The organism is Enterobacter sp. BNK-18 (genome assembly GCF_047456135.1).
Classification (GTDB): Bacteria; Pseudomonadota; Gammaproteobacteria; order Enterobacterales; family Enterobacteriaceae; genus Enterobacter; species Enterobacter ludwigii.
This window is the reverse complement of record NZ_CP179899.1, coordinates 572,722-688,064: the sequence shown is the minus strand read 5'-3', so window position 1 is coordinate 688,064 and position 115,343 is coordinate 572,722. Positions and strand designations below refer to the sequence as shown.

106 protein-coding genes and 2 pseudogenes (2 of these 108 only partly in view) are annotated in these 115,343 nt (G+C 55.9%); 48 read left to right on the top strand and 60 right to left on the bottom strand.

Annotation, left to right across the window (positions count from 1 at the left end; all coding sequences use genetic code 11):
* Positions 1-107 carry the 5' end (the start) of an ATP-dependent Clp protease ATP-binding subunit ClpA gene (clpA, locus tag ACMGG3_RS03320; protein ID WP_020884836.1) on the bottom strand. It extends 2,173 nt beyond the left edge of the window, so the window shows 107 of its 2,280 coding nt (coding positions 1-107); its start codon is at positions 105-107; the stop codon falls past the left edge of the window.
* A gap of 28 nt (positions 108-135) precedes the next feature.
* Positions 136-456: an ATP-dependent Clp protease adapter ClpS gene (gene clpS, locus ACMGG3_RS03315; RefSeq protein WP_006174393.1), complete on the bottom strand. Its 321-nt coding sequence runs from the start codon at positions 454-456 to the stop codon at positions 136-138.
* Positions 457-723: 267 nt separating this feature from the next.
* On the opposite strand from clpS, the gene cspD reads away from it, so the two are divergent.
* Complete coding sequence (cspD, locus tag ACMGG3_RS03310; RefSeq protein WP_008499993.1) at positions 724-945, top strand: cold shock-like protein CspD; 222 nt, start codon at positions 724-726, stop codon at positions 943-945.
* 70 nt (positions 946-1,015) lie between these two features.
* On the opposite strand, the gene macB is transcribed toward cspD, so the two are convergent.
* Both macB and macA read right to left on the bottom strand, forming a co-directional pair.
* The gene (gene macB / locus ACMGG3_RS03305) at positions 1,016-2,956 is read right to left on the bottom strand and encodes a macrolide ABC transporter ATP-binding protein/permease MacB (protein WP_020884837.1); all 1,941 of its coding nucleotides are present in this window, start codon (positions 2,954-2,956) and stop codon (positions 1,016-1,018) included.
* Positions 2,953-4,068 carry a macrolide transporter subunit MacA gene (gene macA, locus ACMGG3_RS03300; RefSeq protein WP_020884838.1) on the bottom strand — a complete coding sequence of 372 codons (1,116 nt, stop codon included), beginning with the start codon at positions 4,066-4,068 and terminating at the stop codon, positions 2,953-2,955. The genes macB and macA overlap by 4 nt, the downstream gene beginning before the upstream one ends.
* Before the next feature lie 159 nt (positions 4,069-4,227).
* Here macA and ACMGG3_RS03295 point away from each other — a divergent pair, with 159 nt between their 5' ends.
* Positions 4,228-5,184 carry a VirK/YbjX family protein gene (locus ACMGG3_RS03295; protein WP_138013679.1) on the top strand — a complete coding sequence of 319 codons (957 nt, stop codon included), beginning with the start codon at positions 4,228-4,230 and terminating at the stop codon, positions 5,182-5,184.
* On the opposite strand, the gene ACMGG3_RS03290 is transcribed toward ACMGG3_RS03295, so the two are convergent.
* Positions 5,181-6,839, bottom strand: coding sequence for an ATP-dependent endonuclease (locus ACMGG3_RS03290; protein ID WP_014169354.1), 1,659 nt, complete (start codon positions 6,837-6,839; stop codon positions 5,181-5,183). The genes ACMGG3_RS03295 and ACMGG3_RS03290 overlap by 4 nt on opposite strands.
* Before the next feature lie 289 nt (positions 6,840-7,128).
* On the opposite strand from ACMGG3_RS03290, the gene aqpZ reads away from it, so the two are divergent.
* The 4 genes from aqpZ (at position 7,129) to hcr (ending at position 11,666) form a co-directional block, all read left to right on the top strand.
* On the top strand, positions 7,129-7,824 hold the full coding sequence (aqpZ, locus tag ACMGG3_RS03285; RefSeq protein ID WP_025204573.1) for an aquaporin Z: 696 nt from the start codon (positions 7,129-7,131) through the stop codon (positions 7,822-7,824).
* 166 nt (positions 7,825-7,990) lie between these two features.
* Positions 7,991-8,890 carry a lysine exporter LysO family protein gene (locus tag ACMGG3_RS03280; RefSeq protein WP_020884841.1) on the top strand — a complete coding sequence of 300 codons (900 nt, stop codon included), beginning with the start codon at positions 7,991-7,993 and terminating at the stop codon, positions 8,888-8,890.
* 144 nt (positions 8,891-9,034) lie between these two features.
* Positions 9,035-10,687 carry a hydroxylamine reductase gene (hcp, locus tag ACMGG3_RS03275; RefSeq protein ID WP_032677785.1) on the top strand — a complete coding sequence of 551 codons (1,653 nt, stop codon included), beginning with the start codon at positions 9,035-9,037 and terminating at the stop codon, positions 10,685-10,687.
* 10 nt (positions 10,688-10,697) lie between these two features.
* Positions 10,698-11,666, top strand: a complete 969-nt coding sequence (gene hcr, locus ACMGG3_RS03270; protein ID WP_014169350.1) for an NADH oxidoreductase — start codon at positions 10,698-10,700, stop codon at positions 11,664-11,666.
* A 57-nt stretch (positions 11,667-11,723) separates the two neighbouring features.
* Here hcr and ACMGG3_RS03265 read toward each other — a convergent pair whose 3' ends face one another.
* Positions 11,724-12,158 carry a DoxX family protein gene (locus ACMGG3_RS03265; RefSeq protein ID WP_032677784.1) on the bottom strand — a complete coding sequence of 145 codons (435 nt, stop codon included), beginning with the start codon at positions 12,156-12,158 and terminating at the stop codon, positions 11,724-11,726.
* A gap of 151 nt (positions 12,159-12,309) precedes the next feature.
* Here ACMGG3_RS03265 and poxB point away from each other — a divergent pair, with 151 nt between their 5' ends.
* From poxB to ACMGG3_RS03245, 4 genes are all read left to right on the top strand, one after another.
* Positions 12,310-14,028, top strand: coding sequence for a ubiquinone-dependent pyruvate dehydrogenase (poxB, locus tag ACMGG3_RS03260; protein WP_014169348.1), 1,719 nt, complete (start codon positions 12,310-12,312; stop codon positions 14,026-14,028).
* A 38-nt stretch (positions 14,029-14,066) separates the two neighbouring features.
* On the top strand, positions 14,067-15,068 hold the full coding sequence (gene ltaE / locus ACMGG3_RS03255) for a low-specificity L-threonine aldolase (RefSeq protein WP_414149574.1): 1,002 nt from the start codon (positions 14,067-14,069) through the stop codon (positions 15,066-15,068).
* Between the two features lie 10 nt (positions 15,069-15,078).
* Positions 15,079-16,518: a DUF2867 domain-containing protein gene (locus ACMGG3_RS03250; RefSeq protein WP_414149573.1), complete on the top strand. Its 1,440-nt coding sequence runs from the start codon at positions 15,079-15,081 to the stop codon at positions 16,516-16,518.
* Between the two features lie 89 nt (positions 16,519-16,607).
* Positions 16,608-17,621: an NAD-dependent epimerase/dehydratase family protein gene (locus ACMGG3_RS03245; protein ID WP_020884845.1), complete on the top strand. Its 1,014-nt coding sequence runs from the start codon at positions 16,608-16,610 to the stop codon at positions 17,619-17,621.
* 62 nt (positions 17,622-17,683) lie between these two features.
* On the opposite strand, the gene ACMGG3_RS03240 is transcribed toward ACMGG3_RS03245, so the two are convergent.
* The 15 genes from ACMGG3_RS03240 to gspC all read right to left on the bottom strand — a co-directional run bounded on the left by ACMGG3_RS03240 (position 17,684) and on the right by gspC (position 33,993).
* Positions 17,684-19,507, bottom strand: a complete 1,824-nt coding sequence (locus ACMGG3_RS03240) for a glycoside hydrolase family 19 protein (RefSeq protein WP_414149572.1) — start codon at positions 19,505-19,507, stop codon at positions 17,684-17,686.
* 144 nt (positions 19,508-19,651) lie between these two features.
* On the bottom strand, positions 19,652-20,092 hold the full coding sequence (gene iagB, locus ACMGG3_RS03235) for a type III secretion system invasion protein IagB (protein WP_044857961.1): 441 nt from the start codon (positions 20,090-20,092) through the stop codon (positions 19,652-19,654).
* A gap of 137 nt (positions 20,093-20,229) precedes the next feature.
* Entirely contained in the window at positions 20,230-23,007 is a 2,778-nt protein-coding gene (locus ACMGG3_RS03230) for a glycosyl hydrolase family 18 protein (RefSeq protein WP_414149571.1), read from the bottom strand.
* Positions 23,008-23,267: 260 nt separating this feature from the next.
* Positions 23,268-24,065, bottom strand: a complete 798-nt coding sequence (locus ACMGG3_RS03225; protein WP_410396328.1) for a prepilin peptidase — start codon at positions 24,063-24,065, stop codon at positions 23,268-23,270.
* Positions 24,062-24,547 (bottom strand): type II secretion system protein GspM, encoded by a 486-nt coding sequence (gspM, locus tag ACMGG3_RS03220; RefSeq protein ID WP_020884851.1) that lies wholly within the window; start codon positions 24,545-24,547, stop codon positions 24,062-24,064. The genes ACMGG3_RS03225 and gspM overlap by 4 nt, the downstream gene beginning before the upstream one ends.
* A complete protein-coding gene (gene gspL / locus ACMGG3_RS03215) occupies positions 24,544-25,677 on the bottom strand; it encodes a type II secretion system protein GspL (protein ID WP_410396330.1) in 1,134 nt (377 codons plus the stop codon). Before gspL ends, gspM begins: the two co-directional genes overlap by 4 nt.
* Positions 25,678-25,692: 15 nt before the next feature.
* Positions 25,693-26,703 (bottom strand): type II secretion system minor pseudopilin GspK, encoded by a 1,011-nt coding sequence (gene gspK, locus ACMGG3_RS03210; protein WP_279259077.1) that lies wholly within the window; start codon positions 26,701-26,703, stop codon positions 25,693-25,695.
* Positions 26,700-27,323: a type II secretion system minor pseudopilin GspJ gene (gspJ, locus tag ACMGG3_RS03205; RefSeq protein WP_414149570.1), complete on the bottom strand. Its 624-nt coding sequence runs from the start codon at positions 27,321-27,323 to the stop codon at positions 26,700-26,702. The genes gspK and gspJ overlap by 4 nt, the downstream gene beginning before the upstream one ends.
* Entirely contained in the window at positions 27,320-27,700 is a 381-nt protein-coding gene (gene gspI / locus ACMGG3_RS03200) for a type II secretion system minor pseudopilin GspI (RefSeq protein ID WP_014169336.1), read from the bottom strand. The genes gspJ and gspI overlap by 4 nt, the downstream gene beginning before the upstream one ends.
* Positions 27,693-28,178: a type II secretion system minor pseudopilin GspH gene (gene gspH, locus ACMGG3_RS03195; protein WP_014169335.1), complete on the bottom strand. Its 486-nt coding sequence runs from the start codon at positions 28,176-28,178 to the stop codon at positions 27,693-27,695. The genes gspI and gspH overlap by 8 nt, the downstream gene beginning before the upstream one ends.
* A complete protein-coding gene (gene gspG, locus ACMGG3_RS03190; RefSeq protein WP_014169334.1) occupies positions 28,178-28,627 on the bottom strand; it encodes a type II secretion system major pseudopilin GspG in 450 nt (149 codons plus the stop codon). Before gspG ends, gspH begins: the two co-directional genes overlap by 1 nt.
* Before the next feature lie 3 nt (positions 28,628-28,630).
* Positions 28,631-29,839, bottom strand: coding sequence for a type II secretion system inner membrane protein GspF (gspF, locus tag ACMGG3_RS03185; protein WP_410396332.1), 1,209 nt, complete (start codon positions 29,837-29,839; stop codon positions 28,631-28,633).
* Positions 29,839-31,317, bottom strand: a complete 1,479-nt coding sequence (gspE, locus tag ACMGG3_RS03180) for a type II secretion system ATPase GspE (protein WP_410396333.1) — start codon at positions 31,315-31,317, stop codon at positions 29,839-29,841. The genes gspF and gspE overlap by 1 nt, the downstream gene beginning before the upstream one ends.
* Before the next feature lie 14 nt (positions 31,318-31,331).
* The gene (gspD, locus tag ACMGG3_RS03175; RefSeq protein WP_414149569.1) at positions 31,332-33,248 is read right to left on the bottom strand and encodes a type II secretion system secretin GspD; all 1,917 of its coding nucleotides are present in this window, start codon (positions 33,246-33,248) and stop codon (positions 31,332-31,334) included.
* Between the two features lie 13 nt (positions 33,249-33,261).
* The gene (gene gspC / locus ACMGG3_RS03170) at positions 33,262-33,993 is read right to left on the bottom strand and encodes a type II secretion system protein GspC (protein WP_410396511.1); all 732 of its coding nucleotides are present in this window, start codon (positions 33,991-33,993) and stop codon (positions 33,262-33,264) included.
* A 300-nt stretch (positions 33,994-34,293) separates the two neighbouring features.
* On the opposite strand from gspC, the gene ACMGG3_RS03165 reads away from it, so the two are divergent.
* The gene (locus tag ACMGG3_RS03165) at positions 34,294-35,856 is read left to right on the top strand and encodes a peptidoglycan-binding protein (protein ID WP_414149568.1); all 1,563 of its coding nucleotides are present in this window, start codon (positions 34,294-34,296) and stop codon (positions 35,854-35,856) included.
* On the top strand, positions 35,856-36,452 hold the full coding sequence (locus ACMGG3_RS03160) for a hypothetical protein (RefSeq protein WP_047742431.1): 597 nt from the start codon (positions 35,856-35,858) through the stop codon (positions 36,450-36,452). Before ACMGG3_RS03165 ends, ACMGG3_RS03160 begins: the two co-directional genes overlap by 1 nt.
* On the opposite strand, the gene ACMGG3_RS03155 is transcribed toward ACMGG3_RS03160, so the two are convergent.
* The 3 genes from ACMGG3_RS03155 to ACMGG3_RS03145 all read right to left on the bottom strand — a co-directional run bounded on the left by ACMGG3_RS03155 (position 36,453) and on the right by ACMGG3_RS03145 (position 38,495).
* Positions 36,453-37,076, bottom strand: a complete 624-nt coding sequence (locus ACMGG3_RS03155) for a helix-turn-helix domain-containing protein (protein WP_414149567.1) — start codon at positions 37,074-37,076, stop codon at positions 36,453-36,455.
* A gap of 268 nt (positions 37,077-37,344) precedes the next feature.
* Complete coding sequence (locus tag ACMGG3_RS03150) at positions 37,345-38,175, bottom strand: N-acetylmuramoyl-L-alanine amidase (RefSeq protein WP_032677767.1); 831 nt, start codon at positions 38,173-38,175, stop codon at positions 37,345-37,347.
* Positions 38,172-38,495, bottom strand: a complete 324-nt coding sequence (locus ACMGG3_RS03145) for a heavy metal-binding domain-containing protein (protein WP_006174327.1) — start codon at positions 38,493-38,495, stop codon at positions 38,172-38,174. The genes ACMGG3_RS03150 and ACMGG3_RS03145 overlap by 4 nt, the downstream gene beginning before the upstream one ends.
* A gap of 97 nt (positions 38,496-38,592) precedes the next feature.
* On the opposite strand from ACMGG3_RS03145, the gene ACMGG3_RS03140 reads away from it, so the two are divergent.
* From ACMGG3_RS03140 to artJ, 6 genes are all read left to right on the top strand, one after another.
* Complete coding sequence (locus tag ACMGG3_RS03140) at positions 38,593-39,111, top strand: lipoprotein (RefSeq protein WP_014169325.1); 519 nt, start codon at positions 38,593-38,595, stop codon at positions 39,109-39,111.
* Between the two features lie 226 nt (positions 39,112-39,337).
* Entirely contained in the window at positions 39,338-40,066 is a 729-nt protein-coding gene (gene artP, locus ACMGG3_RS03135) for an arginine ABC transporter ATP-binding protein ArtP (RefSeq protein WP_014169324.1), read from the top strand.
* 20 nt (positions 40,067-40,086) lie between these two features.
* On the top strand, positions 40,087-40,818 hold the full coding sequence (artI, locus tag ACMGG3_RS03130; RefSeq protein WP_020884864.1) for an arginine ABC transporter substrate-binding protein ArtI: 732 nt from the start codon (positions 40,087-40,089) through the stop codon (positions 40,816-40,818).
* 6 nt (positions 40,819-40,824) lie between these two features.
* On the top strand, positions 40,825-41,541 hold the full coding sequence (gene artQ / locus ACMGG3_RS03125) for an arginine ABC transporter permease ArtQ (RefSeq protein WP_032681357.1): 717 nt from the start codon (positions 40,825-40,827) through the stop codon (positions 41,539-41,541).
* Complete coding sequence (artM, locus tag ACMGG3_RS03120; protein ID WP_014169321.1) at positions 41,541-42,209, top strand: arginine ABC transporter permease ArtM; 669 nt, start codon at positions 41,541-41,543, stop codon at positions 42,207-42,209. Before artQ ends, artM begins: the two co-directional genes overlap by 1 nt.
* A gap of 177 nt (positions 42,210-42,386) precedes the next feature.
* Positions 42,387-43,118, top strand: coding sequence for an arginine ABC transporter substrate-binding protein ArtJ (gene artJ, locus ACMGG3_RS03115; RefSeq protein WP_040017023.1), 732 nt, complete (start codon positions 42,387-42,389; stop codon positions 43,116-43,118).
* A gap of 63 nt (positions 43,119-43,181) precedes the next feature.
* Here the strand turns inward: artJ and ACMGG3_RS03110 are convergent, their stop codons facing one another.
* The 11 genes from ACMGG3_RS03110 to nfsA all read right to left on the bottom strand — a co-directional run bounded on the left by ACMGG3_RS03110 (position 43,182) and on the right by nfsA (position 53,899).
* On the bottom strand, positions 43,182-44,648 hold the full coding sequence (locus tag ACMGG3_RS03110) for an ATP-binding protein (RefSeq protein ID WP_020884866.1): 1,467 nt from the start codon (positions 44,646-44,648) through the stop codon (positions 43,182-43,184).
* A complete protein-coding gene (locus ACMGG3_RS03105) occupies positions 44,635-45,339 on the bottom strand; it encodes a response regulator transcription factor (protein ID WP_414149566.1) in 705 nt (234 codons plus the stop codon). Before ACMGG3_RS03105 ends, ACMGG3_RS03110 begins: the two co-directional genes overlap by 14 nt.
* A gap of 71 nt (positions 45,340-45,410) precedes the next feature.
* Entirely contained in the window at positions 45,411-46,538 is a 1,128-nt protein-coding gene (rlmC, locus tag ACMGG3_RS03100) for a 23S rRNA (uracil(747)-C(5))-methyltransferase RlmC (protein WP_047955281.1), read from the bottom strand.
* A gap of 40 nt (positions 46,539-46,578) precedes the next feature.
* Complete coding sequence (locus ACMGG3_RS03095; RefSeq protein ID WP_014169315.1) at positions 46,579-47,052, bottom strand: YbjO family protein; 474 nt, start codon at positions 47,050-47,052, stop codon at positions 46,579-46,581.
* 65 nt (positions 47,053-47,117) lie between these two features.
* Positions 47,118-47,963, bottom strand: a complete 846-nt coding sequence (gene potI / locus ACMGG3_RS03090) for a putrescine ABC transporter permease PotI (RefSeq protein ID WP_134178978.1) — start codon at positions 47,961-47,963, stop codon at positions 47,118-47,120.
* Positions 47,960-48,913, bottom strand: coding sequence for a putrescine ABC transporter permease PotH (gene potH, locus ACMGG3_RS03085; protein ID WP_014169313.1), 954 nt, complete (start codon positions 48,911-48,913; stop codon positions 47,960-47,962). The genes potI and potH overlap by 4 nt, the downstream gene beginning before the upstream one ends.
* Before the next feature lie 10 nt (positions 48,914-48,923).
* Positions 48,924-50,057: a putrescine ABC transporter ATP-binding subunit PotG gene (gene potG / locus ACMGG3_RS03080; RefSeq protein WP_049023300.1), complete on the bottom strand. Its 1,134-nt coding sequence runs from the start codon at positions 50,055-50,057 to the stop codon at positions 48,924-48,926.
* Between the two features lie 143 nt (positions 50,058-50,200).
* Positions 50,201-51,313, bottom strand: coding sequence for a spermidine/putrescine ABC transporter substrate-binding protein PotF (gene potF, locus ACMGG3_RS03075; RefSeq protein ID WP_014169310.1), 1,113 nt, complete (start codon positions 51,311-51,313; stop codon positions 50,201-50,203).
* 351 nt (positions 51,314-51,664) lie between these two features.
* Complete coding sequence (locus tag ACMGG3_RS03070; RefSeq protein WP_020884871.1) at positions 51,665-52,141, bottom strand: YbjN domain-containing protein; 477 nt, start codon at positions 52,139-52,141, stop codon at positions 51,665-51,667.
* A 63-nt stretch (positions 52,142-52,204) separates the two neighbouring features.
* Complete coding sequence (gene rimK / locus ACMGG3_RS03065; protein ID WP_020884872.1) at positions 52,205-53,107, bottom strand: 30S ribosomal protein S6--L-glutamate ligase; 903 nt, start codon at positions 53,105-53,107, stop codon at positions 52,205-52,207.
* Positions 53,108-53,176: 69 nt separating this feature from the next.
* Entirely contained in the window at positions 53,177-53,899 is a 723-nt protein-coding gene (gene nfsA / locus ACMGG3_RS03060; protein WP_025204598.1) for a nitroreductase NfsA, read from the bottom strand.
* A gap of 182 nt (positions 53,900-54,081) precedes the next feature.
* On the opposite strand from nfsA, the gene ACMGG3_RS03055 reads away from it, so the two are divergent.
* Complete coding sequence (locus tag ACMGG3_RS03055; protein WP_014169305.1) at positions 54,082-54,351, top strand: GrxA family glutaredoxin; 270 nt, start codon at positions 54,082-54,084, stop codon at positions 54,349-54,351.
* Between the two features lie 30 nt (positions 54,352-54,381).
* On the opposite strand, the gene ACMGG3_RS03050 is transcribed toward ACMGG3_RS03055, so the two are convergent.
* The gene (locus ACMGG3_RS03050) at positions 54,382-54,756 is read right to left on the bottom strand and encodes an inner membrane protein YbjM (protein ID WP_020884874.1); all 375 of its coding nucleotides are present in this window, start codon (positions 54,754-54,756) and stop codon (positions 54,382-54,384) included.
* 273 nt (positions 54,757-55,029) lie between these two features.
* Between ACMGG3_RS03050 and ACMGG3_RS03045 the strand changes: the two genes are divergently transcribed.
* The 5 genes and pseudogenes from ACMGG3_RS03045 (at position 55,030) to ACMGG3_RS03025 (ending at position 59,950) form a co-directional block, all read left to right on the top strand.
* Positions 55,030-56,715: an aspartate:alanine antiporter gene (locus tag ACMGG3_RS03045; RefSeq protein ID WP_014169303.1), complete on the top strand. Its 1,686-nt coding sequence runs from the start codon at positions 55,030-55,032 to the stop codon at positions 56,713-56,715.
* Positions 56,716-56,965: 250 nt separating this feature from the next.
* A complete protein-coding gene (locus ACMGG3_RS03040; protein WP_032677759.1) occupies positions 56,966-57,286 on the top strand; it encodes a metalloregulator ArsR/SmtB family transcription factor in 321 nt (106 codons plus the stop codon).
* A gap of 36 nt (positions 57,287-57,322) precedes the next feature.
* Positions 57,323-58,612, top strand: a pseudogene (locus ACMGG3_RS03035) (arsenic transporter).
* A 12-nt stretch (positions 58,613-58,624) separates the two neighbouring features.
* Positions 58,625-59,056, top strand: coding sequence for a glutaredoxin-dependent arsenate reductase (arsC, locus tag ACMGG3_RS03030; RefSeq protein ID WP_025204600.1), 432 nt, complete (start codon positions 58,625-58,627; stop codon positions 59,054-59,056).
* A gap of 117 nt (positions 59,057-59,173) precedes the next feature.
* Entirely contained in the window at positions 59,174-59,950 is a 777-nt protein-coding gene (locus ACMGG3_RS03025) for an SDR family NAD(P)-dependent oxidoreductase (RefSeq protein ID WP_410393419.1), read from the top strand.
* Here the strand turns inward: ACMGG3_RS03025 and ACMGG3_RS03020 are convergent.
* Positions 59,947-60,498 carry a TetR/AcrR family transcriptional regulator gene (locus ACMGG3_RS03020; protein ID WP_078774820.1) on the bottom strand — a complete coding sequence of 184 codons (552 nt, stop codon included), beginning with the start codon at positions 60,496-60,498 and terminating at the stop codon, positions 59,947-59,949. The two genes, ACMGG3_RS03025 and ACMGG3_RS03020, sit on opposite strands and share 4 nt — an antisense overlap.
* Before the next feature lie 82 nt (positions 60,499-60,580).
* On the opposite strand from ACMGG3_RS03020, the gene ACMGG3_RS03015 reads away from it, so the two are divergent.
* Both ACMGG3_RS03015 and ACMGG3_RS03010 read left to right on the top strand, forming a co-directional pair.
* Complete coding sequence (locus ACMGG3_RS03015) at positions 60,581-61,795, top strand: MFS transporter (protein WP_025204602.1); 1,215 nt, start codon at positions 60,581-60,583, stop codon at positions 61,793-61,795.
* The gene (locus ACMGG3_RS03010) at positions 61,785-62,597 is read left to right on the top strand and encodes a Cof-type HAD-IIB family hydrolase (protein WP_032681366.1); all 813 of its coding nucleotides are present in this window, start codon (positions 61,785-61,787) and stop codon (positions 62,595-62,597) included. The genes ACMGG3_RS03015 and ACMGG3_RS03010 overlap by 11 nt, the downstream gene beginning before the upstream one ends.
* 40 nt (positions 62,598-62,637) lie before the next feature.
* Here the strand turns inward: ACMGG3_RS03010 and ACMGG3_RS03005 are convergent, their stop codons facing one another.
* Positions 62,638-63,870, bottom strand: a complete 1,233-nt coding sequence (locus tag ACMGG3_RS03005) for an MFS transporter (protein ID WP_014169295.1) — start codon at positions 63,868-63,870, stop codon at positions 62,638-62,640.
* 168 nt (positions 63,871-64,038) lie between these two features.
* On the opposite strand from ACMGG3_RS03005, the gene ACMGG3_RS03000 reads away from it, so the two are divergent.
* The 3 genes from ACMGG3_RS03000 to deoR all read left to right on the top strand — a co-directional run bounded on the left by ACMGG3_RS03000 (position 64,039) and on the right by deoR (position 66,209).
* Positions 64,039-64,767 (top strand): phosphatase PAP2 family protein, encoded by a 729-nt coding sequence (locus ACMGG3_RS03000; RefSeq protein ID WP_068794438.1) that lies wholly within the window; start codon positions 64,039-64,041, stop codon positions 64,765-64,767.
* A 7-nt stretch (positions 64,768-64,774) separates the two neighbouring features.
* Positions 64,775-65,383, top strand: coding sequence for an undecaprenyl-diphosphate phosphatase (gene ybjG, locus ACMGG3_RS02995; protein WP_041162514.1), 609 nt, complete (start codon positions 64,775-64,777; stop codon positions 65,381-65,383).
* 67 nt (positions 65,384-65,450) lie between these two features.
* Positions 65,451-66,209 (top strand): DNA-binding transcriptional repressor DeoR, encoded by a 759-nt coding sequence (gene deoR, locus ACMGG3_RS02990; protein ID WP_414149565.1) that lies wholly within the window; start codon positions 65,451-65,453, stop codon positions 66,207-66,209.
* 52 nt (positions 66,210-66,261) lie between these two features.
* Here the strand turns inward: deoR and dacC are convergent.
* Positions 66,262-67,468: pseudogene (gene dacC / locus ACMGG3_RS02985) on the bottom strand (serine-type D-Ala-D-Ala carboxypeptidase).
* 256 nt (positions 67,469-67,724) lie between these two features.
* On the opposite strand from dacC, the gene ACMGG3_RS02980 reads away from it, so the two are divergent.
* Positions 67,725-68,351 carry a glutathione S-transferase family protein gene (locus ACMGG3_RS02980; protein ID WP_032681369.1) on the top strand — a complete coding sequence of 209 codons (627 nt, stop codon included), beginning with the start codon at positions 67,725-67,727 and terminating at the stop codon, positions 68,349-68,351.
* Here the strand turns inward: ACMGG3_RS02980 and ACMGG3_RS02975 are convergent, their stop codons facing one another.
* Both ACMGG3_RS02975 and bssR read right to left on the bottom strand, forming a co-directional pair.
* Positions 68,352-69,470, bottom strand: a complete 1,119-nt coding sequence (locus tag ACMGG3_RS02975) for a PQQ-dependent sugar dehydrogenase (protein WP_414149564.1) — start codon at positions 69,468-69,470, stop codon at positions 68,352-68,354.
* Positions 69,471-69,576: 106 nt separating this feature from the next.
* The gene (bssR, locus tag ACMGG3_RS02970) at positions 69,577-69,960 is read right to left on the bottom strand and encodes a biofilm formation regulator BssR (protein ID WP_020884887.1); all 384 of its coding nucleotides are present in this window, start codon (positions 69,958-69,960) and stop codon (positions 69,577-69,579) included.
* A gap of 216 nt (positions 69,961-70,176) precedes the next feature.
* Here bssR and rimO point away from each other — a divergent pair, with 216 nt between their 5' ends.
* Positions 70,177-71,502 (top strand): 30S ribosomal protein S12 methylthiotransferase RimO, encoded by a 1,326-nt coding sequence (rimO, locus tag ACMGG3_RS02965; RefSeq protein WP_014169287.1) that lies wholly within the window; start codon positions 70,177-70,179, stop codon positions 71,500-71,502.
* 51 nt (positions 71,503-71,553) lie between these two features.
* Here rimO and gsiD read toward each other — a convergent pair whose 3' ends face one another.
* From gsiD to iaaA, 5 genes are read right to left on the bottom strand one after another with little or no spacing between them, the layout of a single operon-like run.
* Positions 71,554-72,465 (bottom strand): glutathione ABC transporter permease GsiD, encoded by a 912-nt coding sequence (gene gsiD / locus ACMGG3_RS02960; RefSeq protein ID WP_394246324.1) that lies wholly within the window; start codon positions 72,463-72,465, stop codon positions 71,554-71,556.
* Position 72,466: 1 nt separating this feature from the next.
* Positions 72,467-73,387 (bottom strand): glutathione ABC transporter permease GsiC, encoded by a 921-nt coding sequence (gsiC, locus tag ACMGG3_RS02955; protein ID WP_073395810.1) that lies wholly within the window; start codon positions 73,385-73,387, stop codon positions 72,467-72,469.
* A 45-nt stretch (positions 73,388-73,432) separates the two neighbouring features.
* Positions 73,433-74,971 carry a glutathione ABC transporter substrate-binding protein GsiB gene (gene gsiB, locus ACMGG3_RS02950; RefSeq protein ID WP_014169284.1) on the bottom strand — a complete coding sequence of 513 codons (1,539 nt, stop codon included), beginning with the start codon at positions 74,969-74,971 and terminating at the stop codon, positions 73,433-73,435.
* A gap of 23 nt (positions 74,972-74,994) precedes the next feature.
* Complete coding sequence (gsiA, locus tag ACMGG3_RS02945; RefSeq protein WP_394246326.1) at positions 74,995-76,866, bottom strand: glutathione ABC transporter ATP-binding protein GsiA; 1,872 nt, start codon at positions 76,864-76,866, stop codon at positions 74,995-74,997.
* 11 nt (positions 76,867-76,877) lie between these two features.
* Positions 76,878-77,816 (bottom strand): beta-aspartyl-peptidase, encoded by a 939-nt coding sequence (gene iaaA / locus ACMGG3_RS02940; RefSeq protein ID WP_394246328.1) that lies wholly within the window; start codon positions 77,814-77,816, stop codon positions 76,878-76,880.
* Positions 77,817-78,004: 188 nt separating this feature from the next.
* On the opposite strand from iaaA, the gene moeA reads away from it, so the two are divergent.
* On the top strand, positions 78,005-79,237 hold the full coding sequence (moeA, locus tag ACMGG3_RS02935; RefSeq protein ID WP_394246330.1) for a molybdopterin molybdotransferase MoeA: 1,233 nt from the start codon (positions 78,005-78,007) through the stop codon (positions 79,235-79,237).
* A gap of 1 nt (position 79,238) precedes the next feature.
* Positions 79,239-79,991 (top strand): molybdopterin-synthase adenylyltransferase MoeB, encoded by a 753-nt coding sequence (gene moeB / locus ACMGG3_RS02930; protein ID WP_219372828.1) that lies wholly within the window; start codon positions 79,239-79,241, stop codon positions 79,989-79,991.
* Between the two features lie 40 nt (positions 79,992-80,031).
* On the opposite strand, the gene fsa is transcribed toward moeB, so the two are convergent.
* A complete protein-coding gene (fsa, locus tag ACMGG3_RS02925; protein WP_414149563.1) occupies positions 80,032-80,694 on the bottom strand; it encodes a fructose-6-phosphate aldolase in 663 nt (220 codons plus the stop codon).
* Positions 80,695-80,822: 128 nt separating this feature from the next.
* Between fsa and ACMGG3_RS02920 the strand changes: the two genes are divergently transcribed.
* The 4 genes from ACMGG3_RS02920 (at position 80,823) to ACMGG3_RS02905 (ending at position 86,542) form a co-directional block, all read left to right on the top strand.
* Complete coding sequence (locus ACMGG3_RS02920; RefSeq protein ID WP_025204612.1) at positions 80,823-81,722, top strand: glycyl-radical enzyme activating protein; 900 nt, start codon at positions 80,823-80,825, stop codon at positions 81,720-81,722.
* Positions 81,723-81,726: 4 nt separating this feature from the next.
* Positions 81,727-84,159, top strand: coding sequence for a formate C-acetyltransferase/glycerol dehydratase family glycyl radical enzyme (locus tag ACMGG3_RS02915; protein ID WP_414149562.1), 2,433 nt, complete (start codon positions 81,727-81,729; stop codon positions 84,157-84,159).
* Between the two features lie 161 nt (positions 84,160-84,320).
* A complete protein-coding gene (locus tag ACMGG3_RS02910) occupies positions 84,321-85,136 on the top strand; it encodes a Cof-type HAD-IIB family hydrolase (protein WP_032677742.1) in 816 nt (271 codons plus the stop codon).
* Between the two features lie 149 nt (positions 85,137-85,285).
* Positions 85,286-86,542: a DUF1479 domain-containing protein gene (locus ACMGG3_RS02905; RefSeq protein WP_324285285.1), complete on the top strand. Its 1,257-nt coding sequence runs from the start codon at positions 85,286-85,288 to the stop codon at positions 86,540-86,542.
* Here ACMGG3_RS02905 and ACMGG3_RS02900 read toward each other — a convergent pair.
* Entirely contained in the window at positions 86,539-87,612 is a 1,074-nt protein-coding gene (locus ACMGG3_RS02900) for a LacI family DNA-binding transcriptional regulator (RefSeq protein WP_025204616.1), read from the bottom strand. The two genes, ACMGG3_RS02905 and ACMGG3_RS02900, sit on opposite strands and share 4 nt — an antisense overlap.
* Before the next feature lie 287 nt (positions 87,613-87,899).
* Here ACMGG3_RS02900 and ACMGG3_RS02895 point away from each other — a divergent pair, with 287 nt between their 5' ends.
* Both ACMGG3_RS02895 and ACMGG3_RS02890 read left to right on the top strand, forming a co-directional pair.
* A complete protein-coding gene (locus tag ACMGG3_RS02895) occupies positions 87,900-89,201 on the top strand; it encodes an MFS transporter (protein ID WP_020884899.1) in 1,302 nt (433 codons plus the stop codon).
* A 17-nt stretch (positions 89,202-89,218) separates the two neighbouring features.
* Entirely contained in the window at positions 89,219-91,582 is a 2,364-nt protein-coding gene (locus tag ACMGG3_RS02890; RefSeq protein ID WP_414149561.1) for a TIM-barrel domain-containing protein, read from the top strand.
* 76 nt (positions 91,583-91,658) lie between these two features.
* Here the strand turns inward: ACMGG3_RS02890 and ACMGG3_RS02885 are convergent, their stop codons facing one another.
* The gene (locus ACMGG3_RS02885; protein WP_014169271.1) at positions 91,659-93,254 is read right to left on the bottom strand and encodes an ABC-F family ATPase; all 1,596 of its coding nucleotides are present in this window, start codon (positions 93,252-93,254) and stop codon (positions 91,659-91,661) included.
* Positions 93,255-93,475: 221 nt separating this feature from the next.
* Here ACMGG3_RS02885 and ldtB point away from each other — a divergent pair, with 221 nt between their 5' ends.
* On the top strand, positions 93,476-94,396 hold the full coding sequence (gene ldtB, locus ACMGG3_RS02880; RefSeq protein ID WP_025204618.1) for a L,D-transpeptidase: 921 nt from the start codon (positions 93,476-93,478) through the stop codon (positions 94,394-94,396).
* Between the two features lie 70 nt (positions 94,397-94,466).
* Here ldtB and ACMGG3_RS02875 read toward each other — a convergent pair whose 3' ends face one another.
* The 9 genes from ACMGG3_RS02875 to mntR all read right to left on the bottom strand — a co-directional run bounded on the left by ACMGG3_RS02875 (position 94,467) and on the right by mntR (position 105,107).
* Positions 94,467-95,183 (bottom strand): GntR family transcriptional regulator, encoded by a 717-nt coding sequence (locus tag ACMGG3_RS02875; RefSeq protein WP_032677739.1) that lies wholly within the window; start codon positions 95,181-95,183, stop codon positions 94,467-94,469.
* Positions 95,184-95,198: 15 nt separating this feature from the next.
* Positions 95,199-96,521, bottom strand: coding sequence for a PTS sugar transporter subunit IIC (locus tag ACMGG3_RS02870; protein WP_414149560.1), 1,323 nt, complete (start codon positions 96,519-96,521; stop codon positions 95,199-95,201).
* Between the two features lie 51 nt (positions 96,522-96,572).
* Positions 96,573-97,949 carry a glycoside hydrolase family 1 protein gene (locus ACMGG3_RS02865; protein WP_063156232.1) on the bottom strand — a complete coding sequence of 459 codons (1,377 nt, stop codon included), beginning with the start codon at positions 97,947-97,949 and terminating at the stop codon, positions 96,573-96,575.
* 147 nt (positions 97,950-98,096) lie between these two features.
* On the bottom strand, positions 98,097-99,137 hold the full coding sequence (locus ACMGG3_RS02860; RefSeq protein WP_014169266.1) for an aldo/keto reductase: 1,041 nt from the start codon (positions 99,135-99,137) through the stop codon (positions 98,097-98,099).
* Positions 99,138-99,243: 106 nt separating this feature from the next.
* Positions 99,244-100,764 (bottom strand): efflux transporter outer membrane subunit, encoded by a 1,521-nt coding sequence (locus ACMGG3_RS02855; RefSeq protein WP_414149559.1) that lies wholly within the window; start codon positions 100,762-100,764, stop codon positions 99,244-99,246.
* Positions 100,764-102,335 (bottom strand): DHA2 family efflux MFS transporter permease subunit, encoded by a 1,572-nt coding sequence (locus ACMGG3_RS02850; RefSeq protein ID WP_014169264.1) that lies wholly within the window; start codon positions 102,333-102,335, stop codon positions 100,764-100,766. The genes ACMGG3_RS02855 and ACMGG3_RS02850 overlap by 1 nt, the downstream gene beginning before the upstream one ends.
* On the bottom strand, positions 102,332-103,426 hold the full coding sequence (locus ACMGG3_RS02845) for an HlyD family secretion protein (RefSeq protein ID WP_020884906.1): 1,095 nt from the start codon (positions 103,424-103,426) through the stop codon (positions 102,332-102,334). The genes ACMGG3_RS02850 and ACMGG3_RS02845 overlap by 4 nt, the downstream gene beginning before the upstream one ends.
* A 101-nt stretch (positions 103,427-103,527) precedes the next feature.
* Entirely contained in the window at positions 103,528-104,637 is a 1,110-nt protein-coding gene (locus tag ACMGG3_RS02840) for an anion transporter (protein WP_020884907.1), read from the bottom strand.
* Positions 104,634-105,107 (bottom strand): manganese-binding transcriptional regulator MntR, encoded by a 474-nt coding sequence (mntR, locus tag ACMGG3_RS02835; protein WP_014169260.1) that lies wholly within the window; start codon positions 105,105-105,107, stop codon positions 104,634-104,636. Before mntR ends, ACMGG3_RS02840 begins: the two co-directional genes overlap by 4 nt.
* Positions 105,108-105,290: 183 nt before the next feature.
* On the opposite strand from mntR, the gene mntS reads away from it, so the two are divergent.
* Together mntS and ACMGG3_RS02825 are read left to right on the top strand one after the other, a co-directional pair.
* The gene (gene mntS, locus ACMGG3_RS02830) at positions 105,291-105,422 is read left to right on the top strand and encodes a manganase accumulation protein MntS (RefSeq protein ID WP_020884908.1); all 132 of its coding nucleotides are present in this window, start codon (positions 105,291-105,293) and stop codon (positions 105,420-105,422) included.
* A 283-nt stretch (positions 105,423-105,705) separates the two neighbouring features.
* Positions 105,706-107,289, top strand: coding sequence for a phosphoethanolamine transferase (locus tag ACMGG3_RS02825; RefSeq protein ID WP_138613588.1), 1,584 nt, complete (start codon positions 105,706-105,708; stop codon positions 107,287-107,289).
* Between the two features lie 95 nt (positions 107,290-107,384).
* On the opposite strand, the gene ompX is transcribed toward ACMGG3_RS02825, so the two are convergent.
* Positions 107,385-107,903, bottom strand: a complete 519-nt coding sequence (gene ompX / locus ACMGG3_RS02820) for an outer membrane protein OmpX (RefSeq protein ID WP_020884910.1) — start codon at positions 107,901-107,903, stop codon at positions 107,385-107,387.
* Positions 107,904-108,257: 354 nt separating this feature from the next.
* Between ompX and rhtA the strand changes: the two genes are divergently transcribed.
* From rhtA to ybiO, 6 genes are all read left to right on the top strand, one after another.
* On the top strand, positions 108,258-109,145 hold the full coding sequence (rhtA, locus tag ACMGG3_RS02815; protein WP_020884911.1) for a threonine/homoserine exporter RhtA: 888 nt from the start codon (positions 108,258-108,260) through the stop codon (positions 109,143-109,145).
* A gap of 300 nt (positions 109,146-109,445) precedes the next feature.
* Positions 109,446-109,949: a DNA starvation/stationary phase protection protein Dps gene (gene dps / locus ACMGG3_RS02810; RefSeq protein WP_010428924.1), complete on the top strand. Its 504-nt coding sequence runs from the start codon at positions 109,446-109,448 to the stop codon at positions 109,947-109,949.
* 362 nt (positions 109,950-110,311) lie between these two features.
* Positions 110,312-111,055, top strand: coding sequence for a glutamine ABC transporter substrate-binding protein GlnH (gene glnH, locus ACMGG3_RS02805; RefSeq protein ID WP_014883108.1), 744 nt, complete (start codon positions 110,312-110,314; stop codon positions 111,053-111,055).
* A gap of 84 nt (positions 111,056-111,139) precedes the next feature.
* Positions 111,140-111,799 (top strand): glutamine ABC transporter permease GlnP, encoded by a 660-nt coding sequence (glnP, locus tag ACMGG3_RS02800; RefSeq protein ID WP_014169254.1) that lies wholly within the window; start codon positions 111,140-111,142, stop codon positions 111,797-111,799.
* Positions 111,796-112,518, top strand: coding sequence for a glutamine ABC transporter ATP-binding protein GlnQ (gene glnQ / locus ACMGG3_RS02795; RefSeq protein ID WP_014169252.1), 723 nt, complete (start codon positions 111,796-111,798; stop codon positions 112,516-112,518). The genes glnP and glnQ overlap by 4 nt, the downstream gene beginning before the upstream one ends.
* 131 nt (positions 112,519-112,649) lie before the next feature.
* Positions 112,650-114,860: a mechanosensitive channel protein gene (gene ybiO / locus ACMGG3_RS02790; protein WP_414149558.1), complete on the top strand. Its 2,211-nt coding sequence runs from the start codon at positions 112,650-112,652 to the stop codon at positions 114,858-114,860.
* Positions 114,861-114,906: 46 nt separating this feature from the next.
* On the opposite strand, the gene rlmF is transcribed toward ybiO, so the two are convergent.
* Positions 114,907-115,343: the 3' portion of a 23S rRNA (adenine(1618)-N(6))-methyltransferase RlmF gene (rlmF, locus tag ACMGG3_RS02785; RefSeq protein ID WP_414149557.1), read on the bottom strand. 475 nt of this gene lie beyond the right edge of the window; only the last 437 of its 912 coding nucleotides appear in the window; the start codon falls outside the window, past its right edge; its stop codon occupies positions 114,907-114,909.

Here is a 115,343-nt window from a genome sequence, read left to right as displayed (position 1 = left end):
CTAAGCAGTGCGAGCAGTAAATGCTCGACGGTCATAAACTCATGTCGGTGCTCACGCGCTCTGGCGAAAGCCATATTTAAACTGAGTTCCAGTTCTTGATTGAGCATAGGCACCTCCCCCAAATTTTATGCCTTATCAGGCCTTTTCCAGCGTACACAGCAACGGATGCTCATTCTCCCTCGCATAATCGTTCACCATCGCGACTTTGGTCTCCGCCACTTCGGCGGTAAAGATGCCGCAGATAGCTTTGCCACGATAATGAACGGTAAGCATCAGTTGCGTTGCACGTTCTACATCATAAGAAAAGAACTTTTGTAGCACGTCAATAACAAATTCCATCGGCGTGTAATCATCGTTCATTAACATAACTTTATACATAGATGGCGGTTTTAGCGCGTCACGCACTTTATCTTCCGCCAGCTGGTCAAAATCCAGCCAGTCGTTGGTCTTACCCATTTTGCATAACCACTTTGAATCTACCTCAGATGTTAGATAACAATCATCTATTACTGTCATCCGCGATGTCTGTCACAAACTGTTGCAATAGCGTTAACTGCTTCAAACTTTGGTTGATTATTGTCCCATCTCAAGCGCCAAACGCTTGACGACTTCTTTCGTTTCTCTAAATTGTACAAGCGTGAGATGGCGAGGTTTTGAACAGCCCCCACTCCACCACCGGTTCATTCCATCTTAACTTATAAGATTTACGAAGGATGTCGAAGCATGGAAATGGGTACTGTTAAGTGGTTCAACAACGCCAAAGGGTTTGGCTTCATCTGCCCCGAAGGCGGCGGCGAGGATATCTTCGCTCACTATTCCACCATTCAGATGGATGGTTACAGAACGCTAAAAGCCGGGCAGTCCGTCCGGTTCGATGTACACCAGGGACCAAAAGGCAATCATGCAAGCCTGATCGTACCCATTGAAGCAGAAACGGTCGCATAGCTCTCTGTTTTATTGTGTACATCCCGCCGTCAAAATGCCAGCCCGATCGGCTGGCATTTTTATTTTCAGCCTATTCGCGAGCCAACGCATCCACAGGATCCAGACGCGCCGCATTGCGGGCAGGCAGCCAGCCAAACAAAATGCCGGTAAAAGTCGAACACAAAAATGCGGTAAGAATGGCCACCGGCGAGAAACCAATCTCCCAGCCGGGTAAAAAAAGCTGCAGAGCAAACGCGATCATCATCGACAGCGCAATGCCCATCGCGCCGCCCACCAGACACACCAGCACCGCTTCAATCAAAAATTGCTGCAGCACATCGCTGGCTCTGGCACCGACTGCCATGCGGATGCCAATCTCCCGGGTACGTTCCGTGACCGATACCAGCATGATATTCATCACCCCGATACCGCCAACCACCAGCGAGATCACCGCCACCAGCGTCAGGAACAGCTGAAGAGTACGTGTGGTCTTTTCCGCCGTTTTCAAGAGACCGTCCATATTCCAGGTGAAGAAATCTTTCTTCCCGTGACGCAACGTCAGCAGCCGTTCCAGCTGTTGCTCGGCCTGCGCGCTGTCGTAGCCCTCCTTCACGCGAACGGTGATGGAGTTCAGCCAGGACTGCCCCATAATCCGCCCGGAGATGGTGGTATAGGGCAGCCAGACGCGCAGGATCTTGCTGCTGCCAAACATCGACTGTTTCTCTTCCGCCACGCCAATCACCGTCGCAGGCATGTTTCCGACCAGGATAACCTCGCCCACCACGTTGGTTTTATTGGGGAAGAGCTGCCGGCGCGAGTTGGCATCAAGCACCACCACCTGCGCCCGGCCCGCTAACTGCTCGGCGTTGAAGGTGGCACCTTCGCTGAAGGTCATGCCATAGACGTTAAAGTAATCGCCGCTGACGCCGTTGGCGCTGGCAGCAACGTCAACATTGCCTACCCGCAGACGGAGGTTTTGTGAGACCGCCGGCGTGGCCGAATTCACCCACGGCTGCTTCTGGATAGCCGCCAGATCGTCATACTTCAGCGCCTGCTGATACTGCGGCTCGTCATCGCCAAAATCTTTGCCGGGATAGACATCAATGGTGTTGGTCCCGATGGCCCGAATATCCGCCAGCACCAGCTGTTTGGCCGCGTCGCCCACGACCACAATCGACACCACCGAGGCGATACCAATGATGATGCCCAGCATGGTCAACAGGGTGCGCATTTTATTGGCGGCCATCGCCAGCCAGGCCATGGTCAGCGCCTCACGAAACCCGCTGGAAAATTGTCCCCAGCCGGTTGACGCCGGCAGGACTTCTTTCGGCGCCGCCGCCCGGGCGTGTCGCGCCGGCGGGTTGCTGACCAGCTCTCCGTCGCGGATCTCAATGATGCGCTCGGCCTGTGCAGCCACCTGCGGATCGTGGGTAACGATGATGACCGTATGCCCCTGATCGCGAAGCTGGTGAAGGATCGCCATCACCTCTTCACCCGAATGGCTGTCGAGCGCCCCGGTCGGTTCATCTGCGAGGATCACCTGACCGCCGTTCATCAGCGCGCGTGCGATACTGACACGCTGCTGCTGGCCGCCGGAGAGCTGCGAGGGCTGGTACTCCACCCGCTCCGCCAGCCCCAGACGCGTCAGCAGCATCTGGGCGCGCTCAAGGCGTTTTTTCCGCTCGACGCCGGCATAGACCGCCGGCACTTCGACGTTCTGCGCCGCCGTCAGGTGAGAGAGCAGATGGTAACGCTGGAAGATAAAACCGAAATGTTCCCGCCGCAGTTTTGCCAGCGCGTCACCGTCCAGCGTGGAAACATCCATACCGGCCACCCGATAGGTGCCGCTGGTGGGTCTGTCCAGACAGCCGAGAATATTCATCAGCGTCGATTTACCGGAGCCGGACGCACCGACAATCGCCACCATCTCGCCCGCTTCGACGCGCAGGGTGATCCCCTTCAGCACCTCAACCGGGCCATCACCCGACGGATAGCTGCGACGAATGTCATTCAGCTCAAGCAACGCCGTCATTTAGCGGCTCCGGGCAGGCTTTCGCTGGTGACAACCTCCTCACCCTCTTCCAGCCCTTTGACCACCACCACGTCGGTGTCATTACGTGCACCAATGACCACTTCTCGCTCACGCGTTTCGCCGTTGCGCAGCACTTTCACTTTATAGCGGCTCTCGCCGGTGGATTCACCCAGCGCAGAGAGAGGAATGGTGAGCACATTTTTCACGCCGGTAAGCTGAATGTGCACCTGTGCGGTCATATCCAGACGCAACACGCCCTGCGGGTTAGGTACCTCGAAGCGCGCATAGTAGAAGATGGCATCGTTCACTTTTTCCGGCGTCGGCAGAATGTCTTTTAGCGCGCCTTCATAGCGCGTCTGAGGATCGCCGAGGACGGTAAACCAGGCTTTCTGCCCCGGTTTCAGATGAATAACATCCGCCTCTGAGACCTGGGCTTTCACCAGCATGGTGCTCATGTCCGCCAGGGTCAGAATGTTGGGCGCCTGCTGCGCCGCAATCACCGTTTGCCCCTGCAGCGTGGTAATTTGAGTCACTTCCCCGGCCATGGGCGCCACAATCTGCGTATAGTCGAGGTTGGTTTTGGCCGTGTCCAGCGAGGCCTGGTTGCGCTTGATCTGCGCATCGATAGTCCCGATCTGCGCCTGCTTAACCGCCAGCTCGGTGGCAGCAGTGTCTAAATCTTGTTTCGAGATGGCCTGCGTTTTGGCCAGCGCCTGCTGACGCGTTAACGTCACCTGGGCCAGGTTACGCTCAGCCTGCGCCTGTGCACGCTGGGCACGCAGTTCCATGAGCGTGGCTTCCACCTCACGGATCTGGTTTTGCGCCTGCTCAGGATCGATAACGCCCAGCAGCTGGCCTTTTTTCACCTTGTCGCCAATCTCAACCGAGAGCGTTTTCAACTGACCGCTTACCTGTGCACCCACGTCAACCTTGCGCAGGGCATCCAGTTTTCCCGTCGCCAGCACGTTTTGCTGCAGCTCGCCCGGACGGACAATCAGTGTTTGATACTGTGGTACAGGGGCATTCAGGATCTGCCATAGCCAGAACCCTCCCCCGATAACAATTACCGCCAGCAGCAGAAACCACGTTCTGCGTTTTCCCTTGAGGTTCATAAATATTCCAAATAAATGTTCTGGCAATTATAAACGTTGATTCTATCTAAACGACTCCTCAACGAAACCCCCGCGCACCGAAATCGCCTCAATTTGTTGATGAGTTATTGAAATTTCGCCTGCTGAAATAGAGCCCTTCCTTCAGAAGCAGGATCTAACATGTCTTCCATCGTCGATACACTTATTTCTCATCAGCCCCAGCCTAAATCCGGCTGGCAGCTCTTCAATAATCTGGCCTTCGGTAAGATCACTCCGGGGCTGGCATGGCAAAACCCCGCTTATCGACGTAAGTTCATGCTCCGTTCGCTGATGACACCGTTCAGCACCACGCGTCTGCTGTCAGAGCTGGCAAAGCAGCCGCGCCTGATGCAAATGTTGCAGGTGCAGCCGGGGCTGCCGTGCCGCCTGCACCGCCCGTGGTTAACGGTGGACATGGATCGCCGACAGGCGCTGGAATCGCTGACCTGGCACTACCAGACCATGACGCGCCAGCTTCCGGCAACGCTGGTCAAGGGTTACCTTTCACCGCAGGGGGCAACCCTGCTGACCCTGACCGGAAAAGACGAACAGCAGTTTACTGTGCGCCTGTGCGCCGACGCCTTCATGGATAAAGAGGGTGAAGCCACCCTCGTCTTTTGTAACCATCAGAATACCGTGCTGGCGGAAATGACCTTCACGCTGTGCCCGTTTGAAGGAAAAACAACGCTGTTCATCGGCGGCCTGCAGGGGGCAAAAGCACACGTTCCACATGAACTGATCCAGGGGGCGACAAAAGCATGTCACGGCCTGTTCCCGAAACGCCTGCTGGTTGAAACGGCAATGACGCTTGGCGCAGCTTTCCCGGTTGAGCATATTGTCGCGGTGAGTAACGCCACGCATATCTACCGCAGCTGGCGTTATCGCAAGAAAAAAGAGGGAAAACTGCTGGCCGATTATGACAGCTTCTGGCTCTCCCTCGGCGGACAAAAACAGGATAACGGCCACTTCATGCTACCGCTCGCCATGCCCCGTAAGCCGATGGAAGAGATTGCGAGCAAAAAGCGCGCTGAGTACCGCCGCCGCTATGCGCTACTGGACAGCCTGACGCAACACGTCACGCAGGCGACCCGCGCTTAATCCGCTTTCCCGCGTGCCAGCCACAGCACGCGGGAGAACATCTTGCGCAGCAGCGTCGGCACGGACTCCACGCCACGTCTCCCCGCTTCCGTCGCCACCTCAATCGCTAAATCAGGTTTTGAAGAGCGGTGGATGGCTTTGGCAATCACGCGCCGCATGTTCATTGGCACATCCACCGGCACCATCGCAATCCGGTGGAACACGTCGTCGAACCCCTGACGGTACATAAAGTGCTCCATGTCCATGGCCGGCAGCATGGTTAGGTGGTCGCGCTCTTCTTCGCGCTCATTATTCAGCAGGCCACGCACGGTCGCGGCATATTTTTTTCCCGCTTCGTCACCATCCACCAGCACATGCCATTCAATGCCCATCCGTCGGGCGAATTTGATCAGCGGCTTGATCCCCGACTGGGCAAATTCGATGACCTTGATACCTTCGGCATCAAAATGGTGTCCGCACTGACGCGCCAGTTCGTTGATAACCCAGGTTTCCGTTTCTCCCTCAACCAGCAGCCAGCAGCGGGCGAACAGCGACGACGCACGATTAAAGCGGATGTGGAACGAGATACGGCGCCCCTCTTCCGCGTTCATCCCGCCCGGCCCGAGGCGATAGGCGGTGACGCGGGAAGACTCACGTACCAGACGGCAGACGTGTTCAACCGGGGTCAGCGACAATAGCTCGCCGGAATTGGTGGTGGTTACGCGCTGCAGCGGCAGCAGATTCAACAGGTGCCACGCCACCGAGAGCATGATCGGGTGCAGGCGCGTTTCCGGGTCTTCCACCAGCAGCAGCGGGCGGGCGTCACGGTCGAGACGAACGGTGCCCTTGGCCTGTAAGAGCGTCGAAAACAGCCCCAGCAAAATCACCCGATGGGTACGGCCACCGGGCCTGTCGATCATCCGGTTAATGATATCGAGGTAACGCCAGCTGCGTTGTTCATCGTGAGAGCGGCGGCGCATCAGACGATGGCGCGACTCCGACGTCCCCTGCTCGGAAAAATAGTGTTCCAGCAGTTGTACCATTGCCGACAACCCCTGGCGGATTTGACCATCGGTCAGATTTTGCGGACGCGCCACCAGCTCTCGCGCCAGGAAATCCAGCTCGCGGGCGGTCACTTCCACTTCCGGCATATTCGGCACGGTGCCGTTGCGGATCCGCCGCATAAAACGCGCATCACGCAGGCGCAACACCGGCATCAGGCGAATCAGGTGGCGAGCCAGGTCGTCGATGTCATCCAGCGGAATAGGGTTGGCTTTCTCATCGAGGAAATCACGCAGGGTTAATACGCCCTCGTTTTCTGCCATCTCACCTTCCAGCCGGTAGAAAATCCGGTGGAAACCGTCGTCGCACGGGACCCAGCAGGGTGATAACGGCCGGAAGCGACGCACGCGGTGACGCCCCGGCTCGGATTCGCGGAACGTCAGAATAATGTGCAGGTGTTTTTCGCGGCCATTCACATCGCCGGGAGGAAACCAGAAATCATCATGGGCAAAGTGATACAGATCGTCTTCGGGCGAAAGCAGCAGCGTCAGCGCATCCAGCAGGCTGGACTTACCCCACGCGTTCTCACCGATCAGGACGTTGTTCTGCTCAAGCTGCAGCGACAGGCGGTTAATACCGCGGAACCCAACAATTTCCACACGTTCGAGAAGCATAAATCCCCCGCGAGATGATCACTTTTTCCTTTAAGTTATCAGCAGTATAGCGGCAGGAACTTTGTCACGACAGCACAACCTTCGTGCTGTAGAGAATTGGTCTATGCTCTATTTACCGTCGATTTGAACAAGGAATGACATCACGTTGCCATAAATCAAATTAACCGAATTAATTTTAGTGGCGAAGGGATGTTTTTGTTTTTAAAATAATGGCTCTTTGAGTCGTCATCCCTTTTTTGACGATATCCCGCACGCAGGAACGCGTGTGAAGTTTATTATTGAGGTGGTTATGTTTAGAAAATTAGCAGCAGAATGCTTTGGTACATTCTGGCTGGTGTTTGGTGGCTGCGGTAGCGCCGTTCTGGCAGCAGCATTTCCGGAATTAGGTATTGGTTTTGTCGGCGTTGCGCTGGCATTCGGTTTAACCGTATTAACCATGGCGTTCGCCGTGGGTCATATTTCCGGTGGTCATTTTAACCCGGCGGTGACATTAGGTTTATGGGCGGGCGGTCGTTTCCCTGCTAAAGAAGTCATTGGTTATATTGTGGCCCAGGTTGTTGGCGGGATTATTGCTGCAGCGGTTCTGTACGTTATTGCCAGCGGTAAAGCCGGCTTTGACGCCGCCGCAAGCGGCTTCGCCTCAAACGGTTTCGGCGAACACTCCCCTGGCGGTTACTCCATGCTCTCTGCCATCGTGATTGAAATTGTGCTGACCGCAGGCTTCCTGCTGGTGATCCACGGCGCAACCGACAAACACGCCCCGGCGGGCTTCGCTCCTATTGCCATTGGTCTGGCGCTGACGCTTATCCACCTGATCTCTATTCCGGTCACCAACACCTCCGTAAACCCGGCGCGCAGTACTGCCGTCGCTATTTTCCAGGGCGGCTGGGCGCTTGAGCAGCTGTGGCTGTTCTGGGTAATGCCAATCATCGGCGGTATTCTGGGCGGCGTGCTGTATCGCACCCTGCTGGAAAAACGCGATTAATTGCGTGTGCAGTCGGGTAGCACTTACGCTTACCCGACCTGCATGACAACACTCAGGCCGGGTCAGGCGTTGCTGCCACCCGGCTTTTTTGTTGCTCCTTTACCTGACAACGTTTATTGGGTAGTGTCTCTGGCGCTTAACAGATACTCACAAGGACCCGTTGTTCATGTTTTCAGGACTCCTCATCATTCTGCTGCCTCTGATTGTGGGCTACCTTATCCCGCTGCATCGCGAATCCGCGTTACGGCTTATCAACCGTTTTCTGAGCTGGATTGTCTACGTCATTCTTTTCTTTATGGGGATAAGCCTGGCGTTTCTGGATAATCTGGCCACCAATCTGCTGGCGATCCTGCATTATTCTGTCGTCACCTGCGCCGTTATTTTGCTGTGCAATATTGCCGCACTTTTCTGGCTTGAGCGCACTATTCCGTGGAAAAATCACCACCATCAGGAAAAACTGCCGTCACGAATTGCAATGGCGCTGGAATCTTTAAAATTATGCGGCGTCGTGGTGCTGGGTTTTGTTCTTGGGCTGAGCGGATGGAATTTTTTACAGCACGCGACGGAAGCCAGTGAATATACCCTCATTTTCCTGCTGTTCCTTATCGGTATTCAGCTACGAAATAATGGCATGACGTTGAAACAGATTGTCCTTAATCGCCGTGGAATGATCGTCGCGGTTATCGTTGTCATTAGCTCACTGGTGGCGGGCGTGATTAACGCTTTTATTCTCGGCCTGCCGTTAAAAACCGGTCTGGCAATGGCCTCCGGATTTGGCTGGTATTCCCTTTCCGGTATTCTGCTGACCGAATCGTTCGGTCCGGTCATCGGGAGCGCCGCCTTCTTTAACGACCTGGCGCGGGAATTAATTGCCATTATGCTGATCCCGGGCCTGGTGCGCCGCAGTCGCTCGACCGCACTGGGGCTGTGTGGCGCCACGTCGATGGACTTTACCCTGCCGGTTCTGCAGCGTTCAGGTGGGCTGGAGATGGTGCCTGCCGCCATCGTACACGGCTTTATTTTGAGCCTGCTGGTTCCCGTTCTGATGGCGTTTTTCTCCGCCTGATACTCCTCTGGCGGTAGGCTTTCTGCCGCCAAAATTGCGCTAAATCAATCTCCCTCTATTTTGTAGAAGAAAGCCCTTTTCACCGTTCAGTCACAGGCATAACCTCAAACATGTATATCAAATATAACTTTAACAGGTGTGATTATGTTTTGTGTGCAATGTGAACAAACCATCCGTACCCCGGCAGGCAATGGCTGCTCTTATGCGCAAGGTATGTGCGGCAAAACCGCAGAAACATCAGACCTGCAGGATCTGCTGATTGCCGCCCTGCAAGGCCTTTCCGCATGGGCATTCAAGGCCCGCGAATATGGCATTATTGACCACTATGTAGACAGTTTCGCCCCCCGCGCCTTTTTCTCCACGCTGACTAACGTTAACTTTGATTCCCCGCGCATCGTCGGCTATGCCCGCGAAGCGATTGCGTTGCGTGAAGCGCTCAAAGCGCAGTGCCTGAGCGCCGATGCCAACGCACGGGTAGAAAACCCAATGGCAGACCTGCAGCTGGTGAGCGATGACCTGGGCGAGCTGCAGCGTCAGGCAGCAGAATTCACCCCCAACAAAGATAAAGCGGCGATTGGCGAGAACATTCTCGGCCTGCGTCTGCTCTGCCTGTACGGCCTGAAAGGGGCCGCGGCCTATATGGAACACGCACACGTTCTGGGCCAGTACGATAACGCTATCTATGCTCAGTACCACAAAATCATGGCGTGGCTGGGTACCTGGCCTGCCGAGATGAATCCGCTGCTCGAATGTTCAATGGAAATCGGCCAGATGAACTTCAACGTGATGCGTATTCTGGATGCCGGTGAAACCCGCACCTACGGCCACCCGACGCCGACGCAGGTTAACGTTAAAGCGACCGAAGGCAAGTGCATCCTGATCTCCGGCCATGACCTGAAAGACCTCTATAACCTGCTGAAGCAGACCGAAGGCACGGGCGTTAACGTCTATACCCACGGCGAAATGCTGCCCGCACACGGCTACCCGGAACTGCGTAAATTTAAACACCTGGTCGGGAACTACGGCAGCGGCTGGCAGAACCAGCAGGTTGAGTTCGCCCGTTTCCCGGGCCCCATCGTCATGACCTCTAACTGCATCATCGACCCCACCGTTGGCGCGTATGACGACCGCATCTGGACCCGCAGCATCGTTGGCTGGCCGGGTGTGAGCCACCTGGAAGGGGATGATTTCGGCCCGGTCATTGCCCAGGCGCAGCAGATGGGTGGCTTCCCGTACAGCGAAATCGAACATCTGATCACCGTCGGCTTTGGTCGCGAAACCCTGCTCGGGGCCGCGGATTCACTGATTGACCTCGTGAGCCGTGAAAAACTGCGCCATATCTTCCTGATTGGCGGCTGTGACGGCGCGCGCGGTGAGCGTAACTACTTCACCGATTTCGCCACCAGCGTACCGGAAGATTGCCTGATCCTGACGCTGGCGTGTGGTAAATACCGTTTCAACAAGCTGGACTTCGGCAACATTGAAGGTTTGCCACGTCTGGTCGATGCGGGTCAGTGTAACGACGCCTACTCTGCCATCATTCTGGCCGTCACGCTGGCGGAAAAACTGGGCTGCGGCGTCAACGATCTGCCGCTGTCGCTGGTGCTCTCCTGGTTTGAACAGAAAGCGATTGTCATCCTGCTGACCCTGCTCTCTCTCGGCGTGACCAACATTGTGACCGGCCCAACCGCACCCGGCTTCCTGACACCGGATCTGCTGGCCGTGCTGAACGAGAAGTTTGGTCTGCGTTCCGTGACCACCGTAGAAGAAGATATGCAGCAGCTGCTGAGCGCGTAAGGAGTTATTCATGACCATGCCAACCTCACAATGTCCGTGGCGGATGCAGGTTCATCACATCCATCAGGAGACGCCGGATGTGTGGACGCTGTCCCTGCTGTGCCATGACTACTATCCGTACCGTGCAGGTCAATATGCGCTGGTCAGTGTCCGCAACTCAGCGGACACGCTGCGCGCCTACACGATCTCCTCAACCCCGGGCGTGAGCGAGTACATCACGCTCACTATCCGCCGTATCGATGATGGCGCAGGCTCGCAGTGGCTGACCCGGGACGTGAAGCGCGGGGATTACCTCTGGCTGTCCGACGCACACGGGGATTTCACCTGTGACGATAAAGCGGAAGATAAATTCCTGCTGCTGGCCGCCGGGTGCGGCGTCACGCCGATCATGTCAATGCGTCGCTGGCTGGCGAAAAACCGTCCGCAGGCAGATGTTCAGGTGATCTTCAGCGTGCGCTCGCCGGAAGATGTGATCTTTGCCGAAGAGTGGCGTAACTATCCGGTGACGCTGGTGGCGGAACATAACGCAACCCACGGTTTTGTCGCCGGGCGTCTGAGCCGTGAACTGCTGCAAAGCGTCCCGGACCTCGCGGATCGTACCGTGATGACCTGTGGGCCGGCGCCGTATATGGATATCGTTGAGCAGGACGTGAAAGCGCTGGGCGTGACCCGCTTCTTCAAAGAGCAGTTCTTCACCCCGGTGGCGGAAGCGGCAACCAGCGGAATTACGTTCACCAGGCTGCAGCCTGCTCAGACCTTCTTTGGCCGGGTCGGCACCACGCTACTGGACGCGCTGGAAAGCAACAACGTGCCGGTGGTGGCAGCATGCCGTGCTGGTGTATGTGGCTGCTGCAAGACCAAAGTGGTCTCCGGTGAGTACACCGTGACGAGCACAATGACCCTGACCGAGGCAGAAATCGCCGACGGATACGTGCTGGCGTGCTCGTGTCATCCACAGGGCGATCTTGTGCTGGCGTAATCAGCCAACGCGCGAATGACGGGGGTAAGCGCTCGCGTTTACCCCCGGTTAGTACGCCTACCGCCAGACCGGCGCTTTCCCCAACGCAAAACGCCCAGCGCCTAAGCATGCTACCGCCAGCGCACCGATAAAGAAGTACACCAGGCTCTCAATCGCCCAGGCACCTACCGCGTCCAGCGCAAAGGTTTCCCCCGTCCCGACCATCAGCCACGCCACAATCATGGTAAACGCCAGCACCAGCGCCGCCGGGCGCGTAAAAAGCCCCACGATAATCAGGACAGGCGCCACCACTTCGCCAATGAGCACGCCGTAGGCGATAAACCCCGGTAAGCCTTTTTCCACCAGCATGCCGCTGATGAACCCCACGCCACCCAATAACTTGTGTAAACCGTGAAAAAGCATCAGCCCACCGACGGCAAGTCGTAACAAGAGTTTGCCGGCGTCGTCACATGATAGCTTTTCATTAACAGCAATTAACAATGATTTAACCATTTGAAATGATTCCTGTTTTCATCTGTGTGATGACCAGATTATGCCGAATCATTGCGGGTGAAAAGCACCTTTTAATAAGGGGGAAAGCGCGGCAATACAGTGACTTTCTTCTAAGCTTGTAAGCGATATCACTTAAAGGAGATGGACACCCATGAAACAAACCGTGGCTGCATACATAGCAAAAACCCTCGAGCAGGCAGGCGTAAAGCGCATCTGGGGCGTAACCGGCGACTCCCTGAACGGGCTGAGCGATAGCCTCAATAAAATGAAGACCATTGAATGGATGCCAACCCGTCATGAAGAGGTTGCCGCCTTCGCGGCTGGTGCGGAAGCGCAGGTGACGGGTGAACTGGCCGTCTGCGCCGGATCGTGCGGACCGGGCAACCTTCACTTGATCAACGGCCTGTTTGACTGCCACCGCAATCACGTACCGGTCCTGGCGATTGCCGCTCACATCCCTTCTTCCGAAATCGGCAGCGGCTATTTTCAGGAGACGCATCCTCAGGAGCTGTTCCGTGAATGCAGCCACTATTGCGAATTAGTTTCCTCACCAGAACAGATCCCTCAGGTTCTGGCCATTGCAATGCGCAAAGCCGTGCTTAACCGCGGTGTTTCGGTGGTCGTTATTCCCGGTGACGTGGCGCTGAAGGCCGCGCCTGAAGGTGCCAGCTCGCACTGGTATCACGCCCCACAGCCTGTCATCACGCCGGCTGAAGAAGAGCTCAAAAAGCTCGCGCAGCTGCTGCGTTACTCCAGCAATATCGCCCTGATGTGCGGCAGTGGCTGTGCAGGCGCGCACAAAGAGCTGGTGGAATTTGCCGGCAAGTTAAAATCCCCGATTGTTCACGCCCTGCGCGGCAAAGAGCACGTCGAATATGACAATCCGTATGACGTGGGCATGACCGGACTGATCGGTTTTTCCAGCGGTTTCCACACCATGATGAATGCCGACACGCTGATCCTGCTCGGCACCCAGTTCCCTTACCGCGCGTTTTACCCGACGGATGCCAAAATCATTCAGATTGATATTAACCCGGGCAGTATTGGTGCCCACAGCAAAGTCGATATGGCGCTGGTAGGAGACATCAAATCCACCCTCGCCGCCCTGCTGCCGCTGGTGGAAGAAAAAACCGACCGGAAGTTCCTCGACAAAGCCCTCAGTGATTACCGCGATGCACGCAAAGGACTGGACGATCTTGCCAAACCGAGCGACAAAGCCATTCATCCCCAGTATCTGGCGCAGCAAATTAGCCATTTCGCGGACGACGACGCCATCTTTACCTGCGACGTGGGCACCCCGACCGTCTGGGCGGCACGCTATCTGAAGATGAACGGCAAACGCCGTCTGCTGGGGTCGTTCAACCACGGTTCGATGGCCAACGCCATGCCGCAGGCGCTGGGGGCCAAGGCCACCGCACCAGAGCGTCAGGTGGTGGCGATGTGCGGCGACGGCGGGTTCAGCATGCTGATGGGCGATTTCCTGTCGGTTGTGCAGATGAAGCTCCCGCTGAAAATCGTGGTCTTTAACAACAGCGTGCTGGGCTTTGTGGCGATGGAGATGAAGGCAGGTGGCTATCTGACGGACGGCACCGAGCTACACGACACCAACTTCGCGCGCATCGCTGAAGCCTGCGGCATCACGGGTATTCGCGTAGAGAAAGCCTCAGAAGTCGATGAAGCCCTGCAGCGCGCCTTCTCCATCGACGGTCCGGTACTGGTGGATGTGGTGGTGGCGAAAGAAGAGCTGGCGATCCCACCGCAGATTAAACTCGAGCAGGCCAAAGGATTCAGCCTCTATATGCTGCGCGCCATCATCAGCGGACGCGGTGATGAGGTAATCGAACTGGCAAAAACCAACTGGCTCAGGTAAAACATTTCACATAACCTCTTAAATTAAAGGGATGTGAAATGATTGATTTACGCAGTGATACCGTTACCCGTCCGGGTCGCGCCATGCTCGAAGAGATGATGGCCGCCCCGGTAGGGGACGACGTCTACGGTGACGATCCGACGGTGAATGCGCTGCAGCGTTATGCCGCCGAGCTAAGCGGTAAAGAGGCCGCCCTGTTTCTGCCATCCGGCACCCAGGCCAACCTGGTGGCGTTGCTCAGCCACTGCGAACGCGGTGAAGAGTATATTGCCGGTCAGGGCGCGCACAATTACTTGTACGAAGCAGGCGGTGCGGCGGTACTGGGCAGCATTCAGCCTCAGCCGATTGATGCCGCCCCGGACGGCACCCTGCCGCTCGACAAGGTCGCGGCGAAAATCAAAGTCGATGATGTGCATTTCGCCCGCACCAGGCTGCTCAGTCTGGAAAACACCCACAACGGCAAAGTGCTGCCGCGCGAGTACCTGAAAGCAGCGTGGGAATTCACCCGCGAGCGCAAACTCGGGCTGCACGTGGACGGCGCGCGCATCTTTAACGCCGTGGTGGAGTATGGCTGCGAGCTGAAAGACATCACGCAGTATTGCGATTCGTTCACTATTTGCCTGTCTAAAGGGCTGGGGACGCCCGTTGGCTCGCTGCTGGTGGGCAATGCGGACTTCATTAAACGCGCGGTCCGCTGGCGTAAGATGACCGGCGGCGGGATGCGCCAGGCCGGTATTCTGGCAGCAGCCGGACTGTACGCCCTGAAAAACAACGTGGCCCGCCTGAAAGACGACCATGAAAACGCCGCGTGGATGGCCGTACAGCTACGCGAGATTGGTGCAGACGTTATGCGCCACGATACCAACATGCTGTTCATTCGCGTGGGCGAAGAGCACGCTGCCGCGCTGGGTGAGTTTATGAAAGCCCGTGGCGTGTTGATCAACGCCTCGCCGGTGGTACGCCTGGTTATGCACCTGGACGTTAATCGTCAGCAGCTGGCAGACGTGGTGAAACACTGGCAGGCGTTTTTACAGCGCTAAGGAGCAGAGCGTGCCGCAACGTATTCTGGTACTCGGTGCCAGTGGGTATATCGGTCAGCATCTCACCACTGCGTTAAGTCAGCAGGGACATCAGGTGCTGGCCGTGGCACGCAACACGGAGCGTCTGCAAAAACTGCACCTGCCCGGGGTGACCTTTCACAACGTCGATCTCAACTGGCCCACGACGCTGCCGGCGTTACTGGAAGGGGTCGACACGCTTTACTACCTTGTTCACAGCATGGGCGAAGGGGGCGATTTTATCGCCCATGAACGTCAGGTGGCGATGAACGTCCGCGACGCGCTGTTGCGCACACCGGTGAAGCAGGTGATTTTTTTAAGCTCGCTGCAGGCGCCTGCTAACGAGCAGTCCGATCATCTTCGCGCCCGTCAGCTCACGGCTGAAACCCTGCGCGGCGCCAATATTCCCGTCACCGAACTGCGGGCGGGGATCATCGTCGGGGCCGGCTCCGCCGCGTTCGAAGTGATGCGCGACATGGTGTACAACCTGCCGGTGCTTACCCCGCCGCGCTGGGTGCGATCGCGCACCACGCCGATTGCGCTGGAAAATTTACGCCATTATCTGGTGGCCCTGCTGGACCATCCGGCTGAGCAACACCGTGTGCTTGAGGCTGCCGGCCCGGAAGTGCTGAGCTACCAGCAACAGTTCGAACATTTTATGCGTGTCAGCGGCCGCCGACGCTGGCTGATCCCCATTCCCTTCCCTACCCGCTGGATCTCGGTGTGGTTTTTAAACGTCATTACGTCCGTGCCGCCGACGACCGCAAAAGCGCTGATCCAGGGGCTCAAACACGATCTGCTGGCCGACGATCGCGCGTTGCGTGCGCTGATCCCCCAGACGCTGATCCGTTTCGATGACGCGGTACGCAATACGCTCAAGGAAGAGGAACAGCTGATGAACTCCAGCGACTGGGGCTACGACGCCCAGGCGTTTGCCCGCTGGCGGCCTGAATACGGTTACTTTCCTAAACAGGCGGGCTGCACGGTGAACACCCCGGCCAGTCTGGCGGACCTGTGGGAAGTGGTGAATCAGATTGGCGGCAAAGAACGCTATTTCTTCGGCAATATCCTCTGGCAAACCCGTGGCGCACTGGATCTGCTGGTAGGACACAGGCTGGCGAAAGGCCGTCCTGCGCACCCGTATCTTGCGGTAGGCGATGCGGTTGACAGCTGGAAGGTGATCATCGTCGAGCCCGAAAAACAGCTGGCGCTGCTGTTTGGCATGAAAGCGCCCGGTCTGGGACGGTTGTGCTTTACGCTAAAAGACAAAGGCGACCATCGTGAACTGGACGTTCGTGCCTGGTGGCACCCGCACGGTATGCCGGGGCTTTTCTACTGGTTGTTAATGATCCCCGCTCACCTGTTTATCTTTCGCGGAATGGCGAAACGTATCGCGCAGCTGGCAGAACAAAAGACGAAAATAACTCAATAAAACTCTTATTCTTTCACCTTTCCCATTGCAACCCGCCGTAATTCACGAAAGAATGCGCACGAAATTCTTTTTCAACACAGTGGATTGATATGAAGGTACTGGTTACCGGGGCGACCAGCGGCTTAGGCCGAAATGCGGTCGAGTTTCTGCGCAACAAAGGCATCAGCGTCAGGGCCACCGGTCGCAACGAAGCGATGGGTAAACTGCTGCAAAAAATGGGCGCAGAGTTTGTCCATGCCGACCTGACGGAGCTGGTCTCCTCTCAGGCCAAGGTGATGCTGGCCGGTATTGATACGCTGTGGCACTGCTCCAGTTTTACCTCCCCGTGGGGCACCCAGGAAGCTTTTGACCTCGCCAACGTGCGTGCCACCCGTCGTCTGGGTGAATGGGCCGTGGCCTGGGGCGTGCGTAACTTTATTCATATCTCCTCCCCGTCTCTCTATTTCGACTATCACCATCACCGCGACGTGCAGGAAGATTTTCGCCCGGCGCGCTTTGCCTGTGAGTTTGCCCGCAGTAAAGCGGCCAGCGAAGAGGTGATCGATCTGCTGGCGCAGTCGAACCCGCACACCCGTTTTACCGTATTGCGTCCTCAGAGCCTGTTCGGCCCGCATGACAAAGTGTTTATCCCGCGTCTGGCGCAGATGATGCACCACTACGGCAGCGTGCTGCTGCCCCGCGGTGGCGATGCGATGGTGGATATGACGTACTACGAAAATGCGGTCCACGCCATGTGGCTGGCAAGCCAGCCAGACTGCGATACCCTGATTTCCGGTCGCGCGTATAATATCACCAACGGTGAGCCCTGCACGCTGCGCAGCATCGTGCAAAGGTTGATTGACGAGTTGCAAATCGACTGCCGTATTCGTTCCGTGCCCTACCCGATGCTGGATATGATTGCCCGCAGTATGGAGCGTCTTGGGAGTAAATCGGCGAAAGAGCCTGCGTTGACGCACTACGGTGTGTCAAAGCTCAACTTTGATTTTACGCTGGATATCACCCGCGCAGAGAACGAACTGGGGTATAAGCCGATTGTCTCCCTGGATGAAGGGATTGTGCGTACTGCCGCCTGGCTGCGTGACCACGGTAAATTGCATCGCTAATTGAGTGCGCTCATCTCAGAGAACAGAGACGAAAACGGCAACCCGAAGGTTGCCGTTTTGTTTTACAGCGCCGTCCAGGCGTCTGACCACGCCAGACCCGCGCCTGGCTCGTAGTACGCCGGAGCATTGTTACACCAGCCGCTGTACGGGAACGGTTTGCACTGGAACAGTTTACCGTGGTTATTCACGATATCGCCTGCCTTGTACTTGCTGTTCGCGCTCCACGCGGCGTAAGCACCTGAGGTACCGTCGTTTTCAGACGGCGTCGTGGCTTTCGCTTTAACGTTCAGCAGATAGGAAGTGGTGCTGCTCAGCTCGCCATCGCTCACGGTCAGGCTGACTTCATACTGTTGAGCCGTCGCAGACTCGGGCGCGGTAAAGGTCACCACCGCCTTGTCTTCACCGGTGACCGTCTGGCCATCCTGTGAACGCCAGGTGTAGGTCAGCGTGTTGCCGTCCTGGTCAGTGGATCCTTCTGCGCTCAGGGATACCTGCGCGCCCGCTTCCACCGCACCGATTGGGCCCGCAATCTGCGCGACCGGTGCGTGGTTCACCACGGTCGGTTCTGCCGGCGTTTCGTCCGGAATCGGTGCCGGGGTTTCATCTTCCGATGGCGTCGGTGCCGGAGTGACCGGATGCTCGTCCGGCGTCACGGCGGAACCGTCATCGTTGATAATGTTGACGTTATAGAACTTCTTCACGCAGTTCGTGTAGTCACCCTCTTTAAAGGCGCTGAACGGCGTCTGATAACCGACCAGTTGGCAGGAATAGGTTTTACCGTCTGGCGTATCGGCACTCCATCCCCAGTCCTGCTCCCAGTAAATCTTCAGCGCACCGGCGCCGCCTTCATCGAACTGCTTCATGTTGGCACAGCCGAGCACTTCATTTGCCGGGACAGGCACTTTCAGGTACTTCGCAAACTCTTTGTAGTACTTGATACGGTTTTCAGACTGGGCAATCTCAGTCGGGCCGCCACACTCTACGCCACCGTTAATGATCTGGGTGGTCACGCCGAAGCCCGGAACCAGGCCGTTGGCTTTGTCATGATCGTTTGGCTGCCAGGTGCCGTCGATAACTTGCAGCATGCTCGGTTTCGGCGGCTGCGGGTAGGCGAAGAAGAAGATGGCGCTTGCCAGGTTCAGCCAGGTGTCAGCCACCAGCTCCGGCTTGTCGAGCAGCGTGCGGACAGTGCCGAACATCGCTTCAGAGAACGGACCGTAGTTGTAGTTATAAGACAGCTGTTTTGCCCCACGGCCAAAGTAACTCACGAAATCGCCGTCTTTGTCTTTGCCGCACGGCCAGGTTTGTCCCTGCCAGATATCAGGATTACATTCGCCGTTGTAACCGCCTTTCTGCCCTTCGGTCCAGCCCATTTCGCGAACGTGAACCAGCGCCTGACGCCATTCGGCTTCCGGACGCCAGCTTTCGTGACCGCCGGTTTCCTGTGCGAAGTGGGCAAACATGGTGGCCAGCTCTTTACGGCAGATGGCGTCGCTGTCACGGCCGTCGTTGTAGGTCTTACACAGCGCCGGGAATTTGCCCACCGCTTTGAGGAAGTTACTGTAGGTGTAGGACTGTGCTCGCATCGGGAAAAGGTATTCCCAGTCGCTGGCCTTCACAATGCCTTCAACGCGTTTGACGTTATCCGGGTTCGCTGCACGGCCTGGCTCAATCAGCTCAACCTGGGCATTATCCAGCGTACGAATGGTGTCTTTAACCGACGCCATCAGTGGAAAGTTAGTCAGTTCCTGTTCTTTCTTCGCCAGATCGCTGGCTTTCAGGGTGAACGGCTCGCTGGTGGTTGCCTGCAGCGTCGCAGCCTGTGCCATGAAAGGCGCAATGCATGCACCCGCAACGAGCACGCTCAGTAAGGTCCTTTTGGTCATTTCAACTCATCCTATATATAGCAACAAGGGTTAATGCAATCACGGTTTATGTATTATTCCCTTAATAAATAAACCAAAGAGTGCGGTAATTTTTCATTTTCTGAAGCGCACCTCTGGGTACGCTTCAAAAAACAAAAAGCAGAATTAATAAGAGGAACGAGGTTTTATCTCCTGATATTTCGCCCAGACCTTGCGGGCATAATTCATACGCTTTGAATAATTCTCTTTTTTCACTCCCGCGTTATAAGCCCCGACGGCTTCCCAGTTATAGCCATATACGTTGATCATCGTCGACAGTATTGACGCGCCCACCATAATGGAGGTGCAGGGCTCGGTCACAAGCCGGTTCTCGTCAATGCCCTGGCGCTGCAGTTCGCTGAAATGCGTGCTGTTAATCTGCATTAATCCCACATCCCGCGAGCCATCCTGATTCCACCCCACGGCATTCGGATTCATACCGGATTCCACCTGCGCAATGGCATATAATAAATACGGATCGACTTGATAATAATGCGCCGCTTTATCCCAGCAATTTGCTGTCGCACTCTGACTTAAAATAAGCAATAACAATAAAAAGCGTTTCATCTCATTACCTGTTTATTTACTGACGATCCTTCTCCTTGCGCACGCTGTCTTATTCCGGAAGGGGTTGACCACACCCGAAACGGGGTGTGGTCAACGATTGCAGGCGATATCAAACCCGCAACCTCAGGCTAAGAAGGTTATTTGCAGTCTGCTGACGCGCCTTCTTTCACCCATACATCGCTGTTACCTGGTTTATCACCACGGGTCCACCATTTCGCACGGTAGACATACCCCTGGTAGGTGGTCGTATCGCCACCGTTGTAAACCACATCTGAACGCCAGTTCATCTTCACCTGGCTGACCAGCTCCCACGCATCCGCGTCAAAGCCGGGTTTATTGCCCTGTGTCCAGTACTTCGCTTTCCACACCAGGTTGTCGGCGCTCACGGTGTCACCACTGTTGTAGATTTTGCTCGCACTCCAGGCCGGGTACTGGCTGGCATTGGCATCAACAGGTGCATCACAGCTGCCGGTGGCAGAGCCTTCATCAGAAGGTGGCGTGACCTCATCTGCAGGTGGTGTCACCTCGTCAGATGGCGGCGTGACCTCATCGGCTGGTGGTGTTACCTCGTCAGATGGCGGCGTGACCTCATCGGCTGGTGGTGTTACCTCGTCAGATGGCGGCGTGACCTCATCGGCTGCTTTTGGCGTGACAATAACCTGCACGTTCGATTGAACGCTGGTTTTACCGTCACTGACCACCACGCTCAGGGTGTAGGTGGAATCGGAAGCGACAGCCGGTGCGGTGATATTCACGTTCGCGGTGTCAGTACCGGTTGCGTTCATGTCCGCCGGCACGCTCCAGGCATAGGTCAGCGCGTCACCATCCGGATCGGCTGCCTGCGCATGCAGGGCATAGGTTTCACCCGCCTGCAGCGTGATGCTTTCCATCGGGTTGACCACCGGTGCCTGGTTCGCTTTAGGTGCTTTGTTCACGACCTGAACATCAATGGCGTTCGTCAGGCCTTTCGCATCTTTCACCGTCAGGCGGAAGGAGAGCGTCTGGTTCTGAGTCACTGCCGCCGCGCCGAAGGAGGCTTTGGCTTTCGTGCTGTTGGTAAGGGTCACGGCTGGACCGGAAATCTGGGTCCACTTATAGGTAATGGCGTCGCCGTCCGGATCGCCAGACGCAGAGCCATCAAGGGTGACGGTAACAGGCCCGGTCACGGTCTGATCGGCAGCCGCAGCGATCGGCGCATGGTTGGTGACAACGGGATCAACCGGCGTTGAACCGCCGCCCAACAGGCTTTCGTTCATCGCATTGAGGATGTCGCCATTGTCCGAGTCGATGGACCAGGAGAACAGACCGCCCAGGTTTTTCGCCAGCACATACTTACCTTTTGCCGTGGTAGAACGCGCGTCTTCATAGGTAATCAGATCGCCGGTGGCTTTATTGAACAGATACGGCGCTTCTGCCGCGGCATCGTATTTGTATTCCCAGCCTGGCTTGCCTTTGTACTCGTTCGCAATCTGACGGTAGTCAACCACGCCCGGTTCCCAGGTGCCTTTGACCGCGCCCGTTGCCGTACCGGTGAACGGATTGTCGCCGGTGTAGCCATGAACGCCGGTCCAGCCGCGACCGTACATGCCCGCCCCCACAACAATCTTGCCCGGCTGCACGCCCTGTTCCAGCAGCGCGTTCACGCCGTTTTCAGTGGTGTAGTTGGTGTCCGGTTTCCACTCCGCGCCGTGCAGCGCCGCCTGGTGGCCGAGATCAGTGTTGCTCCAGCCGCCGTAGAAGTCGTAGCTCATCAGGAAGATGTGGTCGAGGTACTGCTGCGCCGTGGTGTAATCCACGTCTTCAATTTTGTCTTTACCGGAACCAATGGCGGTGGTCAGTTCGTACGTACGGCCCGTTTCTGCTGACAGCTCGTTCAGCATCGCGCGCAGATCGTGCATCACCGCAGTATAGGTGGCTTTGTCCTGAGCAGGGTTGCCAAGATTTTCCGACACGCCACCACCCCCCGGGAATTCCCAGTCAATATCAACCCCGTCGAAGAATTTCCAGGTTTTCAGGAACTCTTTCACGGAAGAGACGAAGCGCGCGCGGATCGCGGAATCATGCATCTGGAAGAATGGATCGGACATCGTCCAGCCGCCAATGGAAGGCAGCACTTTCAGATCCGGATGGGCTTTTTTCAGCGCCATCAACTGACCAAAGTTACCTTTGTAGGGGTCGTCCCAGTTGGTCACGCCAGCCTGCGGTTTTTGCAATGCCGCCCACGGATCGTGAATGGCCACGGTGTAATCCTGACGGCCCGCACAGGCGCGCTGCAGCGCGGCGAAGCTGTTGCCGTTCTCAACCGTTTTTAACCCGTCGTTGATGCCATCACCACCACAGATCGGAATGAAACCGTACAAAATGTGGTTCAGGTTCGCCGCAGGGATTTTATCCACCGGGAACTCACGCCCATAGACGCCCCACTCAGGGAAATAGGCACCCACCACTTTGTCCGTATGTTGAGAGAAAGTTTTGTTATTTTCCTTCAGGGTGGTGTTCAGCGGCAGCAGATGGCTCCCGTCCGTGTCCGCCACGATGATCAGTTTGCTGGCACTTTTAGAACACCCGCTGGCGTTACAGAGTTCAACCTGCTCCTGATAGCGTCCGCCCTTTTTCACTTTGAAGGTGGCTGATCCGGAGGCGCTTGCGGCGCCACTCCACACGGCCTGACCATCCAGAAGCACTTTCGCCGAGGTTGGCGCATCACCGCTCCAGACGTTCCACTCAACTTTCACATCCGCGCCATCATGGACTTTCACAAGGCTGTTATAGTCTTGCGCTGCCTGGTCAACTTCAACAATCGCAAACTTATCATTGCCACTGCTGAGGGTTGGCGTACCTGGCGCCGCCGCGAAGGCAGAGCTGGACGCCGCTGCAACGAAAAGCGCCAGATATTTAGGCTTCATAAATTTCATTTTTATTTCCTGATAAATTTATTTGTAAACGTTAATGACCCATGTCTTCCTTTAAAACATGGAATAGTTTTTTACAGACTTTGAATTTCAACTTAAGCAATAATCGTTAACCGCTATTTCTGTGGCGCGCTGTATTCCTCCATTAAAAAATACAAGCTCGAATTCTGTGAAGCTTATGTCTTTAACGATACGCTGAATAAATACTGTATTCCTTTCATTCCCCAATCGAAAAAATCACTAAAAAAACTTGACCGGTGTATTCAGAATGTGGAACAGGCAACCTGATAAACAAAAATCGTCATGCCGGCAAAAGCTAAATAAGGCCCGAAAGAAATAATGCGGTTATTTTTATTCGCATGTGTTGTCGCGAAATATCCGACAATACCGCTTAACGCGGCAATCAATTCCAGGGTGGGCAGTGCCTGCCAGCCGCACCAGGCGCCTAACGCCGCCAGAAGTTTAAAATCGCCATAGCCTAATCCTTCTCGTCCGGTAAGCAGACGAAATGCCCAGTAGAGAGACCAGAGCGAAAGGTAGCCAGCCACCGCCCCCACCAGCGCATCCTTAAGCGGCAGCGTGTGGTCAACGAGGTGTAACAACAGTCCTGCCCACAGCAACGGCTGGGTCAGACAGTCAGGGAGCAGCTGATGCTGCCAGTCAATCATCGCCAGCGGCAGCAGAAACGCGGCCAGCAACCACAGTGAGAACAACGCCGGTTCGCCCGGAATGCACAAGGCGGTGAGGCCAAAAAAGAGCGCGGTGACGAGTTCGAGCATCAATAAGCGCAGCGGGATGGCCGTGCCGCACTGCCTGCAGCGCCCGCGCAATACTAGCCAGCTGACCAACGGGATATTCTCCCAGGCCGCGAGATCATGCTGGCACACCGGGCAGTGAGAGGCCGGAAACAGCAAGTTGCCCGCGCCTTCCTCCTCCATCACCATGCCCGGCACGCGCTCGGCGACAACCCCCAGAAAACTGCCCACCATGCTGCCCAGGATCGCACTCATCACCGGGAACCCCACCGGGTAGATTTCCCGCATCAGCGCAACGGTGTTCATGCGGTTTTGCGCCAGGTGAGCTGCACTTCTGCTTTCACATCACTGAGGTGATCGACCGGTGTAAGGTTCATTTTTTGCAGCCTGACGCCGGAGGTCTGGTTGATTTCCCGCAGCCAGTTTTTTAATTCATACACGTTTACGCGGTTCACCACGAACGATAAGGTTTGCCCGTCCTGACGCACCTCCGTCAGGGAAAGGTTAATTTCATGAGCGCTATTCTCCACCACCGTGCGCGGGTTATCCGTTTTAATGATCATCACCGGAAGGTGGTGTTTATCTATTTCTCTGCGCATCCAGTTCAGCGTCTCTTTTTGTCGGGTCAGCGTTGATTTGCTATTTTGAATCATATTATCCAGTGGCATCATGCCCGCGTAATAAACAGCCGCGGCCAGGAGGGCAACGGCACCGGTTTTTAAAATATATTTCTCCCGGATGCTGTATTGTTGATAACGCGACGTAAGCTTCGTGATTCGCTCTTTCATTTATATTTCCCTGCGATCATGGCGGTATAAGGTGCAGTGGTAGAAACAGGCTGTAGGGTGAAATCAAAACGCTCCCCTGTTTTCTCCACAAACGACTGCAGCGCGGCCTGGCTTTGCGCACTGACGCTCAGGGTCAGCGCATTTTGTTGCGCATCGTACTCAAGCAGGGAGATCTCAAGTGCGGGTACGGCCTGCCTGGCTTGCTCAAGATCATCCAGCTGCAGGAATACCCCTTTGTGCTGCTTTTTCATGTTTTGACCAAAGTGGTATTTGATATTGGTCTGCTGGCGCATGCTGGGAAAATGGTGCTGATAAACCTGAACGATCTCCTGCTGAACCCGATTTTCCTGCTGTACCAGCATCCAGGCCATCGCGATCCGCGGGCCCAGCAACAGCCCGAGAGACAGCAGGCCCGCCGCCGCCATCGCGATTTTTATTCCTTTAGACGCGCTGCCTTTCCCTGCCTTCGGGCTGAATTCACCGTGCAGGAGGGTGACCCGACAGGATTGCCACTGGGGCTGGATCAACACCAGCGGATGCTGCCACGGGTGCAGAAGATCCACCCCGACACCGGCTGGCGGTTCGCCGTAACAGCACACGTCACCGTCTGGGGTTTTTTGCATCAGCAGCGGCAGCAGGCTGGCCTCCATTTCGCTGGCGACATGGGGCGACAGGCGCAGCCAGTAGCGGTCATCCAGGGCAACCAGCGTGCTTCCTCCTGCCGTCACCGGCAGCAGCCAGGCATCCGGCAGCACCTGAATCACCTTCAAACCGGCCTCCTGGCAACGGGCTAACCACCCGCGCAGAAGATCGGTATCAATCGCCACCGCGTCAACGTCGGCCCCCTTTTTGTGAAGCACCGTCCAGTGAAGGTTGTCCACCTCGCCAATAAGCGTCTCTTCCGCCAGCCACGAGAACGCCGCCGTCTGAGAGGCAACTTTTTTCGGCAACGTAAAATGGCGGAAGATCATGTTGCCCGCGGGCAACAGTAAACAGACCCGGGCCGCGAGAGGATGGTCTGCCAGCGCGTCAAGGCGCTCCACAACGTCAACCTGCTGGCTGCCGGAAGCACACCACATTATTTTCCCGCCCTCACGGCTGTCGGGACGAACAAAAAGTACCTGTTTCATAGCCATCTGCTTTTCTTATTCAATCATTCGGTAACGACGTTGCCACGTCACGATCTCACCCGCTTCGTTATTGACCTGAAGCTGGCTTACCACGCGAAGCGTTAGCGCATCGGTGTTGCCGGTATAGTTAACGCGGAAGTACCGGCTTTGGGTGGAGAGTTGTCCGGCCACCTGCGGAAGGTCGTCTTTCACCTGCGGGAAGGCCTGCTCCAGCGCGTTGCTGAAGGTTTCCATATTTTCCCAGCCGGTTTCAGGTCGCGATTCAATCAGGCGAACGGCATCGTCTTGCGTTATTTTTCCGGGGAACATGGCGGCCAGTAAGGCGGCCTGTTCCGGTTTCAGGGTGTTCACATCCACCTTGCTAGCGGTATCCGGTAAGGCACACAGCAGCGTGCTCACCTTCCGGTATGCCGTTGCCGGAAATGCCGGCAGCAGCGTGATCTCAGCGATCGTGCGCATCATCTGGTTTGCAGGCTGCCGGGGGGGCACCCCGCCCGCCCAGGCATCGCTCTCCGCCCCCTCGCTGGCCGTGGTGGTATCGCCATCCAGATAGTCCACCAGCTGCGAGTAAACCTCGTGCGCCGTGGGCTGGCTGAGACCACTCCCGGTCAGGAGTTGCTCAACAATCTGCTCTTTCCGCGGTTTTTCCGGCACCGCGGGCGCATTTTGCCCCTGCGCGATGTCATCGGCCGCCAGCAGGTTATTCACGTTGAAGCAGTCCTGGGCGTCTTCCACCTGACTGACCACCGTGTAATCGTCACCCCGGGTCTCCAGCGGCTGATGCCAGTCACCCTGCAGGGTAAGGGCTTTACTCTCACCGCTGGCGTCGCTCTGCAGACGATCTTTGACCACCTTCTCCTGAGCCTGCATGGCCCAGCGCAGCTGCTGCTGACTCACCTGGTAATGGGTTTTCTGCAGATTGCGGCAGAACTGCTGGCTGATTCTGGCAGCCAGCGCCGACATCATGACCAGCAGGATCAGTACCACCAGCAGCGCGACGCCTTTCTGTTTACGTAAAGCCTTCATGATGTCGCTTCCGCTGCAGGTGGCGCGGCAGGTGCGTCTGTGGGCGCTGGTGCGGCGGCCTCGGGGATATCGCCCGGCGTCGTAAACACCCAGCGCCAGGTTTCCCCGTTTTCCATCGTCAGCGTCAGCTCGACGCCATCCGGCAGATGTGCCGGGTCGTTCCAGCTTTTTTGCCAGCCCTGACGGTAAAAACGCCACTGCAGGGATTTCACCTCGCCGACAATCGGCACCGCATCGGGTCTGGCATCCGCCGGGCTGTCAATCACCGGCCAGACATCCCGGTACAGTCGCCCCTCTTCCAGCCGCCAGCGCACGCGCTCCAGCTGTACGGTTCCGCTCACGCCGTTCAGCGTGGTCAGCTCAAGGCCGTCATCCCCCTGACGAAATGTATCCGGCTCGTTGCGCGGCGCACGCGCCTGAAGCTGATAGAAATCGCGTTCCATCAGGCTCCAGGCACGCTGAAGCTGATTGAGCTTTGCCGCGCTGGCCTCCGTCGCCGAACTGGTGCGCATCGCCCCGTCGAGGATTTGCCAGGCCAGGGTGCTGATCACCGCAAAAATGGTCAGCGCAATCATGATCTCCAGCAGGGTAAATCCCCGCTGGCGTCGGATTTTCTTCACGGTTCCTCTCCCGGCGCGATGACCTGCAGTGAAATAACCGGCTGGCTTTCATCGCCTTCTGCATAGACGCGGATGGCATTCGCCCAGCCGTTAGCCGCGGTTTTTACGCGCTGCTTTCGCCAGGCCCAGCTGCGCCCGCCCATGACCTCTGCCCCCTGCGCTTCAGCGTCAGGAAAATCACGTCTGTTGAGCTGCGCCTCCGCCAGTTGATTTTCGGCGACCCAGCTGGCCTGCAATGTATCGGCCAGCCCGTGGGTGAAACGCACGTTCAGGGAGACCGAGTTCATCAGCGCCAGTGCGGCGGTGGAGAAGATGACCAGCGCGACCATCACCTCCAGCAGAGTCATTCCCTTTTGCTTTCTCTTGCCGTTAGCCATCGTTTTCTACCGTTACAGGGGCCGCGCCTTGCGACACCACGCGGAAATGGTGCGCGTTGTCGCGGCTTTGCAGCGCCAGCGTAAAGCGGCTGATTTCACCGTCCGGCAGAAATAACACCTGCGGTTCGGATGTCACCGTGGCGGCGAGACGCTGCGGCGTGAGCGAGACGTGCATCTCCGGCGGGAAATCACCCCGGGTCGTTATCCGCCCCGCGGATAACGACACCCAGTGACGTTCACCGTTTTTATCCTCGAGCGTCACCAGCCGGTATTTATCCGCGGTCATAACCAACCCCACGATATTTCCGTCCATCACCGCCCGGTCTGAACCATAATCAACGAGGGCTTTTAATTGCTGACCAAATATATCCGCACCGCTGCGTGAGGGTATTGTTGAAACCACCATCATGGCGCAACTGGCAAATATCACCAGCGCCAGAATAATTTCCAGCAACGTAAAGCCGCGTTGACGTTTCATTATTTCTCTTTCTTATCCAGAGACCAGTTTGTAATATCATCGGCGGTATTGGCTTCGCCATCCGGACCGGCGGAGAAAACGTCTACGGCACCGTGTTCACCCGGACTGACCAGAATATAATCCCCGCCCCACGGGTCCTGCGGCAGGCGGCGGATATAACCGTCCGCACGGTAGCCGTTGGGAATGGGCGCAATCTCTGGCTTCGTGACCAGCGCCTGCAAGCCCTGTTCGGTGGTGGGATAGCGGTGATTATCCAGCTTATACATATCCAGCGAGCCTTCGAGCGCGACGATATCGCTGGTCGCTTTTTGGGTATCCGCTTTTTCTTTATTGCCCATTAAATTGGGTACCACCATACTCGCGAGTACGCCGAGAATAACAATAACCACCATTAATTCGAGCAAGGTGAAGCCCGCCTGGCGAGCCAGGTGTTTGCGTTTTATAGCCATGATTTAACCTACCATATTATTAAGTTGCAGAAGCGGTTGTAATATTGACAGGACGATGAATAAAACAATCGTCGCCATAGATACCACCAGTGCCGGTTCAAATACCGACAGCGTTAACGTAATACGATGCTGTAATGCCGATTCCTGGTTTTCCGCCGCGCGGTCCATTAAATGGCCTAATTCCCCACTCTCTTCCCCGGAGGCAATCATATACAGCATGGTCAGCGGGAATAATTTCGCCTGCTCCAGAGCCGCATAAAGCGATGCCCCCTGGCGCACGGTATCCGCCGCCTGCTCCAGCACCTGCCGGGCATACCGGTTTTCGATCCCGTCCATCGCGATATACATCCCCTCCAGCAGCGGCACGCTACTGGCCTGCAGAATGCTCAGGGTACGGATATAGCGGGCGCTGTTGATGGCGCAGACCAGCTTTTTGACGGGTGAACCGTTCACCAGCCAGCCGTGCCAGCGAAAACGATTTTTAGCGTTTCGAAGCCAGGCCTTAAAACCCATCATCCCGCCTGCCAGACTGCCGACGATATAGAGGCCATAAACCTGCAGGAAATCACTCACCGCGATCAGCGTGCGGGTGGTGATCGGCAGTTGCTGTTTCATATGGGTGAACTGCTCAATCACCTGGGGCACAACCGCCACCAGCAGAATGCCGATCACCGCGATGGCCACCACGGTCAGGGTGATCGGGTAGACCATCGCCTGCGTCAGTTTGCTTTTCATCTTCTGACGCTGCTCGTTGTACTCGGCCAGCTTTTCCAGCACGTCGCCCAGATGGCCGGTCTTTTCACCGGCCATTACCAGCGTGCAGTAGAGCTTGTCGAAGCTGCGCGGAAACTGGCTGAAGGCGTCAAACAGCGTATGCCCTTCCACTACCTTCTCGCGGATGTCCACCACCATCGCCGCGAGCTTTTTATCCTCCGTCTGTTTCGCGATTGCCTTCAGCGCGCTCTCCAGCGGCAGCGCAGCGTTGACGAGCGTCGACAGCTGACGGGTAAACATCGACAGCACCGGCGTGGAGAGTTTTGCCCCGGCGTTCGCATTACCGGCAGCCGCAACCTCACGGGTTTCGTTGATGCTGACGGGCATCAGCTTTTGCTCGCGCAACATCTGGCGGACCTGCTTTTGCCCCTCAGCCTGCAACGTGCCACGCCGGGTTTTGCCCGCGGTATCCCTCGCCGTCCAGGCGTAGAAGGCCATTAGGCATCTCCTCCGCGCTCGGCGGTGACGCGCATCACCTCTTCCAGCGAAGTGATGCCGCCGATCACCTTCAGCAGCCCGTTCTCACGCAGGCTGTAGGCCTGCTTAAAGAGTTCGGTTTCGATGGCCATTTCGTCTTTATCTTCATGAATGGCGCGGCGCAGGGTGCTGTCGACCACCAGAAACTCATGAATACCGGCGCGCCCCTGATAGCCGCTCTGGCGGCAGTGTTCGCACCCCACCGCGCGATAGATCGCGTGTGGCGGCTGGTCCATAAAGCTGAACAGCGCCTTTTCATTGTCATCCAGCGGACTGGTGGTACGGCAGTGCGGACACAGCCGACGCACCAGACGCTGGGCAATGACCCCCAGTAACGATGAACCGATTAAAAACGACTCCAGCCCCATATCCCGCAGGCGGGTTATCGCCCCGGCGGCGCTGTTGGTGTGCAGCGTAGACATGACCAGGTGACCGGTGAGCGACGCCTGCACCGCAATTTGTGCCGTCTCGGCGTCACGGATTTCGCCGATCATCACCACGTCCGGGTCCTGGCGCAGAATCGCGCGCAGCCCGCGGGCAAAGGTCATGTCCACGCGCGGGTTAACCTGCGTCTGCCCCACCCCTTCCAGCTCGTATTCAATAGGATCTTCTACGGTCAGGATGTTGCGCTCATGGCCGTTCAGCGCCGAGAGAATCGCGTACAGGGTGGTACTTTTACCGGAACCCGTTGGCCCGGTGACCAGGATAATGCCGTGCGGGCGGTCAATCAGCCCTTGTAACTTCTCCCGTTCTTCATCAATCAGCCCAAGCTTGTTGATATCAGGCTTGAGATTGCTTTTATCGAGCAGACGCATGACCACGCGTTCACCATACTGGGACGGAATGGTCGATACGCGCACGTCGACCGCCTTACGGCCAATGCGCAGGGAAATACGGCCATCCTGCGGCAGACGTTTCTCCGCGATATCCAGCCGGGACATCACCTTGATACGCGAAACCAGCAGCGGCGCGAGCTTACGCGCGGGCTGCAACACCGGACGCAACACGCCGTCGACGCGAAAGCGAATGCTCAGCGTACGCTCGAAGGTTTCAATATGAATATCCGACGCGCCCTCTTTTACCGCCTCGCCGAGAATGGCGTTGATCAGGCGGATCACCGGCGAGTTTTCATCGTTATCGAGCAGATCTTCGTTGTCCGGGATCTCCTCGGTTAACGCCATCAGATCGATATCGGCGTCCATATCGTCCACCAGTTGCTGGGACACCCCGCTGCTCTGCTGCCAGATCCTGGCCAGCATTTCATCGAAGGCTTCCGGCGTCAGGGTGACCGGGACAAACGCGCGTCCCAGCACCCGACGCACTTCCAGCAGCGCGAGTGCCGGGGTGTCATCACGGATATAGACCGCATCGTGATAAAATAAAACGCCGTTATCTTTTGCGTAGCCGCTGCTACACAGGGTTTTGCTCAGTTCGTCCACGTGATACCTCCGCCTTACTCTTTAAACGGATTGCGGGACGCGCTGGTTTTCACCGATGCAGCACTCGCAGCAGGGAACGCGGGTAACACGGCGTTATCCGCCGGTTCAATGATCCCGAGCTTTTTCTCCTCAACGCGCTGCTGCTGGCGGGCGCGGATCTGATCATATTTCTCTTTCGACGCCGCGCTGTAGTTGTCGTCGTCACGCAGCACGGTGGTATGAATAAAGACCATCAGGTTGCGTTTGGACGCGTCCTGCGAGGTGTAGCGGAAAAGCTGCCCGACCAGTGGAATATCCCCCAGCAGCGGCACTTTGGAGACCGACTGCTTAGTGACATTCTCCATCAGGCCACCGAGCACCACCGTTTGCCCGCTGTGCACCATCACTTCGTTATTGATGGTTCGGGTATTAAAGGTTGGGCCAAGGCTGGCGTCTTCCGTTGCGCTGTTGTCGACGCTTGAGACTTCCTGCTCAATCTTCAGGTGGATCATGTCGCCGTCGTTGATTTGCGGCACAATTTTCAGTTTGGTCCCCACCGTCTTGCGCTCTACGGAGTTAAAGACATTATCGCCACTGGTGGTCTGCGAACCGGAAAGCACCGGCACGTCCTGACCGACATTAAATGACGCCTCTTTGTTATCCAGCGTGACCACGCTTGGCGTGGAAAGGATGTCGTTTTTGCCGTCGGTTGAGAGCGCGGTCATCAGCGCACCGAAATCACCGTTAAAGAAGCCGGTCGCCAGGCCAGTAAAGCTGGCGCCCTTGATGGTGCCATTTTTTATCTGACTAATGGGCAGGCCGGTGGAGCCGAACTGGACGCCACCGTGCTTGCCGGTCCACTGCACGCCGAGATCCAGACCGTTGCCGTCCTGCACTTCAGCAATGATGGCTTCCACCAGCACCTGCGGACGGCGGATGTCGAGCTTGTCGATCACCTTCTCCAGGGAGTTCATCACGTTAGGCTGCGCGGTGATCACCAGCGAGTTGGTTGACTCGTCGGCGGTAATATTCAGATCGGTTGCCGCGGTGGCAGTTTTCGCCTTCGCGGTGCCGGCTTTGTCTTTCAGCTGTTCGCCAATACCGGTGAGCACCGGAACCACTTTGGTGGCGCTGGCGTACTTGAGATAGAAGACGCGGGTATTCCCCTCGTTGTTCTGCTCGCGATCTAACTCATGGATCAGGGTGCGGGTACGCGTGCGCGCATCTTCCGAACCGCTGATCACCAGGCTGTTGGTTTCGTCATCCGCCACCACTTTGGTGGCCAACTGCGGCGCGTTCTGCCCTTTCTGCTCTTCATTGTTGAGATTATTCAACATGTCGGAGAGCGCTTTGGCGGAAGCAAAGCGCAGGGGGACGATTTCGCGACGCTGAATACCGTCTTTATCCACGCGCTGGACCAGATCCACCAGCCGGTTCACCACGGACGCTTTACCGGTTAACAGCAGCACGTTGGAAGGCTCGAAGTGCACCACGTTGCCGATGCCGGTGGCATCGTTCAGTTGACGCAACAGCGGCGCGAGTTCACGCACCGGCACGTTTTCCATGCGCACGACACGGGTAATAATCTCATCGCCTTTGCCCGGGTTTGTGCTGTCTGCCAGCGGCGCACCGGCGGTACGGGCCACGCTTGAGCGCACCACTTTAACCATGCCGTTATCCATCGGGATCACCGAGAGACCGTAGAGATCCAGCACGCTCAGGAAGAACTGGTAATACTCATCCTCCGTCAGCACGTTGTAGGTTCTGACAGATACGGAGCCCTGAACCGACGGGTCGACGAGAATGGTTTTGTTAAGGTTGCGGCCTACCGTATCGATAAACTCGCGGATATCGGTATTTTTAAAACTCGCGCTAAAGTTGGCTGCGAGCAGCGAACCCGAATATAACGACAATGCGGTCAGCGCCACCCACGCCCATGGAAATTTCTTCATGTCTGTACACTTATTAATTGTTAAGAACATTGACCCGAATATTTTCAAGGTGAGCGTGACGTCTGACGACAACCTCCGCTTCTTTCATTTTTGACCATTCAGCAATAATATTTTTTGCCTTGACTTCATCGGTCATATCGACAGCATTCACTTCGACTGCCACGTCCCCTTTTTTCAGTCCTGAATGGCTATAAAAGGAAGAAGCATTCCGGGGATTAATGGCATAGCCTTCCAGTTGGCCTTTTTCGACAACCGGTTTTAATACCAGATAATCATTCAGATGCAGCGTGTCTGCGCCTGCATCTTTTGTCGATTTGGTTACCGGGCCGCTTTCAACGCCGCCCTTGAAATAATCCGGTTTCTTTAAGGCCAGCGTCTGCGTGATGCCTTCATAATTCACGACGACACTGTCTTTGTTAATTTCCTGAATAAAGGCATCGTTAAAACCGGACAGCGGCTCCCCTTCGCGGTAGCTCTTCTGGCCCGCGGGCGTTTTAATAACGGCGAAGGAAAGCCAGGGGTCATCACTGCGCACAATGCCTTCTATTTCCGCCGCCAGCGGGGCTTTTAGCGCAGCCGGCCCAGTGTCCTGACGTGCTGCAGCCGTGAAAAGCGTGAATGTTTTCTCTTCGCGGCGGTTTTTCAGCGGCTGCGCATCGGAGTTAGCCAACCTATTCGTAACCTTTTTATAATCTTTAAACGTGAAATACCCTTGCTGGCCGCTAAAAATTAACAGCGCCAACATCATGCAAGGGGTTATCCACCGTGACAGAAATGAGAACCTCATTTTTCATCTGGCCTTTAACAAAGCGAAAATAAGCAGCATCACGCTGCGACAAAACGTGTGAAGAGAGTAATGAGACGCGGTGAATACGACCATCGACTTCGCCACCAACTTTAATAAAGAAAATTATTGACCGTCTAAAACCGAGGTGTTAGGACATTTCTGCCGGATATTTTTACCCAGTTGAAAAATTGATCGCCCCGTCTCCTTACCGTAATTTCACGACCTGTTGCTATTCCTAATCAGAGACGGTAAGTCGTTATGTATCAGAGCCACTTTACTTTTAAAACCCCGCCCTTCAGGAAGGTCACCCGCTTATCCGGGGATTTTCTGGTGCCTTATCATCAGGACGTCTTTAACCTGCTGAAAGAGAAAACCCAACAGGCGGGAATATGCGGGCTCTTTAGCGACGATACCTCGCTGTTGGGCCAGTTCAGCGATGCGCTGAAAAACAGCGACAACCGCGTTTTTGCCATCAACGCGTTTCCAAAACTGAGCGCCAGTAGCCTGCTGTACAAGCTCAGCCCGGACACGAAAGCAATCGCCAGCCGTATTCAGGCGGTCGATACCGTGCTGCAGCAGTGGCAAGCCGGGAAAACACAGGCCACCGTGCTGGTCATTTCCCATACTGAAGCCATGAAAGAGACCTGCCGGACGGTGCTGGGGATGTTGCTCACCCGTGCGCAGGAGCTGGGGTGTCATTTATCGGTGGTGCTGACGGGCGCGGAAAATCAGGCGGCGCTGCTACAGCAATCTGATCTGCGTGAATATGTGCATACCCACCACACCTTGCGCCCCCTGACCTGCCGTGAATATCTCAGCTACGTGCAGGCGCAGTGCGAAGAGCACGGGGGCGAAAGCTCGCCGTTATCCCCGGCGCGCGTGCGTAAGATGCACGCAATGACAAAAGGGAAAATCAGTGAACTGAATGCGCTGGCGCACCTGTCGATGCTCGCGGCCTGGACCGAACGCGCAAGCCAGGTCAGTCCGCGACATTTACGCCTGGCGGCTGCAGAGGTGCTTCCCGCGAAAAAACAGGGTAAGCGTCTGGCAACGGTTTCACTGTTTGCTTCTGTGCTGTTCGCGGCTTGCGGCTGGTATTTTACCGCCTCAATGACTGCTCGCCTCCCGGTTTCTCTGCCGGTCCCGATAAGCTGGAAACACCCGGCCGCCCCCGTTCAGGCCCCCGTCGTGCCGGTTATCGACAAGGAAATAGTCAATCAGCCGGACGCGATGCATCAGCTTTATCTGATGTGGGGGTATGACGCCTCGACGGACGATGCGCTGTGTCAAAACGCGGTGAAGGTAAACCTGATGTGTAAGCAGGGAAATGCCTCTCCGGATGCGCTGGCAAGCGAAGGTTATCCGTGGGTGAGCGAGCTCAAAACCGGCAATCATCTTAACTATGCGGTGGTCGCCCGCGTCGGAGAAACCTCGATGGACTTACTGATGAATAACCGGACCTGGCAGGTCAGCCGCAGCTGGTTTAACCGGCATGCAACCGGAAACTATACGCAACTGCACCGCCTGACGCCGGAAGGTAAAGACGCCATCAGCGCAACCAGTGACGGCAAAGAGATGACCTGGCTTGATCAGCAGCTGAGCCAGGCCCTTTCTCAGCCTGAAACCCACGCTCAGCGCTGGACTGCGGAGATGATGAAACGCACCCGCGCGTTCCAGCAAAAAATGCATCTGCATGTGGACGGTATTCCCGGCGAAGAGACATTGATGCAGTTAATGCGGGAAACCAACACCACGCCGAGCGTATTGATCCAGGCTTCGCATGCAATACCGGATGCGAAAATGCAGGAGAAGCATTCCTGATGTCTACTATCAGCCTTGCGGCTCAGCGCAGCTACACCACCGGGGAAGCGGTCTGGTTTTCATATCGCCTTCCCGGACTGAGAAACGTTTTTGCCCACACCGTTTTAGGACTCCTGGGTCTGTGCGCCATGCTGATGGCCGGGTTGTACGCGCATGTGTATTGGGATCTGCGCCACCCTGCCCCCGCCCCCATCAACGCGAGCAGCGCCAGACCGGAAACACAGCTTTCAGATATGCATTATGTGTATGTGAGCAAACCCTTCCCGCATCCGCACCCTAAACCTGCGCCGGTGCATGAGGATATGCCTGCCCTGCAGGATCTGCCGATTAACGGCGATGATACCGACTGGCAGCAGGCGCCTGAAGGAGCGGCTCAGCACGATACCGCGCGGGATACGTTACCCGGTACCGGGGCACACACCGACGCTTCTGCACGGGCTGGCAGCGACAGTTCCTCATTAACAGAATTGTTTAAGCAGGCGTTAAAAGAACAAGAGCAGGATTATTCGCAAGGCAAAATTCCCGCGCCGCCGGTTGACGAAACGCAGGATATTTCCCGGTCCCCTTTACGTCATAAAGGAGACCGGCTGGAGTAATTAATATTTTTCAGGCAAGGATGTCAGGTTACGGAGTCGCCCCTTTTCCACCACAATATACTGACCCTTTTTCAGGTCAGAGAGAATTTTAATAATGGTACTGCGTACCAGGTTGGTGTATTCCTGAATATAGTCATATATATTGATATCACGCTGATGTTGAACAATCAGTTCATTAATCTCATATAAAAATTCGCGCACCACCGAATAGGCACTGCGGGCAACCAGCACATCGTCACGCTTGCTCAGCATACAAATATACCAGGAGAGCACTTTCGTCAGTTCCGGCCACAGATTGTTTTCAGTCATTAGCTGGGCGAAGGCCTCTTTTTTTATCGAGCGCACGACGGTATTCGACCGAATGAGGCCATACATGTGCGTGGCGCTGTAAAACATAGAACAAAGCCCAAATATACACGGCCCCTGCACGGTGAACATGCACAGTTCATCAGATTCGCGGCGGAACTCAACGTCGCCACTGACGATAATATGAATATACTGTGAATCACTGGTAGATATTTTCTGCCACTTTTTTAACGTCTTCTCTTCAAATCCTGACGTTGCAGAAATAATTGCATTGACTTCGTTTTGCGGACGTAATTTTTTACCGTAGATGCTTAACATTATTATACCCAATTTAAGATGTGAAATATAAAACTCAGGATTAAGACGTAAGGCCTCAACCCAGGAATATTTTCCTGATGAAACACTCAAGGAGAAAATAAAAGTAGAAATTGTTTACGTTAATTTGCTGCTTTACTTAGCAAGCTATGTGTCCATCTTAAATCCGGATAATTTTAAGTCAATTAACTAAAAATGAATTGAGTTTGTACTTAAGATTAATCTTACTCAAATTACGCGAAAAATACTCACGAGGGGGTATCCCGTAGGATTACCCCTGTCCGTACTTTTCCAGAAGCGCTTCAGCAATAGCCAGCGTTTCACGGTCAGCCACACCATTCCACAGCTGTGGACGGAAGTGCATTTGAAACGCGGTAATCACTCTTTTCTGCTGCTGGGCTGTGGCAGCCTCCGGCACTTCATAGCCATACCGCGCTAACAGATCGAGCAGCAGTGCGCTGTCCACTTCCTGATAGCGTGGCTGTCCATTGAGATAAAAGTTGACGCGGTCCGGATCGGGCCAGGCACCAATTCCCTGCTGCGCCAGTTCGCGCCAGGGGAACAGCGGGCCGGGATCGTCTTTACGCTGGGGGGCAATATCAGAGTGCGCGACGACGTTCTGCGGCTTAATGTCGTAGCGGGCGATAATGTCTTTGGCGAGCGGGATCAGAGCAGCAATTTGCGCCGGCTCGAACGGGGTGAAGTGTTTTACTCCCGCCGTTTTTTGCCAGCCACGGTTTTCCAGCTCAATCCCCACGGAGGTGTCATTAATACGGTTGGTGCCGCGCCAGAAGCTGATGCCGGCATGCCATGCCAGTTCGCTCTCCGGCACCAGCTGCCAGATACGCGGTTTGCCCTCAGGGGCAGGCGGTTTGGCGGGGATCAGGTAGTGAGAGCTGACATTCTTGTCGGTTAACGTCGCCAGCGAGCTGTCAAAGTCATCAGCGGTGTAGTGGATCACCAGCACCTTTATACGCGGGTAAGCCGCCTGGGCCTGATGGCGGGTATCCAGCTCATAGGCACCTTTATCAATAATGCCTTTTTCCGTGGCGCACCCTGCCAGCAACAGCGCCAGCAGGAGTGTGGCAAGCGAGCGCTTCATCGACGGGTTTTCACCGCCGTACCGCTTACGCTCACCATCAGCATGCTGGCATCTTTACCGACCGTTTCGTAGTCAATATCGATACCTACCACGGCATCTGCACCCAGCGCCTTGGCCTGTTCGCCAAGCTCTTTAAACGCAATTTCGCGGGCTTTGCGCAGCTCTTTCTCATACGCGCCAGAACGTCCCCCCACGATATCGCGAATGCCGGCAAAGAAGTCCCGGAAAATGTTCGCGCCCAGTATGGCTTCGCCGGTGACCACGCCGCAGTACTCGGTAATAGGTTGCCCTTCCAGGGTAGGCGTTGTTGAAAACTGCATACTTTCTCTCCTTCTTTAGCGTTCAATGCCTTAGGTACAGCATTATCGGTTCGTTACGCTATGATTGAAAGGATAGTTAATAAATAAGGAAATCAACATGCGCTATTCAGCTTTAACACTTTTCGTGCCCTGCGCGCTGGTGCTCAGCGCCTGCACCACCACGGTCACGCCAGCCTTTAAGGATATTGGTACCCGCAGCGGCCCATGCATTGAGGGCGGCCCGGATACCGTGGCACAACAGTTCTATGATTACCGCATACAGCACCGCAGCAATGATATTACCGCCCTGCGACCGTATCTGAGTGACGGCCTGGCGAAACTGCTGAGCGACGCCACCCGCGATCCGCAGCATAACGCGCTGCTTAAATCCGATCCGTTCTCCAGCCGCGCCACGCTGCCTGACAGCGCCGAGGTCACCAGTGCTTCAACGATCCCAAACACCGATGCGCGAAACATTCCCCTGCGCGTCAAACTGACCCAGGGAACGCAGACCTGGCAGGATGAAGTGCTGATGATCCGTGAAGGTCAGTGCTGGGCGGTGGACGACGTAAGGTACGTCGGTGGCAGCGTTCACGCCCCGGCAGGCACGCTCCGCCAGTCGATAGAAAACCGCTAAGCCTCCCGTTTAAAAAGCGTTAACCCCGTAAAATGTGCGGCATTTCATGCGGAATGCCGACATTTATACTCGCCGACATTGCCGCTCGCTATTTTGTGCTATGTTTAGAGGGTATTGCGGGTTATATTTAACTTTTAACGCAGAAATATTGCATAACTATTCTGTCAACGGTACTATCTGCGGCCTCAATTGCTATAGATTGCCTGGATGAGTAAAGACTGCCCCGATGAGTATTAAACTAAACGGCATTAACTGCTTCTACGGCGCACACCAGGCGCTGTTTGACATCACGCTGGACTGCCCGGAAGGCGAAACACTGGTTTTGCTTGGCCCAAGCGGTGCAGGTAAAAGCTCCCTTCTGCGTGTCCTTAATCTGCTTGAAATGCCCCGTTCGGGTACGCTGGCTATCGCCGGTAACCATTTTGATTTCGCGAAAACACCGTCTGATAAAGCGATTCGTGAACTGCGTCAAAACGTTGGCATGGTCTTCCAGCAATACAATCTCTGGCCGCATCTGACCGTACTGCAAAACCTGATCGAAGCCCCGTGCCGCGTGCTGGGCTTAAGTAAAGATCAGGCGATCGCGCGTGCGGATAAGCTGCTGGAGCGTCTGCGCCTTAAGCCTTACAGCGACCGCTATCCGCTGCACCTCTCCGGTGGTCAGCAGCAACGTGTGGCGATTGCCCGTGCGCTGATGATGGAGCCTGCGGTACTGCTGTTTGATGAACCGACCGCGGCGCTGGATCCCGAAATTACTGCCCAGATCGTGAGCATCATTCGCGAGCTGGCGGAAACCCATATTACTCAGGTCATCGTAACCCATGAAGTGGAAGTGGCGCGCAAAACGGCCAGCCGCGTGGTCTACATGGAAAACGGGTATATCGTTGAGCAAGGTGATGCGAGCTGCTTCTCAAACCCGCAAACCGATGCGTTCAAAAACTATTTATCTCATTGATTGTGTCAGGGGAAATGATAATGAAAAAAGTATTACTTGCCGCGCTGCTCGCCAGCGTCACCCTTTCCGCTACCGCAGCCCAGACGATTCGTTTCGCGACTGAAGCGTCTTATCCTCCGTTTGAATCCATTGATGCGAACAATAAAATTGTCGGCTTTGACGTGGATCTGGCAAACGCCCTGTGTAAAGAGATCGACGCAACCTGTACCTTCAGCAACCAGGCGTTCGACAGCCTGATCCCAAGCCTGAAGTTCCGCCGTATCGACGCCGTTATGGCCGGAATGGATATCACCCCTGAGCGCGAAAAACAGGTTCTGTTCACTACCCCTTACTACGACAACTCCGCCCTGTTTATTGGTCAGAAAGGCAAATTCACGTCGGTTGATCAGCTGAAAGGCAAGAAAGTGGGCGTGCAGAACGGCACCACGCACCAGAAATTCATCATGGATAAACACCCGGAAATCACCACCGTTCCGTATGACAGCTACCAGAATGCGAAGCTGGATCTGCAGAACGGTCGTATTGATGGCGTGTTCGGCGACACCGCCGTGGTGACCGAGTGGCTGAAAGCCAACGATAAACTGGCACCAGTGGGCGATAAAGTGACCGACAAGGATTACTTCGGCACGGGTCTGGGTATTGCCGTTCGTCAGGGCAACACTGAGCTGCAGCAGAAATTCAACGCTGCGCTGGAAAAAGTGAAGAAAGACGGCACCTACGAAACCATCTACAAAAAATGGTTCCAGAAGTAATTCCTGATGAATGAAATTTTTCCTTTAGCAAGCGCCGCCGGGATGACCGTCGGCCTTGCCGTTTGCGCACTGATTATCGGCCTTGTGCTGGCGATGATCTTTGCGGTATGGGAATCAGCAAAATGGTTCCCTGTCGCATGGGCCGGCTCAGCGCTGGTCACCGTGCTGCGTGGGCTGCCTGAAATTCTGGTGGTCCTGTTTATCTATTTTGGCTCCTCGCAGCTGCTGTTAACGCTGTCGGACGGCTTCACCTTCAATCTGGGTGTGGTGCAGATCCCGGTGCAGATGCAGATTGAGAACTTTGACGTCAGCCCGTTCCTGTGCGGCGTGATTGCCCTCTCTCTGCTCTATTCCGCGTATGCTTCGCAAACCCTGCGCGGTGCGCTGAAAGCGGTTCCGCAGGGACAGTGGGAGTCTGGCCAGGCGTTAGGCTTGTCGAAATCGGCGATTTTCTTCCGTCTGGTGATGCCGCAGATGTGGCGTCATGCGCTGCCCGGGCTGGGTAACCAGTGGCTGGTGCTGCTGAAAGATACCGCGCTGGTAAGCCTGATCAGCGTGAACGATTTAATGCTGCAAACCAAAAGTATCGCGACCCGTACCCAGGAGCCGTTTACCTGGTACATCGTGGCGGCGGCTATCTACCTGGTGATCACGCTGGTGAGTCAGTACATCCTCAAGCGCATTGATCTGCGTGCGACGCGCTTTGAACGGAGACCAGGCTGATGCTTGAATATTTTCCGGAGCTGATGAAAGGGCTGCACACCAGCCTGACGCTGACCGTCGCATCGATCATCGTGGCGCTGATCCTGGCGTTGATCTTTACCATCGTCCTGACGCTAAAAACGCCGGTGCTGGTATGGATTGTGCGAGCCTACATAACCTTGTTCACCGGTACACCGCTGCTGGTGCAGATCTTCCTGATTTACTACGGCCCGGGCCAGTTCCCGTCGCTGCAGGAGTATCCGGTTATCTGGCACCTGCTTTCTGAGCCATGGCTGTGCGCCCTGATTGCCCTTTCGCTGAACAGTGCGGCCTATACCACGCAGCTCTTCTACGGGGCTATCCGTGCCATCCCGGAAGGGCAATGGCAGTCCTGTGGTGCGCTGGGCATGAGCAAGAAAGACACGCTGGCTATCTTGCTGCCGTACGCGTTTAAACGTGCGCTCTCCTCCTACTCCAACGAAGTGGTGCTGGTTTTCAAGAGTACGTCTCTGGCCTACACCATCACGCTGATGGAGGTCATGGGCCACGGGCAGCTGCTCTACGGACGCACCTACGACGTCATGGTGTTCGGTGCCGCGGGCGTGGTCTATCTTGTGGTGAACGGTTTGTTGACGCTGATGATGCGCCTTATTGAGCGTAAAGCGCTGGCGTTTGAGCGCCGTAATTAATCACCGATTTGCATAAATTTTATTGACGAAGACGGGCAAGTCTAACGACTGCCCGTCTTTTTTTATGGGTTAAATAATATTTAATCATTTTTATTGAATATAAATTCATTAAATGGCATTGTATTTCCATGCCGCAGACACGGCGCATAAGACAGACTGACAGACGGGAGCATTACAATGAAAAAGTTAGTTCTGGCCGCTTTACTGGCCACTTTCGCCGCTGGCGCATCAGCTGCAGATAAAATCAACTTCGGCGTTTCGGCCACCTATCCGCCGTTTGAGTCGCTGGATGCCAGCAACCAGATTGTCGGTTTTGATATCGACCTCGCCAAAGCCCTGTGCAAACAGATGCAGGCCGACTGCACGTTCACTAACCATGCGTTTGACAGCCTGATCCCGTCGCTGAAATTCAAAAAATACGACGCGGTGATCTCCGGGATGGACATCACCCCAGAGCGTAGCAAGCAGGTTACCTTCACCGACCCGTACTACGCCAACTCGGCGGTGGTCATTGCGAAGAAAGGGGCTTACACATCCTTTGACCAGCTGAAAGGCAAACGCATTGGGATGGAAAACGGCACCACGCACCAGAAATACCTGCAGGACAAACATCCTGAAGTGAAAACCGTGGCCTATGACAGCTACCAGAATGCCATTATCGACCTGAAAAATGGCCGTATTGATGGTGTCTTCGGTGACACTGCGGTGGTGAACGAGTGGCTGAAAACCAACCCACAGCTGGGCACCGCGACCGAAAAAGTGACCGATCCACAGTACTTCGGTACGGGCCTGGGCATTGCGGTGCGTCCGGATAACAAAGCCCTGCTGGAAAAACTGAATGGCGCGCTGAAAGCAATTAAAGCTGACGGCACGTACAAGAAAATCAGCGATCGGTGGTTCCCGCAGTAACAGCTTTTTGTCGGGTAGCCTGGCCTACGGGGGTGGTCTGTAGGCCGGGCAAACCCGGCAATTTCACAGTGGAACAAAGAAGCGAAAACGAGCCCCGTTCGTGGACTCCATCAGCCTGATCCCCCCGCCGTGCAGTTCCAGCATGCGTTTCACAATCAACAGCCCCAACCCGCCACGGTTTTCCCGTGATGCCTGCGGATTTAACGCCGAAGGACGCTCAAACAGATCGTTGCGAAGAGAAGCATCAACGCCGGTTCCATTATCAGCCACCTCAACCTGTAGCTGCGCGTTCTCCTGCCAGACCGCCAGACGAACCTCTCCACCGGTCGGCGTATGCCGCATCGCGTTATCCAGCAGGTTAGTCACCACCCGCTCAATCATCGAGACATCGGCATTCACCAGCGGCAACGGGCCCGGTACATCAATGCGCAGGTTCACCTCCCGCGTGCGGGCCGTGAGTTCAAATTTCTGCGCCACGTCTGAAATCAGCTCCCCCATGGCAAAACGCTCGCGCTGCGGTTTGATGCCGCCGTGCTCAAGGCGCGCCAGTTCAAACAGCTGCTGCGAAAGATGACGCACTTTCTGCCCCTGGCGCAGCGCCGTGGCGAGATACTGCTGGTGTTCCTGCGGCGTCAGCGTCGCGGATTTCAGCGACAGCGTTTCGAGATAGCCCAGCAAGGAGGTGAGCGGCGTGCGTAAATCATGCGAAATATTGGCGATAAACTCCCGGCGCTGGCGATCGCTGTCGGCCAGCTGATCCCACTGCAGGGTGATTTTACGGGCCAGCTCGATAAACGTATTGCGCAGCGTGGCCACTTCATCCTTTACCGTGGTTTCTGTAGGCTGCGCCGCCAGCTGCTTAATGGCGCTAATGCTGTCCTGCTCCAGCCCGGCCACTTCCTGCGTGAGACGTTTGACCGGACGCGTTACCCAGTACCAGACCAGTAACCCCGCCAGCAAACCAAACAGCGCGACCCACATCAATGACCACAGGACGGTGCTCCAGAGCGCCTGATGCCAGGCCATCTCCGCCAGCGCGTTTGACTCTTCGCCCTGCAGAATAATGTACAGATAGCCTTTCAGTTCTCCGTCCTGACGCAACGGCGTTGCGCTGAAAACCTTTTTGTTCTGGCTTCGCGGGTCATCGCCCAGTACCGGCCGCGCGGCATCACTGAGGAAAGTCTGCACCGGCCCGAGGTCGATTTTTTGCCGCTGGATATGCCCCGGCGGCGCGGCGTCAGCCAGCAGTTCGCCATCAGGCGAGACAACGTACAGTTCGACGCTTGGATTGAAGGTCATCAGCCGGTCAAAGAGCGGCTTCAGCGCGTGGCGGTCAACCCTGCCCTGCGCATCCAGAATCGGTTCCCGCTGGACAATCTGCTGCGCCAGGCCACCGGACAGCCGCTGCACCATCGCATTACCGTACTGCGTGGTGCTGTAAAGTTGCACCGCGCAGGCGATGGTCGCACAGAGCGTCAGCAGCAGAATAAACAGCAGCGTCAGGCGCTGGCTCAGGCTAAAGCGGCGCATCGTTTGGCTCCGCAAATTTGTAGCCTTTGCCCCAGACGGTGCGAATGATCTCCGGCTCGGCGGCGTCCTTCTCAATCTTGATGCGCAGGCGGTTAATGTGGGTGTTGACGGTGTGTTCGTAACCTTCGTGCTGATAGCCCCAGACCTGTTCCAGCAGCGCCAGACGCGAGAAAACTTCACCGGGATGACGGGCAAAGAAGTACAGCAGTTCAAACTCGCGCGGGGTGAGATCCACCACCTGGCCGTGCAAAAGCACGCTGCGCGCCAGCGGGTCGAGCGTCAGGCCGTGAGCCTGAATATTCCCGGCACTTTGCACCTGCCCCATCGCCTGCTGGCGTCGGAACAGCGCCTTGATACGCGCGATCAGCTCCTGTACCGAAAACGGCTTGGCCAGATAATCGTCCGCCCCGGTTTCCAGCCCGGTAATACGGTCGGTTTCACTGCTGCGGGCGCTGATGATGATCACCGGCAGGTAGCGGGTCATCTGGCGGATGCGACGGCAAATCTCCAGACCGTCGACGTTGGGGAGCATTAAATCGAGGATCACCGCGTCCCACGGCTGCTTCTCGAGGCGCTGTAAGGCATTGCCCCCGTCGGGCTCGTGGGTGATGGCGTAGCCTTCATCTTCTAAGTTGAGGCGCAGAAGCGCCGCGATATCGTGGTCATCTTCCACCAGCAGGATCTGCTTCATGGGTAAGCCTTCTTCAATTCTGATGAGATAAGCTTACCTGATTTCGCAGGCGGACAGAGTTCACATTTTGTTTAAGATTTAACAAGTAGCGTCAGGACTTCATAATGCGCGGTATGCGGGAACATATCGAACAGCTGGACGCGTTCAATGCGGTAGCCCGGCAGCGTCGCGATATCTTTTGCCATCGTCTGCGCGTTGCAGCTGGAGTAGACGATGTAGTCCGGTGCCATCTGGCTCAGATAGTCGCACAGCGCTTTCCCGATGCCCCGGCGCGGCGGGTTCACCAGCACCAGTTCAGGCACATTGACCTGCCCCGTCGCGAACTGCGTGGAGTCCAGCGCCTGGAAGTGCAGCCGGGTCAACCCAAGCTCTGCGGCAGACTGTCTGGCACAGGCAATCGCTTCGGCGGAGATCTCAATCCCGGTAAGCTGCATGTCTGGCGTGGCGCAGTGCAGACCGAAGCCGCCCACCCCGCAGAACAGATCCCACATATGATGGATATTTAACGCCCGCACCCAGTCACGGGCGGTGGCATAAAGCGCACTCGCGACGGTCGGGTTGGTCTGGAAGAAGCTTTGCGGACGGATCCACAGCGGTACATCGTTGAACGTTTCTGCCAGCGCATGCTGTTCGGTGAAGAAGATCTCCCGCTCCCCTTCCATGATAGCCATATGCACCGGCTGAATATTCGCGGTGATAACGGTTAACTGCGGAAGCTGTTGCTGAAGCCATGGCAACGCCGCGCGAAGCTGCTCCACCTTGGCTTCTGAGCGCAGAACAAAGCGCAGCATCATGCTGCCGTCTACCTGGCTTTCGGTAAGAAGAAGGTATTTCAGCTCGCCGCGCTTGCGGGCAACGTTATAGGGCGTTAACCCGGCACGGGCAATAAACGGTTTGAGCGCAGCAAAGACCGGCGCAAACGAGGCAGGATAAAGCGGACAGTCGGTTAAATCTTCAGGCGTACCATCGCGATGCAACATGCCCAGCAGCGGTTTTTCAACGCTGCCGCTCACCACCATTTTGGCTTTATTACGAAAGCCCTGCTCCGGCCCGCTGACGGGTGCGCACCATTCGCCCACGGCATGGTCTGCCAGCAGGTGTTGCAGATCGGCCATTTTGGCGGTGAGTTGCTGAGAAACCGGCTGTTCTATCCACTGACAGGAGCGGCAGCGACCGGCGTCATAGAGTGCGCACTGCATATCAAAACCTTAAGATTCACGAGGGCTGCGATTATACACATTATTGCAGCTGGAAGAACCGCCGACTGGAAGCAGGCACGAACAGGAAAAACAGCACCAGCATATCCGGGAGTTTTTGCAAAAACAGCGCGTGCAAAATCTCGCGTTTTGATCCACCCGCAATGCTGAACAGTTCCGGATAGCCATACCCCAGCGAGGCGGCCCACAGATAGCTTGCCGCCGTAATTTGCGTCAGCAAATAGACCCAGCGCGCCCAGTTGCGTCCTCTGACCAGCGAAAATGCGCAGTAAATCTCGATAAACACCAGTACCAGGCTGCTCAAAAAGACCAGCGTCAGGTTCCACGTCTGTACGCTGCGGTGAATGAATTCAGCCATACCGCGCACACCCAGGGTGTTAAGGATCATCAGCACATCAAGACAGCGGATCATAATAATAGCGAGCGCCGCCACCTGCACCAGTGCAGGAACGTTTGGACGAGCGTGCGTAAGACGTGATTTTTTTAATAATCCCAATGTTTTACTTCCCTGAAAAACAGTGCCGCGTCATGCGCGGCACATCACTGGAAATTTTAAATCCTTCAGCCGCGTCTTGCACGCTGGATATCACGCACACGTTGTTTTTCCGCGCGCGCCATCAAATACCAGGCGATAAATCCGACAATTCCGACCACCCCGAGGATAATCGAGGCCAGGGCGTTAATCTCCGGATTGACCCCCATGCGTACGCTGGAGAAGACCAGCATAGGCAGCGTCGTCGCGCCCGGTCCTGAGACAAAGCTGGCGATAACCAGATCGTCGAGCGACAGCGTAAACGCCAGCAGCCAGCCGGAGATCACCGCCGGCATAATCATCGGCAGCGTGATAATGAAGAAGACCTTCAGCGGCGTCGCACCGAGATCCATCGCCGCCTCTTCAATGGAGCGGTCCAGCTCGCGCAAACGCGAAGAGATAACCACCGCCACGTACGCGGTACAGAAGGTGACGTGTGCCAGCCAGATGGTGAGCATGCCGCGATCTGCCGGCCAGCCAATGGCATGCGCCAGGGCGACGAACAGCAGCAGCAGCGCCAGACCGGTGATAACGTCTGGCATAACCAGCGGCGCGGTGATCATAAAGGCAAAGCCGTTCGACCCCCGAAAATGCCCGAAGCGCACCATGACCAGCGCGGCAATGGTCCCCAGCACGGAGGCCATCGTGGCCGCCAGCGCGGCGATGGTCAGGCTCAGCCCCACCGCGCTCATCATCGCGTCATCATGGAACAATTCGCCGTACCAGCGCGTCGACCAGCCGGCCCATACCGTTACCAGTTTGGAGCTGTTGAACGAGTAGATCACCAGCATCAACATGGGTGCATACAGGAAAGTAAAGCCAATCACCAGGATGGCAATTCGCCACGGGGAGCGCACTACCGGTAAGTTGTTCATCCGTGGTCTCCCATCTGTTTCTGCTGATGTTTGTGGAACCACATGATCGGTACGATCAGCAGGAGCAACATCACGATCGCCACCGCAGACGCCACAGGCCAGTCGCGGTTATTAAAGAACTCCTGCCACAGCACGCGCCCAATCATGATGCTGTCCGGGCCACCGAGCAGTTCCGGGATCACAAACTCCCCTACCGCCGGGATAAAGACCAGCATCGACCCGGCAATAATGCCGCCCCGGGTCAACGGAACGATAACGCTGAAGAAGGTTTTAAGCGGGCGGGCACCAAGGTCAAGCGATGCTTCCACCAGCGAATAATCGATACGCGTCAGCGCCGTATAAATTGGCAGCACCATAAACGGCAGATAGGCGTAAACAATCCCGATATAGACCGCGAGATTGGTATGCAGGATTGTCAGGGGCTGATCGATAACCCCAAGCCACATCAGGAAGTTATTCAGCACGCCGTTGTTTTTCAGGATCCCCATCCACGCGTAGACGCGGATCAGGAACGAGGTCCATGACGGCAGGATCACCAGCAACAGCAGAATGTTGCGCGTCGACGATTTACTGTGCGCCACGGCCCATGCCAGCGGGTAACCCAGCAGCAAACAGCAGATCGTCGAGATCGCCGCCACCTGCAACGACTGCAGATATGCTTCGAAATAGAGCGGATCTTCCGTCAACTGCAGGAAATTGCCGAGGTTAAGGGTCAGCGTCAGCTGTCCGTCAGCCCAGTCCAGCAGGTTGGTATAGGGCGGGATCGCCCGCGCCATTTCCGCCAGGCTTATCTTAAAAACAATCAGGAACGGCAGCAGGAACAGCAGGATCAGCCACACGTAAGGCATGGCAATCACCAGCTTGCGTCCGTGGTTCATCTGCATGCGCGCCAGCCAGTGCGCAAAGCCACCCGGTTTTTCAACGCGGGCTGGAGGTTCTAAGGTACTCATTGTCCGCTCCTTATACCGTCAGCACTACACAACTGTCCGCATCCCAGCACAGGCGCACTTCATCGCCCCAGGTCGGCTGTCCCTTGCGATAACGATGTTCGTTCTGCAGCTGGGCGCTGAGCATCTGCCCGCTTTTCAGACGCACATGGTAGATGGAGAGGTCGCCCAGGTAAGCAATGTGCACCACTTCCCCGACGGCGAAGTTAAAGCCATCGGCAGGCGGATCTTCGCACAGCATGATCTTCTCCGGGCGGAGCGCGACATACACCGGCACGTTATCCACCACCGAGCTATCCGGATCGACCTTAAGCGGATGCTGCAGCCCCGGCGACTCGATCACCAGACCGTCATCCTCGCGCGATTTCAGCAGCCCTTCGAAAACGTTGACCGACCCGATGAACTCCGCGCTGTAGCGGGTGGTCGGATGCTCATAAATCTCTTCCGGCTCGCCAATCTGTACGAACTTACCGCGGTTCATGATCGCAATACGCCCGGCCATGGTCATCGCCTCTTCCTGGTCGTGGGTAACCATCACGCAGGTCACCCCCACGCGCTCAAGGATATCCACCACTTCCAGCTGCATACGGTCACGCAGTTTTTTATCCAGGGCACCCATCGGCTCATCGAGCAGCAGCAGCTTAGGACGTTTCGCCAGGCTTCTGGCCAGCGCCACGCGCTGACGCTGGCCACCAGAGAGCTGATGCGGTTTACGCTTCGCGAACTCCTGCATGTGCACCAGGCTGAGCATCTCCGCCACGCGGGCGGCGATTTCGGCTTTCGGCAGTTTGTCCTGCTTAAGACCAAAGGCGATATTCTGCTCCACCGTCATATGTGGGAAGAGCGCGTAAGACTGGAACATCATGTTTATCGGGCGCTGATACGGCGGCACGCGGGAAAGATCGACACCATCCAGCATGATTTGCCCGGCGGTAGGCTGTTCAAAACCGGCCAGCATACGCAGCAGGGTCGATTTACCGCAGCCAGATGCGCCCAGAAGGGCAAAAATTTCACCTTTGTAGATAGTCAGGCTGACGTCGTCCACGGCATGCTGACCATCGAAAGATTTGGTGAGGTTACGAATTTCAAGAAGCGGGGTCAGCGCTTTACGGACTTTCGCCTGCGGGCGGGGGATCGCGTCATTCACGGGGTGCTCTCCGGCAGAAATCAAAACTGGTGCAAACGCACCATCAGGGTGCGCATCGTCGGGCGGCGCTCACGCCAGCCCGACCGACGGGTTTAGCAGGCCCGGTGAGCGTTTTCGCCACCGGGCAACCGTACCGGACGCCGTTATTTACCGCTTTTCACTTTGGTCCACGCACGGGTACGCACGCGGTCAATTTTTGGATCCTGAACTTTCAGGGTGAACAACTTGGCAAACACATCCGCCGGCGGATAGATAGCCGGGTTATTGCGGATCTCTTCGCTGACCAGCGGCACAGAGGCCTTATTGCCGTTAGCGTAATAGACGTGATCGCTGATATGCGCGATGACTTCCGGACGCATCAGGTAGTTAAGGAACTGGTAAGCTTCGTCTTTGTTTTTCGCGTCAGCCGGCATGGCGAAGACGTCGAAGAACGCCAGCGCGCCCTCTTTTGGAATGAAGTAGGAAACATTCACGCCGTTTTTGGCTTCTTTGGCGCGGTTAGCCGCCTGCCATACGTCCCCTGCCCAGCCAATCGCCACGCAGATGTCGCCGTTTGCCAGGTCGTTGATGTACTGCGAGGAGTGGAAGTAACGAATGTTCGGACGCAGCTTCAGCAGCAGATCGGTTGCCGGGCCGGTGTAATCATCGGCCTTGCTGCTGTTAGGATCTTTGCCCAGGTAGTTCAGCACGGTGGCGAAAATCTCTTCTGGCGCATCCAGGAAAGAGACGCCGCAGCTTTTCAGCTTCTCAAGGTTTTCCGGCTTCAGCACCACGTCCCAGCTGTCGAGTTTGACATCTTTACCCAGCACCGCTTTGACTTTATCGACGTTATAGCCAATACCGGTGGTCGCCCACAGATACGGCATCGCGTATTTGTTGTCCGGGTCATGCTTGGCGACCAGCTTAAGCACTTCCGGATCGAGGTTTTTCCAGTTCGGTAATTTGCTCTTATCGAGCGGCTGGAAAACACCTGCCGTCAGCTGACGCTCAAGGAAGCTTGCGGAAGGTACCACCAGGTCAAAACCGGTACTGCCCGCCATCAGTTTCCCTTCCAGCACTTCGTTGGAATCGAAAACGTCATAGACCACTTTAATGCCGGTCTCTTTTTCGAAATTAGCGACGGTATCCGGCGCGATATAGTCAGACCAGTTATAAACGTGCAGCGTTTTTTGTTCCGCAGCGAGCGTGCCGGCAGAGACGGCCATCAGAGCACCCGCAACCAGACCCGATAACCATTTTTTATTCAAGGCGATCATATCGTTATTCCTTCTGAAAGCTCGTTAACAAACGAACTAAAACTGTGCAATCTGAAGATATGCAATAATCATGCATAGTTTGTCGCTCTGCACGAAATAAAAAGAAACCTCTTTACCCGGCAGGATCCGCTCGCTTTTTTAAGCATCGCAAGAATAACTGTAGCCCGTGTCTCCGGCTATAGCCCAGACGAAAAAACGCCTTTTATCAATTTTTTATGCAGGTTATGTCTACGTGATAAGCCGAAATGGCGTTTGGGGAGGTGAAAAATTCTTTAAAGAAAGGTTAAAAGCAGCAGAAAAAATGGCGTTATGCAGCCGCTATGGCAGCGACTGCGCAAAAGTCAGACAGGCTTAGTGAAGAAAATTGGGAGATGCATCATTATTCTCTGCATCATCTTCCGTGCTATACAGCAGATGGTGCGCATTCGCTTCCATCATTACCATCGAAATTTGCTCTTCACTCAAGCGCATAAACCAGGAGAACTGCTTGAATGAGAGGCCGGCACCGGAGAATAAAGACTGGCAAACGACCAGTTTTGGCAGATTATCATCCTGTATATCGAGAAATGCTTTCACCGTCAAAGAACTGGCGTTGATGGCCGACAGGTCAGAGGCCAGGGCCAGCAGCGCAGACGGTTTCACTTCGGCCAGCGCAGAGAAGAGGATCACGTCGTTAATGAGATCGATTTTGGCATCGAAAATACCATCGAAATTTTGCATATGAGGCAAATGCAGCGCCTGGCAGGAATCACATTCAAAGAAAGTGATACCGGCATCATCGAGCCATTGACGTAACGTATCCAGTGTTGGAACGACCTGTAAATCCATCGCAGTGCAGCCTCTTTAATAAAAACTTCGCATAGAGTACGCAAAAAGTGCGCTGTAATCCATTTAACCGCCCGTTTTCAGACAGTAGCCCGGCGTTGCGTGGCGCTCGACCCATGAGATCATTTTACCCGCAATATCGACCCCGGTGGTTTTTTCCACCCCTTCCAGTCCCGGTGAGGCATTCACCTCCATCACCAGCGGCCCGCGCGTCGCCCGCAGTAAATCAACACCCGCCACATCCAGCCCCAGCGTTTGCGCCGCCTTCACGGCAATCTCACGCTCGCGATCGCTGATATCCGCGACTCTCGCCACGCCGCCACGGTGCAGATTAGAGCGGAAGTCGCCCTCTTTTGCCTGGCGTTCGATGGCCGCAACCACCTCGTTACCGACAACAAAACAGCGAATGTCGCGCCCTTTGGCTTCTTCAATGTACTCCTGCACCAGAATATGGGCATTCAGCCCTCGAAAGGCGTCAATCACGCTTTCCGCCGCCTGCCGCGTTTCGGCCAGCACCACACCAATGCCCTGAGTGCCTTCCACCAGCTTGATCACTAACGGCGCGCCACCCACCATATCGATTAAATCGCTGGTGTCGTCCGGTGAATGCGCAATGCCGGTAACCGGAAGATCGATTCCCTGCCGGGCAAGCAATTGCAGCGAACGGAGCTTATCGCGGGCCCGAGATATCGCAACGGATTCATTGAGCGGATAACTGCCCAGCATCTCAAACTGGCGCAACGCGGCCGTGCCGTAATAGGTTATCTGGGAGCCGATGCGGGGGATAACCGCATCAAAATGCGGGAGCTTACGGCCTTTGTAATGAATCGATGAGGCAGCAGGATCAATGTTCATATAGCAGGACATCGGATCGAGGATCTCAACCTGATGCCCCCGTTTTGCCGCCGCTTCTCGCAGGCGTTTACATGAATAGAGCGTTCCATCCCGGGACAAAATGGCAATTTTCACCCTGCACCTCTCTAAAGACATGGAAAAAGCCTGCGTATCATACACGCAGGCAGGCGCAGGATGAATGGGCTATCGTGTCGCCCAGCCCTGTTTGTGCAGATAGTCGAGAATAAACGGGCGATTCTCTTTAATGATGGTGCGACGAATGTGGTCACTCCAGGTATCGCGACGGTTATTGCTGTCGCGCGTCATGTAGTAGTGCGCCAGCTCTTCATCGTATTGCGCCAGCACATCCTGATCGACAGGCTGGTAGTGGTTTTCATGCACCAGCATCGCCGCAGGCAGGCGCGGCTTGAGGTCCGGGTTATCCGCAGGCCAGCCAAGGCACAGGCCAAACAGGGGCAGAACATGTTTTGGCAGCTTCAGCAGTTCGGTAACGCTTTCGATATTGTTACGCAGCCCGCCAATGTACACGCCGCCCAGCCCCAGCGATTCCGCCGCCGTGAAGGCGTTTTGCGCCATCAGCGCGGTGTCCACGACACCCAGCAGCAGCTGCTCGGCAAGGCCAAGCTCGGCTTGCGGGCAGATCTGCAGATGGCGGTTAAAATCGGCGCAGAACACCCAGAACTCGGCTGCCTGTGCCACATGCTTCTGTCCACCGGTGAGGGTCACCAGTTGTTCACGCATTGCCGGGTCGGTAATGCGAATAATGGAGCTGCACTGCAGGAAGCTGGAGCTGGATGTCGCCCTTGCACTGTCAATAATGGCTTCACGCTGCGCCGGCGTTATCGGCTCGTCGGTGAAGTGGCGAATTGAACGATGGGAACGTAGCAGGTCTATGGTTGGCGTCATCTTGTCTCTCTTTGTCTTGCGTGAATCATATCGCAGCCAGTATAGGCAATGATGCGCGCGATGTAATTGGCGAAACATAGCTGAGAGGTATTATAACGACAGGCGAAACCTTCTTTAATGGCGGCAGGTTATCGGGCACTATAGACCCATTCGCCGTCAGGCTTGTTTTCGAGGAGAGAGAAATGTTTGCAGTAATTTTTGGTCGTCCAGGGTGCCCTTACTGTGTGCGCGCGAAAGAGCTGGCTGAGAAACTGACCGAAGAGCGTGATGATTTTAACTTCCGTTATGTTGATATCCATGCGGAAGGGATCAGCAAAGCCGATCTGGAAAAAACCGTGGGTAAACCGGTTGAAACCGTACCGCAGATTTTCCTCGATCAGAAACACATCGGCGGTTGCACAGACTTTGAAGCATACGCTAAAGAGCATCTGGGCCTGTTTGCCGCTCAGTAATGCTAAGACGCCCTCACCCTGAGGGCGTTTTTATTTGTGCTGTCTGCGCCGGGCCAACATGCTGTGGACAAACAAAAAACATAGCGCTCCCAGTGCGCACCAGAAGACGCCACTCAGCAACCACGCCAGCTCCTGCCAGAAACTTCGCGTTGAAATATACAGTGACCGCATCAGCAGCAGACACAGCGGCGCTGCAAGTATTGCGCCCAGTAACGGTTTCACCACTTCCCCCCGGCGGGAGAGAAAACTGGCAGCAGCCCCTGGCAGTGTGAAAAAGAGCAACCCCAGCTCCGGATGACCCGACGCCCTGAACGCCCCCTTCACATTAAAAGCGAGGGACATGCAAACGACAATGAACAGCAAAAAGCAGCTGATCACCCCCGCCCAGTTTCGTTTAATGTTCAAACTATCCTCCTGACTTATCTCTATCAAATACACTTTCGTCGGGTAGACGCCCAGTCAGATAAAGCAATGCGGCAATCCTTGCCAAAGTACACACAGGGTGAAGCGATAATAGGTGGCTGTCAGTAGCTAATACGATTAAACTAACCGCCAGCTAATGTTTTAGGGAATAAAGCTGGAAACAGGGAGCGTTAAAGCCTTTCCCTGACCCAGAAAACAGTAGCCCAAAAAGTCCTTTCATTCAACAACTTACTGGTAAACAAGAAGTTAGCCTCCGTGAATATAAACGTCGCAGACTTGTTAAATGGGAATTACATCCTGTTATTATTTGTGGTACTGGCGCTGGGCCTTTGCCTGGGTAAATTGCGCCTTGGTTCGGTTCAACTTGGTAATTCCATTGGCGTTTTAGTCGTCTCACTATTATTAGGCCAGCAGCATTTCAGCATTAACACGGACGCGCTCAACTTAGGCTTTATGCTGTTTATTTTTTGTGTTGGTGTGGAAGCCGGGCCCAACTTTTTTTCAATATTCTTCCGCGACGGCAAAAATTATCTGATGCTGGCGCTGGTCATGGTCGGCAGCGCGCTGCTGATCGCCTTAGGGCTGGGTAAACTGTTTGGCTGGGATATCGGGCTGACGGCCGGTATGCTCGCCGGCTCGATGACCTCCACGCCGGTATTGGTGGGTGCAGGCGATACCCTGCGCCACTCCGGCATGGCCGGTGCGCAACTCTCTACCGCGCTCGACCACCTTAGCCTGGGCTATGCCCTGACCTATCTGATTGGTCTGGTGAGCCTGATTGTGGGCGCCCGCTACCTGCCAAAACTGCAGCACCAGGATTTGCAGACCAGCGCTCAGCAAATTGCCCGCGAACGCGGTCTGGACACTGACAGCAAGCGTAAAGTCTATCTGCCCGTGATTCGCGCCTACCGCGTTGGGCCCGAGCTGGTTGCATGGGCGGACGGGAAAAACCTCCGCGAGCTGGGGATTTACCGCCAGACAGGCTGCTATATCGAACGTATTCGCCGTAACGGCATTCTGGCAAACCCGGACGGCGACGCCGTGCTGCAGATGGGCGATGACATTGCCCTGGTTGGTTACCCGGATGCCCACGCCCGCCTCGACCCGAGCTTCCGCAACGGTAAAGAGGTGTTTGACCGCGATCTGCTCGATATGCGTATCGTCACAGAAGAGATTGTGGTGAAAAACCATAACGCCGTCGGCCGTCGTCTGGCGCAGCTGAAGCTGACCGATCATGGTTGCTTCCTCAACCGCGTGATCCGCAGCCAGATTGAGATGCCAATTGACGACAACGTCGTGCTGAACAAAGGCGACGTTCTGCAGGTCAGCGGCGATGCGCGACGCGTGAAAACCGTTGCGGACCGCATCGGCTTTATCTCTATTCACAGCCAGGTCACCGACCTGCTGGCCTTCTGCGCCTTCTTTATCGTCGGCCTGATGATCGGGATGATCACCTTCCAGTTCAGCAACTTTAGCTTTGGCATCGGTAACGCTGCCGGGCTGCTGTTCGCCGGCATCATGCTGGGCTTCCTGCGAGCGAACCACCCGACCTTCGGCTACATTCCGCAGGGTGCGCTCAATATGGTGAAAGAGTTTGGTCTGATGGTCTTTATGGCGGGCGTCGGCTTAAGCGCCGGTAGCGGCATTGGCCACAGCCTGGGGGCTGTTGGCTGGCAGATGTTGGTTTCCGGACTTATCGTCAGCCTGGTACCGGTAGTGATTTGCTTCCTGTTCGGTGCTTATGTGCTTCGCATGAACCGCGCCCTGCTCTTCGGGGCAATGATGGGGGCCCGTACCTGCGCCCCGGCAATGGAAATTATCAGTGATACCGCACGCAGCAATATTCCTGCGCTGGGCTATGCGGGCACCTACGCTATCGCTAACGTACTGCTTACGCTGGCGGGTACGCTGATCATCATCATCTGGCCTGGACTCGGATAACTCTTAAGTTCTGCGCACGACGAAAAAATTTTCGTTACGCGCAGAACTTTTTTATCAGGGGGCAGTCATAACTATTGCCACTGCTTTTCTTTGATGTCCCCAATTTGTGGAGCCCATCAACCCCGCCGTTTTGGTTCAAGGTTGATGGGTTTTTTGTTGCCTGAAATTCCCCTCTTCAACATTACGCCTTCCCTCTTTCCACCCAAACATATATGCTTAACCATATATATAACCAACCGCAGGAAAGCCGATGCTACATCCGGTCCAACTTTTCAAAGCCCTCTCCGACGAGACCCGCCTGTCCATCGTCATGCTTCTGCGCGAAGCCGGGGAACTGTGCGTCTGCGATCTCTGTTCCGCCACGGCTGAATCACAGCCCAAGGTATCGCGCCATATGGCACTGCTGCGTGAATCCGGGCTGGTGAGCGATCGCCGGGAGGGGAAATGGGTTTATTACCGTTTGTCCCCCACTATGCCGGCATGGGCTGCCACCGTGATTGACAACAGCTGGAACTGTTTGCGGGAAGAGACCCGCACAAAGCTGAAAAACCGTCTTCCGGGCGCGTGTTAAAACACATTCATAAAAACAGATATAACGGAGTTCACGATGTTTCTGGCTGGGGCAATTTTTCTGTTTACACTGGTGCTGGTCATTTGGCAGCCCAGAGGGTTAAGTATCGGCTGGAGCGCCACGATGGGCGCTGTACTGGCGCTGGCCAGCGGCGTGATCCACATTAACGATATTCCGGTGGTGTGGAATATTGTCTGGAACGCGACGGCCACGTTTATCGCCGTCATCATCATCAGCCTGCTGCTTGATGAGTCCGGATTTTTCGAGTGGGCGGCGCTGCATGTGGCCCGCTGGGGTAATGGCAAGGGCCGGTTGCTGTTTACGTATATCGTTCTGCTGGGTGCGGCCGTTGCGGCGCTTTTTGCCAACGACGGCGCGGCGCTTATCCTCACGCCCATCGTTATCGCCATGCTGCTGGCCCTCGGGTTCAGCAAGCAGGCCACGCTGGCGTTTGTCATGGCGGCTGGATTTATCGCCGACACTGCCAGCCTGCCGCTAATCGTTTCGAACCTGGTGAATATCGTATCGGCAGACTTCTTCTCGCTGGGGTTCAGCGAATAGGCCTCGGTGATGATCCCCGTGGATCTGGCCGCGATTGCGGCCACGCTGGTGATGCTGCACCTGTTCTTTCGAAAGGACATTCCGCCAGCATACGACCTGTCAAAACTCCGCGAGCCTTCCCGCGCGATTAACGATCTTCCAACCTTCAGAACGGGCTGGATTGTTCTGTTACTGCTCCTTGTCGGGTTCTTTGTACTTGAACCGCTCGGCATTCCGGTCAGTGCGATCGCGACAGCAGGCGCGTTGATTTTGTTTGCCGTTGCAAAGCGCGGGCATGCCATTAATACGGGAAAAGTGCTTCGTGGCGCACCGTGGCAGATCGTTATCTTCTCGCTGGGGATGTACCTGGTGGTGTATGGCCTGCGCAATGCCGGGCTGACGGAGTATCTGTCAGGGGTACTCAATCTCCTCGCCGGACATGGCCTGTGGGCCACCACGCTCGGTACCGGGTTCATCACGGCGTTCCTGTCATCCATAATGAACAATATGCCGACCGTCCTGATTGGGGCACTCTCTGTCGATGGCAGCACGGCATCGGGTGTGATTAAGGACGCGATGATTTATGCCAACGTGATTGGCTGCGACCTGGGTCCGAAGATCACACCTATCGGCAGCCTGGCCACCCTGCTCTGGCTCCATGTCCTGGCGCAGAAAAACATGACGATCACCTGGGGCTATTATTTCCGGACAGGCATCATCATGACGTTGCCGGTTCTGTTTGTGACGCTCGCCGCGCTGGCGTTACGTCTCCCCTTCACACTGTAATGAGTAACGGATATGAGCCATATCACCATTTACCACAATCCAGCCTGCGGCACCTCGCGCAACACGCTGGAGATGATCCGCAACAGCGGCACTGAACCCGAAATTATTCTGTACCTTGAGAACCCACCGTCACGTGATGAACTGACCAGACTGATTGCTGAGATGGGGATTTCCGTGCGAGATTTGCTGCGCAAAAATGTCGAACCTTATGAACAACTGGGCCTCGCCGGGGACCGGTTTACCGACGACCAGCTTATCGATTCTATGCTGCAGCATCCGATCCTGATTAACCGTCCGATCGTGGTGACGCCGCTGGGCACTCGCCTGTGCCGCCCTTCCGAAGTCGTACTCGATATCCTGCCTGATGCACAGAAAGGGGCGTTTACGAAAGAAGATGGCGAAGCGGTGGTGGACGCCAGCGGAAAAAAAATCTCCGGCAGCTAATCCGCTGATAGTGATGCCCTAAGTCTTGTCAGTCACATACCCTGCCCCGTGGCGGAGTTGCATCCGCCGTCACCCGACCCATAATTTGATGGACCGGTCTGGTGAGGGAATGCAGGTATGAGTCTCAAAAATAAAACCGCCGTTATCTTTGGTGGCAGCGGCGCTATTGGCAGCGCCGCTGCGTACGCGCTCGCCCGTGAAGGGGCAACGGTCTACCTCGCGGCACGCGATCAGGCCAGGCTGGAGCACGTCGCTAACCGCATTCACGCCGCTGGCGGGTCAGCCCGGCTGTTTGTTTTCGATGCTCTCAATGCCGACGCGACGCTCCCGGACGTTACCGGCATTGATATCGTCGTGAATGCCACGGGTTTTATGCATGACCAGGGTAAACGCCTCGACGCATTAACGCTCAGTGAATTCAGACAGGGGTTCGACCCTTTTCTGGCCGCCTATTTCAACATCGCCAAAGCTGTCGCACCCCGTATGGGCGGTGAGCGTGCCGGAACGCTTATCACCGTCGTTGCGCCGGCTGCAAATATGGCGATGCCGGGACATCTCGGGCATATCGTTGGCTGCGCGGGAACGGAAGCGTTAACCCGTGCGCTCGCGGCGGAGCTGGGGGCAAAGAATATTCGCGTCCTGTGCGTGCGTTCGCATGCGATAGCCGACGCGGTTCAGGCCGGTTCCTGTGTGGGTGACCTGTTCGCCATCAAGGCGCAGGCGATGGGCATCACCGTGGAGCAGTTTCTGGAGGGCGCGGCACAGAGCACGATGCTGAATCGCCTGCCCACGCTGGAGCAGGTGGCAGACACCATCGCGTTTCTGGCGTCAGATGCAGCCGGTGCCATCACGGGCACAACGGTGAACATGACGGCCGGCGCGACCACAATCTAACGTCCACTCTCGCCCGCTATCCTGCCGACCATCGCCCGGATCTCCTCCCGGGTGAGCGGGACTCTGTCGGTCACAAAGTGCAGCGTCATCCCTTCGATAAAGGCATCCAGCGCGCGGGTGGTCACCGGGTCGAACCACTGCTCAAGCGTGGTCTGGCTCATTTTCATCCAGTCCTGCATTACCGTTTTGAGCGCCGCACTGCGGTGCATAAAGGCATAGAGCTGGTACATCAGCGCCATATTCTGCGGCGTCGTGACCTGCGAACTGTGGATCAGCGTGGTGATGGATTCGCACGCCATTTCTGGCCCGGTCACGCCGGCGAAGAAATCCCGATACTGCTGCGACATCTGCCGGGTAAACCACGTAAAGGCCTCTTCCAGCAGCGACTCCATACCGTCAAAATAGTAGGTCATCGACCCCAGCGGCACGCCCGCGCAGGTGGCAATTTTCCGGTGCGTCACGGCATGAATACCGTGCTCTGCAATAGTGTCCAGGGTCGCCTGCAGGATCTTCTCCCGGCGTTGAGGATCGTTCGGTGCTCTGCTCATAAATTCCCCACGTGGTTTGTGTACAAATGTACACAAACTTGCTAGTGTTGTCGCTATTGTTGTACTTCCGGTGCTGACTTCAATGACTCTGACCTCCCCCCGTAGAACTCTGCAGCTGCGCATGTGGGCGCTGTTTATGTTCTTCTTTATTCCCGGTCTGCTGATGGCCTCATGGGCCACGCGAACCCCGGCCATTCGCGATATTTTATCCGTCTCAACGGCCGAGATGGGCATCGTGCTGTTTGGCCTGTCGATAGGCTCTATGAGCGGTATTCTGTGCTCCGCGTGGCTTGTCAAACGCTTCGGTACACGGGCGGTCATCCGCACCACCATGTGCTGTGCCGTGTTCGGGATGCTGGTGCTGAGCGTGGCGCTGTGGTTTGCCTCGCCGGTGCTGTTTGCCCTTGGGCTGACGGTGTTTGGCGGCAGCTTCGGTGCCGCTGAAGTGGCCATTAACGTTGAAGGGGCAACGGTTGAACGAGAGATGAATAAAACCGTACTGCCGATGATGCATGGCTTTTACAGCCTTGGCACGCTGGCCGGTGCGGGTGTGGGGATGGCGCTGACGGCCTCGGGCGTCGCCGCGAACCTGCATATTCTGCTGGCCGCACTGGTATGTATTATCCCCATTCTGACCGGTATCCGGGCGATCCCTGACGGCACCGGCAAGAACACCTCTGACGAACACGCCACCGCGGAAAAAGGGCTGCCGTTTTACCGCGACATTCAGCTGATGCTGATCGGCGTGGTGGTGCTGGCGATGGCCTTTGCGGAAGGGTCCGCTAACGACTGGCTGCCGCTGCTGATGGTTGACGGCCACGGTTTTAGTCCAACCTCCGGTTCCCTGATCTACGCCGGTTTCACCCTCGGGATGACCGTTGGGCGCTTTACCGGTGGCTGGTTTATTGACCGCTACAGCCGCGTGGCGGTGGTGCGTGCCAGCGCCCTGCTGGGCGGGCTGGGGATTGCGATGATCATCTTTGTGGACGTGGACTGGATTGCCGGCGTGTCGGTGATCCTCTGGGGTCTGGGGGCATCGCTTGGCTTCCCGCTCACCATTTCAGCCGCCAGCGATACTGGCCCGGATGCACCGACCCGCGTCAGCGTGGTGGCCACCACGGGCTACCTCGCCTTCCTGGTGGGGCCACCGTTGCTCGGCTTCCTCGGTGAGCACTACGGGCTGCGCAGCGCCATGCTGGTGGTGTTAGGGTTAGTGATCATCGCAGCGCTGGTAGCGCGCGCGGTCGCGAAGCCGGAAACGGAACAAACGACACTGGAGAAGGGATATGAGCGTTAAACTGATCGCCGTCGACATGGACGGCACGTTTCTGAGCGATGCCAAAACCTATAACCGCCCGCGTTTTCTGGCGCAATATGCACGAATGAAAGCGCAAGGCATTCGCTTTGCGGTTGCCAGCGGCAACCAGTACTACCAGCTGATTTCCTTTTTCCCGGAGATTGCCCATGAAATTGCGTTTGTCGCGGAAAATGGCGGCTGGGTGGTCAGCGCCGGGGAAGATGTCTTTAACGGTGAACTGTCGAAGACGCACTTCGACACCGTTGCCGCCGTGTTAAACGATGTGCCGGGCATTGAGATTATCGCCTGCGGAAAAAGCAGCGCCTATACGCTGAAGCACTATGACGACGGCTTTAAGGATATCGCGGCAAAGTACTACCACCGTCTCGAAATGGTGAGTGATTTCGGCAACCTGAACGATATTTTCTTCAAATTCGGGCTTAACGTCTCTGACGACGACATCCCGCGTATTCAGGCGATGCTGCACGAAAAGCTGAACGATATTATGGTGCCCGTCACGACCGGCCACGGCAGTATCGACCTCATCATCCCCGGGGTGCATAAAGCCAACGGTCTGCGAATACTGCAAAAGCGCTGGGGCATTAATGACAGCGAAGTGGTGGCTTTTGGCGATAGCGGGAACGACGTAGAAATGTTGCGCCAGTCAGGGTTCAGCTTTGCGATGGCAAACGCCAGGCCGCATATTAAGGCGGTGGCGCGCTTTGAAGCCCCGCACAATAACGACGAAGGCGTGCTGGATGTAATTGATAAGGTGTTGAACGGCGAAGCGCCGTTTTATTAACGCCACCATGGCCCTCTCCCGCCGGGAGAGGGAAAACAGCTTACGGCTGTAAAGCATTCCCGACGCGTTTATCCTTCAGGAACACCACGATAAGCCCAACCCACAGCACGCCGTTAGCCAGATTAAACAGGCTGAACAGACCGTTGCCGCCAAATGCGTAGGCGTGTTTGCTCACCTCGATACCGACGGTGAAAATCAGCATTTGCAACATGCCCATCGCCGCTGACACCGTACCTTTGCTCATCTCGCTGGCAAACAGCGTCAGGCGCACCAGTCCGGCATTCGCCACACCGATACCGAACGCGTAAACGCTTAATCCTGCGGTCATCCACAGATACGCATGGGACGACACCACTGTCGCGACCGCCGCCAGAACCAGCCCGGCAGCAATGGGCCAGCCGCCCATAATGATCAAGGCACGCACCGTACGGCGGGATGTGAGACGCGCCAGCACCAGGTTACCGATAATCAGCGCGCCAAAAATCGGCACCTGCAGCAGGCCATACTCATAGCTGCTGAGCTGCTCGCCGCTGATGATAATGACCGGCGACTGGGCAATCCACGCCAGCAGAGGCAGGCTAACAAACCCCGTCGCCAGCGCGCCCGCCACAAAGCGGCCGTTCTTCAGCACTTCTTTGTAATCCCGGCCCAGCTCTTTTAGCGACAGTTTCTCACCCAGACGGGTAGCGGTTTCCGGCATCGCGCGGTGCAGGCCAAAGAAAGCGACGGCGGCCAGCACGGCAAACAGCACGAACATCCCTTCCCACGGCGCAACGTGTACCCAGGCAGCGCCCACCAGCGGCCCCAGCAGGGGCGCGATCAGCGCCACGTTCGCCATCAGCGCGGTAATCTTGATACACACCGCTTCCTCAAACGACTCCTGGATGGCGGCATACCCGACAGCACCGATAAAGCAGAGGCTCACCCCCTGCAGGAAGCGCAGCAGGGTAAATTGCTCAATATTTTGCGCCAGCAGCGTGGCGAGGCAGGTCACGATAAACCACACCACGCCCGTCAGCATCACCGGACGACGGCCAATACGATCCGACAGCGGCCCTAACAGCCACTGCAAAAACATGCCGCCAGCCAGATAGGCAGTCATGGAGGTCGGTACCCATTCGATCCCTGCGTTGTACTGTTCGACAACGGCCAGCATGCCGGGCTGGATCATATCGTTGCCGATGTAAGTAGAGAATTCGTAGAGCACCAGACATAAGGGGAAAAGCAACGCCTGACGACCCAGACGTGAACCAGAAGAAGAACGGTTTAACATGCAATCTCTTTATCGTGACAAAATCGCGACGAGTGTAATGAAATGCCCTGGCCCGAGATAGTGATTTATCCAGAAGAAACAGAAATAAAGCACATATCGTCTTTGTTTAAGGTTTCCTTAAGTTGACAGATTTATGATAGCCTCATTTCTCGTCAACGACTCCGGATTATGGCACCCACTTCCAGCCGTTCAGAATTGTCTAACTTACAGACAAATAAGACAAAACGACTTTACCGTCTACCACCCCGCTTTTATGGTTATCAGCTTTTAATACTGATAGCCCTTGCCGTGCTGTTTACCTGGCTATCCCGCGATGAAACGCTCGACAGATGGATCACCGGTTTATGGTATGACGCGGCTGCTCACCGTTTTCCACTGCAGCAAGACCACCTGCTGGACCTGCTGAACCATCGACTGGCGAAGTACATCGCCATCGCCGCAGGTGCTGTTGCGCTCATTTATGGCGCGTTCAGGCGCAATGCGAGACTGGTCACGGCCGCGCTGCTGATGGGGCTTGGCGCGCTGGTGGTTGGCGTACTGAAAAGCATAAGCCATCACAGCTGCCCGTGGGATCTGGTGGAGTATGGCGGTAAGGCCGTTTCTTATCCGCTGTTCAGTGCCGCTCCCGCTGACAGCGGTCCGGGGCGCTGTTTCCCCGGCGGTCATGCCTCCAGCGGCTTTATGGTGATGGGACTGTTCTTTGCCTTCTGGCGCGAGCGTCCGCGTCTTGCCTGGTGCTTCGTCGTGCTGGGCGTCGCTTTAGGTCTGGCGATGGGTTACGGCCAGGTCATGCGCGGGGCGCATTTTTTCTCTCACAACCTGTGGGCTGGGTGGTGGGTCTGGTTTTCTCAGTTGGTGGTCTACGGTCTGGTCTCCACCTGGTTTGCTAAAGAGTGACAACGCTATGTTAGAGAATTTGAATTACCAGCTGTTTTATCTCATCAACGCCACTCCGGCCTCGCCAGAGTGGATGATTGATTTCGCCACCTTCCTGGCAAAAGATCTGATCAGTATCGTGCCGGTGCTGGCGGCGATCCTCTGGCTGTGGGGGCCGAGAAGCCAGGTGAAGGCGCAGCGTCAGCTGGTAATTAAGATGGCGATGGCCCTCGGGATCAGCGTGCTGGTCAGCTACATTCTGGGCCTGACGTTCCCGCACGACCGCCCCTTCGTCGACCACGCGGGGTATACCTTCCTGCACCATGCTCCGGATGACTCGTTCCCAAGCGATCACGGGACGGTTATCTTTACTTTCGCGCTGGCCTTCCTGTTCTGGCATCGTCTGTGGTCGGGTGCGGTGCTGATGGTGGTGGCCGGGGCTATCGCCTGGTCTCGCGTTTATCTCGGCGTCCACTGGCCGATGGATATGGTGGGGGGGTTGCTGGTCGGTCTCATCGGCTGCGTCAGCGCAGCGCTCCTGTGGAATCTCTTCGGTGAAGCGCTCTACCGCGGCCTGTCTTATCTTTATCGCACCCTTTTTGCTATCCCGATCCGCAAAGGCTGGGTACGTGACTAACCCCAGTCTGACAGGTTACACTTGAACCCCCGCCCTGCGGGGGTTCACTTTTTTATCCCGAGGAACTATGGAAACACGTCGCGATGACCGCATTGCTCAGCTGATACAGGCGCTGAAGCGCAGTGATAAGCTTCATCTTAAGGAAGCCGCCAGTCTCCTCGGGGTCTCTGAGATGACCATTCGCCGGGATCTGAACAGCGAGAGCGCGCCTGTCGTGCTGCTGGGCGGGTACATTGTGCTTGAGCCGCGTAGCGCCAGCCATTATCTGATCAGCGACCAAAAGACGCGCCTGGTGGAAGAGAAACGCAAAGCCGCCCGGCTTGCGGCCTCGCTGGTGCAGCCGCATCAGACGCTGTTTTTTGACTGCGGCACCACCACGCCGTGGATAATCGAAGCGATCGACAGCTGCATCCCGTTTACGGCGGTGTGTTACTCGCTGAATACCTTTCTGGCACTGCAGGAGAAACCCGAGTGCCGGGTGATCCTCTGTGGCGGTGAGTTTCACGCCAGCAATGCCATCTTTAAGCCGCTGAATCTGCAGGATACGCTCAGCAACGTATGTCCGGATATCGCGTTTTATTCCGCAGCGGGGGTCACTGTCCGTCAGGGAGCAACCTGCTTTAACCTGGAAGAGTTGCCGGTCAAGCACTGGGCATTAAGCGCCGCGCAGTACCATGTGCTGGTGGTCGATCACTGCAAGTTTGGCAAGGTTCGTCCGGCAAGAATGGGTGAGCTGTCGCGCTTTGACGCCATCGTCAGCGATTGCCGTCCGGATGAAGAGACCGTGGCCTACGCGAAAGCGCAGCAGGTGAAGTTGATGTACTGAGTCAGGTGCAGAGGTCATGCCGGGTGGCGCGATGCCACCCGACAATGGAGGCTTAACTGAACCAGCTGCCAAACCATCCGTGGAATTTCATCATGACGAAGTCCCACATCCGGCTAAAGAAACCGCCCTCTTCTACCGCTTCCATCACAATCAGCGGACGCTGTTCAATCGATTTGCCATTAAGCTGGAAATCAATCGTCCCGACCACCTGGCCTTTTTTCAGCGGCGCGGTGAGCTGGCTGTCGGTCAGGGTGTAGCTGGCTTTCAGGTTTTTCAGCTGGCCACGGGGAATAGTCACCGACCCGCCTTCACCCGCCCCCAGGTTCACTTCACTCTTGTCACCAAACCAGACGCGCTGGCTGATGAACGTGGCATCCGGTTTAATGGGCGTGACGGTTTCATAGAAGCGGAAACCCCAGGTCAGCAATTTTTTCTGATTCATTAAAACGAATACGGTCGGTTTTGGTGCCCAGCACGACCGAGATCAGGCGCATATCGCCCTGAGTTGCGGAAGCGACAAGGTTATAACCCGCGCCGGCCGTGGTGCCGGTCTTCATACCGTCGACGTTGACGTTACTGCTCCATAGCAGACGGTTACGGTTCGGCTGGCGGATTTTGTTGAAGGTAAACTCTTTCTCTTTGTGGATGGCATATTCATCCGGCACGTCGTGGATCAACGCTTTGCCTAACAGCGCCATGTCGCGCGCGGTACTGAACTGACCCGGCGCATCAAGGCCGTGCACGGTTTTAAAGGTGGTATTGGTCAGGCCCAGTTTTTGCGCGTAGCCGTTCATCAGGCCAATAAAGGAGTCCTGGCTGCCCGCAACGTAATCGGCCAGCGCAATACAGGCATCGTTACCGGACTGGATAATGACCCCTTTATTCAAATCAGACACTGACACCTGATCGCCGGGTTTGAGGAACATCACCGATGACCCACGCAGCGCCGGGTTGCCGGTCGCCCAGGCGTCCTTCCCGATGGTGACCATATCGTCAAGCTTGATTTTGCCCGCTTTCAACGCCTGACCCACCACATAGCTGGTCATGATTTTCGTCAGGCTTGCCGGGTCAAGTTTCTCATCCGCATTGCCTTCCGCCAGCACTTTACCACTGGAATAATCCATCAGGATCCAGGCGCGCGCATCCACAGGCGGCGCTTCGGGCGCAGCCTGTTCCGCTGCGTAGAGCGTTGGTACAAACAGGAAAAGGAGCGCAGAGCCTGCCGCCAGGCTGCGCAGAGAAGTCATTTTTCGCGTCATAAATGCCACCCGAGTGTCCATTCAAAAATTACGTCACATCACCGTGTCGCAAGAAGCGATGAGTAATAGCGCACTAAAACGGTTAAAGAAACCTAACCAAGGTAAAGTTATTAAAGTTTATGCAATAACATTCAGATACGCTTTGATTCAGGCGATTTTTTTGTCTTCTGTTGCGTAATTGTTAGGTTTATCTCACCATGGCAAATCGCTGGCGTTGATTCACATCTCAGGTTGTTTGACTATTTCGGGAGTTTCTATGATTACGCTGTGGGGCAGGAACAATTCAACCAACGTTAAGAAAGTCCTCTGGACGCTGGAGGAGCTGGATTTACCGTTTAAGCAGGTGATGGCAGGTTTGCAGTTTGGGGTAAATAAAGATGCCGACTATCTGGCCATGAACCCAAACGGTCTGGTGCCCTTGCTGCGCGACGAAGAGACCGACGTGACGCTGTGGGAGTCCAACACCATCGTGCGTTACCTCGCGGCACAGTATGGTCAGAGCCGCCTGTGGGTGGACAGTCCGGCCCAACGCGCTCAGGGTGAAAAGTGGATGGACTGGGCAAACCAGACGCTCTCCCCCGCACACCGTGTGATCCTGATGGGGCTTGTCAGAACCCCCGAAGCTGACCGCGACTATCCTGCCATTCATGCAGCCCAGGACACCTGTGAAAACCTGTTTGCGATGATGGACGACGAACTGGCGAAGCATCCGTGGTTCTCAGGCGAACGCTTCGGCGTAGGCGATATTGCCGTTGCGCCCTTCATCTGGAACCTGACCAACATTGACGTTACCTGGACGCCGCGCCCGCACCTTGAGCGCTGGCTGAAGCAACTGAGCGAGCGCCCGGCATACCGTCACGTGGTGATGATTCCGGTGACCTGATTACGATCCGGACGGGCTGACTTTCAACAGTTGCCCGTCCGTCTCATCGGTCAGGACATACAGATACCCATCCGGCCCCACCCGCACATCGCGAATGCGCTGGCCTCTGTCTCCTAAAATTCGCCCCTTCTCGGTAACCGTGTTGCCCTCCACGCTCAGCACGATAACGTCTTTCTCCTTCAGCGCCCCGACAAACAGCGTGTTTTTCCACTGCGGGAATACGTCACTGTTGTAAAACGCCATCCCGCTCACGGCGGGGGACACTTTCCAGACAAACAGCGGCTTTTCCGTTCCCTCGACGTGCTCGCCCTGGGCTTCCGGGATCTTCAGGCCGCTGTAGTTGATACCGTGCGTCGCCAGCGGCCAGCCGTAGTTTTTGCCTTTCTCCGGGATATTGATTTCATCCCCGCCGCGCGGGCCGTGCTCGTTAAGCCATAGCGTGTCGCTCCAGGGGTTCATCGCCATCCCCTGCGGGTTACGAATGCCGTAAGACCAGATTTCGGGCCGTGCGCCGGGAGTGTTCACAAACGGATTATCGGCAGGCACTTTGCCGTCCTCCGTCAGGCGCACAACTTTGCCCTGCAGTTTATCCAGATCCTGCGCCGTCGGACGCTGGTTGTTCTCACCCAGACCAATAAACAGATGGCCTTTGCCGTCGAAGACCAGTCGACCACCGAAATGGTTACCGGTGGACAGTTTCGGCATCTGACGGAAGACCACCTGGAAACCTTCAATTCGGGAGAGATCATCGCTTAAGCGGCCATAGCCAACCGCCGTTCCCGCTTTGCCGTCATTCCCCGCCTCGGCATAGCTCAGCCAGACGCGGCGCGATTTTTCAAAATCCGGGGCGAGTGCCACGTCCAGCAATCCGCCCTGGCCGTTTGCCCAGACCTTGGGTACGCCGACGATCGGGTCGGAAAGCCCTTTTCCGGCCTGCCAGTGCTTTAACTGGCCTCCCTTAAGGGTCACCAGCAGCCCTTTATTGTCCGGCAGGAACGCCATCGACCAGGGATGATCGAGCCGGTTTTGCATAACGTCGACTTTTACCGCGTCAGGGGCGGCGAGGAGAGAAATCGGGAAAAATAACGCAGGCAGGAAAATCAGCGAAGATCGATGCATAACGCGCTCCTTTATCGGTTTATGGCATAAAGGGTAGCCACTGGGTCCGGGCACGTTATCACTTTTACAAAAGCTTAATCAGAAGGGGGAGTTGCCTCCCCCGGTGTCAGTGTTGTTCAAGCGTCTCGTGCTTGTTCAGACACATGATGCATAGAGAGAGCGTGGTCAGGCAGTTTTCAAGCTTCTCCGCGTTAACAGCGATAAAATTCGGGCAGTCGTGGCGTCCATTCATCAAACATACCCCTGCAATGGAGAGCACCTCGGCGGCGCGGCGCAGCGCAACGAGTTCGCTTTCGGCGTATTCCGCTTTCAGGACGGGTGCTTTTTCACGCATGAAGTTGCAAAGTTCAAAGAGATTATCACGCAGATGTTCGCTTTCGCTGACTGACATATACCCTTTTGCCTTCCTCAACTGCAGGTACGCGGCAAGGTCGATTCGGGCATTGATCAGCTTGTTAAGCAGATCGCGTTTCAGTCTGTCAACGGACATGCTCTTTCCTCCTCTGTCAGCCATTGTGCACATTCAGAATAAGGTTATTTTTTGTACAGTTTAATGCCTGAGATCAATAATTCTTAACTGATTAACATTATTTACAATGTTACAACCTTCTCGCCGGTCATCCGCCTCGCAAAGAGTGTATAAATCCCCCGCGGAACGCTGTAAAATCCCGCCCTGATAACTCCATAATTGATGAATTTTTAACCTATGAGCAATGTTACGCACCAGCCTAAAATCGGCTTCGTCTCCCTGGGCTGCCCAAAAAACCTGGTGGATTCTGAACGCATCCTGACCGAACTGCGCACCGAGGGCTATGACGTGGTGCCAAGCTACGACAACGCCGACATGGTGATCGTTAACACCTGCGGGTTTATCGACAGCGCGGTTCAGGAGTCACTGGAAGCCATCGGCGAAGCCCTGACGGAAAACGGCAAAGTGATTGTGACCGGCTGTCTGGGCGCGAAAGTGGACCAGATCCGCGAAGTGCACCCGAAAGTGCTGGAGATCACCGGCCCGCACAGCTACGAGCAGGTACTGGAGCATGTTCATCACTATGTCCCTAAACCTAAGCACAATCCGTTCCTGAGCCTGGTGCCAGAACAGGGCGTGAAGCTGACCCCGCGTCACTATGCGTACCTGAAAATTTCCGAAGGCTGCAACCATCGCTGCACCTTCTGCATTATCCCGTCCATGCGTGGCGATTTGGTCAGCCGTCCGATTGGTGAAGTGCTGGCAGAAGCCAAACGTCTGGCAGACGCAGGCGTTAAAGAGCTGCTGGTCATTTCCCAGGATACCTCGGCTTATGGCGTCGACGTGAAGCATCGCTCTGGTTTCCACAACGGCGAGCCGGTGAAAACCAGCATGGTTGGCCTGTGCGAACAGCTTGCCAAACTGGGTATCTGGACACGTCTGCATTACGTCTACCCGTATCCGCACGTTGACGATGTCATCCCGCTGATGGCAGAAGGGAAAATTCTTCCGTATCTGGATATCCCGCTGCAACACGCCAGCCCGCGTATTCTGAAGCTGATGAAGCGTCCTGGCTCCGTCGATCGCCAGCTGGCACGCATCAAACAGTGGCGTGAAATCTGCCCGGACCTGACCCTGCGTTCCACCTTCATTGTGGGCTTCCCGGGCGAAACCGAAGAAGATTTCCAGATGCTGCTCGACTTCCTGAAAGAAGCACGTCTGGACCGCGTAGGCTGCTTCAAATACAGCCCGGTCGAAGGCGCGACCGCCAACGAACTGGCGGATCAGGTTCCGGAAGAGGTGAAAGAAGAGCGCTGGAACCGCTTCATGCAGCTGCAACAGCAGATCTCTGCTGAACGTCTGCAGGAAAAAGTGGGCCGCGAAATTCTGGTCATCATCGATGAAGTGGACGAAGAAGGCGCGATTGGCCGCAGCATGGCGGACGCCCCTGAAATCGACGGCGCGGTCTACCTGAACGGCGAAACCAGCGTTAAGCCGGGCGATATTGTCCGCGTGAAAGTTGAAAACGCCGACGAGTATGATTTGTGGGGAAGCCGGGTTTAACGGCGTTTTACCCTTCCCTTCACCCTCTCCCGCCGGGAGAGGGTTTCCATCCTACCCCTTAATCCTCGGATCCAGCGCGTCGCGTAACCCATCGCCCAACAGGTTAAACGCCAGCACGGTCAGGAAAATGGCCAGGCTCGGGAAGATGGCCACGTGCGGTGCAATGACCATGTCCGCTCTTGCTTCATTCAGCATCGCGCCCCACTCCGGTGTAGGCGGTTGCGCACCCAGCCCCAGAAACGACAGGCTGGCCGCCGAGATAATCGACACGCCGATACGCATGGTAAAATAGACCACGATAGACGATACCGTTCCCGGCAGAATATGGCTGAGCAGGATAGTGGCATCGCTGGCCCCCATGCTGCGCGCAGACTCAATAAAGGTTTGCTGTTTGAGCACCAGCGTGTTGCCTCGTACCAGACGCGCAAACGCCGGTATTGAGAAGACCGCAACCGCAATAATGACGTTAGCCATACCGCTGCCCATTATCGCCACTACCGCAATCGCCAGCAGAATGCCCGGGAAGGCAAACAACACGTCGCAGATACGCATGATGATGCGGTCCCACCAGCCTTCGTAATATCCGGCGACCAGACCCAGCACGGTGCCGATTGCCGCGCCAATCAGTACCGCAAAAACCCCGGCGGCGAGAGAGATCTGCGCCCCCACCAGCACGCGGCTGAAGATGTCGCGCCCAAGCGAGTCCACGCCGAACCAGTGCAGCATCGACGGTCCATCATTGAGACGGTCGTAATCAAAATAGTTTTCCGCATCAAACGGTGCTACCCACGGCGCAATGACCGCCACCACAATCAGCAGCAGGACAAACAGCCCCGCCGTCATGGCGACCGGCTGACGGCGAAAACGCCGCCAGAATTCAGACCACGGCGTGCGGATATGGTCCGGCTTTAGCCCCGGCATAGCGTTTAACATGGCCTGACGACGCCAGTTCAACAATCGCATTTTACTTATACCTGATGGCCGGGTTAATGGCGGCGTAGAGCACATCCACCACTAAGTTGATAAGAATAAATTCCAGTGAGAAAAGCAGGACTTCGGCCTGAATAACCGGGTAATCACGCATTTCGACTGAATCCACCAAAAGACGTCCCAGCCCCGGCCAGTTAAAGACCTTCTCCACCACAATCGAGCCGCCCAGCAGGAAACCAAACTGGAGCCCCATCATCGTCACCACCGGGATCATCGCGTTACGAAAGCCGTGTTTGAGGATGACCCATTTCTCGCTGACCCCTTTCGCCCGGGCGGTGCGAATATAATCTTCGCTCAGCACGTCAACGAACGAGGCGCGGGTAAAGCGGGCCATCACGGCCGCAACGGCAGCACCCAGCGTCATCGAGGGCAGAATGTAGTGTTTCCAGGTGTCGGCCCCGACCGTCGGCAGCCAGCCCAGCTCCACGGAGAATATCTGCATCAGCAGCATCCCCAGTGCAAATGCCGGGAAGGAAATGCCCGTGACAGCCAGAGCCATACCGAGCTTATCCGGCCAGCGGTTGCGCCAGACGGCAGCGACAATTCCTGCGCCAAGACCAAACAGCACCGCCCAGCTCATGCTGGCAATGGTTAACCAGAACGTGGGCATAAAGCGGCTGGCAATCTCTTCCGACACCGGACGACGTGACACCATAGAGATGCCAAAGTCACCCTGCAGAACGTTGCCAATATAGTGGAGAAACTGCATATACAAAGGCTGGTCGAGGCCCAGTTGTTTTCGCACCAGCGCGATAACCGTTGCATCCGCATCTGACCCTGCAACCAGACGTGCCGGATCGCCCGGCAGCATATGAACAAACAAAAACACCAGCACCGCCACAATCAGCAGCGTCGGGATAAGCCCCAACAGGCGTTTACAAACATAATTCAGCATGCCTTTCCCTCTCATCCCACAGGCAGTGGCCTGCGGGCATGAGTATTATTTTAAATCTGCTTCATCAAAGCTAAAGCCCGTATCCGGCATGATGTAGAACCCGGTCAGCGCTTTGTTATGCGCGGAAACCAGTTTTTCCACCACCAGCGGTACCCACGGTGACTCTTTCCAGATGATATCCTGCGCCTCTTTATACAGGCGCGCTTTCTCTTCCGGTTTGGTCGTTTTCAGGGCATCCGCCAGGTCTTTATCCACCTTCGGGTTGCTGTAGAAGGCCGTATTGAACAGGGTCGGCGGCCAGTTCTGTGAGGCGAACAGCGGCGACAGCGCCCAGTCCGCTTCACCGGTAGAGGCCGACCAGCCGGTGTAGAACATCCGTACGCCGCTCTCTTTCTGCCCTTTCCCTTCCACTTCAGCCGCACGCTGACCGGCATCCATCGCGGTGACCTGAGCCTTGATACCTACCTGCGCCAGCTGCTGCTGGGTAAATTGCAGCACCTTCTGAGCGGTACTGTGATTATGCGACGACCAGAGCGTGGTGCTAAAGCCGTTCGGGAAGCCCGCCTCTTTTAACAGCTCACGCGCTTTGGCCGGATCGTAAGGCCATGGTTGATAGTTTTGCGAATAGGCGATCGCCGGAGGCAGCACGCCGGTAGCCGGCGTGGCATAGCCAGCAAAGGCGACTTTTACCAGCGCCTGGCGGTTAATGGCGTAGTTGATGGCCTCACGCACTTTTGGGTTATCAAACGGCTTTTGCGTCACGTTCATGCTGATATAGCGCTGCATAATGGACGGGCTGGCGACCAGCTCCAGCTTGCTGTTTTTCTGCAGAATGGCGGCTTGCTCATAGGGGATCGGGAACGCGAACTGCGCCTCGCCGGTCTGCAGCATCGCCGCGCGGGTGTTGTTGTCCACCACCGGACGCCAGGTAATGGTGTCCAGCTTCGGCAGACCCGGCTGCCAGTAACCCGCAAACTTCTTAACCTTCACAAAGTCGGTCTGGTTCCAGGTGAGCAGCTCGTAGGGGCCGGTCCCCACCGGATGGAACCCGATCTCTTTGCCGTATTTTTTCAGCGCGGCAGGCGAAATCATCGCCGTGGCAGGATGCGCCAGAATATTGATAAACGCCGAGAACGGCTCTTTCAGGGTGATCTTCACCGTCGTCGGGTCGACCACCTCGGTGCTGGCGATGTTTTTATACAGGTTGTAGCGCTTGAGGCTATTTTCCGGGTTGCTGGCGCGATCGAGGTTTATCTTCACCGCCTCCGCGTTGAAATCTGTACCGTCCTGGAACTTCACGCCGGTTCTGAGCTTAAGGGTATACACCAGCCCGTCGCTGGAAACGGTATACCCTTCCGCCAGCACATTTTTAAGTTTCATCTCGCTATCCAGGCCAAACAGCCCCTGATAGAACGATTTCGCCACCGCCTGGGAGAGCGTGTCGTTGGCATCATACGGATCCAGCGTGGTGAAATTGGAACCGACGGCGACCACCACATCTTTGGCAGCGAACGCCGGCGCGGCGGCCAGGGCTGCCGTCACGCTCGCGGCGAGTAACCATCTGCGCGCTACAAATTTAACCATTGTGTTCTCCTGCCTGTTTTAAGTTATAACCGCGAGAATGCATTGTCCTGACGCGGAGGGGCCACAAAATGCCCCGGGCCAACCTCGCGCAGCGCCACGCGCTCCACCGCATCGCCCCGTTTACGAATATTGCTCGGCATTTCGTCCTGCAGCAGCACACGCTGGCCGTGGCGATGCTCAGGGTCGGCAACCGGCACTGCGGCGATAAGCTTGCGTGTGTAAGGGTGCTGTGGATTTTCAAATACCGCCCTGCGCGGTCCTATCTCCACAATTTGTCCCATAAACATCACCGCGACACGGTGGCTGATACGCTCAACCACCGCCATGTCGTGGGAGATAAAGAGGAAGGCAATCCCCATATCCCGCTGCAGGTCGAGCAGTAAATTAATGATTTGCGCCCGGATAGAGACATCCAGCGCCGAGACGGATTCATCTGCAATCACCACTTTCGGGTTAAGTGCCAGCGCGCGGGCAATGCAAATACGCTGCCGCTGACCGCCCGAAAACTCGTGCGGATAACGCCAGGCATGTTCCGGCTTCAGCCCCACGCGTTCAAGCAGCCAGGCCACCCGACGCTGCGCGGCTTCACCATCGAGCAGGTTATGCACCCGCAGCGGCTCCATAAGCGAATACCCCACCGTGTGGCGCGGGTCGAGGGAGGCATACGGATCCTGGAAAATAAACTGGATATCTCGTCTTACCGCCTGCAGTTTGCTGTCCGGAAGGGTATCAATGCGTTCCCCGTTAAAGGTTATGCTGCCCTCCTGGGACTCCACCAGCCTGAGCAGCGCCCGCCCGGTGGTGGATTTGCCGCAGCCTGACTCTCCCACCAGCGCCAGCGTTTCGCCTGGCCATAAATCAAAACTGACGTTTTCAACCGCATGCACCTCGCGCTTCACGCGGTTAAACATTCCGCTGCGCAGGGGAAAACGGGTCACCAGATCGCGCACTTCCAGAATCGGCTTTCCGGGTACCACGGTATCCTGCTCGATTTCATCTTCCTGCTGGCCTGCCGCTTCGAGAGAAATCAACGGGAACCGGCGCGGTAAATCGCTGCCGTTCATCGCCCCCAACCGCGGAACCGCCGCCAGCAGCGCTTTGGTGTAAGGATGAACCGGCGCATGGAAAATTTGCTCAACCGTGCCGGTTTCCACGGCGTTGCCCTTATGCATGACCAGCACGCGATCGGCAATATCGGCGACCACGCCCATATCGTGGGTGATGAAAATCACCCCCATCTCCATCTCCTGCTGCAGCACTTTGATAAGCTGCAGAATTTGCGCCTGAATAGTCACATCCAGTGCCGTCGTGGGTTCGTCGGCAATCAGCACCGCGGGACGGCAGGAGAGCGCCATCGCAATCATGACGCGTTGACGCATACCGCCGGAAAGCTGATGCGGGTAGCGTCCCAGAATGGCCTGCGCTTCCGGTATGCGTACCAGGTCGAGCATGCGTTTCGCTTCACGAAGCGCCTCATCACCGCTCAACCCCTGATGCAGGCGGATGGACTCGGCAATCTGTTCCCCGACCGGAAAGACCGGGTTCAGCGAGGTCATCGGCTCCTGGAAGATCATCGCAATATCGGCCCCGCGCACGCTCTGCATCTGTGAGGCGCTCAGCTCATTTAAATCAATGACCTGGTGGTTACGCCGGCGCAGCAGCATTTTTTCGCAGCTGACCTGTCCGCCGGTCTGTTCCAGCAGACGCATCAACGCCAGTGCGGTGACCGATTTCCCTGAACCGGACTCGCCCACAATCGCCAGCGTTTCGCCGCGGTTGAGCGAGAACGATAAATTCTGTACTGCGGGGATGAACTGCCGCTCTTCCTGAAACGCAATATTCAGTTGATGGACAGCCAGCACTTCACGGTTGTCCAGCTCTTCACTGTGCGGCACGCTTTGCCCCCTTATTCACGATAGATCCCCGTACTGGGTTCATCACCGGCATAACCCCACGCGCGGTACATACCTTCGCTGTTAAACGGCAATGCCACGTTGCCCTCACGATCCACCGCAATTAACCCACCGACACCCCCCAGTGCGGGCAGTTTCTCCATCACCACGCGTTCACAGGCTTCGGCCAGGCTTAACCCGCCGTAATCCATCAGCGCGGTGATGTCATACGCCGCGAGGGCGCGAATAAACACTTCACCGGTTCCGGTGCACGACACTGCCGCCGTGGCGTTATTGGCATAGCACCCTGCCCCCGGTAATGGACTGTCACCTACCCGGCCCGGCAGTTTGTTGGTCATACCGCCGGTCGACGTGGCCGCAGCCAGATTCCCGTCTTTATCAAGAGCCACCGCCCCTACCGTGCCCATTTTGCTGCGCTCATCGAGCGGCGCGGTATGGTCAAGCTGCGCCATGTTTGCAGAGCGCGCCTCAAGCAGCTGTTGATAACGCTCCGGTGTTGAAAACAGATCGGGAGAAACTGGCGTCATGCCATGTTCCGCGGCAAACGTCTCTGCCCCGGCCCCGGTCAGAAGAACATGCGGGCTCGCCTCCATCACCAGACGCGCGGCCAGCACCGGATTACGCAGATGACTCACCCCCGCGACGGCGCCCGCTTTAAGGGTGACACCGTCCATGACGCAGGCATCCAGCTCGTGCGTTTCATCGCGGGTAAAGACCGAACCAATGCCCGCGTTAAACAACGGGCACTCTTCCAGAAGACGTACCGCTTCGGTAACCACATCCAGCGCGCTCTCGCCCGCCTCCAGCATCCGCTGGCCCGTTTCCACAATGGCATACAGCGCATCAATATAACGTTTTTCCTGCTCGGGACTGAGCAGGGCACGGGTGATTGCCCCGGCGCCACCATGAATTGCGATTACCGCATTAACCATTCCCATCACCCGTTAGCCTGATTTGCGGCTTTTTCTATAAATATCATTATCGTCGCTGAAACTTCAGATGATTTTTGAATATAGAAAGACGCAACTGTGATGTAAAGCGTACACCCATCGGGTCATACAGTTAGTGGCACTTTTCTGCCATAATGGACGCTTTCGTCGTTACTCCGCAGGAGCCCACCATGGATTTTACCGCCGGACTGATGCCGCTTGAGGCGGCACTCACGCAGATGCTTGACCGAATTTCCCCCCTGCACGACCACGAGACGCTGCCATTGGTGCGCTGTTTTGGTCGTATTGCCGCGCGCGATATCGTCTCTCCGCTTAACGTGCCTGGGTTCGATAACTCCGCAATGGACGGCTACGCGGTACGCCTGGCGGATATCCGGACGGATACGGCGCTGCCCGTGGCGGGTAAGGCATTTGCCGGTCAGCCGTTTAACGGTGAGTGGCCTGCGGGTACCTGCATACGCATCATGACCGGTGCCCCCGTACCGCCAGGCTGCGAAGCGGTGGTGATGCAGGAAGAGACCGAACAAACGGAAGCGGGCATCCGCTTCACCGCGAGTGTTAAAGCGGGACAGAATATCCGTCGTACCGGTGAAGACATCACGCGTGGCGCAACGGTATTTGCCGCCGGGCAGAAACTGACGGTGGGCGAACTGCCGGTGCTGGCCTCGCTCGGCATCGCAGAAATTGACGTTATCCGCAAGGTACGCGTGGCGGTCTTTTCCACCGGCGATGAACTCCAGCTTCCGGGCCAGCCACTGCAGGACGGCCAGATTTACGACACTAACCGCCTCGCGGTACACCTGATGCTTGAACAGCTGGGGTGTGAGGTCATTAACCTTGGCATCATTGCGGATGATCCGGAGAAACTGCGCGCCGCGTTTATTGAAGCGGACCGGTCTGCGGACGTGGTAATTAGCTCCGGCGGCGTTTCCGTAGGTGAAGCGGATTACACCAAAACCATTCTTGAAGAGTTGGGGGAGATCGGCTTCTGGAAACTGGCCATCAAGCCGGGCAAACCGTTCGCGTTTGGTCAGCTGAAACACAGCTGGTTCTGCGGCCTGCCGGGTAACCCGGTTTCCGCCGCCCTGACCTTCTACCAGCTGGTCATTCCGCTGCTGGCAAAACTGTCTGGTAACCAGGCCCACCCGCTGCCGGTTCGCCAGCGCGTACGTGCGGCGACGCGCCTGAAGAAATCACCGGGCCGTCTTGATTTCCAGCGCGGTATTCTGACGCGCAACGCTGAAGGCGAGCTGGAAGTGAGCACCACCGGACACCAGGGCTCGCACATCTTCAGCTCGTTCAGCCAGGGCAACTGCTTTATCGTTCTCGAGCGTGAACGCGGCAACGTGGAGCCGGGTGAATGGGTTGAGGTGGAAAGCTTTAACCACCTCTTCGGAGGCTAACATGACGGCTGAACTCAGCGACCAGGAGATGATGCGCTATAACCGCCAGATTGTTCTGCGCGGTTTTGATTTCGACGGCCAGGAAGCGCTTAAGGCAGCACGGGTGCTGGTCGTGGGGCTGGGGGGGCTGGGCTGCGCTGCGGCCCAGTATCTGGCCGCGGCGGGGGTGGGCAATATGACGCTGCTGGATTTTGATACCGTGTCGGTGTCGAACCTTCAGCGCCAGACGCTGCACAGCGACGCGACCCTCGGCCAGCCCAAAGTGGAATCGGCCCGCGCGGCGCTGGCGCGCATCAATCCTCACGTGAAGTTCACCCTGATTGACGCCCTGCTGGATGATGAGGCGCTGTCGGCACAGATAGCACGACACGATCTGGTGCTGGACTGCACCGATAACGTCACCATTCGCAATCAGCTGAATGCAGGATGTTTTGCCCACAAAACGCCGCTGGTCTCCGGTGCCGCCATTCGCATGGAAGGCCAAATCAGCGTCTTTACCTACGCCGGAGGCGAACCCTGCTATCGCTGCCTGAGCCGTCTGTTTGGCGAGAACGCCCTCACCTGCGTGGAGGCGGGCGTCATGGCTCCGTTAGTCGGCGTCATAGGTTCGTTGCAGGCTATGGAAGCGATCAAAGTGCTGGCGCATTACGGGACGCCTGCCGCGGGGAAAATCGTGATGTATGACGCGATGACCTGCCAGTTCCGCGAGATGAAACTGATGAGCAACCCCGGCTGTGAGGTATGCGGACGCTAAATGGTTGCCGGGCAAGCGTTAGCATAACCCGGCAACCGTATCAGAGCGTCGTTCTGCCAAACGCCCCTTGCCAGTCCTGCTCAAACTTCACTATTGCCGCATCCACCGCAGGCGAAGTAATAAACTGCTGAGCAACATCCAGCGGCAGGGTGATGGATTCACAACCGGCCAGCAGGCAGTCCAGTGCCTGACGCGGCGTTTTGAAGCTCGCGGCCAGCACTTTTGACTGCGGGGCATGCAGCGTCAGAAGCTGCTGCAGTTCAACCACCGTCTGGATCCCGTCCCCGCCCTGCGCGTCCACGCGGTTAACGTAAGGGGCAACATACTCAGCGCCCGCCAGCGCGGACAGCATCCCTTGTGCTGCACCGTACACCGCCGTACCCAGCGTCGGGATCCCTTCCGCTTTCAGCATTTTGATCGCCGCCAGGCCTTCCGCCGTTACCGGCACTTTTACCACCAGGTCGTTGATCATGGTGCGCAGTTTACGCGCCTCTTCCACCATCCCTTCAGCGGTGGTCGCCATGACCTGCGCGAACAGGCGACCTTTCCCGCCGAGCGCATCCTGCAGCGCCGGTAGCAGCGCCTCGAGCGGCGTTTTCCCTGCCGCCACGATACTGGGGTTCGTGGTCACGCCCGCCAGCGGGAAGATACGCGCCAGCCGTTTCACTGCCGCGACGTCGGAAGTATCGAGATAAAGTTCCATGATGTAACCCTCAAATTTAGCCTGCACTTACCCTATCACGACAAAACCTGCTCAGGAGTTGACCTGCATCAAGATAACTTTCATTCGAAAGTAATTTAATCTTCATATGCAAGATGAGAGGCGAAAACATGATCTTCAATATTCAGCGTTACTCTACCCACGATGGCCCCGGTATTCGTACCGTGGTGTTCCTGAAAGGCTGCTCGCTGGGCTGTCGCTGGTGCCAGAATCCGGAAAGCCGCTCCCGCCACCGGGATGTGCTCTTTGACGCACGACTGTGTCTGGAAGGCTGCGACCTGTGCCAGAAAGCGGCACCGGGCATTATCGATCGTGCGCTGAATGGGCTGGTTATCCACCGTGAAAAGCTTAACGAAGAGACTCTCGACGCCCTCACCGACTGCTGCCCAACGCAGGCGCTCACCGTCTGTGGTGAAGAAAAGCAGGTTGAAGAGATTATGTCCACCGTACTGCGCGACAAACCGTTCTATGACCGCAGCGGCGGCGGGATAACCCTGTCCGGCGGTGAACCGTTTATGAATCCCGATCTGGCTCATGCCCTGTTTAAAGCCAGCCATGAGCAAGGCATACATACCGCCGTGGAAAGCTGTCTCCACGTGCCATGGCATTATATTGCACCCTCATTACCGTATGTCGATCTGTTCCTGGCGGACCTGAAACACGTTGATGGCAGGACGTTCAAACAGTGGACCGACGGTTCCGCCAAACGTATCCTTGATAACCTGAAACGCCTGGCCGCCGCCGGGAAACAGGTCACCCTCCGCGTACCGCTGATTCAGGGCTTCAACGCCGATGAAGCGTCGATTACCGCCATCACTAACTTTGCCGCAGACGAACTCAACGTCCGCGAGATCCATTTTCTGCCGTACCACACGCTGGGCATGAACAAATATACCCTGCTCGGCCAACCCTACTCTGCCCCTGATAAACCGCTGGATGATCCTGCGCTTCTGGACTTCGCACAGCAGTACGCCTGCCAGAAAGGGTTAACCGCGACCTTACGAGGATAAACTTATGACGACCCTGAATCTCAGCACCCTTAGCGAGCGCATAAAAGCACACAAAACGGCCCTCGTGCATATCGTGAAGCCGCCGGTCTGTACCGAGCGCGCCCTGCATTACACCGAGATGTACCAGCAGCATATGGACAAGCCGATCCCGGTGCGTCGCGCGCTGGCGCTGGCGCATCACCTCGCGCAGCGCACCATCTGGATAAAACACGATGAGCTCATCATCGGTAACCAGGCCAGTGAAGTCCGCGCCGCGCCAATTTTCCCGGAATACACCGTCTCGTGGATTGAAAAAGAGATTGACGATCTGGCGGACCGTCCGGGCGCAGGCTTTGCGGTGAGCGAAGAAAACAAGCGCGTATTGCATGAGATCTGCCCATGGTGGCGCGGCCAGACGGTGCAGGATCGCTGCTACGGCATGTTCACCGACGAGCAAAAAGGGCTGCTGGAAACCGGCATTATCAAAGCGGAAGGTAACATGACCTCCGGCGACGCACACCTGGCGGTTAACTTCCCGCTGCTGCTGGAGAAAGGCCTCGATGGTCTGCGCGACAAAGTGGCCGAGCGTCGTTCGCGTATCAACCTGACGGTGCTCGACGACCTTCACGGGGAACAGTTCCTGAAAGCGATCGATATTGTGCTGGAAGCGGTCAGCCTGCACATCGAACGTTTCGCCGCGCTGGCGCGTGAAATGGCGGCAACCGAATCCCGTGAAAGCCGTCGCGACGAGCTGCTGGCGATGGCAGAAAACTGTGATGTAATCGCCCATCAGCCGCCAACAACCTTCTGGCAGGCGCTGCAGCTGTGCTACTTCATCCAGCTTATTCTGCAGATTGAGTCCAATGGCCACTCCGTCTCGTTTGCCCGCATGGACCAGTACCTCTATCCGTACTACCGCCGCGACGTGGAGCTGAACCAGAGCCTCGACCGCGAACATGCCATCGAGCTGCTGCACAGCTGCTGGCTGAAGCTGCTGGAAGTGAACAAAATCCGCTCCGGTTCGCACTCCAAAGCTTCAGCGGGTAGCCCGCTGTATCAGAACGTCACCATCGGCGGGCAGACGCTGATCAACGGTGAGCCTATGGACGCGATCAACCCGCTCAGCTACGCGATTCTGGAATCCTGCGGTCGTCTGCGCTCCACGCAGCCAAACCTGAGCGTGCGTTATCATGCGGGCATGAGCAATGACTTCCTCGACGCCTGCGTGCAGGTGATCCGCTGCGGCTTTGGTATGCCCGCGTTCAACAACGATGAGATTGTCATTCCGGAATTTATCAAGCTCGGCGTCGAAAAAGAGGATGCCTATGACTATGCCGCGATTGGCTGCATCGAAACCGCAGTGGGTGGCAAATGGGGTTATCGCTGCACCGGCATGAGCTTTATCAACTTCGCCCGCGTGATGCTGGCAGCGCTGGAAGGCGGCCGCGATGCCACCAGCGGTAAGGTATTCCTGCCACAGGAGAAAGCACTCTCTGCCGGTAACTTCGATAACTTCGAAGAGGTGATGGCGGCGTGGGATACCCAGATCCGCTACTACACCCGCAAATCTATCGAGATTGAGTATGTAGTAGACACGATGCTGGAAGAGAACGTCCCCGATATTCTCTGCTCAGCGCTGGTGGATGACTGTATAGAACGCGCGAAAAGCATCAAACAAGGCGGCGCGAAGTATGACTGGGTGTCAGGCCTGCAGGTGGGTATTGCTAACCTGGGCAACAGCCTGGCCGCGGTGAAAAAACTGGTCTTCGAACAGGGTACGATAGGTCAGCAACAGCTGGCCGCCGCTCTGGCCGATGATTTCGACGGGCTGACCCACGAGCAGCTGCGTCAGCGGCTGATCAACGGCGCGCCAAAATACGGTAACGATGACGACAGCGTGGATATGCTGCTGACCCGTGCCTACGAAACCTATATCGCCGAGCTGAAGCAGTACCATAACCCGCGCTATGGCCGTGGTCCGATTGGCGGTAACTACTATGCCGGCACGTCATCTATCTCCGCGAACGTGCCGTTTGGCGCGGCAACGATGGCAACCCCGGATGGACGTAAGGCGCATACTCCGCTGGCAGAAGGAGCCAGCCCGGCCTCCGGTACTGACCACCTCGGCCCGACGGCGGTGATTGGCTCTGTCGGCAAACTGCCAACCGAAGCGATCCTCGGCGGGGTACTGTTAAACCAGAAGCTCAATCCGTCGACGCTGGAAAATGACAGTGACCGTCAGAAACTGATGGTGCTTCTGCGTACCTTCTTTGAAGTGCACAAAGGCTGGCATATTCAGTACAACATCGTTTCGCGTGAAACGCTGCTGGAAGCGAAGAAACACCCGGACCAGTATCGTGACCTGGTGGTGCGCGTCGCAGGGTACTCCGCGTTCTTTACCGCCCTGTCGCCGGATGCGCAGGACGATATTATTGCGCGTACCGAGCACACGCTTTAACTCTTTTCAGACTTATGCCCTCTCCCATCAAGGAGAGGGAACCTGTCTTTAAGCGGCAATTTCGGTTGCCGCTTTGCTTTGACTTTCGAATGAAATTAAATTTGTGCTCTCCGTCACCTTGTTATTAGAATGTTTCAAACGCAGTGACTCAGGAGCACAGTATGACCGTAAAAGTTATCGTCACCGATATGGACGGAACTTTCCTTGATGATGCCAAGCAGTACGACCGCGACCGCTTTCAGGCACAGTTTGAGCAGCTTAAAACCCGTAATATTGAATTTGTTGTCGCCAGCGGCAACCAGTATTACCAGCTCATCTCCTTCTTCCCGGAACTGAAAGATCAGATCTCCTTCGTGGCGGAAAATGGCGCGCTGGTGTTCGATCACGGTGAGCAGATTTTTCACGGTGAACTGACCCGCCATGAGTCGCAAATTGTCATTGGCGAGTTGCTGAAAGACAACGCGCTCAACTTTGTGGCCTGTGGGCTGGAGAGCGCCTACGTCAGCGAACGGGCGCCGGACGCGTTTGTGGCGCTCATGTCAAAGCACTACCACCGCTTAAAACGCATCCGTGATTACCGCGAAATTGACGACGTGCTGTTCAAATTCTCCCTGAATTTGCCGGACAGCGATATCCCGAATCTTGTCGACAAACTGCACGTCTCCCTCGACGGGATTATGAAACCCGTCACCAGCGGTTTTGGGTTTGTCGATTTGATTATCCCGGGCCTGCACAAAGCCAACGGTATTAGCCGTCTGCTGAAGCGCTGGAAAATCTCGCCGCAGGCGTGCGTGGCAATCGGGGACAGCGGCAACGATGCGGAAATGCTGAAGCTGGTGAAATACAATTTTGCCATGGGCAACGCGGCGCAGAGCATCAAAACGATCTGCCGCTACAGCACGGATGACAACAACCATCAGGGCGCACTGAATGTGATTCAGGCCGTGCTTGACGACCACTCCCCGTTCGACGCGTAATCTCTCTCTTGCCGGAGCACTGCTCCGGCACCTCACTCTTTTTCCATCCTGTGGCACACGTCAAATATTTAAACTTGCATTAACTAATTTTTAACTTAAAGTATCACTTGTAGATATTTTTACTTTCGAATGAAAGATGCGAGGCAGTTATGACGTTTACCAGTGAAAGTTTGCCTGCGGACCATAAAGCAGCGATTCGTCAGTTGAAGCGTGAATTACGTGCGCAGATCGGAGACGTTCAGGCGGTATTCGACACGCTCAGCGATAAAATCGCGACCCGCGTGGCGGAAATTAATGCCCTGAAGAACAAAGGTGAAACCGTCTGGCCGGTTATCCCGTTTGCGGATGTGAAAAACGGGACGATCACCCAGGCACAGCGTGACGCGGTCAAACGCCGTGGCTGCGCGGTGATTAAAGGTCACTTCCCTCGCGAGCAGGCGCTGGCGTGGGATCAATCGATGCTCGACTACCTCGATCTCAACCGGTTTGATGAGGTCTATAAAGGTCCGGGCGATAACTTCTTTGGTACCTTAACCGCCTCACGTCCGGAAATTTATCCTATCTACTGGTCGCAGGCGCAAATGCAGGCCCGGCAGAGTGAAGAGATGGCGCAGGTACAGTCGTTCCTGAACCGTTTATGGACCTTCGAGAGTAATGGCAAACAGTGGTTCCATCCGGACGTCAGCGTCATTTATCCGGACCGTATTCGTCGTCGCCCACCGGGTACCACCTCTAAAGGGCTGGGCGCGCATACCGATTCCGGCGCGCTGGAGCGCTGGCTGCTGCCGGCCTATCAGCAGGTCTTTGCCCGCGTTTTTGACGGCAACGTGGATAAATACGATCCGTGGAACGCCGCACACCGTACCGAAGTGGAAGAGTACACCGTGGATAACACCACAAAATGTTCTGTATTCCGTACCTTCCAGGGCTGGACGGCGCTGTCAGATATGATCCCGGGTCAGGGGTTGCTGCATGTGGTGCCTATTCCGGAAGCGATGGCCTACATTCTGCTGCGTCCGCTGCTGGATGATGTCCCGGAAGATGAACTCTGCGGCGTCGCGCCGGGACGTGTCCTGCCGGTCTCCGAGAAATGGCATCCGCTGCTAATCGAAGCGCTGAGCAGCATTCCTGCACTGGAAGCAGGCGATTCCGTGTGGTGGCACTGTGACGTCATCCACTCGGTTGCACCGGTGGAAAATCAGCAAGGCTGGGGCAACGTAATGTATATCCCTGCCGCCCCGATGTGCGAGAAAAACCTCGCCTATGCGAAAAAAGTGAAAGCAGCGCTGGAAACCGGTGCATCGCCGGGCGATTTCCCGCGCGAAGATTATGAAAAAAACTGGCAGGACCGCTTTACCGTGAACGATCTGAATATTCACGGCAAGCGTGCACTGGGTATGGCTTAACTGTCGTATAACCCTTCCCGCTCCACGGCGGTGCGTCGTTTCCCCTGACGTATCCGCCGGACAGATCCCCGCACGGCCAGCGTTCCGTTAAGCAATAACGTTCCCACCGGCGCATCCGGGCGCATCAGCCGTTGCTGAAGCATATGCACCGCTTCGGTTCCCAGTTCATCGCGCGGTACGTGCACCGCCGTGAGCGGAACATCCTGAATGGCCGCCAGATTAAACCCGTCAATGCTCATCACCGAGATATCCTGCGGCACGCGCAAGCCCTGTTTTTGCAGCGCACTGATGGTGCCCGCCGCCATAAAATCGCCGCCGACCAAAAATGCGGTGGGCAGATCCTTACCCTGCATTTGACGGAGCCAGGAGGTGACCAGCTCTTCCGTTTCGCGCGCGCTGAAGCTCGGAGCCACCAGCAGATCGCGTTTATCGTTGAATTTCAGGTTGTGAGATTGCCACGCATCGCGGATCCCGGCCAGACGCAGTTCCATGGTGTAACGCCGCAGGCAGAGGACATTCATCACCTCACGGTGTCCCATTTCAAACAGATAGTCCGCGGCACGCTCACCTATCGAGCGGTGGTCCGGTGCCACTGCAGGCAGGCGCATATGCCGGTCGCGGCAGTTAATCAGCATGCAGGGTTTACCCACATCCACCGCCAGATCGTGGATATGCGGATCGTCGATACCGAGAAGAATAGCGGCCTGTGTCTCCGGCTCGTTCATCCGTGCCAGAAAAAGCTGTGCGTCGCTGTCATTCTCTTCCAGCGCGCAATAACGCAGACGGACATCGTGGGAAGCAAGGCCTTTACTCACGCTCTGGATCACCCGGTAGTAAAAGATGTCGGACCGCTCGTCAAAGGCGCGCTGTGGCGCAAAAACCACCAGGCTGTTGAGCAGCAGACGCCCCGCCGCCAGACCGTCCATCACCCCCAGCTCCCGCGCACAGGCCAGTACTCTGGCGCGCGCTTTTTCACTGGTGTTCGCTTTTCCTGCCAGCACCCGCGACACGGTGCTGATGGAGAGCTGTGTGCGGGCGGCAATTTCGGTGATTTTTAGCCTTTTGTCCATTTTGTGATCTGGCTCCATTTGCGAAATGAAAAAATTTTCATAGCGTACTCATCAGGCAGTAACGGGCATGAAAAGCATCATGCCAGATGATTTATGTCATTGATGAGAAATTTTGCACAAAATACACTATTGCCCGCTCATTTTCTCCCTTAAGGTGAATTTGTCACACCACTTCCATACTAGTTGTATAGCAACTTCTAAATTAAAACGGATAGAAATCAAAGCCATAAAAATCTGTGTGACACCTGAACCTCCGTCCCCTTACCGTCCGTCTTGTGGAGAGTAAAATGAGTCAGGACATCAATAACACCGTTGCGACAAGCAAAACCCGTCGCGTCATTAAGAACCTGCGCTGGTATGTGCTGGTACTGTTCTTACTGGGCGTCACCGTTAACTACATCACCCGAAACTCGCTGGGTATTCTCGCCCCTGAGTTGAAAGAGAGCCTTGGGATCACCACCGAGCAATACTCCTGGATCGTCGGGGCATTTCAGATTGCCTACACCATTTTCCAGCCTCTGTGCGGCTGGTTGATCGACGTGATTGGTCTGAAGATTGGCTTTATGGTTTGCGCCGGGATCTGGGCGCTGATGTGTATTTTCCACGCCGGGGCGGGCAGTTGGCTGCACCTGGCTATCTTGCGCTTCTTTATGGGTGCATCTGAAGCGGCCGCCACGCCGGCGAATGCGAAAACCATTGGCGAGTGGTTCCCGAAATCGGAACGTCCTGTCGCGGCCGGTTGGGCGGGCGTAGGGTTCTCCATTGGCGCGATGCTGGCACCGCCCATCATCTATTTCGCGCACGCCTCGTTTGGCTGGCAGGGCGCGTTTATGTTTACCGGCGTGCTGGCGCTGCTGTGGGTGATCCTCTGGTGGGCTTTTTACCACAACCCGGAACAGCATCCGAACCTGAGCAAGGACGAACTGGCGTTTATCAAGCAGGATAACGAACCGCCTGCGGTAAAACTGCCCTTCCTCACCGCGCTGAAAAATGTCTCCAAAAATAAGCGCTTCTACGGTATCGCCCTTCCGGCGTTTATGGCCGAACCGGCCTGGGCCGTGCTGAGCTTCTGGGTTCCGCTGTATCTCGCCAAAGAGCACGGCATGGATTTGAAGCAGATTGCGATGTTTGCCTGGCTGCCGTTCCTTGCCGCGGACCTCGGCAGCGTGGCAAGCGGCTACCTCACCCGTCTGTATGCCCGACTGTTCGGCTGCAGCCGTGTGAACTCGGTGGTGGCCAGCTCCGTCACCGGCGCATTCCTGATGATCTCCCTGGCCGTCGTGGCCATTACCCGCGACCCGTATATCACCATCGTGCTGATCTCCATCGGCGGTTTCGGGCATCAGATCATCTCCTGCATGCTTAGCGCCCTGGTCGTGGAGTCATTTGATAAAGGTCAGATGGCGACCGTTAACGGCATGCGCGGCTCGGCGGCCTGGATCGCCAGCTTCCTGTTCTCCCTGTTAATTGGGGTGACCGCCGACAAAATCGGCTTTAACCCGCTCTTTATTGCCATGGGGTTCTTTGACCTGATTGGCGCTGTTTTCCTGGTGGCATTTATTGCTGAACGTCGCGCCAAGCGCGCCTGATAGTGGATGTATTGCGTATGAAAACCCTGAAAAACTGGACCGTTGATAAGCAGTCGGCAAATCATCTGGAACTGCTGGTCGATAACCAGCACTGTCTGTGCCTGTATGTGCTGGAAGAAAATCTGTTCCGCGTGCTGATTAAACGCAAAGGTGAGCTGACGCTGGATCGCACCTGGAGCATCGCCCCGCAGCAAGATGTGCCGTGGGAAGGTCGCCGCCGCGACGATCTGAGTGGTTTCACCTGCCCCGCCTGGACGCTAACGCAGCAGGACAACGTGCTGACGGTTGCCACCGAACAGCTGCGTGTGACCGTGCATCAGCCACTGTGGCTGGAGTGGCACTACCGCAATGAGGCGGGTGAGTGGCAGCCGCTGGTCAAAGACCGTCCAACCAGTGCCTATCTGCTGAATGCCCATGGCGACGGTGCAGCGCACTACCTGAGCCGCCGCAAGGATGAACGCTTCTACGGTCTGGGTGAGAAAGCCGGCGATCTGCAGCGTAACGGTAAACGCTACGAGATGCGCAACCTCGATGCAATGGGCTACAACGCGGCCAGCACCGATCCTCTGTACAAACATATTCCGTTCACCCTCACCCGTCGCGATGACGTGAGCTACGGTCTCTTCTACGACAACCTGAGTAGCTGCTGGCTGGATCTGGGCAACGAGATTGACAACTATCACACCGCCTATCGTCGCTGGCAGGCGGAAGCGGGCGACATCGATTACTACCTGTTCACGGGCAAACGGGCGCTGGACGTGACCAAAGCTTTCGTGCGTCTGACCGGGAAAACGCTCTTCGGGCCGAAATGGAGCCTGGGTTACAGCGGTTCGACCATGCATTACACCGACGCGCCGGATGCGCAGAACCAGCTGATGAACTTTATCCGTCTGTGCGAAGAACATGCTATTCCCTGCGACTCGTTCCAGCTCTCTTCGGGCTATACCTCGATCAACGGCAAGCGCTACGTCTTTAACTGGAACCACGACAAGGTGCCGCAGCCGAAGGTGATGACCCAGGCTTTCCACGACGCGGGGTTAAAGCTGGCGGCCAACATCAAGCCATGCCTGCTGCAGGATCACCCGCGCTATAACGAAGTTGAGGAAAACGGGTTGTTCATCCGCGATTCAGAAACCGACGCGCCAGAACGCTCCAGCTTCTGGGATGACGAAGGTTCTCACCTCGATTTTACCAACCCACAGACGGTGAAATGGTGGCAGGAAGGGGTAACCACGCAGCTGCTTGAGATGGGGATCGACGCCACCTGGAACGACAACAACGAATATGAAGTGTGGGATGGCGAAGCCCGCTGCCACGGCTTTGGCAAGGAAATCGCGATCAAGCACATTCGCCCGGTGATGCCGCTGCTGATGATGCGTGCCTCACTGGAAGCGCAGCAGCGTTTTGCCCCGGAAAAACGTCCGTATCTCATTTCCCGCTCCGGCTGCGCGGGCATGCAGCGTTACGTCCAGACCTGGAGCGGCGATAACCGTACCAGCTGGGATACCCTGCGCTATAACACCCGCATGGGTCTGGGAATGAGCCTGTCCGGGCTGTTTAATGTGGGGCATGATGTCGGTGGTTTTTCTGGCGACAAACCCGACGCGGAACTGTTCGTACGCTGGGTGCAAAACGGCGTGATGCATCCGCGCTTTACCATTCACTCATGGAATGATGACCACACCGTTAACGAGCCGTGGATGTATCCGGGCGTGACGCCGGCTATTCGTGGTGCCATTGAATTACGTTATCGTCTGCTGCCGTACCTTTATACCCTGCTCTGGCAGGCGCATACCGACGACGAACCGATGCTACGCCCGACCTTCCTCGACCACGAACACGATGCGCAGACGTTTGAGGAGAACGATGATTTCCTGCTGGGTCGCGACCTGCTGGTGGCAAGCGTGGTGGAGGCCGGGCAGCGCGAGCGACGCGTCTGGCTGCCGGATAACGAAACGGGCTGGTACGATTTTTACACCCACGAGTGGTTCGCTGGCGGGCAGTGGATCGTACGTGATGCGCCGCTGGAGAAATTGCCGCTGCTGGTACGTGCCGGTGCGGGTCTGCCGCTCAGCGAACGCATTACGCATGTCAGCGCGGAAAAAGACACTACCCGTGAGCTGAAACTGTTCCCGGTGAAAGGCGTCGGTTCAACCGCGGGCCTGCTGTTTGAAGACGATGGTGAAAGCTGGGGCTATCAGAACGGCAATGCGCTGTGGGTGGAATGGGACATGGCATGCGACGGTGCCACCATCAACCTGAAGGTCAGTGCGCGGGGAGATTATCGTCCGGCGTGGAAAGCGCTGAAGATATCGTTACCGGCCGGGGAAAAACGCACGCTGCTGGTGAATGGTATTGAAGGGAGTGAATGGGTGGTCTAGTTCGGCCTGATGCCCGCTCCCACCGGGAGAGGACATCAAACACAGGCCCGGTAGGCGTAGCGCCACCGGGCTTTTTTTAACTCTCGATACCTTTACTGCGCAGGTAATCTTCGTAGTTACCGGTGAAGTCCACCACGCGCTCAGGCGTAATTTCGATCACGCGGGTCGCCAGCGAGCTGACGAATTCACGGTCGTGAGAGACGAAGATCAGGGTCCCCTGATACATCTCCAGCGCCATGTTCAGCGATTCGATAGATTCCATATCCAGGTGGTTAGTCGGTTCATCCATCACCAGGATATTGGGTTTTTCCATCATCAGCTTACCGAACAGCATGCGCCCTTTTTCACCACCGGAAAGTACTTTAGCAGGCTTCTTGATGTCGTCCTGGCTGAACAGCAGACGACCCAGAATGCTGCGCACCGCCTGCTCGTCATCGCCTTCTTGCTTCCACTGGCTCATCCAGTCGAAGACGGTCAGGTCGTTTTCGAACTCGTATTCATGGTCCTGTGCGTAGTAACCAATCTGCGCGTTTTCAGACCACTTCACGGTACCGTTATCTGGCTGCAGTTCGCCGACCAGGGTTTTCAGCAGGGTGGATTTACCCACGCCGTTGGCACCCAGAATGGCGATCTTCTCGCCCACTTCCAACAGCAGGTTAAAGTTTTTAAACAGCGGACCGTTTTCAAAACCTTTAGCCAGGGCTTCCACTTCCAGCGCATTACGGAACAGTTTCTTGTCCTGCTCGAAGCGGATGAATGGGTTCTGACGGCTGGACGCTTTCACTTCATCAAGCTTGATCTTGTCAATCTGACGCGCACGAGAGGTCGCCTGGCGAGATTTAGAGGCGTTCGCGCTGAAGCGGCTGACGAAAGACTGCAGATCAGCAATCTGGGCTTTCTTCTTGGCGTTATCCGCCAGCAGACGTTCACGCGCTTGCGTGGCTGCCGTCATGTACTCATCGTAGTTGCCCGGATAAACGCGCAGCTCGCCGTAGTCCAGGTCCGCCATGTGTGTACACACCATGTTCAGGAAGTGACGGTCGTGCGAGATGATGATCATGGTGCTGTCGCGATCGTTCAGCGTCTGCTCCAGCCAGCGGATGGTGTCGATGTCCAGGTTGTTCGTCGGTTCGTCGAGCAGCAGGATATCCGGATTGGAGAACAGCGCCTGCGCCAGCAGAACACGCAGTTTCCAGCCTGGCGCGACTTCGCTCATTGGGCCGTAATGTTGTTCTACCGGAATACCCACACCCAGCAGCAGCTCGCCCGCACGCGCTTCCGCAGAGTAGCCATCCATTTCGCCGTACAGCACTTCGAGATCGGCCACTTTGTAGCCATCTTCTTCGCTCATCTCCGCCAGAGCGTAGATGCGATCGCGCTCCTGCTTCACTTCCCACAGCTCCGCGTGTCCCATGATAACGGTGTCAAGCACGGTGAACTCTTCAAAGGCGAACTGATCCTGACGCAGCTTACCGATGCGCTCGTTTGGATCGAGCGAAACGTTGCCCAGCGTCGGCTCTAAATCACCGCCGAGGATTTTCATAAAAGTAGATTTACCGCTACCGTTGGCGCCAATCAGGCCGTAACGGTTGCCGCCGCCAAATTTGACGGAAATGTTTTCGAACAGCGGCTTACTGCCAAACTGCATAGTGACGTTGCTGGTAACTAACACGGGGAGATTCCTGCGAAAAGTGTGATAAACACGGCATTATGCCACAATTCCGAATTGAGATCCCGCGTTGCGGCAATCCGCTAAACTTTAACAAAATCGAAAAAAATGTGATTTCGTACACATCTGAATTCCCTGTTAGCGGGAATGCACATATAATGCGCTCCCATCAAGATTCAGACTTATCAACTCATCGCCGGAATGGCTTAGATACCTCGCACAACATGAACATGAAATTAACAACGCTTTTTGCGGCGGCGTTAGCCGTAGTAGGTTTTTGCAAAACCGCTTCTGCGGTGACTTATCCGCTGCCGACAGACGGTAGCCGTCTGGTTGGTCAAAACCAGGTGGTCACGGTGCCTGAAGGTAACGCTCAGCCACTGGAATATTTCGCGGCGCAGTACCAGTTGGGCCTGTCTAACATGCTGGAAGCGAATCCGGGTGTTGACCCGTATCTGCCTAAAGCCGGTACCGTGCTGAACATTCCTCAGCAGCTGATCCTGCCGGATACCGTCCATGAAGGTATCGTCATCAACAGCGCGGAAATGCGTCTGTATTACTACCCGAAAGGCACCAACACGGTTATCGTGCTGCCAATCGGTATCGGCCAGCTGGGTAAAGACACCCCAATGAACTGGACGACCAAAGTTGAGCGTAAGAAAGCAGGCCCAACCTGGACGCCAACCGCCAAAATGCACGCAGAGTACATCGCTGCGGGTGAACCCCTGCCAGCTGTTGTACCGGCAGGCCCGGATAACCCAATGGGTCTGTACGCGCTGTACATTGGCCGTCTGTACGCGATTCACGGGACCAACGCCAACTTCGGTATCGGCCTGCGCGTAAGCCACGGCTGCGTACGTCTGCGTAACGAAGACATCAAATTCCTGTTCGAAAACGTGCCGGTCGGTACCCGCGTCCAGTTCATCAACGAACCGGTTAAAGCGACGTCTGAGCCGGATGGCAGCCGTTACATTGAAGTACACAACCCGCTGTCCACCAGCGAAGACCAGATCAACAACAACGAAATCGTTCCGGTTACGCTGAACAGCGCGGTGCAGTCCGTGACCTCTCAGCCGGATGTAGAGACAGCGATTGTTGACCAGGCCGTTCAGAACCGTTCTGGTATGCCAGTGCGTCTGAACTGACCCTCTGCCCGGTGGCGCTTTGCTGACCGGGTCTGAGAATAAAAAAGCGGGCTCTGATGCCCGCTTTTTTTTATCCGTTATTGACGATAACTATCCCGCCGTGGTCGTAACGGTAGTGACAGTGGGCATACTCAAGCGGTGTGCCATCCTCCAGATAGATAACCTGCTCCACCTCCAGCACCGGATCGGTCTGCTCGCAGATAAGGTGTTGCATATCCAGCGCGTTCGGCTTTAGCGCCCGCACCACCCGGTACGACCCCATAATTTTCAGCCCCAGCGTTTCCTGCACGTAGCGGAACACGGAGCCTTCAAGATGGCTTTTATTCAGACCGGGCACCAGATTAAGCGGCATAACGGTGGAGTCCAGCGACATCGGCTCACCGTTGAGCAGACGCAAACGAACAAAGTCATAGACAGGCGCATCGGCGTTAATCATCAGCGAGGCCTGCTCCTTCTCGTTCGGAAAGCGCAACTCGAAATGGACCACGACGCTGGAAACGGTGCCCAGATGCTCCCAGGTTTTTGTTGCGCCGAAGTAGTCGCTGCCGGAAAGATCCCACTGCGAGAGTTGCAGGAAATTTTTGCGGATAAACGTCCCCTGCCCCTGACGGGTATAGATCAGCCCTTCCACGATTAACTGGCGTATGGCCTGCTGTATGGTCATCCGGCTGGTGCTGAACTCCGCCGCCAGGGCAAACTGGTCCGGGAGCGGTTCGTTGGCGGCGTATTGCGAGCTAATAATGCGTTTCTTAATTTCCCGCGCTATGGTGATGTACTTCGCCGCCATCGTCCTTCCTTTCTGTTAGTTTTCTGTCCCGCTGTTTTTTAATGCCACTCTCTCGGCAATTTTGAGGAAAGGCAGGTAGAAGAATACACCAAATACAATGATTGCCAACTGCACGACCACGGCGCGCCAGTCCCCTGCCGTTGCCAGCCAGGCGCTCAGAATGGGCGGAGTTGTCCACGGGATCATAACCACACAGCGCGACATTAACCCCAGGGTAGTACAGAACCACGCAAACCAGATACCTATGGCAGGTAGCAGCACAAAGGGGATCATCAGCGGCAGGTTGAACACAATCGGCAGGCCAAAAATGACCGGCTCGTTGATGTTAAACAGACCCGGCGCCAGCGACAAACGGGCCACCTGTTTCGCCGATTTTTGCCTTGAGAAGACGAAAATGGCAATCAACAGGGAAATCGTGCTGCCGGTGCCCCCCACCATACCAAAGGTCGGTACAAAGATATTATTGATGATATGTGGGACAGGCTGACCGTTGGCAAAGGCCAGCATATTCTCGTTGGTGTTGATCAGCAGAAACGGCTCCAGCACCACGCTGTTAACCACTGACTGATGGATCCCAAGCGTGAACAGGAAGTTACCAAAGCTATAGATAAAAATCGTGCCCGGCAGGCTGGTATTGATCAGGCGCAGCGGCTGCTGAATAAAAGTGGTGATCAGATGGATGAGATCCGTGTGCAACACGTTCGCCAGAAGCGCGGCCAGTATGGCAAACAGGGAAAGCGTCAGGATCGTCGGGATCAGCGCGGTAAACGATTTACTGACCGCCGGCGGTACATTTTCACCTAAAGAAATGTGCAGCGCTTTCAGACGAGAAATGGCGATAAACACTTCCGTTGAGAGCAGACCAATCAGCACCCCGGCAAAAATGCCGGTTGAGCCAATATTGGAGAACGTCAGCACCTGCGTGACGTTCACCGTGGCGTCGCTGCCGACGGGCGTAAGCTGTAAGCGCATCGGCATCATAATGATAAAACTGCTGATGGCGATAACCACTGCCGAGACCGGGTTGTCGAAGTCTTTGTTGCGTGCCAGCGACCAGGCAATCATCGGTGCCAGCAACAGCGCGGCGATATTCAGCGTACCGTTAATAATCGCCTCGCCCCACACCTTAAAATGCGCCAGCGTGTCGCCTTCAAAAATCCATGGAAATACCACGTTATTCACCAGCACCGCCAGACCAGCAAGGATGAAAATGGGCATGACCGTGGCGAAGGCATCGCGCAGGGAACGCAGGTGCACCTGGTTTGCCAGGCGCGCCGAGAACTCAACAAATCTGTCGACAAAAGACTGCATATGCGGTGTTATTTTTGTTTTAGACATAGCGGATATTTCCCTTCAATCAGTCACAAAAACGGCCCGGCAGCGTACGGCTTACATCTCGCGTCCGTTGGTATGGATAACCTGTTTCAACCATGCGTAGCTCTTCTTCGGTACGCGCTTTAAGTCTTTCAGGTCGTGGTTTTCACGGTTCACATAGACCACGCCGTAACGCTTACGCATGTCTCCCTGTGAACTCAGAATGTCGATTAAGCCCCAGCCGAGGTAACCGATCACCTCTGCGCCATCCTCAAACATGGCTTGTTTCATCGCCTCGATATGCGCCCGGTGGTAGTCAATACGGTAGGTATCTTCAATCGGATTCACACCGTCCCAGGACTCGATCACCCCAATACCGTTTTCAATCGGGAATACTGGCATACGCCAGTCGTTGTAATAGCGGGTGATGATGGTGCGAAAGCCCAGCGGATCAATCTGCCAGTTCCATTCGGTCGCTTTCAGGTACGGGTTATTTTTATCACCGTGCAGAAGGTAATCGTTGACCGGCGTTCCTTCGGGGATCGCATCGCTGTCGAGGGTTTTACTGGCGTAGTAGCTGAAGGCCATATAGTCGTTTTTGGTACGCGCCAGCAGCGCAAGATCCTCAGCGCGGTAGATATCCGCAAAACCTTGCTGTTCAACGACCGCCATCACCGCCGGGCTGTAACCCTGGCCGGCAAAGACGCGCAGCAGGTTCTGGTTGAGGAATTCGTCATACTGCTGGGCGCAGAAGATATCACGCGGTTTACAGGTCGCCGGATAGACCAGCTGGTGCGCCAGCATACCGCCCATCAGCTGGCCCGGACGGGTCTGGTGCAGGTATTCGGTCAGGGTCATATGCGCGACCATGGTGTGGTGCTGCAGTTCATACAGCTCGCGCAGGGTTTTCTCGCCTTTCATATAGCCCGAGATCCGGAAGGCTTCCGGCATGTGGAAGATGTTCTGCTCGTTAAACGTCAGCCAGTACTTCACCCGGTCGCCGTAACAGTCGATCATTTTTTTGCCGTAGCGGATAAACGCGTCCATCACACGGCGATCGTTAAAACCGTTGTACTCCTGCGCCAGCGCCAGCGGCATATCGAAGTGGTAGAGGCAGATCATCGGCTCAATGCCGCGGGCAATTAAATCGTTAATAAAGCGGTCATAAAAGGCGATGCCTTCATCGTTGAAGTTACCGTCGCCCTGTGGACATACGCGGCTCCATGCGATCTGAAAGCGGTAGCAGTTCATGCCCAGATCCTGCATCAGGTCGAAATCTTCCCGATAGCGGTGGTAGGAATCGGTCGCGACTTTCCAGTCAGAAACGTTCTCCCCGGCTTCGCGAATGTCATATACCGACATTCCCTTTCCTCCCTCATTCCAGGCCCCTTCCGTCTGCATACTGGATACGGAATTGCCCCATAAAAAATTGGCTGGCAGAAATTGATTCATGATCGCTCCCTATATGACTAGTCATTTAAAATTTCATGACTAGTCATATAGGCGAAGACGAAAAATCAATCAAAGAGGAGGATCGTTTTTTGTGAGCAAGGCGGGAAAAAAACCCGGTCAGCGAAGCGAGACCGGGGGGAAGGACGGTTATTGTTGTGCGAGCTGATGACGACGATATTCACCCTGCCGCTCCAGCATCCAGCCCGGGTATTCACGCGGCAGCGCGCTGACGGCATCAAGCTGTTTAAGCTCGTCTTCGCTTAAACGGATCCCGGTGGCGGCAATGTTGTCGTCCAGCTGGTCGACACGTTTGGCACCAATAATGACGCTGGTTACGGCCTTCTGATGCAGCAACCACGCCAGCGCAATTTGCGCCACAGAGACACCTTTGCGCTCGGCCAGGGTGCGCATCACATCCACGCAATCGAAAGCACGCTCTTTATTCACCGGCGGGAAGTCAAATTCCAGGCGGCGACCGCCGGATTCACTCTGCCCGTCACGGCCATATTTTCCGCTAAGCAGACCACCTGCCAGTGGGCTCCAGACCATCAACCCGACGCCTTCACTCTGCATCATCGGTATCAGTTCACGCTCCAGATCGCGCCCGGCGATGGTGTAATACGCCTGCAGCGAAGCAAAACGCGCCAGTCCAAGGCGTTCGGAAATGCCCAGCGCTTTGGCAATCTGCCACGCCGCCCAGTTAGAGACGCCGATATAACGCACGTGCCCATGCTGCACCAGGTTATCCAGCGCGTAGAGCATCTCTTCGACAGGGGTTGCCGGGTCAAAACCGTGGAGCTGATACAGATCGATATGATCGAGCTGCAGACGGCGCAGGCTCTCTTTGACGCTACTGATGATGTGATAGCGCGAACTGCCGCGGGAGTTCACCCCGGCCGTGCCCGTTTCGCCAAACACTTTGGTGGCAACCACCACGTTTTCGCGCGGAATTTTCAGGTTCTTCAGCGCCTGGCCGGTGATCTCCTCCGAGCGCCCTTCCGAATACACATCCGCGGTATCGATGAAATTAATTCCGGCATCCAGTGCACGGCCCACCAGCTGCTCGGCTTCACTTTGCTGCAGCTGACCAATCTTGCCCCACATGCCGCCTTCTCCGCCGAAGGTCATGGTGCCAAGGCACAGTTCAGACACAAACAGACCGGTATTGCCCAGTTTTTGATAACGCATAAGATAATCCTCGCATGTCGTTCGATGGGTACCCGATAGTTATACCCGCCCCATAGCCATCGCGAATGTGGTGTTCCTGTCCGTTTCTTGCCCAATCCTCTGAATCTTATCCGCGCGGAGCCTCACCAAAGACCTTGTAATCCGGTAATTGCACCTGCTGATACGGCTCCCAGCCGCCGCCCAGCGCTTTGTAGAGCGCCACCAGATCGAGAGCGCTCTGCACCTGCGCCTGCGCGCGTTGCTGCTGCGCCTGCGCCAGCTGCCGCTGGGCATCCAGCACGTCAATAAAGCTGGCGATCCCCTGCCGGTAGCTGTTGCTTGCCAAATCGAACGCGTTTTGCAACGCATCGATGGTTTTGGCAAGGCCGGCTTCACGCTGCTGATCGGTGCGGTAGCTCACCAGCGCATTCTCTACGTCCCCGAGCGCGGTGAGCACCGTCTGGCGGTAGTCGAGCACTGCCACGCCCTGCTGCGCACGCGCCACCTTCACGCTCGAGACCAGTCTTCCGCCCTGGAAAATCGGTATCGAGACCTGCGGGCCGAAGCTGTAGAAGTGGCTGCTCCAGTCCGTCAGCCAGTTGGTTTCGCTGTTTCGCAGACCAAACTGCCCGGAGAGGGTAAAGCTTGGGAACAGCTGCGCCACGGAAACGCCAATTTGCGCCGTGGCGGCGTGGAGGTTGGCTTCCGCCTCGCGCACGTCAGGACGACGACGGGCCAGCGTAGAGGGGATACCCGTTTGTACGATATCCGGCAGGGCGGGCATCGGCTGCGCCGACTGCAGCTCCGCATCCAGCGCCCCCGGCGGCTTGCCGAGTAAAATCGCGAGACCATTCATTGCCTGCCGTGCCTGGGCCTGATACTGAGGAAGCTGCGCTTCGAGGTTCCCCAACTGGGCACGCGCGTTTTCAACGTCCATCTGCGGTGACAGCCCGCCCCGCTGGCGGCTTTCGGTGAGTTCCAGGGTTTGTTGCGCGCTCTTAATCTGGGTGTTCAGCGTGGCGATAATGCTCTGCGCCCCCCGCAGCTGCAGCCATGCGCGCGCCACTTCCGCCTCCAGCGACACCAGCGCGTCGTTACGCTGCTCTATCGCCGCTTTCTGCTGCGCTTCGGCAGCCTCTACCTGTCGGCGCACCTTGCCCCACAGGTCGATTTCCCACTGCGCATCGAAGCTCCCCTGGTAAAGATTGATTGGCTGCGTCAGCGGTCCTAGCGCTCCCCTGAGTTCAGGATCCACGTTATCAAGCTGGTCGTACACGCCGTGGGATTTCAGCTCTCCCTCCAGCCCAAGCTGCTGGCGCGTGGCCTGCAGATTACCGTTTACGGAAGGGTAAAACGCCCCACCCGCCTGGTTAATCTGTTCGCGCGCCCCGGCAATACGCAACACCGTCTGCTGCAGGGATAAATTCCCCGCGATCGCGCGCTCTATCAGGCTGTCCAGCTGCGGTGAACCGAAGGTTTTCCACCAGCGTGGGTTGGTTGCCGTCGAGGCCGTTTTTGACTTCACGCCGCTGTCACCCGGGTCGTTCCAGTGTGTCGGGGTCTGCGACGCCGGCGGCTGGTAATCCGGCCCCACGGCGCAGCCTGCCAGCAGCATGATTATCAGGGGGGTTAAACGTCTGTGTATCATCAATGTGCTCCTGCACTCCCCTCGCTCTTAACCGGCGAGAGCAACAAACAAAACGGAATCAGTAACATGGCTACCACGCTCAGAATGGTGAACACGTCGATATACGCCAGGAAGCGCGACTGCTCGATCATGGTCTGGTACATGCGCCCGGTGGCGATACCGGTAGGGTCCCCGACCTGAGTGGTGAAGTTCTGGATCGCCTGCGCACTTTCGCGTATCGCCAGCTGGAACTGTTCATTAAACGGTGACGCGTGATAGGCCAGATGCGCGCTGTGCGCCTGGGAACGTTCGGTAATGGCCGCCGTAGAAAGCGAGATGCCAATTGAGCCCGCCACGTTGCGGAACATGGTAAACAGCGCCGCCGCATCGGCGTTCAGCCGCCTCGGTATCGAAATAAAAGCAATGGTGGTGAGAGGAACAAACAGGAATCCAAGCCCTATCGACTGCGCACTGCGGAACAGCACCAGCGTTTCGAAATCGATGTCCGGGGTCAGCGTACGTGACCAGAAGAACGACACCGCCAGGCAGGTAAAACCAAAAGCGATAATCCAGCGCGTCTGCACCACCGGCATCAGCTTCAGCACCAGCGGGATAGTCAATACGATCAACACGGCGCCCGGCGAAAGCACCAGCCCGGACCAGGTGGCGGTGTAGCCCAGATCCTGCTGTGCAAGCTGCGGAATCACCACCGAACTGCCGTACAGAATCATCGCCATGCCCGCCATCAACAGGCTGGAGATGGCGAAGTTGCGATCTTTCATGCAGTGCAGATCTACCACCGGTTTTTTTGCATACACCAGCCAGTAAATCGCACCAATAATGCCGATGAGCGTCAGCACGGCGAAGGTGCGAATAAAGTTCGAATAAAACCAGTCCTCATCTTCTCCCCGGTCGAGCATCACCTGCAGGCAGCCTAGCCCCAGCGCGATCAGGCCAATCCCCGTCCAGTCGATAGACAGCTTCTCTTTCGATTTGCTTTCCCATGGCGGGTCTTCCAGCAGCTGGTAGATCGCCAGCACCGTTACAATCCCCACCGGAATGTTGATGAAGAAAACCCAGCGCCAGGAGTAGTTATCGGTGATCCAGCCGCCCAGCGTCGGGCCAAGTACCGGCGCAACGATGATGGCGATTGACGACAGGCCAAACGCTTTACCCCGGTCCTCGGGTTTAAAGTAGTCGAGCAGCACCGACTGCTGCGTGGGCTGCAGCCCCCCGCCGAAAAAGCCCTGCATTACGCGAAAGAGAATGATTTGCCACAGCTCGGTGGCGATCCCGCACAGGAACGAACAGACGGTGAACATCACGATGCAGATGAGGAAGAACTGCTTGCGGCCAAAAACCCGGCTCAGGAAAGCCGATATCGGCAGCACTATGCCGTTTGCCACCAGGTAGCTGGTCAATACCCAGGTGGATTCGTCGTAGCTGGACGAGAGCGACCCGGCCACATGCGGGAGCGCCACGTTAACGATAGTGGTGTCGAGGATCTCCATAAACACCGCCAGCGTGACCACAATCGCCACCGCCCACGGATTACTGGCGGGTCGCCAGTTGTCGTGGCTGTGATCCGTCATTCCACTGTCACCTTCGGTGCAACCGACAGCCCAAGCGGCAGCGGTTTGTTGGGATCCAGCCCTTTATCAATCACGATCTTCACCGGCACGCGCTGAACGATTTTGACAAAGTTACCGGTAGCGTTTTCCGACGGGAAGGCGGAGAAACGCGAGCCGCTGCCCTGTTGAATACTGTCGACATGGCCTTCGAGCGCCATATCCGGCCAGGCATCTACGGACACCTCGACCTTATCGCCCGGCTTCATGCGTTCGAGCTGCGACTCTTTAAAGTTCGCTACCACCCACACATTCGGAGAGACCAGTGAAAACAGCGCGGTACCCGCCTGCACCAGGGTGCCGGGCTGGACGTTGCGTTTAGTGACAAAACCGTCAAACGGGGCGCGGACTTCGGTGTAAGAGAGGTTCAGCGTCGCGGTTTCCAGCTGCGCTTTGGCCTGATCGACCTGGCGCTGACGCGCTTCCACATTGGTTTCCTGCTGGCGGATCTGCAGCTGTACCTGCTCCGCCACTTCAAGCTGCGCCTGCGCACTTGCCAGGCCCGCCTGGGCACTGCGCAGCTGGGCATTGGCGGTATCAATACTTTGCTGGGTGGTCGCTCGCGGGTCAACGCCTCGCTGGCGGCGATACTCCGCCTGCGCATTGGCCAGATCGGCCTGCGCTTTAATCACCTGCGCTTTGGCTTCATCACGCTGAGCGGGATACTGGACTTTTGACAGCGCCAGCTGCGCCTGAGCCTGATGCAGCTGGGCTATCGCCAGCCCAAGCTGGGCCTGCGCCTGATCGCGCTGGGCAGTGGTATCACGCGGATCGATAACCACCAGCAGGTCACCCTTTTTCACCCGCTGGTTATCGCGCACACGCAGCTCGGTGACATAGCCTGCCGTTTTCGGGGCAATCGTCACCACATCACCGTCGGTAAAGGCGTCGTCAGTGGTCTCTTCGTTACGGGTTAAAAACCACCAGACCAGCGCCACGATAACCATCACCACCACGACAATGCCAAGGATGATTAACGGTTTTTTGCCCGGGCGCTTACGCTGTTTAGTGTTATTTTCCTGCTCGTCAGCAGGCAGGTTTTGATCTTCAGCCATAGGTCAGCAACAGTCCTGTCAGTGAGCGGCATCACACTATGCCGTTCACTAAAGCTAGGACGTTGCTATACGTTTGCCAGGAAAAACTGACAAATTGCGCACTATATGAGAAGGAAAATTCCGAAACCGATCGCCGCGGCCCAAATCAGCATCGGGATCGACCAGACATGGAAACGCCACCAGATACGACGATCGTTAGCCATACGCAGGGCAATCAGGTTAGCAAGCGAACCGGGCAGCAGCCCAAACCCGCCGATATTCACCGCCCATGCCAGCAGCGTGTCAGGGGGAACGTAGTTGAGGAGTAAAATGGTGGAAGGCACGTTGCTGATGAACTGTGACAGACCAATCGCCGTGAGCCACAATCCCGGCTGCGACAGGCCACTGACGCTGTGCAGAACGTGTTGCAGTACCGGAAGCTGGATAAGCAGATGCACATCAATAAACATCACCATAAAGACCAGCAATAACGTCCAGTCCACGCTGATCAGCACGCGCCGCGCCAGGAATAAAAAACCGGCGGCGACGAGCAGCACGCCCGCCAGTTCATACTTCAGTTCCAGCGCGAACAGGAAAACGATGTACAGCGCCAGACAACTCCACACCAGACGCGGCTGCCACTGCGGGCCCGTGGTACCGCTGTGGTACTGCAGTTTTTTAACCGGGAACGCGAACCAGCAGACCGCCAGCAGCGACACCATCATCACCAGCGCCAGCGGAGCCATCTGCCAGGTAAAAGCGGCAAACGACAGCCCGGAGCGTCCCCACAGGAGAATATTTTGTGGGTTGCCGATAGGGGTCAGAAGCGAACCGGCGTTAACGGCCAGCGCCTCGAAGATGATCAGCCGGCTAACCGGGATCTCGCAGAGCTTACGCAACGTGAGCGTGAGTGGCACGATGATAAACAGCGCCACGTCGTTGGTCAGAAACGTCGACAGCACCGCAGCGGAGAACACCATAAACAGCGCCAGACGGCGTTCAGTGGCAAAGCGGCGCACCATTTTACGTCCCAGGACGTCAAAATAGCCGCTCAACTCTACCCCTTTGGTGAGCATCATCAGGCCACTGAGGGTAATGATGGTGCGCCAGTCAATCACCGCAGGCCAGGTGTGTGGCGCAAACGGCACAAAGATGCTCAGTACTGCGCCAATGATGAATAAGAGATGGAAGAAACGATCGCGTGCCAGGGCCTGCAGTCCGGGGATGTTCATTCAGCGGAGGGACCATATTTAAGGGTAAATTCGCGAAACTTAACCAGCGTCTCTTCGCTGACGTGGTGTTCCATTCCTTCCGCGTCCCGGCGGGCAATTTCCGGGCTTACGCCCAGCACCAGTAAGAAGTTTTCGACGAGCTGGTGGCGCTCGCGACTCTCCTGGGCGAGTTTCTCCCCTTCCGGCGTCAGAAAGACGCCGCGCCAGGGGATCATTTCAATCAGGCCCACGGAGGCCAGACGTTTTAACATTTTTGCCACTGTCGGTTGGGAAACGCCCAGCCGTGCAGCCATATCCACCTGGCGCGCCTCCCCGACCTCGCGAATCAAATCGGAAATCAGTTCAACATAGTCATCAATCAGCTCACGACGGTGCGCTTCACGTACCTGGCGAAAACCTTCGACATGTTCTTCAACATTCACCAGTTGCGTCGTTTTTCTGATTGTTGGCTTACCTGCGCGACGGTTCATTGTACTTCCTCAGTGGGGTGACGCTTCCAGCGCCCGGTATCGAGAGCGCACATTGTAAACCATCCCTCTACAAGCACAAAAAATTAACGAAATAGCCATAGCTATACAATATAGCCTGTGCTATATCTGTATGTAATGCAGTCACCCTTCACGGATCGAAGGGATCAAAAATCAGGAGGTCTCATGAACGAATTCAAGAGGTGTATGAACGTGTTTACCCACTCTCCCTTTAAAGTACGCCTGATGCTGTTGAACATGCTGTGCGATATGTTTAACAACAAACCCCCGCATCAGGACGACAAACCTTCCCACTAAGCGGCGTTGCGGTACGCCGCTTCATTTTTCCGTCACAAACTCTCTGTACACTGGCTTTCAGCCGCCCTATTCCCGATCTTTTTTACGGATTTGCAATCCCCTTCGCAAAACATCTGCTTAGCAACTGTTGCTATTATTTAGCGCTCGCACTATCTTCTTGCAGCCCTGCACAATTTGCGGCTCGCTGAAGCGGACCCTCATTCCCTCTCCACGCACTGTCAGGCAGGTTATGACCCTTGACGCCAGGGTGAGCACATGGCGTTTTTATCCATGATAGTGACCTATGAATTTAACCCTGATAGACACCGTTGTTACCCGTAGCCGGGCCTTAAGCCCGTGGACGGGATTTTACTTTTTGCAGTCATTACTGATTAACTTTGCGCTTGGCTATCCCTTTAGCCTGCTCTATGCCGTGGCCTTTACCTGCATATTGCATGTGCTGTGGCGAACGACTCCGCTCGCGCAAAAAACGTTAGTCGGGATCTGTTCTCTGGTCGCTGCACTCTATTTCCCGTTTGGTCAGGCTTACGGCTCGCCGAACTTTAATACCCTGCTGGCGCTGCACTCGACCAATATGGAAGAGTCGACAGAGATCCTGACGATCTTCCCCTGGTACAGCTACGTGGTCGGCCTCTTTATCTTTGCCCTTGGCGTGATAGCCGTTCGCCGTAAAGCGGAAGAGAAAAAAACGTGGGGAAAAATTGAGCACCTGTGCCTGGCGTTCAGCGTGGTGGCGTTCTTTGTCGCACCAGTACAAAACCTGGCCTGGGGTGGGGTGTTCAAGCTGAAGGATACCGGCTATCCGGTGTTCCGATTTGTGAAAGACGTCGTCGTTAACAATAAAGAGGTGCTCGACGAACAGGCACGTATGGCTGAGCTTTCAAATATGAAAGACACCTGGAACGTGCTGGCCGTGAAGCCCAAATATCACACCTATGTGGTGGTGATTGGTGAAAGTGCACGTCGCGACGCCATGGGAGCATTTGGCGGACACTGGGACAACACGCCGTTCGCCAGTTCGGTCAAAGGCACCCTGTTTACCGATTATGTTGCGGCCAGCGGCTCAACGCAGAAATCTCTCGGCCTGACGCTAAACCGGGTGGTCGACGACAAACCCCAGTTTCAGGATAACTTTGTTACCCTGGCGAACCGCGCAGGTTTCCAGACCTGGTGGTTCTCCAATCAGGGGCAAATTGGCGAATACGATACGGCCATTGCCAGTATCGCCAGACGCGCCGACGAAGTGCAGTTCCTGAAGAACGGTGATTTTGAAGCGGACAAGAACACGAAAGATGAAGCGTTGCTGAAAATGACGGCGCAGGTCTTTGCCTCTCCGCGTACCCAGCCGCAGCTGATTGTTCTGCACCTGATGGGGTCTCACCCGCAGGCCTGCGATCGGACCGGCGGTAAATACGCAGAGTTTGTGCAATCCAAAGAGACCTCATGCTATCTCTACACCATGACGCAAACCGACGACCTGCTGAGCAAACTGTACGATCAGTTACGCAATACGGGTGACAGTTTCTCGATGGTCTACTTCTCGGATCACGGGCTGGCGTTTAAAGAGCGCGGTAAAGAGGTGCAGTATCTGGCGCACGACGACAAGTTCCAGCAGAACTTCCAGGTACCGTTTATGGTTGTGTCGAGTGATGATAAAACGCATCGCATTATTCAAGCGCGGCGTTCGGCCAATGATTTCCTGACCTTCTTCTCGCAGTGGACGGGGATTTCGGCACAGCAGATAAAAAATGCGTACCCGTTTGTCTCTAACAAGAAGGCTCCCCCAGTTTACGTTACCAACTTCAAGTTACAGAAAGTTGACTATAACCATCTGGGAACCGATATCTTCGATATTAAGAGTAAATAATCCGGGCAATCTGCTACCCTCTCCTGCAGGCGAGGGGTTAACGTAAAAAAAAATCCGCCACATTGGGCGGATTTTTTACTGGCTCACCGAAGTGATTAGAAGCGGTAACCTACGCCCGCGATCCAGGTGCCAACGTCAACGTTGCGGATACGGCTCTGCTCATAAGAGAAGTCCAGAGCGACGTCCTGGATTGGGTTGAACTGCAGACCCGCGCCATAGGAGAAGCCGTAGTCGCTGTTGCTTGCAGTGCGGTTCAGACCCTGGTTTTCGGTCTGCTGGAATTTACCGTAGCCAACACCTACAACACCGTAGATGCTTGCCCAGTCGTTCAGACGGTAAGCTGGACCAGCGGTGATGCCGTAGTACTGGCCTTTGTTGTATGCGCCGTTTTCAGAACGATCTTTCTCGGTGTAGGTGAAAGAACCGATCACGCCCAGTGGGTTGTTATCCTGCTCGTAACGATACTTCAGGTTGAAACCGTTAGCTTTGTTCATCACGCCCTGCATATCGCTCTGAGCGTAACCACCAGTTACAGTAGAAGTAGCAGCTACAGCGGTACCTGCGGAAACAGCCAGTACAGCGGCCAGTGCTGAAAGACATGCAATTTTTTTCATAACCACCTCAAATGTGCTTCAAGTAAGTCCGTAAGTTTTAAATATATCAAAAAAATTTGCGAAACTCTTTGTGATTCGTGATGTCTAACTGAACCTTTCCTGTAACAGAACGTTTCCAGCGTCAGCTATCTCATTCAAATCACATACAATTTTCGCTATAAAACGCTCATACTGCGCGCCTGCGCCGTTACATTCATCCAGATTATTCCTAATCTGACAGGCGATAAATCCACCAGCGCTTAACCATTTTACGGAATTTACACGTTTTTTTTTCAACGGTCTCTCAACCGTTGCAGCTTATTTCCTTTACACTGCAACCTTTACTTCATTTGACATAAGTTGACAGGAGAAAGGATGCCTGGGTTATCCCGCTCGTCGTCGGTCTGGTTGCCGGTTGTCGTCATACTCATCGCCATGTTGTCCATTCAAAGCGGTGCCTCGCTGGCCAAATCCCTCTTTCCGCTGGTCGGTGCGCCTGGGGTCACGGCCCTGCGTATTGCCCTCGGAACCGCGATCCTGGTGGTGATTTTCAAACCCTGGCGTTTACGCTTTAAAAAAGAACAACGCTTACCGCTGCTTTTTTACGGGCTGTCCCTGGGAGCGATGAACTACATGTTCTATCTCTCCATCCAGACAATTCCGTTGGGGATTGCCGTGGCACTGGAGTTTACTGGCCCGCTGGCGGTAGCGCTTTTCTCGTCCCGTCGTCCCGTTGACTTTATCTGGGTAATTTTAGCCGTTCTTGGCCTGTGGTTCCTGCTGCCGCTGGGTCAGAGCGTCTCAGAGATTGATCTCACGGGCGCGGCGCTGGCTCTGGGGGCGGGTGCCTGCTGGGCTATCTATATAGTGACCGGACAGCGCGCCGGGGAAGAGCATGGCCCGGCGACGGTGGCAATCGGTTCATTGATTGCCGCTATCATCTTTGTGCCGGTGGGTATGGCTCAGGCCACCGAGTCCATCTGGCAATGGTCAGTCATGCCCATCGGGCTGGCGGTCGCCATTCTTTCCACAGCACTCCCCTACTCTTTAGAGATGATAGCCCTTACGCGCCTGCCGACGCGCATTTTCGGCACGCTGATGAGCATGGAGCCCGCACTCGCCGCCCTGTCAGGGATGGTTTTCCTCGGGGAAACCCTGACCTTCACCCAGACGCTGGCCCTGTGTTCGATTATCGCCGCCTCAATGGGCTCAACGCTAACGATGCGCCCGGAACCTAAAGTTGAGAAAATTGACCTCAATTAGCGCCCTATATTCTGCGTGGCTTTATAGCCATGCAGAATAAAGGCCAGTTCCCCGTTTAAAATATTTTTTTACATACTTTGCACTCTTCGTGAAATATTTCCCCCGCTGTCGATAACGTTTTCCTGAATTAGGATTGATCTGCATCAATTTTAAATAATCCCTTTAATTTCATACCATTGTAAACACAACGTCCTTCTCACTATTAAACTGATAGGCAGAGCCTCCCCGCAGGGAAAAAATCCGGTGCTATACTTAATCCCGCAATTACCTGGGACACAAACATCAAGAGGATATGAGATTATGAGTACCGCTAAACTGGTGAAAACGAAAGCGTCTAATCTGCTTTATACCCGTAACGATGTATCGGATAGCGACAAAAAAGCGACCATTGAGTTGCTGAATCGCCAGGTGATCCAGTTCATCGATCTTTCGCTGATCACCAAACAGGCCCACTGGAATATGCGCGGTGCAAACTTTATTGCCGTTCATGAAATGCTGGATGGCTTCCGCACAGCACTGGTTACCCACCTCGATACCATGGCCGAACGTGCCGTACAGTTAGGCGGTGTGGCACTGGGTACCACGCAGGTGATTAACAGCAAGACGCCACTGAAAAGTTATCCGCTGGATATCCATACCGTTCAGGATCACCTGAAAGAGCTGGCAGACCGCTATGCGATAGTGGCTAATGATGTGCGTAAAGCTATCGGTGAAGCGAAAGACGAAGATACAGCCGATATCTTCACCGCCGCTTCCCGCGACCTGGACCAGTTCCTGTGGTTCATTGAGTCCAACATCGAATAATTCATAAGAATTTCCTATACAACCCTCGCCCTCCGGTGAGGGTTTTGCACATCTATGGTGCACGTTTTTGGCCTGAGACGCTGCAAAAGTGAAAAAATTGTAATAATCACCTCACACAACCGTTAACGGAAGATTGTTTTTTCGTCAGAATTTACGCTAAATAACGCTTCGTCTGTTGAGCCAAATGACGCGCACCAAAACGGTGCTCCATTTTGGTGCAATAAAAGTTCATTGCCCCGTTTTCTGTGCAATGAATGACATCATCCCCTTTGTAAAACAACAGCTTGCAAAGTTGGCACGATTTTTTCATTGTGCCACTCGTTCTCGCAGGGGATCGCCCCGTGGATATAAAAGGAAATGCTATGAAGTCTGTATTAAAAGTTTCACTGGCTGCACTTACCCTGGCTTTTGCGGTCTCTTCCCAGGCTGCCGACAAACTGGTTGTGGCGACCGACACGGCGTTCGTTCCGTTTGAATTCAAACAGGGTGATAAGTACGTTGGCTTTGATGTTGATCTGTGGGCTGCTATCGCAAAAGAACTCAAACTGGATTACACCCTGAAGCCAATGGACTTCAGCGGCATCATCCCGGCACTGCAAACGAAAAACGTTGATCTGGCCCTGGCCGGTATCACCATTACTGAAGAACGTAAAAAAGCGATCGACTTCTCTGACGGCTACTACAAAAGCGGCCTGCTGGTGATGGTGAAAGCCGATAATAACGATGTAAAAAGCGTGAAAGACCTCGACGGTAAAGTCGTCGCGGTGAAAGGCGGTACCGGTTCTGTTGATTACGCGAAGGCAAACATCAAAACCAAAGATCTGCGTCAGTTCCCGAACATCGATAACGCCTACATGGAGCTGGGTACCAACCGTGCTGACGCGGTGCTGCACGATACCCCTAACATCCTGTACTTCATCAAAACGGCGGGCAACGGCAAGTTCAAAGCCGTCGGTGATTCTCTGGAAGCCCAGCAGTACGGTATTGCGTTCCCGAAAGGCAGCGACGACCTGCGTACGAAAGTTAACGGCGCGCTGAAAACCCTGAAAGAGAACGGCACCTACAACGAAATCTATAAAAAATGGTTCGGTACCGAGCCTAAATAATAATTCTTAAAAATGACGTTCACTCGGGGGCGACCTTTCGCCCCTGCTATTTTAGAAACACGGTAACAGTAACAGGAAACTATCATGCAGTTTGACTGGAGCGCCATCTGGCCTGCCATTCCTATCTTGCTTGAAGGCGCTAAAATGACCCTGTGGATTTCGGTCCTCGGTCTGGTTGGTGGGTTGATTATCGGTCTTGTCGCCGGTTTCGCCCGCACCTACGGCGGCTGGATTGCAAACCACATCGCACTGGTTTTCATCGAAGTGATCCGCGGCACCCCAATTGTCGTTCAGGTCATGTTCATCTACTTCGCCCTGCCAATGGCTTTCACCGACCTGCGCATTGACCCGTTCAGCGCCGCTGTCGTGACCATTATGATCAACTCAGGTGCCTATATCGCGGAAATTACCCGTGGTGCGGTCCTGTCGATTCATAAAGGTTTCAGTGAAGCGGGTCTGGCGTTAGGCCTTTCTCGTCGCGAAACGATCCGCCACGTCATTCTGCCGTTGGCCCTGCGCCGCATGCTGCCACCGCTGGGGAACCAGTGGATCATCAGTATTAAGGATACGTCGCTGTTCATCGTTATCGGCGTTGCTGAGCTGACCCGTCAGGGCCAGGAGATCATTGCGGGCAACTTCCGTGCGCTGGAAATCTGGAGTGCGGTAGCCGTTGTCTACCTGATCATCACTCTGGTTCTGAGTTTCGTTCTGCGTCGTCTTGAAAGAAGGATGAAAATCCTGTGATTGAATTTAAAAACGTTTCCAAGCACTTTGGCCCAACCCAGGTGCTGCACAATATCGATCTGAATATCAAACAGGGTGAAGTGGTGGTAATTATCGGGCCATCCGGCTCCGGTAAATCGACCCTGCTGCGCTGCATCAACAAGCTGGAAGAGATCACCAGCGGCGATCTGATTGTCGATGGCCTGAAGGTGAATGACCCGAAAGTCGACGACCGTCTGATTCGTCAGGAAGCTGGCATGGTGTTCCAGCAGTTCTACCTGTTCCCGCACCTGACGGCGCTGGAAAACGTAATGTTTGGTCCACTGCGCGTACGTGGCGCCAGCAAAGCGGCGGCGGAAACGCTGGCTAAAGATCTGCTGGCTAAAGTCGGCCTCGCGGAACGTGCTCATCACTACCCTTCTGAGTTGTCCGGCGGACAGCAGCAGCGTGTGGCTATCGCCCGCGCACTGGCGGTAAAACCGAAGATGATGCTGTTTGATGAGCCAACCTCGGCGCTTGACCCGGAACTGCGTCACGAAGTGCTGAAAGTCATGCAAGATCTGGCTGAAGAAGGGATGACGATGGTTATCGTGACCCACGAAATCGGCTTTGCTGAGAAAGTGGCTTCCCGCCTGATCTTTATTGATAAGGGCCGTATCGCTGAAGACGGTAACCCACAAGCGCTGATCGCCAATCCACCGAGCCAGCGCCTGCAGGAGTTCCTGCAGCACGTATCCTGATAGCGCTTCAGTTACGCCATTCTGAGCCGGGCATACCCGGCTTTTTTACGCCAGATTGTTCCCAAAAATCCTCCCGCGCGCCTCGCCCTCTATACTTATCTTTTTGTTCATTATTTTCACCGGAGGATGCCGTGCCGTGGATCTTGCTGTTGCTTAGCCTGTTTTGTGCGCCATCGTTCGCCGTTTCCATCCCCGGCGTCACCACCGGCACGACCGCCACACAGCAAACGACACCGCCCCCAGAGCCGAATGTTGAACAGAAAAAAGCCGCCTACAGTGCCCTTGCCGATGTGCTTGAAAACGATACCTCCCGGCAGGAGTTAATCGGACAGTTGCGAAAAGTCGCCGCCACGTCGCCGCTGGAGCCGGTGCCGACAATTACCCCTCCGCAAGTGGAAGAACAAAAAACGGTGCTGGAAAATGTCACCGACGTGAGCCGTCACTATGGAAGCGAGCTCTCCTCGCGCTTTGCCCAGCTCTATCGCAACCTGATTGGTTCGCCCCATAAACCGTTTAATCCCCATACGTTTACGACAGCCGCCACGCAGTTTTTGATGCTGGCGGGCGCTGTATTTCTGTTTTACTGGCTGGTACGCCTGTGCGCATGGCCGCTCTACCGTAAGATGGGGCAATGGGGGCGCAAGAAGAACCAGCAGAAAAGCAGCTGGTTACACCTGCCGCTGATGATAGCGTCGGCGTTTATCATCGATTTACTGCTGCTGGCGCTGACGCTGTTTACAGGCCAGGTCCTGGCCGACAGGCTTAACGCCGGCAATAAAACCATCGCTTTCCAGCAGGCGCTCTTCCTCAACGCCTTTGCGCTGATCGAGTTCTTTAAGGCGCTGCTGCGTTTGATATTTTGCCCGCACGTACCGGATCTTCGTCCCTTCTCGATTCGGGATGAGAGCGCCAGATACTGGGCGCTGCGCCTCAGCGTGCTCAGTGGATTGATTGGTTACGGTCTGCTGGTTGCCGTGCCGATCATCTCCAATCAGGTCAACGTGCAGTTTGGCGCCCTGGCGAATGTGCTGATTATGATCTGCATTACCGTCTGGGCGTTGTACCTTATCTTCCATAACAAAAAGACCATTACCCAAAGCTTGCTGCATCTGGCCGATCGTTCCCTGTCGTTTTTCAGTCTCTTTATCCGCGCCTTCGCGCTAGTGTGGCACTGGCTGGCGAGCGCCTACTTTATCGTGTTGTGCTTCTTCTCACTGTTCGACCCGGGCAACAGCCTGAAATTTATGATGGGGGCGACGTTCAAGAGCCTGGCCATCATTGGCATTGCGGCATTTGTCTCTGGCCTGCTGTCGCGCTGGCTATCGAAAACCTTCACCCTCTCGCCACAGGTGCAGCGCAGTTATCCGGAACTGCAAAAAAGGGTCAACGGCTGGATCTCGGTATCACTGAAAGTGGCGCGCATTCTCACCGTCTGCGTGGCGATTATGCTGTTGCTTAACGCATGGGGATTGTTTGACTTCTGGAACTGGCTGCACAACGGCGCGGGCGAAAAGACCGTCGATATTTTAATTCGCATCGCGCTGATCCTCTTCTTCTCTGCGGTTGGCTGGACGTTGCTGGCGAGCCTTATCGAGAACCGTCTGGTCTCCGACATTCACGGTCGCCCCCTGCCCAGCGCCCGTGCCCGCACCCTGCTGACGCTGTTTCGCAATGCGCTGGCGGTTATTATCAGCACCATTACCATCATGATTGTGCTCTCGGAAATCGGCGTGAACATCGCGCCGCTGCTGGCAGGTGCCGGCGCGCTGGGGTTGGCTATCTCCTTTGGTTCGCAAACCCTGGTGAAGGATATAATCACCGGCGTCTTTATCCAATTTGAGAACGGGATGAACACCGGGGATCTGGTCACGATTGGGCCGTTAACCGGCACGGTAGAGCGCATGTCCATTCGCTCCGTCGGCGTGCGCCAGGACACCGGGGCGTACCACATAATTCCATGGTCATCGATAACCACCTTCGCTAACTTTGTCCGAGGCATTGGCTCGGTAGTGGCCAACTACGACGTTGACCGTCATGAAGATGCAGATAAAGCGAAACAGGCGCTACGGGACGCCGTGGAAGAGATGATGGCGATGGAGGATATTCGCGGGCTGGTGATTGGAGAGCCGTCGTTTGCCGGTATTGTCGGCCTGACGAACACGGCATTTACCCTGCGCGTGTCGTTCACCACGCAGCCACTGAAGCAGTGGACGGTGCGCTTTGCGCTCGACAGTATGGTGAAAAAACACTTTGACCTGGCCGCGGTGCGGATGCCGGTGCAGACCTATCAGGTATTACCCTCACCGGCGTCCCCCACACCGCCACAGGAGCCCACCTTATAGCGTGGGGACCGGGTAACGGCGTCGCCTTACCCGGCCTGCCTGTGGGTTATTTACTGCGCTTGTTAGCGTCCATAAAAGACCAGGCGATAAAGCGGCTCTGCTTCTGGCCTTGCGCCATCTCTTTTTTCACCACGTTAACGGCACCCACATCGGTCAGTGCACGGTAGAGGGGGGGCAGGTTATCCCCACGGGATACCAGCGTCGTGAACCATTTAACCTGACGGCCAAATACTTTACTTTCCTCAATCATTCGCAGGATGAATGCCACTTCTCCCCCCTCGCACCACAGTTCCTGTTGCTGCCCCCCAAAGTTCAGCGCGGCATCTTCCGCCTGACCGAGATTGCGGCGTTTGCGCTCACTGCCCGCACGGGCGGTGGACGCGGAGTCATGGAACGGTGGGTTACACAGGGTGGCATCGTAGCTTTCGTTCTTGTGGATAATCCCGTTGAAGATCGATGCGGCATCTTTCTGCCGACGCAAGC

Coding starts and splice junctions, on each gene's coding strand:
- potI (WP_134178978.1), bottom strand. CDS start 47,963: ATGAACAACTTACCGGTAGTGCGCTCCCCGTGGCGAATTGCCATCCTG.
- ACMGG3_RS02905 (WP_324285285.1), top strand. CDS start 85,286: ATGACGTTTACCAGTGAAAGTTTGCCTGCGGACCATAAAGCAGCGATT.
- artI (WP_020884864.1), top strand. CDS start 40,087: ATGAAAAAAGTATTACTTGCCGCGCTGCTCGCCAGCGTCACCCTTTCC.
- ACMGG3_RS03245 (WP_020884845.1), top strand. CDS start 16,608: ATGAAGGTACTGGTTACCGGGGCGACCAGCGGCTTAGGCCGAAATGCG.
- ACMGG3_RS02865 (WP_063156232.1), bottom strand. CDS start 97,949: ATGAATCAATTTCTGCCAGCCAATTTTTTATGGGGCAATTCCGTATCC.
- mntS (WP_020884908.1), top strand. CDS start 105,291: ATGAACGAATTCAAGAGGTGTATGAACGTGTTTACCCACTCTCCCTTT.
- ACMGG3_RS03015 (WP_025204602.1), top strand. CDS start 60,581: ATGACTCTGACCTCCCCCCGTAGAACTCTGCAGCTGCGCATGTGGGCG.
- gspH (WP_014169335.1), bottom strand. CDS start 28,178: ATGAAACGTCAACGCGGCTTTACGTTGCTGGAAATTATTCTGGCGCTG.
- ACMGG3_RS03150 (WP_032677767.1), bottom strand. CDS start 38,175: ATGAAGCGCTCGCTTGCCACACTCCTGCTGGCGCTGTTGCTGGCAGGG.
- poxB (WP_014169348.1), top strand. CDS start 12,310: ATGAAACAAACCGTGGCTGCATACATAGCAAAAACCCTCGAGCAGGCA.
- glnH (WP_014883108.1), top strand. CDS start 110,312: ATGAAGTCTGTATTAAAAGTTTCACTGGCTGCACTTACCCTGGCTTTT.
- ACMGG3_RS02840 (WP_020884907.1), bottom strand. CDS start 104,637: ATGAACATCCCCGGACTGCAGGCCCTGGCACGCGATCGTTTCTTCCAT.
- ACMGG3_RS02975 (WP_414149564.1), bottom strand. CDS start 69,470: ATGCATCGATCTTCGCTGATTTTCCTGCCTGCGTTATTTTTCCCGATT.
- ACMGG3_RS02870 (WP_414149560.1), bottom strand. CDS start 96,521: ATGTCTAAAACAAAAATAACACCGCATATGCAGTCTTTTGTCGACAGA.
- ACMGG3_RS03230 (WP_414149571.1), bottom strand. CDS start 23,007: ATGAAATTTATGAAGCCTAAATATCTGGCGCTTTTCGTTGCAGCGGCG.
- ACMGG3_RS02910 (WP_032677742.1), top strand. CDS start 84,321: ATGACCGTAAAAGTTATCGTCACCGATATGGACGGAACTTTCCTTGAT.
- ACMGG3_RS02875 (WP_032677739.1), bottom strand. CDS start 95,183: ATGGCGGCGAAGTACATCACCATAGCGCGGGAAATTAAGAAACGCATT.
- glnP (WP_014169254.1), top strand. CDS start 111,140: ATGCAGTTTGACTGGAGCGCCATCTGGCCTGCCATTCCTATCTTGCTT.
- gspK (WP_279259077.1), bottom strand. CDS start 26,703: ATGAAGGCTTTACGTAAACAGAAAGGCGTCGCGCTGCTGGTGGTACTG.
- ACMGG3_RS03240 (WP_414149572.1), bottom strand. CDS start 19,507: ATGACCAAAAGGACCTTACTGAGCGTGCTCGTTGCGGGTGCATGCATT.
- rlmC (WP_047955281.1), bottom strand. CDS start 46,538: ATGCAGTGCGCACTCTATGACGCCGGTCGCTGCCGCTCCTGTCAGTGG.
- gspG (WP_014169334.1), bottom strand. CDS start 28,627: ATGGCTATAAAACGCAAACACCTGGCTCGCCAGGCGGGCTTCACCTTG.
- dps (WP_010428924.1), top strand. CDS start 109,446: ATGAGTACCGCTAAACTGGTGAAAACGAAAGCGTCTAATCTGCTTTAT.
- gsiB (WP_014169284.1), bottom strand. CDS start 74,971: ATGGTTAAATTTGTAGCGCGCAGATGGTTACTCGCCGCGAGCGTGACG.
- ACMGG3_RS03025 (WP_410393419.1), top strand. CDS start 59,174: ATGAGTCTCAAAAATAAAACCGCCGTTATCTTTGGTGGCAGCGGCGCT.
- potF (WP_014169310.1), bottom strand. CDS start 51,313: ATGATCGCCTTGAATAAAAAATGGTTATCGGGTCTGGTTGCGGGTGCT.
- ACMGG3_RS03000 (WP_068794438.1), top strand. CDS start 64,039: ATGGCACCCACTTCCAGCCGTTCAGAATTGTCTAACTTACAGACAAAT.
- hcp (WP_032677785.1), top strand. CDS start 9,035: ATGTTTTGTGTGCAATGTGAACAAACCATCCGTACCCCGGCAGGCAAT.
- gsiC (WP_073395810.1), bottom strand. CDS start 73,387: ATGCTGAATTATGTTTGTAAACGCCTGTTGGGGCTTATCCCGACGCTG.
- gspI (WP_014169336.1), bottom strand. CDS start 27,700: ATGGCTAACGGCAAGAGAAAGCAAAAGGGAATGACTCTGCTGGAGGTG.
- ACMGG3_RS03145 (WP_006174327.1), bottom strand. CDS start 38,495: ATGCAGTTTTCAACAACGCCTACCCTGGAAGGGCAACCTATTACCGAG.
- gspF (WP_410396332.1), bottom strand. CDS start 29,839: ATGGCCTTCTACGCCTGGACGGCGAGGGATACCGCGGGCAAAACCCGG.
- bssR (WP_020884887.1), bottom strand. CDS start 69,960: ATGTCCGTTGACAGACTGAAACGCGATCTGCTTAACAAGCTGATCAAT.
- ACMGG3_RS03040 (WP_032677759.1), top strand. CDS start 56,966: ATGCTACATCCGGTCCAACTTTTCAAAGCCCTCTCCGACGAGACCCGC.
- ACMGG3_RS02850 (WP_014169264.1), bottom strand. CDS start 102,335: ATGACGGATCACAGCCACGACAACTGGCGACCCGCCAGTAATCCGTGG.
- ACMGG3_RS03105 (WP_414149566.1), bottom strand. CDS start 45,339: ATGAAGCAGATCCTGCTGGTGGAAGATGACCACGATATCGCGGCGCTT.
- ACMGG3_RS02855 (WP_414149559.1), bottom strand. CDS start 100,764: ATGATACACAGACGTTTAACCCCCCTGATAATCATGCTGCTGGCAGGC.
- ACMGG3_RS02845 (WP_020884906.1), bottom strand. CDS start 103,426: ATGGCTGAAGATCAAAACCTGCCTGCTGACGAGCAGGAAAATAACACT.
- ybjG (WP_041162514.1), top strand. CDS start 64,775: ATGTTAGAGAATTTGAATTACCAGCTGTTTTATCTCATCAACGCCACT.
- hcr (WP_014169350.1), top strand. CDS start 10,698: ATGACCATGCCAACCTCACAATGTCCGTGGCGGATGCAGGTTCATCAC.
- moeB (WP_219372828.1), top strand. CDS start 79,239: ATGACGGCTGAACTCAGCGACCAGGAGATGATGCGCTATAACCGCCAG.
- mntR (WP_014169260.1), bottom strand. CDS start 105,107: ATGAACCGTCGCGCAGGTAAGCCAACAATCAGAAAAACGACGCAACTG.
- deoR (WP_414149565.1), top strand. CDS start 65,451: ATGGAAACACGTCGCGATGACCGCATTGCTCAGCTGATACAGGCGCTG.
- rimO (WP_014169287.1), top strand. CDS start 70,177: ATGAGCAATGTTACGCACCAGCCTAAAATCGGCTTCGTCTCCCTGGGC.
- artQ (WP_032681357.1), top strand. CDS start 40,825: ATGAATGAAATTTTTCCTTTAGCAAGCGCCGCCGGGATGACCGTCGGC.
- ACMGG3_RS03160 (WP_047742431.1), top strand. CDS start 35,856: ATGTCTACTATCAGCCTTGCGGCTCAGCGCAGCTACACCACCGGGGAA.
- ACMGG3_RS02860 (WP_014169266.1), bottom strand. CDS start 99,137: ATGCGTTATCAAAAACTGGGCAATACCGGTCTGTTTGTGTCTGAACTG.
- ACMGG3_RS03225 (WP_410396328.1), bottom strand. CDS start 24,065: ATGAACACCGTTGCGCTGATGCGGGAAATCTACCCGGTGGGGTTCCCG.
- ACMGG3_RS03110 (WP_020884866.1), bottom strand. CDS start 44,648: ATGCGCCGCTTTAGCCTGAGCCAGCGCCTGACGCTGCTGTTTATTCTG.
- gspL (WP_410396330.1), bottom strand. CDS start 25,677: ATGAAACAGGTACTTTTTGTTCGTCCCGACAGCCGTGAGGGCGGGAAA.
- ACMGG3_RS02980 (WP_032681369.1), top strand. CDS start 67,725: ATGATTACGCTGTGGGGCAGGAACAATTCAACCAACGTTAAGAAAGTC.
- ACMGG3_RS03280 (WP_020884841.1), top strand. CDS start 7,991: ATGTTTTCAGGACTCCTCATCATTCTGCTGCCTCTGATTGTGGGCTAC.
- artM (WP_014169321.1), top strand. CDS start 41,541: ATGCTTGAATATTTTCCGGAGCTGATGAAAGGGCTGCACACCAGCCTG.
- ACMGG3_RS03070 (WP_020884871.1), bottom strand. CDS start 52,141: ATGGATTTACAGGTCGTTCCAACACTGGATACGTTACGTCAATGGCTC.
- ACMGG3_RS02890 (WP_414149561.1), top strand. CDS start 89,219: ATGAAAACCCTGAAAAACTGGACCGTTGATAAGCAGTCGGCAAATCAT.
- cspD (WP_008499993.1), top strand. CDS start 724: ATGGAAATGGGTACTGTTAAGTGGTTCAACAACGCCAAAGGGTTTGGC.
- ACMGG3_RS03155 (WP_414149567.1), bottom strand. CDS start 37,076: ATGTTAAGCATCTACGGTAAAAAATTACGTCCGCAAAACGAAGTCAAT.
- ACMGG3_RS03295 (WP_138013679.1), top strand. CDS start 4,228: ATGTCTTCCATCGTCGATACACTTATTTCTCATCAGCCCCAGCCTAAA.
- arsC (WP_025204600.1), top strand. CDS start 58,625: ATGAGCCATATCACCATTTACCACAATCCAGCCTGCGGCACCTCGCGC.
- artJ (WP_040017023.1), top strand. CDS start 42,387: ATGAAAAAGTTAGTTCTGGCCGCTTTACTGGCCACTTTCGCCGCTGGC.
- gspD (WP_414149569.1), bottom strand. CDS start 33,248: ATGAAGAAATTTCCATGGGCGTGGGTGGCGCTGACCGCATTGTCGTTA.
- potH (WP_014169313.1), bottom strand. CDS start 48,913: ATGAGTACCTTAGAACCTCCAGCCCGCGTTGAAAAACCGGGTGGCTTT.
- aqpZ (WP_025204573.1), top strand. CDS start 7,129: ATGTTTAGAAAATTAGCAGCAGAATGCTTTGGTACATTCTGGCTGGTG.
- macB (WP_020884837.1), bottom strand. CDS start 2,956: ATGACGGCGTTGCTTGAGCTGAATGACATTCGTCGCAGCTATCCGTCG.
- ACMGG3_RS03055 (WP_014169305.1), top strand. CDS start 54,082: ATGTTTGCAGTAATTTTTGGTCGTCCAGGGTGCCCTTACTGTGTGCGC.
- ACMGG3_RS03010 (WP_032681366.1), top strand. CDS start 61,785: ATGAGCGTTAAACTGATCGCCGTCGACATGGACGGCACGTTTCTGAGC.
- ACMGG3_RS03005 (WP_014169295.1), bottom strand. CDS start 63,870: ATGTTAAACCGTTCTTCTTCTGGTTCACGTCTGGGTCGTCAGGCGTTG.
- ACMGG3_RS02900 (WP_025204616.1), bottom strand. CDS start 87,612: ATGGACAAAAGGCTAAAAATCACCGAAATTGCCGCCCGCACACAGCTC.
- macA (WP_020884838.1), bottom strand. CDS start 4,068: ATGAACCTCAAGGGAAAACGCAGAACGTGGTTTCTGCTGCTGGCGGTA.
- ACMGG3_RS02825 (WP_138613588.1), top strand. CDS start 105,706: ATGAATTTAACCCTGATAGACACCGTTGTTACCCGTAGCCGGGCCTTA.
- clpS (WP_006174393.1), bottom strand. CDS start 456: ATGGGTAAGACCAACGACTGGCTGGATTTTGACCAGCTGGCGGAAGAT.
- iagB (WP_044857961.1), bottom strand. CDS start 20,092: ATGAAACGCTTTTTATTGTTATTGCTTATTTTAAGTCAGAGTGCGACA.
- gsiD (WP_394246324.1), bottom strand. CDS start 72,465: ATGCGATTGTTGAACTGGCGTCGTCAGGCCATGTTAAACGCTATGCCG.
- rhtA (WP_020884911.1), top strand. CDS start 108,258: ATGCCTGGGTTATCCCGCTCGTCGTCGGTCTGGTTGCCGGTTGTCGTC.
- artP (WP_014169324.1), top strand. CDS start 39,338: ATGAGTATTAAACTAAACGGCATTAACTGCTTCTACGGCGCACACCAG.
- ACMGG3_RS03165 (WP_414149568.1), top strand. CDS start 34,294: ATGTATCAGAGCCACTTTACTTTTAAAACCCCGCCCTTCAGGAAGGTC.
- ACMGG3_RS02920 (WP_025204612.1), top strand. CDS start 80,823: ATGATCTTCAATATTCAGCGTTACTCTACCCACGATGGCCCCGGTATT.
- gspM (WP_020884851.1), bottom strand. CDS start 24,547: ATGAAAGAGCGAATCACGAAGCTTACGTCGCGTTATCAACAATACAGC.
- ACMGG3_RS03290 (WP_014169354.1), bottom strand. CDS start 6,839: ATGCTTCTCGAACGTGTGGAAATTGTTGGGTTCCGCGGTATTAACCGC.
- ldtB (WP_025204618.1), top strand. CDS start 93,476: ATGAACATGAAATTAACAACGCTTTTTGCGGCGGCGTTAGCCGTAGTA.
- ompX (WP_020884910.1), bottom strand. CDS start 107,903: ATGAAAAAAATTGCATGTCTTTCAGCACTGGCCGCTGTACTGGCTGTT.
- ltaE (WP_414149574.1), top strand. CDS start 14,067: ATGATTGATTTACGCAGTGATACCGTTACCCGTCCGGGTCGCGCCATG.
- fsa (WP_414149563.1), bottom strand. CDS start 80,694: ATGGAACTTTATCTCGATACTTCCGACGTCGCGGCAGTGAAACGGCTG.
- gspC (WP_410396511.1), bottom strand. CDS start 33,993: ATGTTGGCGCTGTTAATTTTTAGCGGCCAGCAAGGGTATTTCACGTTT.
- ACMGG3_RS02895 (WP_020884899.1), top strand. CDS start 87,900: ATGAGTCAGGACATCAATAACACCGTTGCGACAAGCAAAACCCGTCGC.
- nfsA (WP_025204598.1), bottom strand. CDS start 53,899: ATGACGCCAACCATAGACCTGCTACGTTCCCATCGTTCAATTCGCCAC.
- iaaA (WP_394246328.1), bottom strand. CDS start 77,816: ATGGTTAATGCGGTAATCGCAATTCATGGTGGCGCCGGGGCAATCACC.
- moeA (WP_394246330.1), top strand. CDS start 78,005: ATGGATTTTACCGCCGGACTGATGCCGCTTGAGGCGGCACTCACGCAG.
- ACMGG3_RS03265 (WP_032677784.1), bottom strand. CDS start 12,158: ATGGTTAAATCATTGTTAATTGCTGTTAATGAAAAGCTATCATGTGAC.
- ACMGG3_RS02915 (WP_414149562.1), top strand. CDS start 81,727: ATGACGACCCTGAATCTCAGCACCCTTAGCGAGCGCATAAAAGCACAC.
- ACMGG3_RS03140 (WP_014169325.1), top strand. CDS start 38,593: ATGCGCTATTCAGCTTTAACACTTTTCGTGCCCTGCGCGCTGGTGCTC.
- ACMGG3_RS03020 (WP_078774820.1), bottom strand. CDS start 60,498: ATGAGCAGAGCACCGAACGATCCTCAACGCCGGGAGAAGATCCTGCAG.